Annotated in this window: 101 protein-coding genes, 2 tRNA genes, 3 rRNA genes and 4 pseudogenes (2 of these 110 cut by a window edge); 65 read left to right on the forward strand and 45 right to left on the reverse strand. The window is 49.2% G+C overall.

The genetic code is table 11. The features are described 5' to 3' along the window. The 5 genes from mnmE to rpmH form a co-directional block, all read right to left on the reverse strand. Positions 1 to 485, reverse strand: partial view of a tRNA uridine-5-carboxymethylaminomethyl(34) synthesis GTPase MnmE gene (gene mnmE, locus ACUZ8J_RS00265; protein ID WP_086903536.1) — the 5' end (the start) only. The gene continues 877 nt to the left of window position 1, outside the view; the window shows 485 of its 1,362 coding nt (coding positions 1-485); the start codon lies at positions 483 to 485; the stop codon falls past the left edge of the window. Between the two features lie 103 nt (positions 486 to 588). Beyond that, positions 589 to 2,214: a membrane protein insertase YidC gene (gene yidC, locus ACUZ8J_RS00270; RefSeq protein ID WP_446692768.1), complete on the reverse strand. Its 1,626-nt coding sequence runs from the start codon at positions 2,212 to 2,214 to the stop codon at positions 589 to 591. Between the two features lie 3 nt (positions 2,215 to 2,217). After that, a complete protein-coding gene (gene yidD, locus ACUZ8J_RS00275) occupies positions 2,218 to 2,472 on the reverse strand; it encodes a membrane protein insertion efficiency factor YidD (RefSeq protein WP_011624661.1) in 255 nt (84 codons plus the stop codon). Continuing rightward, the gene (rnpA, locus tag ACUZ8J_RS00280) at positions 2,439 to 2,795 is read right to left on the reverse strand and encodes a ribonuclease P protein component (protein WP_007652336.1); all 357 of its coding nucleotides are present in this window, start codon (positions 2,793 to 2,795) and stop codon (positions 2,439 to 2,441) included. Before rnpA ends, yidD begins: the two co-directional genes overlap by 34 nt. A 20-nt stretch (positions 2,796 to 2,815) precedes the next feature. Then, positions 2,816 to 2,953 carry a 50S ribosomal protein L34 gene (gene rpmH, locus ACUZ8J_RS00285; protein WP_011070423.1) on the reverse strand — a complete coding sequence of 46 codons (138 nt, stop codon included), beginning with the start codon at positions 2,951 to 2,953 and terminating at the stop codon, positions 2,816 to 2,818. A gap of 445 nt (positions 2,954 to 3,398) precedes the next feature. On the opposite strand from rpmH, the gene dnaA reads away from it, so the two are divergent. The 4 genes from dnaA (at position 3,399) to gyrB (ending at position 9,581) form a co-directional block, all read left to right on the forward strand. After that, positions 3,399 to 4,781: a chromosomal replication initiator protein DnaA gene (gene dnaA / locus ACUZ8J_RS00290; RefSeq protein ID WP_011715304.1), complete on the forward strand. Its 1,383-nt coding sequence runs from the start codon at positions 3,399 to 3,401 to the stop codon at positions 4,779 to 4,781. A 20-nt stretch (positions 4,782 to 4,801) separates the two neighbouring features. After that, positions 4,802 to 5,902, forward strand: a complete 1,101-nt coding sequence (gene dnaN / locus ACUZ8J_RS00295) for a DNA polymerase III subunit beta (protein WP_011620839.1) — start codon at positions 4,802 to 4,804, stop codon at positions 5,900 to 5,902. Positions 5,903 to 6,064: 162 nt separating this feature from the next. Next, the gene (gene recF, locus ACUZ8J_RS00300; RefSeq protein WP_011620840.1) at positions 6,065 to 7,147 is read left to right on the forward strand and encodes a DNA replication/repair protein RecF; all 1,083 of its coding nucleotides are present in this window, start codon (positions 6,065 to 6,067) and stop codon (positions 7,145 to 7,147) included. A 16-nt stretch (positions 7,148 to 7,163) separates the two neighbouring features. Further along, positions 7,164 to 9,581 (forward strand): DNA topoisomerase (ATP-hydrolyzing) subunit B, encoded by a 2,418-nt coding sequence (gene gyrB, locus ACUZ8J_RS00305; protein ID WP_446692769.1) that lies wholly within the window; start codon positions 7,164 to 7,166, stop codon positions 9,579 to 9,581. An 81-nt stretch (positions 9,582 to 9,662) separates the two neighbouring features. Here the strand turns inward: gyrB and ACUZ8J_RS00310 are convergent, their stop codons facing one another. Beyond that, positions 9,663 to 10,319 (reverse strand): glutathione S-transferase family protein, encoded by a 657-nt coding sequence (locus tag ACUZ8J_RS00310; protein ID WP_446692770.1) that lies wholly within the window; start codon positions 10,317 to 10,319, stop codon positions 9,663 to 9,665. A gap of 126 nt (positions 10,320 to 10,445) precedes the next feature. On the opposite strand from ACUZ8J_RS00310, the gene ACUZ8J_RS00315 reads away from it, so the two are divergent. Then, positions 10,446 to 11,294, forward strand: a complete 849-nt coding sequence (locus tag ACUZ8J_RS00315; RefSeq protein ID WP_446692771.1) for a LysR family transcriptional regulator — start codon at positions 10,446 to 10,448, stop codon at positions 11,292 to 11,294. Between the two features lie 155 nt (positions 11,295 to 11,449). Beyond that, positions 11,450 to 12,493: an HDOD domain-containing protein gene (locus ACUZ8J_RS00320; RefSeq protein ID WP_446692772.1), complete on the forward strand. Its 1,044-nt coding sequence runs from the start codon at positions 11,450 to 11,452 to the stop codon at positions 12,491 to 12,493. A gap of 63 nt (positions 12,494 to 12,556) precedes the next feature. Here the strand turns inward: ACUZ8J_RS00320 and glyS are convergent, their stop codons facing one another. After that, entirely contained in the window at positions 12,557 to 14,623 is a 2,067-nt protein-coding gene (gene glyS / locus ACUZ8J_RS00325; RefSeq protein ID WP_446692773.1) for a glycine--tRNA ligase subunit beta, read from the reverse strand. 9 nt (positions 14,624 to 14,632) lie between these two features. Continuing rightward, positions 14,633 to 15,538 (reverse strand): glycine--tRNA ligase subunit alpha, encoded by a 906-nt coding sequence (glyQ, locus tag ACUZ8J_RS00330; protein WP_011070431.1) that lies wholly within the window; start codon positions 15,536 to 15,538, stop codon positions 14,633 to 14,635. Positions 15,539 to 15,656: 118 nt separating this feature from the next. On the opposite strand from glyQ, the gene ACUZ8J_RS00335 reads away from it, so the two are divergent. Next, complete coding sequence (locus ACUZ8J_RS00335) at positions 15,657 to 16,232, forward strand: DNA-3-methyladenine glycosylase I (protein ID WP_446692774.1); 576 nt, start codon at positions 15,657 to 15,659, stop codon at positions 16,230 to 16,232. An 85-nt stretch (positions 16,233 to 16,317) separates the two neighbouring features. Here the strand turns inward: ACUZ8J_RS00335 and ACUZ8J_RS00340 are convergent, their stop codons facing one another. The 6 genes and pseudogenes from ACUZ8J_RS00340 to fadB form a co-directional block, all read right to left on the reverse strand. Continuing rightward, positions 16,318 to 19,506 (reverse strand): amidohydrolase family protein, encoded by a 3,189-nt coding sequence (locus ACUZ8J_RS00340; protein ID WP_446692775.1) that lies wholly within the window; start codon positions 19,504 to 19,506, stop codon positions 16,318 to 16,320. Positions 19,507 to 19,701: 195 nt separating this feature from the next. After that, positions 19,702 to 20,139 carry an MOSC domain-containing protein gene (locus ACUZ8J_RS00345; RefSeq protein WP_446692776.1) on the reverse strand — a complete coding sequence of 146 codons (438 nt, stop codon included), beginning with the start codon at positions 20,137 to 20,139 and terminating at the stop codon, positions 19,702 to 19,704. 35 nt (positions 20,140 to 20,174) lie between these two features. After that, positions 20,175 to 20,420, reverse strand: a complete 246-nt coding sequence (gene tusA, locus ACUZ8J_RS00350; protein ID WP_011620849.1) for a sulfurtransferase TusA — start codon at positions 20,418 to 20,420, stop codon at positions 20,175 to 20,177. A gap of 158 nt (positions 20,421 to 20,578) precedes the next feature. Then, complete coding sequence (locus ACUZ8J_RS00355; protein ID WP_446692777.1) at positions 20,579 to 21,772, reverse strand: diguanylate cyclase domain-containing protein; 1,194 nt, start codon at positions 21,770 to 21,772, stop codon at positions 20,579 to 20,581. Between the two features lie 232 nt (positions 21,773 to 22,004). Continuing rightward, complete coding sequence (fadA, locus tag ACUZ8J_RS00360) at positions 22,005 to 23,168, reverse strand: acetyl-CoA C-acyltransferase FadA (RefSeq protein ID WP_011620853.1); 1,164 nt, start codon at positions 23,166 to 23,168, stop codon at positions 22,005 to 22,007. 22 nt (positions 23,169 to 23,190) lie between these two features. Next, a pseudogene (gene fadB, locus ACUZ8J_RS00365) lies at positions 23,191 to 25,339 on the reverse strand (fatty acid oxidation complex subunit alpha FadB). 442 nt (positions 25,340 to 25,781) lie between these two features. Between fadB and pepQ the strand changes: the two are divergent. From pepQ to hemG (ACUZ8J_RS00385), 4 genes are all read left to right on the forward strand, one after another. After that, entirely contained in the window at positions 25,782 to 27,101 is a 1,320-nt protein-coding gene (gene pepQ / locus ACUZ8J_RS00370; protein WP_011715318.1) for a Xaa-Pro dipeptidase, read from the forward strand. A gap of 15 nt (positions 27,102 to 27,116) precedes the next feature. Next, complete coding sequence (locus ACUZ8J_RS00375; RefSeq protein WP_086904523.1) at positions 27,117 to 27,731, forward strand: YigZ family protein; 615 nt, start codon at positions 27,117 to 27,119, stop codon at positions 27,729 to 27,731. A 77-nt stretch (positions 27,732 to 27,808) separates the two neighbouring features. Continuing rightward, entirely contained in the window at positions 27,809 to 29,266 is a 1,458-nt protein-coding gene (locus ACUZ8J_RS00380; RefSeq protein ID WP_011620857.1) for a TrkH family potassium uptake protein, read from the forward strand. Between the two features lies 1 nt (position 29,267). Then, entirely contained in the window at positions 29,268 to 29,792 is a 525-nt protein-coding gene (gene hemG / locus ACUZ8J_RS00385; protein ID WP_011715320.1) for a menaquinone-dependent protoporphyrinogen IX dehydrogenase, read from the forward strand. 54 nt (positions 29,793 to 29,846) lie between these two features. Here the strand turns inward: hemG (ACUZ8J_RS00385) and ACUZ8J_RS00390 are convergent, their stop codons facing one another. After that, a complete protein-coding gene (locus ACUZ8J_RS00390; protein WP_011715321.1) occupies positions 29,847 to 30,155 on the reverse strand; it encodes an ArsR/SmtB family transcription factor in 309 nt (102 codons plus the stop codon). A gap of 198 nt (positions 30,156 to 30,353) precedes the next feature. On the opposite strand from ACUZ8J_RS00390, the gene hemG (ACUZ8J_RS00395) reads away from it, so the two are divergent. After that, the gene (gene hemG, locus ACUZ8J_RS00395; protein ID WP_446692778.1) at positions 30,354 to 30,908 is read left to right on the forward strand and encodes a menaquinone-dependent protoporphyrinogen IX dehydrogenase; all 555 of its coding nucleotides are present in this window, start codon (positions 30,354 to 30,356) and stop codon (positions 30,906 to 30,908) included. Between the two features lie 46 nt (positions 30,909 to 30,954). Here the strand turns inward: hemG (ACUZ8J_RS00395) and ACUZ8J_RS00400 are convergent, their stop codons facing one another. From ACUZ8J_RS00400 to def, 5 genes are read right to left on the reverse strand one after another with little or no spacing between them, the layout of a single operon-like run. Further along, positions 30,955 to 32,397: a TrkH family potassium uptake protein gene (locus tag ACUZ8J_RS00400; protein WP_086904520.1), complete on the reverse strand. Its 1,443-nt coding sequence runs from the start codon at positions 32,395 to 32,397 to the stop codon at positions 30,955 to 30,957. An 11-nt stretch (positions 32,398 to 32,408) separates the two neighbouring features. Beyond that, entirely contained in the window at positions 32,409 to 33,818 is a 1,410-nt protein-coding gene (gene trkA / locus ACUZ8J_RS00405) for a Trk system potassium transporter TrkA (protein ID WP_011620862.1), read from the reverse strand. 15 nt (positions 33,819 to 33,833) lie between these two features. After that, positions 33,834 to 35,120 carry a 16S rRNA (cytosine(967)-C(5))-methyltransferase RsmB gene (rsmB, locus tag ACUZ8J_RS00410; protein ID WP_446694888.1) on the reverse strand — a complete coding sequence of 429 codons (1,287 nt, stop codon included), beginning with the start codon at positions 35,118 to 35,120 and terminating at the stop codon, positions 33,834 to 33,836. A gap of 2 nt (positions 35,121 to 35,122) precedes the next feature. Next, a complete protein-coding gene (gene fmt, locus ACUZ8J_RS00415; protein WP_446692779.1) occupies positions 35,123 to 36,079 on the reverse strand; it encodes a methionyl-tRNA formyltransferase in 957 nt (318 codons plus the stop codon). Between the two features lie 15 nt (positions 36,080 to 36,094). Beyond that, a complete protein-coding gene (def, locus tag ACUZ8J_RS00420) occupies positions 36,095 to 36,601 on the reverse strand; it encodes a peptide deformylase (protein WP_011620865.1) in 507 nt (168 codons plus the stop codon). Between the two features lie 125 nt (positions 36,602 to 36,726). On the opposite strand from def, the pseudogene ACUZ8J_RS00425 reads away from it, so the two are divergent. From ACUZ8J_RS00425 to hemF, 6 genes and pseudogenes are all read left to right on the forward strand, one after another. Further along, positions 36,727 to 37,850: pseudogene (locus ACUZ8J_RS00425) on the forward strand (LysM peptidoglycan-binding domain-containing protein). 11 nt (positions 37,851 to 37,861) lie between these two features. Continuing rightward, a complete protein-coding gene (gene dprA, locus ACUZ8J_RS00430) occupies positions 37,862 to 38,950 on the forward strand; it encodes a DNA-processing protein DprA (protein WP_083757867.1) in 1,089 nt (362 codons plus the stop codon). 2 nt (positions 38,951 to 38,952) lie between these two features. Continuing rightward, positions 38,953 to 39,429, forward strand: coding sequence for a DUF494 family protein (locus ACUZ8J_RS00435; protein ID WP_011620868.1), 477 nt, complete (start codon positions 38,953 to 38,955; stop codon positions 39,427 to 39,429). Between the two features lie 122 nt (positions 39,430 to 39,551). Next, positions 39,552 to 40,115 (forward strand): DNA topoisomerase family protein, encoded by a 564-nt coding sequence (locus ACUZ8J_RS00440; RefSeq protein WP_011620869.1) that lies wholly within the window; start codon positions 39,552 to 39,554, stop codon positions 40,113 to 40,115. A gap of 138 nt (positions 40,116 to 40,253) precedes the next feature. Next, the gene (locus tag ACUZ8J_RS00445; RefSeq protein ID WP_011620870.1) at positions 40,254 to 40,820 is read left to right on the forward strand and encodes an L-threonylcarbamoyladenylate synthase; all 567 of its coding nucleotides are present in this window, start codon (positions 40,254 to 40,256) and stop codon (positions 40,818 to 40,820) included. A 29-nt stretch (positions 40,821 to 40,849) separates the two neighbouring features. Further along, positions 40,850 to 41,758: an oxygen-dependent coproporphyrinogen oxidase gene (gene hemF / locus ACUZ8J_RS00450; protein WP_086904514.1), complete on the forward strand. Its 909-nt coding sequence runs from the start codon at positions 40,850 to 40,852 to the stop codon at positions 41,756 to 41,758. Between the two features lie 31 nt (positions 41,759 to 41,789). Here hemF and ACUZ8J_RS00455 read toward each other — a convergent pair whose 3' ends face one another. Further along, positions 41,790 to 42,227 (reverse strand): group II truncated hemoglobin, encoded by a 438-nt coding sequence (locus ACUZ8J_RS00455; protein WP_446692780.1) that lies wholly within the window; start codon positions 42,225 to 42,227, stop codon positions 41,790 to 41,792. Positions 42,228 to 42,398: 171 nt separating this feature from the next. Here ACUZ8J_RS00455 and aroE point away from each other — a divergent pair, with 171 nt between their 5' ends. After that, positions 42,399 to 43,277 (forward strand): shikimate dehydrogenase, encoded by an 879-nt coding sequence (aroE, locus tag ACUZ8J_RS00460; protein ID WP_446692781.1) that lies wholly within the window; start codon positions 42,399 to 42,401, stop codon positions 43,275 to 43,277. A 20-nt stretch (positions 43,278 to 43,297) separates the two neighbouring features. Then, the gene (locus tag ACUZ8J_RS00465) at positions 43,298 to 43,573 is read left to right on the forward strand and encodes a DUF1488 domain-containing protein (RefSeq protein WP_011620874.1); all 276 of its coding nucleotides are present in this window, start codon (positions 43,298 to 43,300) and stop codon (positions 43,571 to 43,573) included. A 55-nt stretch (positions 43,574 to 43,628) separates the two neighbouring features. Here the strand turns inward: ACUZ8J_RS00465 and ACUZ8J_RS00470 are convergent, their stop codons facing one another. Then, positions 43,629 to 44,177, reverse strand: a complete 549-nt coding sequence (locus tag ACUZ8J_RS00470; RefSeq protein WP_086904512.1) for a gamma carbonic anhydrase family protein — start codon at positions 44,175 to 44,177, stop codon at positions 43,629 to 43,631. 515 nt (positions 44,178 to 44,692) lie between these two features. Here ACUZ8J_RS00470 and ACUZ8J_RS00475 point away from each other — a divergent pair. From ACUZ8J_RS00475 to ACUZ8J_RS00500, 6 genes are all read left to right on the forward strand, one after another. Continuing rightward, positions 44,693 to 46,235, forward strand: a 16S ribosomal RNA gene (locus tag ACUZ8J_RS00475). Positions 46,236 to 46,592: 357 nt separating this feature from the next. Beyond that, a 23S ribosomal RNA gene (locus tag ACUZ8J_RS00480) occupies positions 46,593 to 49,486 on the forward strand. Between the two features lie 131 nt (positions 49,487 to 49,617). Further along, positions 49,618 to 49,733, forward strand: a 5S ribosomal RNA gene (rrf, locus tag ACUZ8J_RS00485). Together the 16S, 23S and 5S rRNA genes with 1 tRNA gene alongside form the textbook arrangement of a ribosomal RNA operon. Positions 49,734 to 49,769: 36 nt before the next feature. Continuing rightward, positions 49,770 to 49,845 (forward strand) — tRNA-Asp (locus tag ACUZ8J_RS00490). Between the two features lie 316 nt (positions 49,846 to 50,161). After that, positions 50,162 to 50,416 carry a YkgJ family cysteine cluster protein gene (locus tag ACUZ8J_RS00495; RefSeq protein ID WP_011624688.1) on the forward strand — a complete coding sequence of 85 codons (255 nt, stop codon included), beginning with the start codon at positions 50,162 to 50,164 and terminating at the stop codon, positions 50,414 to 50,416. Between the two features lie 21 nt (positions 50,417 to 50,437). Continuing rightward, a complete protein-coding gene (locus ACUZ8J_RS00500; protein ID WP_037431159.1) occupies positions 50,438 to 50,893 on the forward strand; it encodes an Rrf2 family transcriptional regulator in 456 nt (151 codons plus the stop codon). On the opposite strand, the gene ACUZ8J_RS00505 is transcribed toward ACUZ8J_RS00500, so the two are convergent. From ACUZ8J_RS00505 to gpmM, 4 genes are read right to left on the reverse strand one after another with little or no spacing between them, the layout of a single operon-like run. Then, positions 50,868 to 51,623 (reverse strand): divergent polysaccharide deacetylase family protein, encoded by a 756-nt coding sequence (locus ACUZ8J_RS00505; protein WP_317520566.1) that lies wholly within the window; start codon positions 51,621 to 51,623, stop codon positions 50,868 to 50,870. The two genes, ACUZ8J_RS00500 and ACUZ8J_RS00505, sit on opposite strands and share 26 nt — an antisense overlap. 12 nt (positions 51,624 to 51,635) lie before the next feature. Further along, positions 51,636 to 52,841 (reverse strand): S41 family peptidase, encoded by a 1,206-nt coding sequence (locus ACUZ8J_RS00510; protein ID WP_218678108.1) that lies wholly within the window; start codon positions 52,839 to 52,841, stop codon positions 51,636 to 51,638. Positions 52,842 to 52,889: 48 nt separating this feature from the next. Continuing rightward, positions 52,890 to 54,023, reverse strand: coding sequence for a murein hydrolase activator EnvC family protein (locus tag ACUZ8J_RS00515; RefSeq protein ID WP_037414470.1), 1,134 nt, complete (start codon positions 54,021 to 54,023; stop codon positions 52,890 to 52,892). Between the two features lie 10 nt (positions 54,024 to 54,033). Then, the gene (gene gpmM / locus ACUZ8J_RS00520) at positions 54,034 to 55,578 is read right to left on the reverse strand and encodes a 2,3-bisphosphoglycerate-independent phosphoglycerate mutase (RefSeq protein ID WP_037414468.1); all 1,545 of its coding nucleotides are present in this window, start codon (positions 55,576 to 55,578) and stop codon (positions 54,034 to 54,036) included. Between the two features lie 265 nt (positions 55,579 to 55,843). Between gpmM and ACUZ8J_RS00525 the strand changes: the two genes are divergently transcribed. From ACUZ8J_RS00525 to ACUZ8J_RS00555, 7 genes are all read left to right on the forward strand, one after another. Further along, a complete protein-coding gene (locus tag ACUZ8J_RS00525; protein WP_037414466.1) occupies positions 55,844 to 56,278 on the forward strand; it encodes a rhodanese-like domain-containing protein in 435 nt (144 codons plus the stop codon). A gap of 256 nt (positions 56,279 to 56,534) precedes the next feature. Next, positions 56,535 to 57,020, forward strand: a complete 486-nt coding sequence (gene secB / locus ACUZ8J_RS00530) for a protein-export chaperone SecB (RefSeq protein WP_011620882.1) — start codon at positions 56,535 to 56,537, stop codon at positions 57,018 to 57,020. 4 nt (positions 57,021 to 57,024) lie between these two features. After that, positions 57,025 to 58,041 carry an NAD(P)H-dependent glycerol-3-phosphate dehydrogenase gene (gene gpsA, locus ACUZ8J_RS00535; protein ID WP_037431152.1) on the forward strand — a complete coding sequence of 339 codons (1,017 nt, stop codon included), beginning with the start codon at positions 57,025 to 57,027 and terminating at the stop codon, positions 58,039 to 58,041. Positions 58,042 to 58,279: 238 nt separating this feature from the next. Then, entirely contained in the window at positions 58,280 to 59,464 is a 1,185-nt protein-coding gene (locus tag ACUZ8J_RS00540) for an NAD(P)/FAD-dependent oxidoreductase (protein ID WP_446692782.1), read from the forward strand. A 21-nt stretch (positions 59,465 to 59,485) separates the two neighbouring features. Further along, positions 59,486 to 59,806 carry a hypothetical protein gene (locus tag ACUZ8J_RS00545; RefSeq protein WP_446692783.1) on the forward strand — a complete coding sequence of 107 codons (321 nt, stop codon included), beginning with the start codon at positions 59,486 to 59,488 and terminating at the stop codon, positions 59,804 to 59,806. Between the two features lie 636 nt (positions 59,807 to 60,442). Next, positions 60,443 to 60,958, forward strand: coding sequence for a hypothetical protein (locus tag ACUZ8J_RS00550; RefSeq protein WP_446692784.1), 516 nt, complete (start codon positions 60,443 to 60,445; stop codon positions 60,956 to 60,958). Between the two features lie 161 nt (positions 60,959 to 61,119). After that, positions 61,120 to 62,160: an IS481-like element ISShes15 family transposase gene (locus ACUZ8J_RS00555; RefSeq protein ID WP_011625997.1), complete on the forward strand. Its 1,041-nt coding sequence runs from the start codon at positions 61,120 to 61,122 to the stop codon at positions 62,158 to 62,160. A 668-nt stretch (positions 62,161 to 62,828) separates the two neighbouring features. Here ACUZ8J_RS00555 and ACUZ8J_RS00560 read toward each other — a convergent pair. From ACUZ8J_RS00560 to ACUZ8J_RS00580, 5 genes are all read right to left on the reverse strand, one after another. Then, positions 62,829 to 64,190: a TrkH family potassium uptake protein gene (locus ACUZ8J_RS00560; protein WP_446692785.1), complete on the reverse strand. Its 1,362-nt coding sequence runs from the start codon at positions 64,188 to 64,190 to the stop codon at positions 62,829 to 62,831. Position 64,191: 1 nt separating this feature from the next. After that, positions 64,192 to 64,890, reverse strand: coding sequence for a potassium channel family protein (locus ACUZ8J_RS00565; RefSeq protein ID WP_446692786.1), 699 nt, complete (start codon positions 64,888 to 64,890; stop codon positions 64,192 to 64,194). Positions 64,891 to 64,934: 44 nt separating this feature from the next. Beyond that, positions 64,935 to 65,624 carry a response regulator transcription factor gene (locus ACUZ8J_RS00570; RefSeq protein WP_011624700.1) on the reverse strand — a complete coding sequence of 230 codons (690 nt, stop codon included), beginning with the start codon at positions 65,622 to 65,624 and terminating at the stop codon, positions 64,935 to 64,937. After that, on the reverse strand, positions 65,625 to 66,671 hold the full coding sequence (locus ACUZ8J_RS00575; protein WP_446692787.1) for a sensor histidine kinase: 1,047 nt from the start codon (positions 66,669 to 66,671) through the stop codon (positions 65,625 to 65,627). 228 nt (positions 66,672 to 66,899) lie between these two features. Continuing rightward, positions 66,900 to 67,826 carry a pirin family protein gene (locus ACUZ8J_RS00580; RefSeq protein ID WP_446692788.1) on the reverse strand — a complete coding sequence of 309 codons (927 nt, stop codon included), beginning with the start codon at positions 67,824 to 67,826 and terminating at the stop codon, positions 66,900 to 66,902. Positions 67,827 to 67,960: 134 nt separating this feature from the next. Between ACUZ8J_RS00580 and ACUZ8J_RS00585 the strand changes: the two genes are divergently transcribed. The 4 genes and pseudogenes from ACUZ8J_RS00585 to mog all read left to right on the forward strand — a co-directional run bounded on the left by ACUZ8J_RS00585 (position 67,961) and on the right by mog (position 71,467). After that, positions 67,961 to 68,698 (forward strand): sulfite exporter TauE/SafE family protein, encoded by a 738-nt coding sequence (locus ACUZ8J_RS00585; RefSeq protein ID WP_446692789.1) that lies wholly within the window; start codon positions 67,961 to 67,963, stop codon positions 68,696 to 68,698. Between the two features lie 115 nt (positions 68,699 to 68,813). Next, entirely contained in the window at positions 68,814 to 69,278 is a 465-nt protein-coding gene (locus ACUZ8J_RS00590; RefSeq protein ID WP_446692790.1) for an NlpC/P60 family protein, read from the forward strand. Positions 69,279 to 69,302: 24 nt separating this feature from the next. Continuing rightward, positions 69,303 to 70,800 (forward strand): annotated as a pseudogene (locus ACUZ8J_RS00595) (MFS transporter). Positions 70,801 to 70,933: 133 nt separating this feature from the next. Further along, entirely contained in the window at positions 70,934 to 71,467 is a 534-nt protein-coding gene (gene mog, locus ACUZ8J_RS00600; protein WP_446692791.1) for a molybdopterin adenylyltransferase, read from the forward strand. A gap of 33 nt (positions 71,468 to 71,500) precedes the next feature. Here the strand turns inward: mog and ACUZ8J_RS00605 are convergent, their stop codons facing one another. Next, a complete protein-coding gene (locus tag ACUZ8J_RS00605; RefSeq protein WP_086902921.1) occupies positions 71,501 to 71,719 on the reverse strand; it encodes a hypothetical protein in 219 nt (72 codons plus the stop codon). Between the two features lie 151 nt (positions 71,720 to 71,870). On the opposite strand from ACUZ8J_RS00605, the gene ACUZ8J_RS00610 reads away from it, so the two are divergent. Then, positions 71,871 to 72,914, forward strand: coding sequence for a GlxA family transcriptional regulator (locus ACUZ8J_RS00610; protein ID WP_446692792.1), 1,044 nt, complete (start codon positions 71,871 to 71,873; stop codon positions 72,912 to 72,914). Positions 72,915 to 72,917: 3 nt separating this feature from the next. On the opposite strand, the gene ACUZ8J_RS00615 is transcribed toward ACUZ8J_RS00610, so the two are convergent. The 4 genes from ACUZ8J_RS00615 to ACUZ8J_RS00630 all read right to left on the reverse strand — a co-directional run bounded on the left by ACUZ8J_RS00615 (position 72,918) and on the right by ACUZ8J_RS00630 (position 76,758). After that, positions 72,918 to 73,178 (reverse strand): hypothetical protein, encoded by a 261-nt coding sequence (locus ACUZ8J_RS00615; protein WP_446692793.1) that lies wholly within the window; start codon positions 73,176 to 73,178, stop codon positions 72,918 to 72,920. A 49-nt stretch (positions 73,179 to 73,227) separates the two neighbouring features. Further along, positions 73,228 to 74,367: an ABC transporter permease gene (locus tag ACUZ8J_RS00620; RefSeq protein ID WP_011715356.1), complete on the reverse strand. Its 1,140-nt coding sequence runs from the start codon at positions 74,365 to 74,367 to the stop codon at positions 73,228 to 73,230. 88 nt (positions 74,368 to 74,455) lie between these two features. Further along, a complete protein-coding gene (locus ACUZ8J_RS00625) occupies positions 74,456 to 75,190 on the reverse strand; it encodes an ABC transporter ATP-binding protein (protein ID WP_257748712.1) in 735 nt (244 codons plus the stop codon). A 2-nt stretch (positions 75,191 to 75,192) separates the two neighbouring features. Continuing rightward, the gene (locus tag ACUZ8J_RS00630; RefSeq protein WP_446694889.1) at positions 75,193 to 76,758 is read right to left on the reverse strand and encodes an alpha/beta hydrolase; all 1,566 of its coding nucleotides are present in this window, start codon (positions 76,756 to 76,758) and stop codon (positions 75,193 to 75,195) included. A 146-nt stretch (positions 76,759 to 76,904) separates the two neighbouring features. Here ACUZ8J_RS00630 and ACUZ8J_RS00635 point away from each other — a divergent pair, with 146 nt between their 5' ends. The 7 genes from ACUZ8J_RS00635 (at position 76,905) to ACUZ8J_RS00665 (ending at position 85,224) form a co-directional block, all read left to right on the forward strand. After that, the gene (locus ACUZ8J_RS00635; RefSeq protein ID WP_011620909.1) at positions 76,905 to 77,270 is read left to right on the forward strand and encodes a GntR family transcriptional regulator; all 366 of its coding nucleotides are present in this window, start codon (positions 76,905 to 76,907) and stop codon (positions 77,268 to 77,270) included. Positions 77,271 to 77,316: 46 nt separating this feature from the next. Beyond that, a complete protein-coding gene (locus ACUZ8J_RS00640; RefSeq protein ID WP_011715359.1) occupies positions 77,317 to 78,180 on the forward strand; it encodes an ABC transporter ATP-binding protein in 864 nt (287 codons plus the stop codon). Further along, positions 78,177 to 79,487, forward strand: coding sequence for an ABC transporter permease (locus ACUZ8J_RS00645; protein WP_446692794.1), 1,311 nt, complete (start codon positions 78,177 to 78,179; stop codon positions 79,485 to 79,487). The genes ACUZ8J_RS00640 and ACUZ8J_RS00645 overlap by 4 nt, the downstream gene beginning before the upstream one ends. A 128-nt stretch (positions 79,488 to 79,615) precedes the next feature. Continuing rightward, the gene (locus ACUZ8J_RS00650) at positions 79,616 to 81,409 is read left to right on the forward strand and encodes an AMP-dependent synthetase/ligase (protein WP_446692795.1); all 1,794 of its coding nucleotides are present in this window, start codon (positions 79,616 to 79,618) and stop codon (positions 81,407 to 81,409) included. 140 nt (positions 81,410 to 81,549) lie between these two features. Then, a complete protein-coding gene (locus tag ACUZ8J_RS00655; RefSeq protein WP_446692796.1) occupies positions 81,550 to 84,039 on the forward strand; it encodes a hypothetical protein in 2,490 nt (829 codons plus the stop codon). Between the two features lie 107 nt (positions 84,040 to 84,146). After that, on the forward strand, positions 84,147 to 84,557 hold the full coding sequence (locus tag ACUZ8J_RS00660) for an acyl-CoA thioesterase (protein WP_011624719.1): 411 nt from the start codon (positions 84,147 to 84,149) through the stop codon (positions 84,555 to 84,557). Between the two features lie 118 nt (positions 84,558 to 84,675). After that, positions 84,676 to 85,224: an HPP family protein gene (locus ACUZ8J_RS00665; protein ID WP_446692797.1), complete on the forward strand. Its 549-nt coding sequence runs from the start codon at positions 84,676 to 84,678 to the stop codon at positions 85,222 to 85,224. Between the two features lie 20 nt (positions 85,225 to 85,244). Here ACUZ8J_RS00665 and ACUZ8J_RS00670 read toward each other — a convergent pair whose 3' ends face one another. Next, a complete protein-coding gene (locus tag ACUZ8J_RS00670) occupies positions 85,245 to 85,508 on the reverse strand; it encodes a GNAT family N-acetyltransferase (RefSeq protein ID WP_011715364.1) in 264 nt (87 codons plus the stop codon). Positions 85,509 to 85,567: 59 nt separating this feature from the next. After that, complete coding sequence (locus ACUZ8J_RS00675) at positions 85,568 to 85,996, reverse strand: acyl-CoA thioesterase (protein ID WP_037416226.1); 429 nt, start codon at positions 85,994 to 85,996, stop codon at positions 85,568 to 85,570. A 183-nt stretch (positions 85,997 to 86,179) separates the two neighbouring features. Between ACUZ8J_RS00675 and ACUZ8J_RS00680 the strand changes: the two genes are divergently transcribed. Beyond that, a complete protein-coding gene (locus ACUZ8J_RS00680; RefSeq protein ID WP_011624722.1) occupies positions 86,180 to 86,533 on the forward strand; it encodes a MerR family transcriptional regulator in 354 nt (117 codons plus the stop codon). 71 nt (positions 86,534 to 86,604) lie between these two features. Continuing rightward, entirely contained in the window at positions 86,605 to 87,183 is a 579-nt protein-coding gene (locus ACUZ8J_RS00685; protein ID WP_446692798.1) for an NAD(P)H-dependent oxidoreductase, read from the forward strand. A gap of 123 nt (positions 87,184 to 87,306) precedes the next feature. Here ACUZ8J_RS00685 and mtnC read toward each other — a convergent pair whose 3' ends face one another. Next, positions 87,307 to 87,987: an acireductone synthase gene (gene mtnC, locus ACUZ8J_RS00690; RefSeq protein WP_011620924.1), complete on the reverse strand. Its 681-nt coding sequence runs from the start codon at positions 87,985 to 87,987 to the stop codon at positions 87,307 to 87,309. Positions 87,988 to 88,350: 363 nt separating this feature from the next. Between mtnC and ACUZ8J_RS00695 the strand changes: the two genes are divergently transcribed. The 3 genes from ACUZ8J_RS00695 to ACUZ8J_RS00705 all read left to right on the forward strand — a co-directional run bounded on the left by ACUZ8J_RS00695 (position 88,351) and on the right by ACUZ8J_RS00705 (position 90,751). Beyond that, positions 88,351 to 88,785, forward strand: coding sequence for a hypothetical protein (locus tag ACUZ8J_RS00695; protein WP_446692799.1), 435 nt, complete (start codon positions 88,351 to 88,353; stop codon positions 88,783 to 88,785). Positions 88,786 to 88,877: 92 nt separating this feature from the next. Then, the gene (locus ACUZ8J_RS00700; protein ID WP_446692800.1) at positions 88,878 to 89,891 is read left to right on the forward strand and encodes a DUF3137 domain-containing protein; all 1,014 of its coding nucleotides are present in this window, start codon (positions 88,878 to 88,880) and stop codon (positions 89,889 to 89,891) included. 128 nt (positions 89,892 to 90,019) lie between these two features. Then, positions 90,020 to 90,751 (forward strand): hypothetical protein, encoded by a 732-nt coding sequence (locus ACUZ8J_RS00705; protein WP_446692801.1) that lies wholly within the window; start codon positions 90,020 to 90,022, stop codon positions 90,749 to 90,751. A gap of 90 nt (positions 90,752 to 90,841) precedes the next feature. On the opposite strand, the gene ACUZ8J_RS00710 is transcribed toward ACUZ8J_RS00705, so the two are convergent. Beyond that, positions 90,842 to 92,737: a DUF885 domain-containing protein gene (locus tag ACUZ8J_RS00710; protein WP_446692802.1), complete on the reverse strand. Its 1,896-nt coding sequence runs from the start codon at positions 92,735 to 92,737 to the stop codon at positions 90,842 to 90,844. Positions 92,738 to 93,019: 282 nt separating this feature from the next. Here ACUZ8J_RS00710 and ACUZ8J_RS00715 point away from each other — a divergent pair, with 282 nt between their 5' ends. Beyond that, a complete protein-coding gene (locus ACUZ8J_RS00715) occupies positions 93,020 to 93,448 on the forward strand; it encodes a MarR family winged helix-turn-helix transcriptional regulator (protein ID WP_446692803.1) in 429 nt (142 codons plus the stop codon). 35 nt (positions 93,449 to 93,483) lie between these two features. Continuing rightward, positions 93,484 to 94,230: a siderophore-interacting protein gene (locus ACUZ8J_RS00720; RefSeq protein WP_446692804.1), complete on the forward strand. Its 747-nt coding sequence runs from the start codon at positions 93,484 to 93,486 to the stop codon at positions 94,228 to 94,230. 70 nt (positions 94,231 to 94,300) lie between these two features. On the opposite strand, the gene ACUZ8J_RS00725 is transcribed toward ACUZ8J_RS00720, so the two are convergent. Further along, the gene (locus ACUZ8J_RS00725) at positions 94,301 to 94,780 is read right to left on the reverse strand and encodes a hypothetical protein (RefSeq protein ID WP_041412472.1); all 480 of its coding nucleotides are present in this window, start codon (positions 94,778 to 94,780) and stop codon (positions 94,301 to 94,303) included. Between the two features lie 152 nt (positions 94,781 to 94,932). Continuing rightward, positions 94,933 to 96,159 (reverse strand): imidazolonepropionase, encoded by a 1,227-nt coding sequence (hutI, locus tag ACUZ8J_RS00730; RefSeq protein ID WP_446692805.1) that lies wholly within the window; start codon positions 96,157 to 96,159, stop codon positions 94,933 to 94,935. Between the two features lie 197 nt (positions 96,160 to 96,356). Here hutI and hutC point away from each other — a divergent pair, with 197 nt between their 5' ends. The 9 genes and pseudogenes from hutC to selB all read left to right on the forward strand — a co-directional run. Then, positions 96,357 to 97,064 carry a histidine utilization repressor gene (gene hutC, locus ACUZ8J_RS00735; RefSeq protein WP_011715378.1) on the forward strand — a complete coding sequence of 236 codons (708 nt, stop codon included), beginning with the start codon at positions 96,357 to 96,359 and terminating at the stop codon, positions 97,062 to 97,064. A 123-nt stretch (positions 97,065 to 97,187) separates the two neighbouring features. Beyond that, the gene (gene hutU, locus ACUZ8J_RS00740) at positions 97,188 to 98,858 is read left to right on the forward strand and encodes a urocanate hydratase (protein ID WP_011624732.1); all 1,671 of its coding nucleotides are present in this window, start codon (positions 97,188 to 97,190) and stop codon (positions 98,856 to 98,858) included. A 49-nt stretch (positions 98,859 to 98,907) separates the two neighbouring features. Continuing rightward, positions 98,908 to 100,449, forward strand: coding sequence for a histidine ammonia-lyase (hutH, locus tag ACUZ8J_RS00745; protein WP_446692806.1), 1,542 nt, complete (start codon positions 98,908 to 98,910; stop codon positions 100,447 to 100,449). A 608-nt stretch (positions 100,450 to 101,057) separates the two neighbouring features. Further along, entirely contained in the window at positions 101,058 to 104,072 is a 3,015-nt protein-coding gene (fdnG, locus tag ACUZ8J_RS00750) for a formate dehydrogenase-N subunit alpha (protein ID WP_157037019.1), read from the forward strand. Positions 104,073 to 104,074: 2 nt separating this feature from the next. Beyond that, the gene (gene fdxH, locus ACUZ8J_RS00755) at positions 104,075 to 104,989 is read left to right on the forward strand and encodes a formate dehydrogenase subunit beta (RefSeq protein ID WP_011624734.1); all 915 of its coding nucleotides are present in this window, start codon (positions 104,075 to 104,077) and stop codon (positions 104,987 to 104,989) included. After that, positions 104,986 to 105,627 (forward strand): formate dehydrogenase subunit gamma, encoded by a 642-nt coding sequence (locus ACUZ8J_RS00760; protein WP_011620938.1) that lies wholly within the window; start codon positions 104,986 to 104,988, stop codon positions 105,625 to 105,627. Before fdxH ends, ACUZ8J_RS00760 begins: the two co-directional genes overlap by 4 nt. Continuing rightward, complete coding sequence (gene fdhE / locus ACUZ8J_RS00765; protein ID WP_011620939.1) at positions 105,627 to 106,535, forward strand: formate dehydrogenase accessory protein FdhE; 909 nt, start codon at positions 105,627 to 105,629, stop codon at positions 106,533 to 106,535. Before ACUZ8J_RS00760 ends, fdhE begins: the two co-directional genes overlap by 1 nt. 57 nt (positions 106,536 to 106,592) lie before the next feature. After that, positions 106,593 to 108,014 carry an L-seryl-tRNA(Sec) selenium transferase gene (selA, locus tag ACUZ8J_RS00770; RefSeq protein ID WP_446692807.1) on the forward strand — a complete coding sequence of 474 codons (1,422 nt, stop codon included), beginning with the start codon at positions 106,593 to 106,595 and terminating at the stop codon, positions 108,012 to 108,014. A gap of 2 nt (positions 108,015 to 108,016) precedes the next feature. After that, positions 108,017 to 109,810 (forward strand): annotated as a pseudogene (gene selB, locus ACUZ8J_RS00775) (selenocysteine-specific translation elongation factor); the annotation flags it as partial. Positions 109,811 to 109,903: 93 nt separating this feature from the next. Here the strand turns inward: selB and ACUZ8J_RS00780 are convergent. Next, positions 109,904 to 109,998: transfer RNA gene (locus ACUZ8J_RS00780), tRNA-Sec, on the reverse strand. Between the two features lie 141 nt (positions 109,999 to 110,139). Here ACUZ8J_RS00780 and fdhD point away from each other — a divergent pair. The 3 genes from fdhD (at position 110,140) to yedF (ending at position 112,549) form a co-directional block, all read left to right on the forward strand. After that, positions 110,140 to 110,976 (forward strand): formate dehydrogenase accessory sulfurtransferase FdhD, encoded by an 837-nt coding sequence (gene fdhD, locus ACUZ8J_RS00785; protein WP_011624738.1) that lies wholly within the window; start codon positions 110,140 to 110,142, stop codon positions 110,974 to 110,976. A 125-nt stretch (positions 110,977 to 111,101) separates the two neighbouring features. After that, entirely contained in the window at positions 111,102 to 112,316 is a 1,215-nt protein-coding gene (gene yedE / locus ACUZ8J_RS00790) for a selenium metabolism membrane protein YedE/FdhT (RefSeq protein ID WP_446692808.1), read from the forward strand. Next, positions 112,316 to 112,549 carry a sulfurtransferase-like selenium metabolism protein YedF gene (yedF, locus tag ACUZ8J_RS00795; protein WP_011070517.1) on the forward strand — a complete coding sequence of 78 codons (234 nt, stop codon included), beginning with the start codon at positions 112,316 to 112,318 and terminating at the stop codon, positions 112,547 to 112,549. The genes yedE and yedF overlap by 1 nt, the downstream gene beginning before the upstream one ends. A gap of 61 nt (positions 112,550 to 112,610) precedes the next feature. Here the strand turns inward: yedF and ACUZ8J_RS00800 are convergent, their stop codons facing one another. Both ACUZ8J_RS00800 and ACUZ8J_RS00805 read right to left on the reverse strand, forming a co-directional pair. After that, complete coding sequence (locus tag ACUZ8J_RS00800; RefSeq protein ID WP_446692809.1) at positions 112,611 to 113,954, reverse strand: M48 family metallopeptidase; 1,344 nt, start codon at positions 113,952 to 113,954, stop codon at positions 112,611 to 112,613. Positions 113,955 to 114,070: 116 nt separating this feature from the next. After that, on the reverse strand, positions 114,071 to 114,685 hold the full coding sequence (locus ACUZ8J_RS00805; protein WP_446692810.1) for a hypothetical protein: 615 nt from the start codon (positions 114,683 to 114,685) through the stop codon (positions 114,071 to 114,073). Positions 114,686 to 115,039: 354 nt separating this feature from the next. Between ACUZ8J_RS00805 and ACUZ8J_RS00810 the strand changes: the two genes are divergently transcribed. Beyond that, positions 115,040 to 115,343: the 5' portion of an MliC family protein gene (locus ACUZ8J_RS00810; protein ID WP_446694890.1), read on the forward strand. It continues 293 nt past the right edge of the window; the window shows 304 of its 597 coding nt (coding positions 1-304); the start codon lies at positions 115,040 to 115,042; the stop codon falls past the right edge of the window.

The raw sequence follows: 115,343 nt of genomic DNA on the forward strand, positions 1-115,343 counted from the left end.
ACTTGATCCACCAGCTCATGGACTTCCTTCGAAAATTCACCTTGTAGTGATTGCAGCGCGCTTTTGGCGGCTTGCTCACTGGTGGCATCGATAAGGTCGGCAATCGCTTCGGCCTGGGTTAAGTCCAGCTTATCGTTCATAAAGGCTTGTTCGCTAAACTCGCCTGGTTTGGCGATGCGAATGCCTTCGACTTCTAATACGCGCTTGATCAGCATATCGAGGACGATTTGACCACCGTGGCCCTGCAGCTCTAATACATCTTCACCAGTGAAAGAATTAGGGCCTTTAAAATACAGTGCGATACCTTGGTCTATCACTTGGCCTGAGGCATTTTTAAAGTCGCAGTAATCGGCGTAACGGGGTTTAGGTAAATGACCCAATACGGCCATTGCCACATCGGTTGCCTTATCACCAGAGATACGAATGATACCCACGCCGCCCCGTCCGGGCGCGGTGGCCTGTGCCACGATAGTGTCAGTTGTCACGGAAATACCCATTAATTCGATCAAATCATCTAAAGGAAAAGGCGGCTCATTAAGCCGCCTTTTTGAATATGCTGAGCCATTAGCTCTTATCTAGCGCTTGGGCTTATTTTAAGCCTTTTTTCTCTAGACCTGCATAAATAATCTTCTGCTGGATGATGGCAACAATGTTACCCACTAACCAGTACAGTACTAGACCCGATGGGAACCACAGGAAGAATACGGTAAAGATCACTGGCATCCATTGCATCATCTTCACTTGCATTGGGTCCATGGTCGGTGCGATGGGTTGCATTTTTTGCATCACAAACATAGACGCACCCATCAGCAACGGCAGAATGTAGTATGGATCTTGTACAGATAAGTCGTGGATCCATAACATAAATGGCGCGTGACGCAGCTCGAAGCTTTCTAACAATACCCAGTACAAGGCAATGAAGATTGGCATCTGTAGCAGGATAGGTAAACAGCCACCCATAGGGTTCACTTTTTCCTTCTTGTACAGTTCCATCATGGCTTGACCCATCTTTTGACGGTCATCGCCGAAGCGTTCTTTCAGATCCTGCAGTTTTGGCTGTAGGTTACGCATCTTCGCCATTGAGGTGTACTGCGCTTTAGTCAGCGGGAACAGTAAACCACGAACGGTTAAGGTGATCAGGATAATCGCCACACCCCAGTTACCCACAAATGATTGATAGAACATCAATAACCAGTGGATTGGCACGGCTAACCACCAAAGGAAACCGTAATCAACAACCAGGTTTAAGCTATCAGATAACGCAGATAGCGCTTTTTGATCCTTAGGACCAACATAAAACTGTGAGCTAATTTCTTGAGTCGCACCTGGTGCAATATCATATACCGCGCCACGGAAACCAATGTTAGCTAAACCGCCAGCACTTACACTTGAGAAAATGGTGTTGCTATCGGTTGCTGGTGGGATCCAAGCTGATACGAAGTAATGTTGCAGCATCGCCGCCCAACCACCGAGAGTCGGTTGATTGAGGTTGCTCTTGCTCATATCTTCAAACTTGTACTTTTCGTAACGTACATCTTGAGTCGAGAACGCGGCGCCACGGTAAGTTGGCATCATCATGCTGCTTTCAGATGGCTTGATGGTCTGTTTAATCTGACCGTACATCTGAACTTGCAATGGAGCAGCTGAGGTGTTGTTGATTTTGTAATCGATATCAACGTTAAACTTGCCACGATGGAAAACAAACACTTTTGTGTAAGTCACACCGTTATCAGCCACATAGGTCAGTGGTACTTCTAAGGAGTCTTGGCCATCGGCTAAGGTAAATTCAGTTTTGCTGGCAGCAAATGCGGCGCGACCTTTAGCACTGCTATCGATACCATCACGGCCAATCAGGCCACTCTGAGCGATATAGGTGAAATCTTTGGTTTGCTCAAGCAAAACAAATGGCTGGTCTTTACCCTGTTCCAGTTTGTGTGAAACCAGAGCCGCAAAAACGATGTCACCACCCACTGGGTTGATTTGTACATCGAGCTGATCGGTTTTAACTGTGATCAGATTTTGCGTTGCCGTTAAGGCTGCTGGGACACCTGTGTCTGCTTCTGGAACATCAGCACTGTGATTTGTGGTTGCATTCGCCACTACAGACGATTCGGTTGCAACGGGTTTTGGAGCTTTGTCTGCTTGCCACTGTTGCCACAGCAAAAAGCTGACAAACAGTAGTCCTATTAGCAATATATTGCGTTGAGATTCCATAGCCTATTTATTACACCTGTCATTTTTAGGGGGGACGGGATCACTACCGCCGGGATGCAAAGGGTGACATTTTAATATGCGTTTCAATGCAAACCAACAACCTTTCGCGGTTCCGTGCACTTTTATTGCCTCAATGGCGTAATGCGAGCATGTGGGATTGAAACGACATCGAGGCCCTAAGAGGGGGCTGATGAAGATTTGATAGCCACGAATAAACGTGGTTGCTAGCCATTGTAGCGGCGACTGAGTTTGCGCCATAGCTTTTCTATCAACTTGTTGATCTCTGCATTTTCCATTTCCATCACCCCATTTCTGACCAGCACAACAATATCAAGGTGAGGGATGTCGTGTTGATTGAGGCGAAAACTATCTCTGATAACTCGCTTAATGCGATTACGCTGGTTGGCGCGTTTTACATAGCGTTTAGCTACAGTAAGACCCAAACGCGGATGTTGTTCCGAATTAGGAATGGCAAGCAGAGTGATTTCAGCAGAAGAAGCTTTGATGGGATTGGAGAATACAGATTTAAATTGCGCGGGAGTTAGCAAGCGTAACTCCCGCGTAAAGGTATAGCTAGTCAACTAGTTACCTACTTAACTTATTAAGCAGATAAACGAGCGCGACCTTTCGCACGACGACGTGCAAGCACCTTACGGCCGCCTGCAGTAGCCATACGAGCGCGGAAGCCGTGAGAACGCTTGCGCTTCAGGTTGCTAGGTTGAAAAGTACGTTTACTCATGATGGCAATCCGTCTTTGTTATAAGTGAACATATCCTTATCTCTGGTGACAGAGGTAAGGGTAAAAAAGAGGCCGAATTGTAATCACTTTACCTGTCCCCGTCAACAACGAAAGTCAGCAAGTGGCTTATTTCTGCCCGTGTATCCTTTGATCAATTTCCCGCATACACCAGAAGATGTGGATAACTCTGTGTATTGGCACTACATGTAGTAGTGAAGGGGATCTATCAAGAGATCAAAGGGGCGCCATTATAGATCAATGTGGATCGCTTAATAAAGCGGGATTTGCCCTATTTGTTGAATAAAAGGATCGAATTTGATCTTTGATGATCGGGGATATCTCCATAGAATGATCTTGTTGGGGATAATTATTTTTTAAGGATAGCGATCATTGAGATCTCGCTATAGAATACACCTCTTTTTGATGATCTTTTGGGGATAACTTAGTGGCGGTTTCACTTTGGCAACAATGTATCGGAAGACTGCAAGACGAGCTTTCTGCTCAGCAGTTCAGTATGTGGATCAGACCGTTACAAGCCGAAATGGATGGAGATACTTTGGTGCTTTATGCGCCTAACCGCTTCGTGCTCGATTGGGTTAGGGATAAGTACATCAATATCATTAATCAGTTTTTTACTGAGCAAATGGGTAATGATGCACCTAAGTTACGCTTCGATATCGGTAGCCGTCCGTCAGCGAAAAAGCCTGAGCCAGCTCCAGTTGCGGCTGTGCGTGTGCCTAATCCCCAAACTAAAGCCTCGGTAGGGACTTCATTTAATACCACTGAGCCTGTTGCTAACGCTAATCATCGCAGTAATATCAATCCCACTTACCAATTCGACAACTTCGTTGAGGGTAAGTCTAACCAACTCGGTAAAGCGGCCGCACTCCAGGTTGCTGAAAATCCGGGTGGCGCCTATAACCCGCTGTTCCTTTATGGTGGTACGGGTTTAGGTAAGACCCACTTATTACATGCAGTGGGTAATGGCATCATCAAAAATAATCCCGATGCGAAAGTTGTGTACATGCACTCCGAGCGTTTTGTGCAAGACATGGTTAAAGCGCTGCAAAACAATGCGATCGAAGAGTTCAAACGTTACTACCGCAGTGTCGATGCCCTGTTTATCGACGATATTCAATTCTTCGCCAATAAAGACAGATCGCAGGAAGAATTTTTCCATACCTTTAACGCGTTGCTTGAAGGTAATCATCAGATCATCCTGACATCGGATCGTTATCCTAAAGAGATCGACGGGGTAGAGGACAGATTAAAATCTCGCTTTGGTTGGGGCTTAACGGTTGCGATTGAACCGCCAGAGCTTGAAACCCGTGTGGCGATTTTGATGCGTAAAGCTCAGGAGAGCGGTATCAATCTTCCCGACGAAGTTGCCTTCTTTATTGCTAAGCGCTTACGTTCGAACGTTCGCGAATTAGAAGGGGCGTTAAACCGCGTTATTGCCAACGCTAACTTTACTGGCCGCCCAATTACAATTGATTTTGTGCGTGAAGCCCTGCGTGACCTCTTGGCACTGCAGGAAAAATTAGTCACTATAGACAACATTCAGAAAACCGTAGCTGAATACTACAAAATCAAGATGGCTGATATGTTGTCTAAGCGTCGTTCGCGCAGTGTTGCGCGCCCTAGACAAGTGGCCATGGCGTTATCCAAAGAATTAACTAACCAGAGCTTGCCGGAAATTGGTGATGCCTTTGGTGGTCGAGATCACACCACAGTGTTACATGCCTGTCGTAAGATTGCTCAGCTACGGGAAGAGAGTCACGACATTAAAGAAGATTATGCTAACTTGATTAGAACCTTATCTTCTTAAAATCAAGGAATTTGGACACTATGAAATTTTCAATTGATAGGGACGCCCTATTAAAGCCGCTTCAATTGGTTTGTGGTGCGGTAGAAAGACGCCATAACTTGCCTATTTTGGCAAATCTCCTTGTAGAAGTTAGTGGTCACTCACTCAAAATGACAGGTACCGACCTCGAAGTTGAGTTAGTGGGCCAGGCGGTCATTCATGGTGATATCGAAGAAGGTCGTACTACAGTTCCTGCTAAGAAGCTGTTAGACATAGTTAAATCTTTACCCGAGCAAAGTGAGCTTAAGGTCGAGCAACAAGATAATAAATGGTTGTTACGCTCTGGCCGTAGCCGTTTCTCGCTGGCAACCCTGCCCGCAGAAGAATACCCTAATGTGGAAGCCTTTCAGGCGGAAATCGAATTTACCCTTAAGCAAGGCGTGCTGAAGTCACTGATTGATGCGACTCAGTTTTCGATGGCGAACCAAGACGTTCGTTACTATCTGAATGGTTTATTGCTCGAAACCGAAGGGAATGTGCTGCGCGCTATTGCTACCGACGGTCACCGCTTAGCCTTAAGTCACAGAACTATTGATGCGCAATTGCCTGAAAAGCAAGTGATCGTGCCCCGTAAAGGCGTGATGGAAATGGCGCGTTTGTTGGAAGCCGATGATTTAGATATCGCAATTGCCATTGGTGATAATGCGATTCGCGCGACCACCAGCACCACAGTCTTTACCAGCAAATTAGTCGATGGTCGTTTCCCCGATTATCGCCGTGTGTTACCTAAGGGCGGTGATAAAATCGTTATCGCCAGCCGTAACCACTTCAAGCAAGCCTTAACCCGTGCTTCTATTTTATCGAATGAGAAGTTCCGCGGTGTACGCATTCAGTTAGAAGCGGGATTGCTGAAAATCACCGCCAATAACCCTGAGCAGGAAGAAGCGGAAGAAATCATCGATGTGGATTACAACAATCAGCCACTCGAAATTGGTTTCAACGTCAGTTACTTATTGGATGTGCTAAACAACCTTAAGTCCGATGATGTGCGTATAACCTTAATCGATGGTAACTCGAGTGCTTTATTGGAAAACCACCTGGAAGAAGATTCCATGTATGTGGTTATGCCGATGCGCTTATAGTATTCCATTGCCTACTTTGTGCCATACGCCGCTTTTTAGCGGCGTATATGTCTTCAAGCCTTTATCCTTTGTTGCCTTATTTACTCGGATGGATGTGAATTGCGGTATGATGACTGTTCTGAGTCTTGGCCTAAGCCGTCGATGTGGTTTGATGAGTAACGCATGAGTCTTATCCGTCTTAATATTGATTCTTTTCGCAATATTCAATTGGCGCAGCTGAGCCCAAGTTCTGGGATCAATCTGATTTATGGTCAAAACGGCAGCGGCAAAACCAGTATACTCGAGGCTATTTACTTTCTCGGGATGGGGCGTTCGTTTCGCAGTCATTTATCCCAAAGGGTGATCAATAACGAACAGGATAAGTTAACCCTGTTTGCGACCTTAAATTTACCCCGTGGTGACAGTAAAATCGGCTTGCGACGTTTCCGTAGTGGCGAAACCGAAGTCAAAATCGACGGAGAAAAGGTGAAACGGCTATCGACCTTAGCCGAAACTTTACCTATCCAAGTGATCACGCCTGAAAGCTTTTCGCTCCTGTTTGAAGGTCCTAAATCCCGTCGACAGTTTATCGATTGGGGCGCCTTTCATTCAGACCCACAGTTTTATGCGGCATGGGTGAATGTAAGACGGGTTCTAAAACAAAGAAATCAATTACTTAGAAATAATTCTTCCTATGATCAAATCCAATATTGGGATAGGGAGTTTGTCCGTTACACCGAGCAGGTCACAGAAATACGAAACCGTTATGTAGACTCGTTAAATGAGCTACTTAAGGGTATAATCGGGGAGTTTTTACCGCAGGTAGATGTTAAGGTTTCATTTACCCGCGGCTGGGATAGCAAAACGGATTTTGCACAACTTCTCGAATCCCAATATCCCAGAGATTTGGCTACGGGTCATACCGTCAGCGGTCCCCATAAAGCTGACCTCAGACTTCGTGTGGGTAGTTTACCGGCGCAGGATGCCCTGTCCCGTGGTCAATTGAAATTATTAGTCTGTGCACTGCGTATTGCACAGGGAAAGTTGCTCAAACAACAAATAGATAAACACAGTATTTATCTTGTGGATGATCTTCCATCCGAGTTGGATGCACAGCATAGGCAGCTATTGCTTAAGCAGCTAGTGGACACTGGTGCGCAAGTGTTTGTCACTGCCATTGAGCCTGCAGCAATAGTCGATTCGTTACACACGCCTCCCAGTAGGATGTTCCATGTGGAACAGGGACGTGTAACGGTAATTGAATAACCATTGAGAGAATAATATGTCAGAGAATAGTTACGATTCTTCGAGTATTAAGGTCCTTAAGGGCCTTGATGCAGTACGTAAGAGACCTGGGATGTATATTGGTGACACCGACGACGGTACGGGTCTACATCATATGGTGTTCGAAGTAGTCGATAACTCTATCGATGAAGCCTTAGCCGGCCATTGTACTGATATCACTATTACTATCCATGTGGATGGCTCGGTCTCCGTTCGCGACGACGGCCGTGGTATTCCTGTGGCGATTCACCCGGAAGAAGGCGTGTCTGCCGCCGAGGTGATCATGACTGTACTGCACGCGGGCGGTAAGTTCGACGATAACTCTTATAAAGTGTCTGGTGGTCTGCACGGCGTGGGTGTATCGGTAGTTAACGCGCTGTCTAAAAAGCTGCAGTTAACCATTCGCCGCGAAGGTAAAGTCCACGAGCAGTTTTATACCCACGGTGTACCTGACGAGCCAATCAAAGTGATCGGCGATGCGACTAAAACCGGTACCGAAATCCGTTTCTGGCCAAGTGAAGAAACCTTCAGCGATGTTGAGTTCCACTTCGAGATTCTGGCCAAGCGCGTACGCGAACTGTCATTCCTCAACTCAGGCGTGGGTATCCGCTTAGTCGACGAGCGTGACAATAAGAATGAATTCTTTAAATACGAAGGCGGTATCAGCGCATTTGTTGATTACCTGAACCGTAATAAAACGCCAGTAAACAAAGACGTATTCCACTTTATGCAAGAGCGTGAAGATGGCATTACCGTTGAAGTGGCGATGCAGTGGAACGATGGTTATCAAGAAAGCATTTTCTGTTTTACCAACAACATTCCACAACGCGATGGTGGTACTCACTTAGCGGGTTTCCGTAGTGCGTTGACACGTAACCTCAACAACTACATGGAAAACGAAGGCTATAACAAGAAAGGCAAAACCAACGCAACAGGCGATGACGCCCGCGAAGGTTTAACAGCCGTGATTTCAGTTAAAGTGCCAGATCCTAAGTTCAGCTCGCAAACTAAAGACAAGTTAGTGTCTAGCGAAGTGAAAGCAGCGGTTGAACAAACCATGGGTGAAAAGCTAAACGACTATCTGCTGGAAAACCCTGCCGATGCTAAGTTAATCGTCGGTAAGATTGTCGATGCGGCCCGCGCCCGTGAAGCGGCGCGTAAAGCCCGTGAAATGACCCGTCGTAAAGGCGCACTCGATTTAGGTGGTTTGCCAGGTAAGCTGGCGGATTGCCAAGAGAAAGACCCTGGTCTTTCAGAAATCTACATAGTGGAAGGGGACTCTGCTGGCGGTAGCGCTAAGCAGGGACGTAACCGTAAGAACCAAGCGATTCTGCCACTGAAAGGTAAAATCTTAAACGTTGAGAAAGCGCGTTTCGATAAAATGCTTTCCTCTCAAGAGGTTGCTACGCTAATTACCGCTCTTGGCTGTGGTATTGGTCGCGACGAATACAACCCAGATAAGACGCGTTACCACAACATCATCATCATGACGGATGCTGACGTCGACGGCTCGCACATTCGTACCTTGCTGTTGACCTTCTTCTTCCGCCAAATGCCTGAACTGATTGAACGTGGTTATGTGTATATTGCTCAGCCGCCTTTATTCAAAGTGAAAAAAGGTAAGCAAGAACAATATCTGAAAGACGAAGCGGCACTGACTCAATATCTGACCACTCAAGCGTTAGATGGGACTAGCATTTACCCATCTCAAGGTGCGCCAGGTATGTCGGGTGAACCATTAGAGCGTTTAGTGACTCAATACCGTGAAGTGGAAGCGATTGTTGCCCGTTTAGAGCAACGTTACCCAACGCAGATCACCAACCGCATGCTTTATCATCCAATGATCAACAACGAGATGTTGGCGGATGAAGGCAAGATGAAGGAATGGATCGACGCCTTTATCCATGAGCTGGTGGAATTAGAAAACAGCGGTGTGTTGTATTCTGGTGAGCCAGTACTCGATCCTGAGCGTAAAGTGTATCTGCCGAAGATCACTATCCGTAAACACGGTATCGATACACACTACCTGTTCAGCTACGACTTCTTCCAATCAACTGATTACCAATGCATTGGTAAGTTAGGTGCGGCGCTCGAAGGCCTGATTGAAGTCGGTGGTTATGTACAACGTGGCGACCGTGTGAAGGAAGTGGGTAGCTTCATTGAAGCGTTAGATTGGACCATCGGCGAAGCCAAGCGTGGCCTCTATATCCAACGCTATAAAGGATTGGGTGAGATGAACCCTGAGCAATTGTGGGAAACCACGATGGATCCAGAATCTCGCCGCATGCTGCAAGTGACGATTGATGATGCCGTTGGTGCGGATCAGCTGTTTACTTGTTTGATGGGCGACCAAGTTGAACCACGCCGTGACTTTATCGAAGCCAACGCGCTGAACGTGGCTAACTTAGATGTTTAACATCTAGACGTTTAATCTTTATATCGTTAGCGATTGATAAAAAAGGGAAAGCTTAGCTTTCCCTTTTTGTTTTATTGCAACCTATCTATCAACACCTGCCTCGTCGGCGTCTACTATTTCAGTTTCGGCTTTAGCGGCTTGTATCCAGGCCTGCATTTCTGGCTGGCTGACGATAAATTCCATATAGGCTCGACTTGCTTGGGAGACTTCAATCTCATAGGTGAAGAAGCGCATCACAACCGGTGCAAACATCATATCGGCTATCGACCACCTGCCAAATAGCCAAGTGCCTTGGGCGGTGGCAAACTCTGCCATTTGCTGTGACCAGATATTGTCGATGCGGGCAATATCCTGCAACACGGCAGGGCTTAATTCGACATAACGATGGGCGCGGATATTCATCGGCAGGGCATTTCGTAGGGCATGAAAACCTGAATGCATTTCACAGGCGAAGGAGCGAGCCTTAGCTTTTTGTTTCGGGTCTTGTGGCCAGGCAGAACCTGAAAGATAAGTATCGTTGATATATTCGCAAATCGACAATGAATCCCAAACCGTGATATTTCCATCGATAAGTGTTGGAACTTTTAGGGTAGGCGAAATGGATTTGAGCCGCTGATAAAAGCTATCGGTATCGAGCTGTAATAGGATTTCATCGAACTGAATACCTGATTTTGCAGCCATTAACCAAGCGCGGAGCGACCAACTAGAGTAGTTTTTATTGCCAATATAGAGTTCCATTTTCACCTTCCTGTGTGGGGTTGTGTTTATCAATATAGGCGCTTGTACTTTGCATGACTAACGAATAGATTTGATGTTATCTATCAGCAAAATGAATAGATAGACTGACCTCAGATAGGAAACATGATGGATATAGAAGCGCTGCGCAGCTTTGTGGCATTTGTCGATACCGGGAGTTTTACCCGCGCGGCAATGCAAACCTATAAGACTCAATCTGCCGTCAGTATGCAAATGAAGCGCTTAGAGCAAGAGCTGGGAAAAACGCTTTTTGTAAAAGAGGGGCGAAACTTAGTCTTATCCACCGAAGGCCAACGTTTTGGCTTATACGCTAAGCAATTACTGCAACTACACGATGAGACTGTCACTACCATTAAGCAGACCCAAGTCGGCACACAATTGCATTTAGGTTGTCCCGATGACTATGCCGAATCCGTGTTACCGCGGATAGTGGCGTTGTTACATGGTCACATTAAGCAACTCGATCTTCAAATTACCTGCGCCTCGAGCCAAAAGCTGCGGATCATGCTGGATTCCGGGCAACTCGATGCGGCGATAGTGACTCGTTTGCCCGAGTCCGATGAAGGCTACTTATTACAAACCTCGAAAGGCGTTTGGGTGAGTGCGAGTAGTTCGAACTTGAGTGATGCCGATCCGTTACCCATAGCGCTTTTCCAGAAGGATTGTAAATTCCATATTGCGGCGTTAGATGGATTGATGAAGCAAGATAGGCATTATCAGTTGTTAGCCTGTAGCAGCAGTGCTACGGCTCTTAAAGCGATAGTGGCTAAGGATTTGGCTATTAGTGCCATGGCCGAATGCAGTGTATCGGCACCACTGAATATTATTGATTCTGAAATACTTCCACCCTTGCCTGTGGTCGCCGTCGCACTGATTATTTCCGCTAAAGCTTACTCTCCCATAAATGCGGAGTTGGCCAAGCAAATTGCGCGGGGCTATCAAGGCTACTTGGAATAAGGTTTCACGTGAAACAATTTAATGATCTAACGCAGCCTTAAGCTTGAGGGCATATACTAAAACGGCGCGTTATACGAATAGCCTCGCATATCAAAGACAATGGACTGATAATCTATGCGGGCTCGGTAACCACCATTCTTATAGGTTAGGATATTTTGATTAAGTCCATATTTAATAAAATCTTTAATATTCGTGAACAGACTATTCTTGAGCGGCCTAAAAGCTTTAGTCAAACCGATCTCAGTAAACCTGTAACGGCCGTCTCTGGTAAGCAACCGCCGGAAGAGCCGCAGGATACTTCTGTGAGTATTGATCTTGCGGCACTGTTTTACAGCCTGTTATTTCCGGCTAGAACCAAAGATGCTGGTGGCGTTGCCAATAACCTTGAGCGGCGCGTCATGGCTGAAATAGAGCTCGCCTTAGCATCGCCACAAGTGATAGCCGAAAAAGTGCTGAAGCTTCCCTCTAAGGTTTTGGAATTAGACCGTAAATTAGCAGAGCCACAGTTTGATACTAAGGACTTGTTGGCGCTAATCGAGAAAGATCCCTTACTGAGCGTCGAAGTGCTTAAACTGTGTAACTCTCCGGCCTTTAAGCGTGGCGACCGAGAGGTGACAAGCCTGCAGCAGGCCTTAGTACAACTTGGCCGTGAACAGTTACGCCGCTTTGTAACTAGCTGCCTAGTGCGAGAGATGCTAGATATTAAACCCATTTATTTTCGACGCTTTGGTGCCGAGATTTGGCGTCATTCGATGCAAGTAGCCTTTTTAACCAGTGAACTGAGTGAAGAAGATAGAGACACCGCATTCCTATTAGGATTACTGCATGATGTGGGTAAGCTCGCCATCTTTAAAATGCTACTCGATGCCTTTGTACAAGCAGAACCTGGAGAGCAGCCAAATTCTTGGTTATTCCGACAAGTAATGACGGCCAAATCACTCACGTTAAGTGCTTTGTTGGCAAAGCATTGGCAATTGCCAAGTACCTTTGAAACCGAGCTGGATAAATTAGCCCATGTCCACACTCGACCGAATGAGGGAATTGCTGCCGTGGTTTGGCGCGCCAATATCATCAGTGAGATTTCGATGCTGCAGCAAGTGGGGAAATTACCTGCTGACATGCTGAGCAACTTGTTAGCCTTGGTTGGACTGGAGCCCGCTCAATTCGAAGCATTGCACGAAAAACTTCAGCAGTTTTAACATATTGCAACCAATAAAAAACGCGCTAAAAGCGCGTTTTTTATTAGTACTCTAACGTGCGACTTACTGAAGCAGAGAAATATCCGCAACATGTAAGAACTGCTCACGGAGGTTATTCAGCAGTGCTAAGCGGTTGTTTTTCAATGCTTCGTCATCCGCCATCACCATCACGTCTTCGAAGAACTGGTCAACGCTTTCACGTAAGCTCGACAGCAGTGTCAATGCCTGTTGGTAATCAGCATTTGCAAACAGCGGAGCGAGTTGAGGCTGCAGTTCGGCAAGCTTAGCGGCTAATGCTTGTTCTGCGGCTTCGGCTAACAGAGCCGAGTTAATCGCGGTAGGTAATTCGCCTTCCACTTTCGCCAGAATGTTAGACACACGCTTATTCGCCGCAGCCAGAGCACTAGAGGCTTCTAAGCTTCTGAAGTGTGATACCGCATTGATACGGCTGTCAAAATCAGCTGGGCGAGTTGGGCGGCGTGCTAATACGGCGAGGATCACGTCAACATCGATACCTTTATCTTGGTACCAAGCACGGAAACGCGCCATTAAGAACTCAAGCACTTCATCGCTTGCATTCGCGTTGCTTAAGTTTGTGCCATGGAGTTCTTGAGCCTTAGCAATCAGGGTAACTAAGTCCAGTGGCAACTTGTTCTCAACGATAATGCGTAGCACACCGATAGCGGCGCGGCGCAGTGCGAATGGGTCGGCAGCGCCCTTAGGTGCCTGACCGATACCGAAGATACCCACTAAGGTGTCGAGTTTATCGGCTAAAGCTACTGCGCAAGATACCGCTGCTGTCGGAACCGTATCGCCAGAGAATTTGGGCTTGTATTGCTCTTCCATCGCCAAGGCTACGGCTTCAGTTTCACCGTCTAGACGGGCGTAATGCATGCCCATAGTGCCTTGAGTATCGGTAAACTCCATCACCATATTGGTCATTAAGTCTGTTTTAGACAATAAACCAGCACGGGCGGCATCAACGGCGTTAGCGCCAGTTTGCTCGGCAATAAAGGCGGCTAGGGCAGAGATGCGAGTGACTTTGTCTTTTAAGGTACCGAGTTGTTGTTGGAACAAGACGGTCTCAAGACTTGGTAAACGTGATTCCAGCGTGTGTTTTTTGTCGGTATTGAAGAAGAACTCGGCATCGGCCAAGCGTGGACGAACCACTTTCTCGTTACCCGCAATGATTTGCGCCGGATCTTTTGATTCGATGTTCGCGACAAAGATGAAGTTTGGCAGTAACTTACCGGCATCATCGAATACTGGGAAGTATTTCTGATCGCCCTTCATCGTATAAACCAAGGCTTCTGAAGGTACGTTCAAGAACTTCTCTTCAAAGCTTGCGGTTAATACGACTGGCCATTCAACTAAAGAGGTGACTTCTTCTAGCAGGTCATCTTCGATATCGGCGGAGCCACCAATCTTAGCGGCCGCTTTTTCTGCATCGGCTTTGATTAAGGCTTTACGGCTTTCGTAATCGGCGATGACTTTACCTTTTTCTTTCAGCAGTGTCAGGTAGTTGTCTGCATGGTCAAGCTCGAAGCCTGTACCCATAAAGCGGTGGCCACGAACATTGCGTGCCGATTTAATGCCGAGTAATTCACCTTCGATTAACTCACTGCCTAACAGCATAGTGGCGGTGTGAACAGGGCGAATGAATTGTGTCTTGCTGCTTCCCCAGCGCATTGGTTTAGGAATGGGTAACTTATCTAGCGCACGTTGCGCCATAGCAGCGATTAAGCTCTTGGTTTCAACGCCTTCTACTTTGGCGTTATATACCAGCCATTCACCTTTGTCTGTCACCAAACGCTCAGCTTGGTCAACGGTAATACCGTTACCACGTGCCCAGCCTTCAGCGGCTTTCGTTGGTTTACCTTCGGCATCAAAGGCTGAGCTGACAGCTGGGCCGCGTTTTTCAACGATTTTGTCCGCTTGAGCAATCGCTAGTTCAGTCACATTGATGGCTAAACGGCGGGGCGCAGCGTACCAAACAGCTGATTTAAAAGCTAAATCGGCTTTGGTTAATTCTTCGGTGAAGTTCGCTAAGAAAGACTCAGCCAGTTTACGCAGCGCCTTTGGCGGCAATTCTTCAGTGCCTAACTCTATGAGTAAGTTTTCAAAATTCATGTGTTACCTCTACTTACACATTGGGAAGCCAAGCGCTTCGCGTGCCTGATAATAGGATTCAGCAACGGCTTTAGCCATTGTACGAACGCGCAAGATATAACGCTGACGTTCAGTCACTGAAATGGCGTGGCGTGCATCAAGCAGGTTGAAGGCGTGTGAGGCTTTCATCACTTGCTCATAGGCTGGCAGAGGTAATGGTTTTTCAAGCGACAATAAGTGCTGACACATCTTTTCGCATTGATCGAACAGGGCAAACATAAAGTCGACGTCTGCGTGCTCAAAGTTATAGGTCGATTGCTCAACTTCGTTTTGGTGGAACACATCGCCGTAGGTGATGCGACCCATTGGGCCATCGGTCCATACGAGGTCGTATACGCTATCCACGCCTTGGATATACATGGCGAGACGCTCTAAACCGTAGGTGATCTCACCCGTGACAGGGCTACACTCTAAGCCGCCGACCTGTTGGAAGTAAGTAAACTGAGTCACTTCCATGCCGTTTAACCAGACTTCCCAACCCAGACCCCAAGCGCCGAGCGTTGGTGATTCCCAGTTGTCTTCCACAAAACGGATATCATGGATTTGTGTATCAATACCAAGGGCTTGCAGAGAACCTAAATAGAGTTCTTGGATATTATCCGGTGACGGTTTTAACACGACTTGGAATTGGTAGTAGTGCTGCAGACGGTTTGGGTTTTCACCGTAACGGCCGTCGGTAGGGCGGCGCGATGGCTGCACATAGGCACTGCTCATTGGCTCAGGCCCTAAAGAGCGTAGGAAAGTTTGTGGGTGGAATGTACCCGCACCGACTTCCATATCTAAAGGTTGAACGATTGCACAGCCTTGCTGCGCCCAATATTCCTGTAGGGTTAGAATGAAACCCTGAAATGTTTTTACGTCGTGTTTCGTCGTCATGTCTACTTGTCTACTGCCGTCAGCTTTAATAGAAAATGGTTTCGATTATACCTTGTAGATCTCTGCTTATGTAGGTTATTTTTTACCTTCTTCGTTAAAACGTTAAGGTAGATAGGCCATGGAAGAAATCCGCTGTAATTGGGTCAGCGATGATCCCTTGTATCGTGAGTACCACGATAAGGTGTGGGGGCGCCCAGTTTATGATTCGAAGGAGTTATTTGCCAAGCTCTGTTTAGATGGCCAACAAGCTGGGTTGTCTTGGATTACTATCTTAAAGAAACAACAAAATTACGAACAAGCCTTTGCGGATTTTGAGCCGGCAGTGATTGCAACTTTCGACGACGCTAAGGTAGAGGAGTTGATGAACAATCCTGGTATTGTTCGTAATCGCCTTAAGATCCATTCGATTATTCGAAATGCTAAGGGCTACTTAGCTTACACTGCGGATGGTAAAGATTTTGCTGAATTTCTGTGGAGCTTTGTTGGTGGTAAGCCTTTGGTGAATCAGTTTACTTCTATGTCGCAGGTGCCTGCACAGACCCCGGAGTCAGAGGCCATGTCCAAGGCGTTAAAAAAGCTCGGCTTTAACTTTGTTGGCCCAACGATTTGTTATGCTTTTATGCAGGCAGTGGGAATGGTGAACGATCATCTAGTTGATTGCATCGCCTATGATTCTTGCTGCGGTGGCAAATAAGTCACTTATCTTATTGAGCTAACATCCAAAATAAAAAGGCATGTTCCACGTGGAACATGCCTTTTGTTATTTCACCTTGTTGAGATTAGATTTTCTCGAAGAAGAAAGGCTTACGCTGTTGCTTGTTACCATTGAGCTGGTTCATCGACTCAGCGTCGAACAACTTACCATTGACCATGGTGTAAGTGACTTTATCTGTGACTCGAATATCCGTTAATGGGTCGCCATCGATTACGATTAAGTCCGCAAGTTTACCTGTTTTAATTGAGCCAAGTTGATGCTCTAGACCGAAGGTGGTGGCTGGGTTGATGGTCGCTGTTTTGAGCACATCCATATTGCTCATGCCACCTTGGGCGAACATCCACATTTCCCAATGTGCAGCTAACCCTTCACGCTGACCGTGGGCACCAATATTGGAATGCACACCTAGCTTATTGAACTCATTAGCCACTTTCGCAACATTAAAATGGTTGTAGTGACTGTCTGGGGCGTGGGGCCGACGCATTGAGCGAGCCTGCAAGATGTCGCTTGGAACATACATCGACAGGCGCGGATGTGCCCACACATCGGTCTTATCATACCAATAGTTTTCACCCGAGATACCGCCGTAGGCGACGACTAAGGTTGGAGTATAACCGACCTTAGTTTGGCTCCAGAACTGTTTAATATCGTTATAAATATTTGCTACGGGTAATGAGTGCTCTACGGTGGTATGGCCATCGGCAACCATGGTGAGGTTATGCTGTAGCAAGCTGCCACCCTCTGGCACGACCATCATTTCGAGTTCGCGAGCAGCGGCGATAACCTGCTGTCTTTGATTGCGACGCGGTTGGTTGTAGCTCTTAACGCTAAAGGCACCGACTTTTTTCAGTCGCTCTAAATGGAATTTCGCATCATCGAGTGAGTCGATATGCGAGGTGTAGCCGGGAGCATTTGCGCCATAGAGAATTGTTCCAGTCGAGAAAATCCGTGGACCAACAATGTGACCTGCTTTTTGCTGTTCCGAGGCGGCAAAAATCTCAGTGGTATCGTTTGACGGATCATGGATAGTTGTCACGCCTAAGGATAACCCAGAGTAGAGTGCCCAGTTTTGTTGTGGCACGATTTCATCATCCGCCTGGGCACCATGGGCATGCGCATCGAACAAACCAGGCATAATGGATTTGCCACTTATATCGATGACTTGTGCATCCTTTGGAATTGCCGTGTTTGCATCGCCAACGGCTAGAATATGATTGTCTTTGACGATCACTACACCCTTATCGATGACTTGGTCATTTTCCATGGTGATCACTTTACCGCCGACAAAGGCGACTGTTCCACGTGGAACATCTGCCTTTTCGGTAAAGCCTAAATTGATAATGCTTGGCTTAGCTTGCACGTCCTTTTTGAGATACTGAGAATCAACATCGGCTTGGTACAGTTCTGGGCCAAGAGTCCAATAGAGTTGGTTACTCTTGCTATTCCAGCTGATGCTTTCGCCAGCTCGCACACTTAACTGTGTGACGGGAAGATTGCTGGCGTTAGGGCCGATTTCAACTGTTTCACCATGTTTAGCAAAGGGGGTAACCCAAACTTTAAAACGCTCGGCAAAGGCCAGTTGTTCGCCGTCGGGTGAAACTCTAAATTCGGTTGCATGCTTACTGCTGTAGTGAACGCGTTTATCAAACCCATCTAAGTTTATTGAGGAAAGCTGTGGCGTGTCGTTATCACCAGTGTTCATAAAGAAAATGCGGTCTGCCGAAGCGCCGAATTGTGCTTGATAACCCTCTGTGGTGATTTTCTTATTTTGTTTGGTTTTTAAATCAATCTTGTACAGGCCGGGTTCCTGCGACCAAGTGCGAGGCGTGAGGTGTCCACCTTGGGTTTTACGATACACCACAAGTTCGCCATCGGGAGAGAAGGTGGGCTCGACGTATTTGCCAGGTTCTGTGGTAAGTTGTTTCGCTTTGCCACCTTTAGCACTGATCACTTGTACTGTGCCTTGGTCTTGGTCATTCCAAGTTGTGAAGACAATATTTTTGCCATCACGCGACCACTGGGGGTAGAGTTCTTCAATGTCATTACCTAACTCGGTTAAGCGTGACATCTTTCCGTCGGGAAGTGTTTTCAACCAGATTTTACCTAAAGCTTCGAAGGCGACCTTGCTGCCATCCGGTGAAACTTGTGTCATGCGCAGCATTTTTACGTCGAATACATCCTTATCAATATCTTGTTTAAAGCGCACTGAAGGCTGCACGTCCAGCTGGGTTTTGACGCTGAAGGGAATGTTAGTGACCATTTTATTGGCCACATTCAGGCGATTGATTTTGCCTTTAGCCCAGAAAAAAATATCTTTGTTATCTTGAGTCCAAGCCATGGTGGGATAGACACCGTGGATTGCCCAAGTCTCTTGCATATCACGGTCTAAATCGCCGTACAGCTTAGTCGTTTCGCCGGATTTCAAATCGAGTAAATACAAAGAGGATTGGAAATCATCTCGCTTGATGTAGGCCAGTTTGGTGCCGTCAGGACTCGGTGTTGGGCGAATGGCGCCACCGGTTCCTTCGATCAAGATTTCAATATCACCCGTTTGGGTATCGTAACGCTTGATTTTATAGATGCCGTTAACTGAGTCTTTGGAATAGTGGAAGGTTTTCCCCGGAGTGTCATCCTGACTGAAATAGATATAGCGGCCATCGGGTGAATAGGCAGGCTCGCCTAAATCCTTTTCATCGTTTGGACGTTCGGTCAGTTTTACACCTTCACCACCTGCGACATGGTAGAGCCAGACTTCGCCGGCGCCTAAACTACGACTGGCGGTAAAGTGCTTACGACCGACTAAATATTGCGAATCAGGGCTCCACGCAGGACTGTTGAGTAAACGAAAGGTTTCCGTCGTGACTGTGTGTGGATTGCTGCCGTCGGCATCCATAATCCAAATGTTGTCGCCACCATCGGCATCTGAGGTGAAGGCAATGTGCTTACCATCTGGGCTATACACGGGCTGCATTTGCCAGGCTATGCCTTGAGCTAATGGCTTTGCCTCTCCACCGGTTACGGGGATTTGATAAATATCACCCAGTAAATCAAACACTAAATTTTTACCATCTGGGCTGACACTGATGTTCATCCAAGTGCCTTCGGTTACATCTATGGTCACCTTTTCTAGTGGAGCATTGGCTGGCGCATTGACATCCCAACTGGTTTTTGGGGCGTCTGTTGCCTGTACGGCATGGGAACTAAGGCCAAGCATCAGGGCGATATAAAGTGGTGTCAGCTTAGGTTTCAACATGTTATGTCCTGTTATCGTTATTCTAGGGCTTTGCTGTTATCGGATTAGATAAACTTTTGTTAATACTGCGCTAATTTATCGCACAAATACCCTGTAAGGAAAACGGAAATACTGTTTCAATTAATGACCGAGAGGCAGAAGTTGAGGGGGGAAGCTGTGGGAGAGTAATGTGGCTTACTCTCCACGAAGTGGTAATTAGTCTAATGTAACGTGGTCACCGATATGGATCATGGCGTCATTGATGACACGGCAGGTGATGCCGCCTCGCCAATCTGGAGTAAGCGCGGATTCCAAGCCTGCATGAGCCTGTTCCATCTTCTTGCAGGGATCGGTTTCACCAGTCACTTCGAGGCAGAGATCCCCAATGCGCAGCTGCTTGCCCACATCAGCCGCCCCAAAACTATATCCATCGACTAATAGGTTTGCTCGTCGAGTCGTCCAAGGTAAATTTGCATCTATGCTCTGACAAGCTATTTGCCACTGCTGCAGCGAGAGTACCGTGACTTGCCGTTTACCCGGGCGACCAAAAACATCTTTTTCGACGCCGCTGTGCTGGCTGACATTCGCGCATAGCACTTCGTTCATTGGCCCGCGTTTAACCGTTTTGTAGGCGATAGCAACTAGTTTCGGCATGTTTGATGTCCTTATCCTAATGTCGATGCAGAGACTTAGAGTCCCTTTTTAATTAGATATTGATAGGGTGTTTGGCTGGTTTCACTGGCGATCAGTGTGTGGTCCATAAATTCACAAAAGCTGGGAATATCACGTGTGGTTGCTGGATCATCTGCGATGATAAGCAGGGTTTCACCTTGCGCCATTTGTCTTACCGTTTTACGCACCATCATTACTGGTTCTGGGCAGCGTAAACCAAGAGCATCCAGTTTGTGTTGTGCGGTTGAGAAAACGTCGTTCATGTGACCTCGAGTGAACGGTTAAACAGAATTGGCTAATGTTACTCCAGTGATTTGGATAAACCAAGTTGATGGCCTGAATTTGTGATGGGGCTGGAATTGCTCCAGCCGAGTAGGTGTTTGCTCGTAACCATCGAAATGTTCCACGTGGAACAACATCATTATTCGGCGATTTTATCTATGATTGGTGCCGCAGATTCATGGGGACAAGACTCTGCGTCGTCGAGGTTCAGAGTCTCTATGTTATTCATCTCAGTTTTTAAATCATTGGCCGCCGTCGCTGGTAACTGTGATTTGGCAGCTCGTGCGCGTTTGTAGCTATACATTTTTTGATCGGCTTTATGGATTAGAGTATTGGCATCATCGTAGTCGTAGGGGCCAGTATCCACGATGCCGAAGCTTAATGAGATGTTATTCAGGTGGCGCTTGATATTCTGGTTAAAGCGTTCGATAAAATGATCTCTGGCTTGTTCCTCACGGCAGTTGGGCATGATGATACAAAACTCATCACCACCATAGCGAAAACAATGATCTTCCGCTCGGGTACTTTCCTTTATTGATTGGGCGACGGCTCTGAGTACTTCATCTCCCGCTCTATGGCCTTGACTATCATTAAAGTGTTTAAAGTCATCCACATCTAGATAAATAACGCTTACGGGTTCGGCACGTCTTTGCGCGGCTCTTAGGATACGCGTGGCAAATTCCTGCAAGTGACGCACGTTTAGTAAGCCGGTTAATGGATCAGTTTGAGATAATTCTTCGAGTTGTTGAGTACGCTCTTTGACTTTGCTCTCCATGCTTTGAGCGTAACGTTCCGCCTTGTCTTTGGCGTTCTCAATTTCAGAAACCAAGCTGCGAATATAAGTATCAAACACTAAGGTAACATCGAAAAGCACTAGCTTGTCGATGGCGATTCTAATGCGTTCATTTTGAGCAGCGTCTTTCACCGAGTTATTAATCTCCGCATAAATCAGCTCTTTTAGGGTATGAACGGCAGAGAGGTAGAGTTTGGGTTCGACGCCGATACGTTTGTGTACTAAGCCAATCCTTAGGCGGTTGTTTACATATTCTAAATCGTACACACCATTAAACAGGTCGAGCACATAGCGTCTCTGGGCGGTACGCAAACGAGCCAGAGTGTCGGAGTCGCCAATCAACAATGCAATTTCAGATACACTGGTTTGCAGACCATAGAAGTCATCAACGATTTTATCTATGTTCGCTTCAATTACAGGCTTGAAGGATTGAAGCGCTCTGACATCCGCCAAGGTAAAAGAGAATAAGGATTTGCGAAAATCAATCTCAAGCTCAGTGATCCGCATTTGTTCAAAAAGCGTTTGCTCCGTTTGCAGCATAATAACTCCCTCATCGCGTAAATGATGAAAAGCATCCTTGCCTTTGGTTACGCCGTGTTATGACGGTTAAACGCGGATAAGTGCACTAAGGATATTTACCAAGTTAAGTCGAAAACTACCCGATTTTCAAATTGATGAGGCTATGTGAGTAAGATTATTAATAGTGAGAGATGAAATGAGAGCAATAAAAAAGCCGGAACTGAGTCCGGCTTTTAAATAATGGGGTTAGGGATTAAACGCGTTCGAAAACGGTCGCAATACCTTGGCCTAAACCGATACACATAGTCGCTAAACCTAAGGTCGCATCTTTGTGTTCCATCAGGTTGATCAGCGTCGTCGAAATACGCGCACCAGAGCAACCCAGTGGATGGCCAAGCGCGATAGCACCACCGTTGAGGTTAATCTTCTCATCGACCACATCCAGCAGACCCAAATCTTTCACGCAGGGTAAAGATTGCGCGGCAAAGGCTTCGTTCAGTTCGATAACATCTAAATCATTGACTGTGATGCCTGCGCGAGCCAGTGCTTTTTGAGTAGCAGGTACTGGACCGTAACCCATGATTGCCGCGTCACAACCTGCAACCGCCATTGAGCGGATACGGGCACGGATTGGTAGACCTAAAGCGCGCGCTTTAGATTCTTCCATGACTAACATAGCCGAAGCGCCGTCAGATAATGCTGAAGAGGTACCAGCTGTTACTGTACCGTTTGCTGGGTCGAATACTGGGCGCAGCGCCGCTAATGATTCCATTGAGGTTTCTGGACGAATCACTTCGTCGTGCAGCACTTTAATTAGCGCGCCGTTAGCATCATGGCCTTCGATGCCATAGATTTCCTTGGCAAAGCGGCCTTCAACTGTCGCTGCGTGAGCGCGTTGGTGTGAACGCACTGCAAAGGCATCTTGCTGCTCACGGGTAATACCGTGAAGCTTACCCAACATCTCAGCGGTTAAACCCATCATGCCAGACGCTTTAGCGACGTTATTGGCTAAACCTGGGTGGAAGTCCACACCGTGGTTCATTGGCACGTGGCCCATGTGTTCAACACCACCGATGATAAAGGTGTCGCCCATGCCAGTCATGATTGCACGAGCGGCTTGATGAATGGCTTCCATTGAAGAACCACATAAGCGGTTGACTGTCACGGCGCCAGCCGTCTTCGGGATACCTGCCAGCAATGATGCGTTACGGGCAATGTTGAAGCCTTGCTCTAGGGTTTGCTGCACGCAGCCCCAAATCACATCTTCAATAGTATTGGGATCTAATTGCGGGTTACGCAGTAATAGACCTTTCATTAATTCGGCAGAGAGTGTTTCTGCACGTACATTACGAAACACCCCAGCCTTAGAACGGCCCATAGGAGTACGAATGCAATCTACGATAACAGCTTGTTTCATAATTAAATTCCTTTCCCGCTAATTAGGCTTGGTAGTAGCTACCGTTGTTGGCTGCAAGGGCGCGCATGGCGTCGGTGACTTGATACAAACCACCTAAGTGAGCGTATTTGTCAGCTAAGGCGACAAAGTTCGCTACGCCCATAGTATCTAAGTAACGGAACACCACCACGGAATGGAGGGAAACCTAAACCATAGACCAAGCCCATATCTGCTTCGGCAGGTGATGCCACAATGCCTTCTTCTAAACAGCGAACGGTTTCGATAATCATTGGGATCATAGTGCGGGCGATGATTTCATCCGCATCGAATGCTTTTTGCTCACCAAAGGCGGCTTTCAGCAGCTCGTAGCTGGTTGGGTCGACATCTTTCTTTGGCTTACCGCGGCTATCGACAGAGTAAGCGTAGAAGCCTTTACCATTCTTCTGACCGAGACGTTTGTTCTCGAACATCACGTCAATCGCGTCATTGCCAGATTTGCCCATACGATCGGGGAAGCCTTCGGCCATTACCGCTTGCGCGTGGTGACCGGTGTCTAGGCCGACAACGTCTAGCAGGTAAGCAGGACCCATTGGCCAGCCGAATTGTTTTTCCATCACTTTATCGATAGCGGCAAAGTCACCACCTTCCGCGAGTAGGCCGTTAAAGCCCGCAAAGTACGGGAAGAGTACGCGGTTAACGAAGAAACCCGGGCAATCGTTAACAACGATTGGGGTTTTACCCATTTTGCTGGCGTAGGCAACAACAGATGCGATGGTTTCTTCTGAGCTGTGCTCGCCACGAATAACTTCAACCAATGGCATTTTGTGCACAGGGTTGAAGAAGTGCATACCGCAGAAACGCTCAGGCTTCTTCATGCTCTTCGCAAGCAGGTTGATTGAAATAGTTGAAGTGTTAGAGGCGATAATTGCATCTTCACTCACGTATTGCTCAACTTCCGCCAGTACTTGTGCCTTCACTTTTGGATGCTCAACTACGGCTTCGACAACCACGTCAGCATGTTTTACTGGGGCATAGTCTAAGGCTGGAGTGATGTTGTTCAGCACCTTAGCCATTTTTTCTGGGGTAGAGCGGCCGCGAGCAACTTGCGCTGATAACAGTTTAGCGGCTTCGCCTAAACCTAAATCTAATGCAGGTTGAGCGATATCCTTCATCACGATTGGCGTGCCTTTGCTGGCGCTTTGGTAAGCGATACCGCCACCCATGATGCCTGCACCTAATACGGCGGCGCTTTTCACATCTTTAGCGAGCTTACCCGCTTTCTTAGCTTTGCCTTTGACTAATTGGTCATTCAAGAAAATACCGATCAACGCTTTAGCTACATCGGTTTTCGCTAACTTGATAAACGCTTGATGTTCAATTTGCAGTGCGTCGCTGCGGCCTTTGGTCGCGGCTTGTTCAACAACGCTGACTGCCGCCATTGGTGCTGGGTAGTGTTTACCCGTAACCGCAAACACCATGCCTTTAGCAGTAGTGAAAGACATCATAGCTTCGAGTTTTGGTAGGGTCAGTGGTGACATCTTACGTTGGCGACGGGCTTGCCAATCAAGCTTTTCTGCAACTGCATCTTTTAGCATTTGAATAGCTGCGGCTTCTAAAGCCTCTGGCGCAACAACGGCATCAACCGCACCGACTTTTAAGGCATCTTCTGGACGCTGATCTTTACCCGTGGTGATCCATTCTAGTGCGTTATCCGCACCAATCACACGTGGTAAGCGCACTGTGCCACCAAAGCCAGGGATGATGCCCAGTTTGGTTTCGGGCAGGCCGATTTTGGCTGTGGTGTCGGCGATACGGAAATCCGTTGCCAGAATAGTTTCACAACCGCCGCCTAGGGCAAAACCTTTAATCGCTGAAGCGGTTGGGAAAGGTAAATCTTCGAGTTTGTTGAATACGGCGTTGGCCTGTTCAACCCAAGAGAGCAGTACCGCATCATCCTGTGCGAATAAGCCTAAAAATTCAGTAATGTCGGCACCCACGATAAAGGTATCTTTACCTGAGGTCAGCACTAAAGCCTGAATGTTTGATTGTTGTTTAATGCTATCTAATGCGGCATCGAGTGAGGCGAGTGTTTCTCTGTCGAATTTGTTCACCGAACCGGGTGCGTTAAAGCACAGCTTGGCAATATTATCCTCGAGTAACTCAACCTGAATTGTAGGACTTTGGTAGATCATTGCTTGCTTCCTTTTGGCTTAAAAGTGATACCCACCATTATCTGTTGGTGTTAGTACGACTCTCTATCTCACAGCAGCTTCGGCCATCATTTGACCAGTTATGTGCCAGTGTGCTTCGAAATTCGATAAATTACAACACCCAATTTAAACGACTGTTTAATTTCTTGTCGGCTAGAGTGAATTTTCAGCTTTGTGATACACTGCACAAAGTGTAGAAGTGCCTGATTACGCCAAAGAGTACGTGGTGGGAATTTGTACTTTAGCGGTATTGCTCACTGGCCACATGGATAATTTTATTTTTAGAATTAAAAGCATAGGCTTAAATCGAGAATTTGCTAACCTGTGAAATCATAGGGCGTTAGCGAAGGAAACACTGAGCCTATATGGCTTAGTCAGATTTGCGGTTTTTTTATTAACTATCGTTCATTACAGGATATGACACATGGATCACTTGGCTCATCACTATCATGCCCACATCGCCGAGCTTAATCGTCGAGTCGCTGAAATTGTATCGCGTGAAGCATTATCAGGTTTAGTGATCCACTCGGGTCAGCCACATCGAATGTTTTTGGACGACATTAATTATCCTTTTAAAGCCAATCCCCACTTCAAGGCTTGGTTACCTGTGTTGGATAACCCTAACTGCTGGTTAGTGGTGAATGGTCGCGATAAGCCGCAACTGATTTTTTATCGCCCAGTGGATTTTTGGCATAAGGTGTCTGACGTGCCGGAGATGTTCTGGACCGAGCATTTTGAGATAAAGTTACTCACTAAAGCCGATAAGGTTGCCGAGCTATTGCCTAGCGATATCACCAACTGGGCTTATTTGGGTGAGCATTTAGACGTGGCTGAGGTGCTAGGTTTCACCAGTCGCAATCCTGACTCTGTGATGAGCTACCTGCATTTCCACCGTACTACTAAAACCGAATATGAACTCGAATGTATGCGCCGTGCGAACCAGATCGCGGTGCAAGGGCATTTAGCGGCTAAAAATGCCTTCTATAACGGTGCGAGCGAGTTTGAAATTCAGCAGCAGTATTTATCTGCTGTGGGACAGGGCGAGAACGAAGTGCCCTACGGTAATATCATTGCCTTAAACCAAAATGCGGCGATTTTGCATTACACCGCGCTCGAGCATCAAAATCCGGCGCGGCGTTTATCTTTTTTAATCGATGCGGGTGCCAGTTACTTTGGCTACGCGTCGGATATTACTCGTACCTATGCGTTTGAGAAGAATCGCTTTGATGAATTAATCACTGCCATGAACAAGGCGCAGCTCGAACTGATCGATATGATGCGCCCAGGTGTGCGTTATCCCGATTTACACTTGGCGACCCATGGCAAAGTCGCGCAAATGCTATTGGATTTTGAGTTAGCCACGGGCGATGCCCAAGGCTTAGTCGACCAAGGCATAACCAGCGCCTTCTTCCCCCATGGACTCGGCCATATGTTAGGCTTGCAAGTGCATGATGTGGGAGGTTTTTCCTTCGATGAGCGTGGTACCCATATTCCGGCACCAGAAGCCCATCCGTTCTTGCGTTGCACCCGCATTTTAGCGCCAAACCAAGTGCTAACCATGGAGCCAGGGTTGTACATTATCGACACTTTACTCAATGAGCTAAAACAAGATAGCCGTGGCCAGCAGATCAATTGGCGCACCGTTGATGAGCTGCGACCATTTGGTGGTATTCGTATCGAGGATAATGTGATTGTGCATCAAGATCGAAACGAAAATATGACCCGCGAACTGGGCTTAGCGTGAGTTTAGGGAGAGCGAGTGCTCGAAAGTTATCTGATACCGAGTGAAAGTGTGCAGATAGAAGAAGAGATAAAGCATAGCCGCTTTATCTCTTTTCTATTTCATTGCACGAGTTTAGAACAACTGAAGTTAGTACTTACTGACATAAAGCGAGATTATCCCGGCGCCAGTCATTACTGCTATGCCTTTATCGCAGGAGCGCCTAACGACAGCATTGCCATCGGTTCGAGTGACGATGGTGAGCCTGCGGGCAGCGCTGGTCGTCCAATGCTCGCAGTATTACAAGGCGCGAATCTCGGTGAAGTCGGTGCCGTGGTCGTGCGTTTCTATGGCGGTACTAAGTTAGGCGTGGGCGGTTTAGTGCGTGCCTATACCTCGGGATTACGCCAAGGTTTAGGGCAATTGCCGACGCGAGTAAAGCAATTACGTTATCCGGCAAAACTGCATTGTGATTACACCCAATTAAGGGATGTTGAGCATTTACTGCAGCAGTTAGAAGCGGTGATCATCGATAAGCAATTTGCCGAAGCCGTTGATATCCATTTTGAAATAGGCAAACAGCAGCAGGGCATATTGAATGAATCGCTGGCAACTTTGAGTCAGGGCAGCCTGCGCGCAGAGTTTGAGCTGTGATGCCTGCGTAAATTATGCCAAAATATGCAAAATGCTGAAAATACCTTTGCAGCCAATGGAATAATTGAACACGCGGAATGCAATACAAAACCATAATAAGAATCATAGGTCTGCTTATCGGCCTGTTCTCCATCACTATGCTGCCGCCAGCCTTAATCGCCATTTGGTATAACGATGGCGGTGGTACTGCGTTTATTCAGGCATTTTTTGTCAGCTTATTTATCGGTTTTTGGCTCTGGTATCCTAATCGTCGCTGCAAAGAGGAATTGCGAACCCGCGAGGGGTTTCTGATTGTGGTCCTGTTCTGGACCGTTCTTGGCTCCATCGGTGCCTTACCCTTTATCTTCTCAAGCCAACCCGATCTCAGCTGGACAGACAGTTTTTTCGAATCATTTTCCGCACTAACCACCACGGGAGCCACAGTCATTGTCGGGCTGGACTCCTTGCCTAAGGCCATTCTGTTTTATCGACATATGCTGCAATGGCTCGGTGGTATGGGGATCATCGTTTTAGCCGTGGCGATTCTGCCTGTGTTGGGCGTTGGGGGCATGCAGCTGTATCGCGCCGAGATCCCGGGGCCTGTGAAGGACAGTAAGATGACGCCGAGGATTGCCGAAACGGCCAAGGCGTTATGGTACATCTATCTATTGCTAACCATTGCCTGTGCTGGCGCTTATTGGCTGGCGGGGATGAGCGTTTTCGATGCCGTGTGTCACTCGTTTTCGACCATCGCTATCGGGGGCTTTTCGACCCACGATGCCAGTATGGGATACTTCGACAGCTCAGTGATCAACCTGATTTGCGTGTTCTTTTTGATTGTCTCGGCGGTGAACTTTAGCGTGCACTTTGCGGCATTTTCGCGTCGTGGGATCAATTTTAGAGTCTATTTTCGAGATACCGAGTTCAAGATGCTGGTGGCGATTCAGTTGGTGCTGACGGCGATTTGTTTCTTAACCCTTTATCACTCAGGGATTTATGATTCGCCAGAGGAAACCTTAGATCACGCCTTATTCCAAGCAGTTTCGGTGGCGACAACCGCCGGCTTTGGTACCGAAAGCTTCCATATGTGGCCGCTGTTCCTGCCAATTCTGTTGATCTTCTCAAGCTTTATCGGTGGTTGTGGTGGTTCAACTGCGGGCGGGATTAAGGTGATCCGGGTTATCCTGCTGCTGTTACAAGGTTCACGCGAACTTAAACGCCTTGTTCACCCTAAGGCGATGTTCTCGATTCGTATCGGCTCCAAGGCATTACCTGACCGGGTTGTCGATGCCGTGTGGGGATTCTTCTCCGCCTATGCCTTAGTCTTCGTGCTGTGTATGTTAGCGCTGATGGCTATGGGGCTGGATGATATTACCGCCTTTAGTGCTACGGCGGCCTGCTTAAATAACCTCGGTCCGGGTCTTGGGGAAGTAGCGAGTAACTACGCCAGTATTGGTGATGGTGCTAAATGGGTGCTGGTGGTAGCCATGTTATTTGGTCGCCTCGAAGTCTTTACCTTGCTGATTTTGTTCACGCCAACTTTCTGGAGGGATTAACATGCAGACACTAATCATCTATTCGACAATTGATGGCCAAACACTGGAAATCTGCCGCAAAATCAAAACGCTTGCCGAACAAGCGGGTGAGCAGGTGTCTTTAGTGACCTTAGAACAAGCCGAAGCCTTAAGCCTTGCCGATTTCGATAAAGTATTGATTGGTGCGAGCATTCGTTATGGCAAACATAGGCCCGATCTCTACCAGTTTGTGAATCGCAATCATGCGGTGCTGGACAGTAAAATCAACGGCTTCTTTACCGTGAATGTGGTGGCACGTAAGCCATTAAAGAACACGCCAGAAACCAATCCTTACATGCAAAAGTTCCTCAAATTATCCCTGTGGCAGCCACAGCAATTGGCGGTGTTTGCGGGCAAGATTGATTACCCTAAATACGGCTTATTCGACCGTACTATGATCCGTTTCATCATGTGGATGACTAAGGGACCAACCGATCTGAAGGGCACCTTCGAGTTTACCGACTGGGGAAAAGTCGAAGCCTTTGGGGCACACTTTAGCAAGCTGTAAAAATGATAAAGCCCTAGTCTCTGCTAGGGCTTTATTGTTACCGCCTGATACGATTTATACGGCGCAGTAACGGCTGTGGAGAATCGAAATCACTTGGGTGACCTGCTCATTCTTAAGCTTGTAATACACAATCTGCGAGCTCTTACGGGTATCGACTAAGTCTTCGGCTCGCAATACCGCCAAATGCTGTGATAGCGCCGACTGGCTCAATGGCACAGTTGCATTCAGCTCGGTTACGCTCAGCTCTTTATCCAGCAATAGGCACAAAATCATTAAGCGATAAGGATTCGCTATGGCTTTGAGCCATTTAGCCGCACTTTCCGCATTAGTTACCATTGCATTTACATCAATATCATTTTGCATAAGGTACTCACTTTATCGCTTTTGATTAGATAATTCTAATTGAACATATTTCTATACGCAATCATACTGCTCGGCAATTCAGATCTCAATTTTTGCATTTCAGAATATGAGACAACGCTGATTTGTGATCCTATCAGGGGTTTATTTAACCAATGATTGCCACAATGGTGACATACTTTAACTGAACGGGAATACCCCATGACACGCATTCTGGTGCTTTATTTTACCCGTGGTGGCCATACGGCCAAGATAGCGAATGCGATTGCGCAGCAACTCACGCTGCGTGGCGCCAAGGTGGACTTGGTGGATATCAATAGTGCGGTGGCAACCAAGATTAACTGGCCCGATTATCAACTGGTAGCGCTAGGGGCTTGTGTACTCTATGGTACCTACGATAAGAGTGTATTTCAGTTTATAGAGCAACATGCCCCGGCTTTAAGTGCGTTGCCAAACAGTTTCTTCTGCGTCAACGTGGTAGCGCGTAACCCTGAGAAACGCATCCCCGAGAACAACAAATACCTGCAAAAATTCATTGCTTTATCACCTTGGACTCCCGCCGATTTGAAGATTATCGCCGGTAAGGTGGATTACCCCTCATGGCCCTGGTACGACAGACTGATGATCCAGCTGATTATGAAAATCACCAAAGGACCAACGGATCCTAAGGCGGTGATCGATTATACCGACTGGGAAGATGTGAAGGTCTATGCCGACCATCTGCTAACCTTGGCCGAGGTTACTGAACCCGCCTAATAAAAATGCGCTCTGTGAGCGCATTTTTAGTTTTTGATTGATACGATTAGTATTTCCAAAAGCTGGGATGGAACAGTACGGCTACAGTTAAAATCTCTAAGCGGCCGAGCAACATACCCAAAGAAAGCGCCCATTTAGCCAAATCGGGCAGCGTCGAGAAGTTACCCGCAGGACCAATGATGGGGCCAAGCCCAGGGCCTACGTTGGTGACTGCGGTAATAGCGCCGGTAAAGCTGGTCATAGGGTCTAGCCCAGTCAGCACCAGAATCACCGAAAGCCCAACAATCACAAACATAAACAGCAGCACAAAGGTGATCAGTGAGCGCACAATATCTTCACTAATCAAACGGTTGTTATAGCGCTCCCGGAAGATGCCATTGGGATGGCATTGCTGCTTTAACTGCTCGCGCATAATGGCGCCGGCAATTTGGAAGCGGAAGATTTTAATCCCGCCAGAGGTGGAGCCCGAGCAGCTGCCGACAAACATTAAGAATAAAAATGCGATATTCGCAAACGCGCCCCAAGCGCCGTAGTCGGTTAAACCATAACCTGTGGTGGTGACCACTGAAACCACGTTAAAGCTGGAGAGGCGCAGTGCGTCGATAAGGGCGATATCCCGCGTTTGCCACAGCCAGAAGCCAATAAAACAAGACACAAAAGTGAGGAAAAACAAGAAGCCTTTGACTTGAGCATCGTTCCAGACGGTAAAGTCTCGCTGTTGGATCATCTGCACAAACATCAGCAGGGGTAAGCCTCCTGCCGCCATAAACACAACGCCAACCCAATGGGCTGAGTTTGAAAACGCCGCCATCGAGTTATCTGAGGTCGAATAGCCCCCCGTCGACAGTGTGGTCATCGCATGGTTAATGGCTTGAAACCAAGTCATACCAGCAAGATGGTAGGCAACGCAGCACATCACGGTCAGCAAGATATAGATAAAAAATAGATGCTTAGCCATGTTTTGGGTGCGTGGCACCGCCTTATCGCTCCAATCCGATGACTCGGTGCGGAACAGCCGCATACCACCGACGTTTAAGAAGGGCAGAATCGCTACCGCCATCACGATAAAGCCGATACCGCCGAGCCATTGCAATAACGAGCGCCAGATTAAGATACTGTGGTCCATAGTATCTAAGCCCGAGAGCACGGTTGAACCTGTAGTGGTAATGCCGGACATGGTCTCGAAGAAGGCGTCTGTATAGCCAATGCCGTGGTACAAGGTAAAAGGCATGGCGGCAAACAGGCTCACGATCAGCCAAGTGAGGCTGGTGAGCAGAAACATATCGCGAATATTGAGGTTAATGGTTTTGCTCTGGCCGTTATGCAAACAGAGGCTGGCGCAAATCCCTGTGACTAAAGCCGACAGCATGAAAGCGCCCACGGTTTCCTCGCCGTTGAATACGGCAAGGAGCAGGGGCGCTAACATAAAGGCTGTTAACATCGACAGAAACAGCCCCAAAATAAACAATAGCGGTCTAAAGTTCAGCATAAGATGATGACTTAGAAGAAGAAGGCGCTAGGTTGGAACAGTTTCTCGACTTCGCCGACAAACTTTTTGTTTACGAGGAACAGAATCACGTGATCCCCTTGTTCTATCACTGTCTTGTCGTGGGCCATCAGCACTTCTTCATTACGCACAATGGCGCCAATGGTGGTTCCCGGCGGCAGCTTGATATCGCCAATCGCCTTGCCAACAACCTTGGAGGTGCTGGAGTCGCCATGGGCAATGGCTTCAATCGCTTCGGCGGCGCCGCGGCGTAAGGAATACACGTTACAGATATCGCCTTGGCGGATGTGGGTTAGTAAGGCTGAAATCGTCGCCTGCTGGGGTGAAATCGCAATATCGATATTCGCTTCCTGCACAATATCCACATAGGCTTCGCGTTGGATCAACACCATCACCTTTTTCGCCCCCATGCGTTTCGCTAACAGGGCGGACATGATGTTGGCTTCATCGTCGTTGGTGACGGCAATAAACACGTCAGTTTGGTCGATATGTTCTTCGAGCAGCAACTCTTGATCTGAGGCGTCACCACAAAATACTGTAGTGTTTTCAAGCTGTTCAGAGAGCGTTTCGGCGCGTTCAAACTTATGTTCAATCAGCTTGACTGAGTGGGTGCGTTCGAGGCGTTTAGCGAGGCCTAAGCCGATGTTACCACCGCCAGCAATCATGATATTGCGGTAGGAGTTATCCAGCTTTTGCATTTCACTCATCACCGCGCGGATATGGCGACTGTCAGCCACGAAAAACACTTCGTCATCGGCTTCGATAATAGTCGTACCGCGGGGCATGATAGGGCGACCTTGGCGGAAAATCGCCGCCACCCGGGTATCAATATTTGGCATATGCTCGCGAAGCGCGGCCAAGGCATTACCGACCAAAGGGCCGCCGTAATAGGCGCGAACCGCAACCAAACTTAAGCGGCCTTCGGCAAATTCGAGCACTTGCAGCGCACCAGGATATTCAACCAAACGTTGAATGTAAGCGGTCACTAACTGCTCAGGAGCGATAAGTTCATCGATCACAAAACCACCGCGAGGGCGCCCCTCACTATTTTTGGTTTCACTGTCGATAAATAATTTATCGCGCATTGCCAGATAAGGCTCGGAGCGAATACGGGCGATTTTAGTCGGTGTACCAAATAGGCTGTAGGCCATCTGGCAGGCGACCATGTTGCATTCATCGCTGTTTGTCACAGCAATCAGCATGTCGGCATCTTCGGCGCCAGCCTCTTTTAGAACATCGGGGTGGGCACCGTGGCCCGCCACGACGCGAAGGTCATATTTATCCTGCAGGGCGCGTAATCTGGATTTGTCGCTATCGACTATGGTGATATCGTTGTTTTCACCCACCAAATTTTCGGCCAAGGTTCCCCCGACTTGACCCGCACCTAATATGATAATTTTCATGGCCTTGCTTACTTCCTAATGGGTCGCTTTCAATAAACGGGCGTAATAAAACCCATCCATGTTGTGTTGTCCCGGCGTGATTTGCCAACCTATATCTTGGCTTGAAGCCTGCTGGGCAAGTGTGTCTAGCTTAGCATCTGCGGTTCTGGCTAAAAATGCACTAATTTGGTCTCGATTTTCCTGCGGCAAAATAGAGCAAGTTGCATACAGGAGTGTGCCACCGGGTTTGAGCCACTTCCAGCAGTGATCGAGAATTTGTCTTTGCAGCTCAGCCAGTTCTTCGATGTCATGGTTTTTGCGTAACCACTTGATATCGGGATGACGGCGGATTACGCCCGTCGCCGAGCAAGGCGCGTCGAGTAAGATACGATCAAACTGTTCACCCTGCCACCATGAGTCGATGTTGGCTGCATCGCCATGAATAACTTCCGCTTTTAATGATAAACGGTCAAGGTTCTGTTGCACGCGCTCGAGACGTTTAGCATCGAAATCGACGGCGACCAGTTGGATGCTGGGTTCAAGTTCGAGTAAATGGCAGCTTTTGCCGCCCGGTGCCGCGCAGGCATCGAGGACCAGTTCGTTGGCTTGCGGAGCCAGTAAGGTCGCTGCCCATTGGGCGGCGCCATCTTGCACCGATGCCGCACCTTCGTGGAAGCGCGGCAATGTCGCTACATCCTTGGGATGGGCCAGCAGTATGGCATCATCACTGAGGCCAGCACTTGCTTCTATTTCTAGTTCACTCAGGGCAGCAAGATATTCGTCGCGGCTTTGGGAGAGGCGATTGTTGCGTAGCCACATAGGTGGACGCTCATGGCTTTGCAGGATTATCTCTTGCCAATTATCGGGATAGGCGGCTTTTAAGCGCTTAATTAACCAGCCCGGCGTGTTGTAGCTTAAGGTCTCCGACTCTGTGCTTAGCGGTGTTAATTGGCGCTGAATATTACGCAGCACGCCATTGACGACCTTTACCATGCCCTCAAATTTTAACTGACGACAGGCCTCGGCGGTTTCGGAGATGGCGGCGTGGCTTGGAATGCGGGTGAAGTAAAGTTGATAACAGCCAACAATTAATAACTGGTGGATGATCCTTTGCTTACCTTTCAGCGGCTTAGCCAAACACTCGGCCACGCGTTTTTCGATCTGCGGCAAGGTGCGCATCACGCCGTAGCAGAGCTCCGCGAGCAGGGCTTTATCTTTACCACTGGCAAGATGCTTTTGCTGTTCTGGCAGGGCTACTGAAAGTGACACGCCTTTCTCTAAGACTTCGAAGATGGCTTTGGCCGCCAGTGCACGCAAGTTCATCATTATTGCGCCTCGTGATTTAGACGAGTATTTGGGGTAAACCAGTCGCCGCGGGCGTTGAGTATGTCGGCTACGCTGAGTGGTTTTTTACCGGGTAATTGCATGTTGAGCAGAGTTAACACACCATCGCCGGTGGCGACTTCAATGCCTTTTTTACTGGCGCTGATAATAGTGCCGGGGGCGGCATTGCTGCTGGTGGTGCTGACGTTGGTCTGCCACACCTTGATGGTATTGCCTTGGTGCTCAAAATAGCTCACAGGCCAAGGATTGAAGGCGCGGACTTCTTGCCATAATTGGGTCGCAGATTTGCTCCAATCGAGCCTCGCTTCTTCTTTACTGAGTTTTTCGGCGTAGTTCGCTAAGGCTTCATCTTGTTTTTCAGCCGTTAGGGTGCCGTTGGCTAAACCTTCGAGTGCTTGCAGTAGCGCGTCTGGCCCTTGCAGAGCTAACTTCTCGTAAAGGGTGGCGGAAGTATCATCATCTTCAATCGGCAAGTAGGTTTTCAGCAGCATGTCGCCGGTATCTAGGCCGACATCCATTTGCATGATAGTCACGCCGGTCTCTTTATCGCCGGCCCACAACGCGCGTTGAATAGGCGCTGCACCGCGCCAGCGTGGCAGAATAGAACCGTGAACATTGATACAGCCTAAACGTGGCGTGTCGAGTACCACTTTAGGCAGAATCAAGCCGTAGGCGACTACCACCATAATATCGGCATTGAGGGCGGCAAGTTCTTGCTGTGCGGGTTCTTTACGCAGTGAGCCCGGCTGATAAACTGGAATGTTGTGGCTGACGGCGAGTTCTTTAACTGGGCTGGCGGTGAGTTTTTTACCGCGCCCAGCGGGTCTGTCCGGCTGAGTGTAGACGGCAATCACATTGTGATGTGAGTTAATCAGCGCCTGTAAATGGCGAGCGGCAAAATCCGGTGTTCCGGCGAAGATGATATTGAGTGGTTTCAAATCTGATCCTAATGCTTATTTGGCGTCCTGTCTGGCCGCTTTTTCAAGTTTCTGTTTGATCCGTTGGCGCTTCAATGGCGACAGGTAATCGACAAATAACTTACCTTTCAGGTGATCCATTTCATGCTGAATACAAATAGCAAACAGCTCATCGGCTTCAACGGTGAATTCATTACCGTGTCTATCCAGTGCCTTGACGGTAACAAACTCGGCGCGGTCGACCTTGGCATAGATACCGGGGACCGACAAACAACCCTCTTCGTTACAGAAATCACCGCTACTGGCAATAATTTCTGGATTGATAAAGACTTTAGGGCGATCGACCTCGTCTTGTAAATCCATCACGATCAGTTGTTTATGATAGTCGACCTGGGTTGCTGCCAGACCAATGCCTTTTTCTTGGTACATGGTCTCGAACATATCATCGATTTGCGTTTGCAACTCAGCAGTAAACTCTGTGACCGGGGTCGCTTGAGTTCGCAATCTTTCATCGGGAAAGCGTAAAACTTTTAATAGTGCCATACTTAAACTCTTAACAAGTCTGTCAAATCTCAATCAGTTGGTTATACTGACTGAGGCTAATGGGCTAATTTTAATCTTTAGTGCCTATCAATAACAGTAAAAGCTCGATTTAAGAGCTAAACAACATGGACCGCACCATGAAACGGCTAATTTTACTTGCGTTAATGACATTTAATTGCACGTTGGTTTCCGCTGATACTCTCACGCTGAAAGCAGGGCATCCCGAGTCATATGTGGTAAAGAAGGGCGATACCCTTTGGGATATCTCGGCCACCTTTTTAAATGACCCTTGGAAGTGGCCACGTTTATGGGATGTTAACCCCCAGATTGCTAACCCTCATTTAATTTATCCTGGCGATCAGCTCACTTTAGTCTTTATCGATGGTCAACCCCGATTAGTGCGTAATGGCGCTAACGAGGGAAAACCCCATATTCGCAAAACCCCTGAGGGACGCGTGATTGCTAAGAGCAATGCGGTGCCTGCGGTTGATTTAGCGTTAATCCAAAACTATCTGGTGCAAAACCGTGTGGTCGATGCCGACTGGTTTGCACAGCAACCTATGGTGCTCGCGGGTGAGAGCCCTTCACGTCACCATGTGGTTGGCGATGTGATTTATATCGATAGCGAACTGCCTTTGAACCAAAAGTTGGGTATGTATGAACGCGGCCGAGACTTCTTCAACAAACAAACGGGTGAAGCCTTAGGACAAGAAGCGATTCTGGGTCTACCGGCCAAGTGATTGAATCTGGCAAAGTGTCTAAGGTTAAAATCCTCAGTAACTACCGTGAAACCAAGGCGGGTTTTAGGGCGTTACCTATGGAAGACGAAGCCCTAATGTCAGCCTATTTTACGCCAAAACCTGCTGAGCTTAAGACGCCTGCGGCCGTACTAGCGATTGAGTCGAAAATGCGCGAGGCGGGTAAGCTCAATGTGGTGTACTTAGATAAAGGCACGCAGGATGGTGTTGAGCCAGGTGAAGTGTTCTCCATTTATCGCGATGGCGAAGAGATTGTGATTAATAACGATGGTCAACCCGTACCTACGACCGAGCGCACCGCCTATGACAATGTGGTGGCGTCACTGTCGTCAGATCGCGCCATCAAGATGCCCGATATTTACCATGGCAAGCTCTTAGTCTTTAAAGTGTTTGATAAAGCGAGCTTAGGTTTGATTGTCTCGACTGAACGTTCTGTACGTGTCGACGATAAATTAATTGCGCCAGACTCCTTAGCCTTTAGAGGTGAATAATCCCTGAACATTTGGTCGATTGGTTAATTGTTAATGCGGTATCTGGGCTAGGACCCGCTCGGACACAACAATTATTAACGCACATGGATGTGGACGACCTCAGGCAAAGATTGGAGCATGAGAGACACTCGCTCCCTTTGTCTGACAATCTACTCCATAGCTTAGTCATTGATTATCAAAGGGTCGATGCCGCCCTCGAATGGCAACAGCAGTCTGAACTACACCACCTCGTTTGTTTTACCGATCCCCTTTATCCTCCATTACTCAAACAGTTACCCGATCCTCCAAGCGTCTTATTTATCAAAGGATGTGTTGAGGCGCTGTTGTTCCCATCGCTTGCTATAGTGGGGAGCCGTAATGCGTCTCCCGGTGGATTACAGGTTGCTTATCAGTTAGCTCGAGAGATGTCCGCGCTGGGATTCAGTATCTGTAGTGGCATGGCGATGGGGATAGATGGTGCGGCCCATAAAGCCTGTGTTGACCATGGAGGAAGAACGCTTGCGGTGCTCGGAACCGGGATTGATATTATTTATCCGCGTCGGCATAAGCAGCTTTATGAGGATATTCAGCACCAAGGCTGTATAATAAGCGAGTTTTGGCCGGATATCGGGCCTTTTGCGGGCAATTTCCCGAAACGAAACCGCATTATTAGCGGTCTTTCTTTAGGTACGCTGGTGGTTGAAGCTTGCCGTAAGAGTGGTTCACTCATCACCGCAAGGTTAGCGATGGAGCAGGGGCGTGAGGTCTTTGCGGTTCCGGGCTCGATTCTTGGCGGCTTTCATCAAGGCTGCCATGATTTATTACGGGATGGGGCAAAACTTGTGGAGAGTGCGGCCGATATAGTGGAAGAGCTGGTAAGTTTGACGGCTTTTCACCTTGAAGAAGTCAACACTCGCCACCATATACAGCAAGGTGAGATTTGTGATTTGCCATTTTCATCGCTGTTAGCTAGTGTAGGTTATGAAACTACAACAATTGATGCTGTAGTCGAACATAGTGGGAAAACGATAGATCTGGTGTTAGAACAAATGCTTGAACTTGAGTTGCAAGGTTGGGTTGTTGCAGTACCCGGTGGTTACGTCAGAGTAAAGAGGAGCTAGCCATGTTTGATATCCTCATGTATCTATTTGAAAACTATGTTCACAGTGAAGTTGAACTGTTAGTGGATGAAGACGAGTTAACCAAGGAACTCACTCGTGCTGGTTTTCACCAGTCAGAGATTTTGAAAGCCTTAACTTGGTTGGAGCGTCTGGCTGAGTTGCAGGAAGGGGATAAGCCTTACCTGTGCAATCATGATCAGCATTCATTTCGGATTTACACCAAAGAAGAAATGGAAAAGCTGGACGTGGAATGCCGTGGATTCCTGCTCTTTTTAGAGCAAGTGAAAGTGCTGAATGTCGAAACCCGTGAGATGGTAATCGACAGAGTTATGGAACTCGATGAGCCTGCCTTGATCCTCGAAGATCTTAAGTGGGTGATTCTGATGGTGCTCTTTAATGCGCCCGGCCATGAGTCCGCCTATGAGCAAATGGAAGATTTAATTTTTGAGCAGCCTGAAGAAGGTCGGCTACATTCTTAAGCGTTGCGATGTGATGAATAATGAGAAAGGAGGCTAGCCCTCCTTTTTTGATGCCATAAGCTTGTTAATACCTGTGTGGTGAGTTATCTGCGGATTAGACGCAATGACTGGTGGTAATGATTATGTCTAAGATCGATGAACAACTATTTAGTGCCCATGAGCACGCGCTGGAAAAAGAATTCGAGCTATGCCCAGAGTGTGGCAGCGAGTTGTCGGTAAAACATAGCAAACATGGGAGTTTTATTGGTTGTAACAACTATCCCACCTGCCAATATACCCGTCCCTTAGTGCAGCATGAATCGATTGAAACCCAAGTGATTGAAGGTTCCAAGTGTCCCGAGTGCGGCCATGAGTTGGCGGTCAAATCGGGGCGTTTTGGTATCTTTATCGGTTGCACTCAATATCCCAGTTGTACCCACATAGAAAGGCCAGATCAGGAGAGCGATAAACCTGAGGTGGCATGTCCCGAATGCAAAACTGGCAAGCTTGAGCATCGTACCAGCCGTTTTGGTAAGAGTTTTTATGCCTGCAGTGCGTATCCCAAATGCAAATTCATCGTGAATTATCCCCCCGTTGCTGAAACTTGCCCGAGTTGTGGCTTTGGTATTTTAGTCGAGCGTAAAGGGGCCGCGGGGATGCGTTTAGAATGTCCGCAAAAAAGCTGTAAATACAAACGCGCGCTTTAGTGTGATCTGGCTCTAAAGATTTGGTCGTATAAACACCCTTGGGTATAATCCCCCATCGACCACGGATGGGGTGGCCAAGCGCTAAAAAAGCCAAAACGTGTTTGTAGAAATCGATTCAATTCATAAGGTGATATTAAGATGTTACAGCTGCACCCATCTGAAATTAAAGACATAGTGCTTAACGGCGGCGTTATCGCTTATCCCACTGAAGCCGTTTATGGTTTGGGCTGCGATCCAGACAACGACACCGCCATCCAAAAATTACTCGCGGTAAAGCAACGTCCTTGGCAGAAGGGGCTTATCTTAGTGGCGAGCGAGTTTTCCCAATTAGTGGATTATGTCGATGAGTCACAGTTGAGCGCCGAGCAACTTGAGTTTGCCTTTTCTAAATGGCCAGGCCCCTTTACCTTTGTGATGCCGATTAAGCCGCATGTTTCGCGCTATTTATGTGGTGAGTTTGATTCTATCGCCGTGCGTGTCTCCGCCCATGAAGGGGTGCGAGCCTTATGCCAAGCTTTAGGTAAACCACTGGTCTCGACTAGCGCCAATTTAGCCGGCGAAGATCCCGCGCTCAGCGGTGATGAAATTCTTAATGCCTTTGAGGGTAAGATTGATGCCTTAGTGTTAGGGTCATTAGGCGAACAGCGTCAACCCTCCACCATTATTGATGCCCGCAGCGGTAAGATATTACGTAACGGACAATAACTGATTTATAACGCAAAGGATAAAAGCAGATGAGCGTGCCAGATGCGACAGTGGTAAAAGCATTTTTACTCGATCTACAGAATCGAATTTGTGCGGGTCTTGAGCAGTTGGATGGGCAAGCAAGCTTTGCGGCCGATTCATGGACACGCACCGAAGGCGGTGGCGGTACCAGTCGTGTCTTAACTCAAGGCGCGGTATTCGAGCAAGCCGGGGTGAACTTTTCCCATGTAACAGGTGCTGCCATGCCCGCATCGGCAACGGCTCATCGCCCAGAATTGGCGGGTCGTAGTTTTGAGGCCATGGGCGTTTCTTTAGTGATTCACCCTAAAAACCCTTATATTCCAACTACCCATGCTAACGTGCGTTTCTTTATTGCCCATAAAGACGGTGCGGATCCCGTTTGGTGGTTTGGTGGTGGTTTTGACTTAACGCCTTACTATCCTTTCGAAGAAGACGTGCGTGAGTGGCATCAAACCGCTAAAAATCTGTGTCTGCCCTTTGGCGATGATGTATATCCTAAATATAAGAAGTGGTGTGATGAGTATTTCTTCCTGCCACATCGTAATGAAACCCGTGGCGTGGGCGGACTGTTTTTCGATGACTTGAATCAAGCTGGCTTCGATAAGAGTTTCGATTTTATGCAAGCGGTGGGGAATGGCTTCTTAACCGCTTATGCGCCGATTGTTGAGCGCCGTAAAGAGACGCCTTATGGCGAACGTGAGCGTGAGTTCCAGTTATATCGTCGCGGCCGTTATGTTGAGTTCAATCTGGTATACGACAGAGGTACCTTGTTCGGCCTGCAAACCGGTGGTCGCACTGAGTCCATTTTGATGTCAATGCCGCCATTGGTACGCTGGCAATATGCTTATACGCCAGAGGCGGGCAGCCCTGAGGCAGATCTATACGATAATTACCTTAAACCTCGAGATTGGGTATAAGCACGCTAACACGAGTCGCGTAATCAGTACTTTACTGATTACGCATATGATCAGCCAGAGTTGAAATCGCCTCGTAGATAGCGGCGCGATGCTCTGGTTTTTTTATATGTTTTTCAATGGCAAACTTCATGCAAAATAGCCATTGATCCCGCATCGTCTCATCTACCGCGAAGGGCATATGGCGTGCGCGTAATGCGGGATGACCATATTTTTGCTGATATAACTGCGGACCACCGAGCCAGCCACTTAAGAATTCATAGAGCTTTTGTTCCGACTCCGCAATCGGTGCACGGTGAATCGCGAATAAAGCTTGTGTTTCTTTTGAGCTTGCCATTTTCTGATAGAAACTATGGGCAATCGCGCGGATCACTTTGTCACCACCAATTAAATCATAGGCATTTGACTGATTCGGATCCCTGTCATCCGGCACGCTTGTGTGTTTACTAAAAATCTTTTTAAGCCAGTTCATAGGTCTAACTGCATTGCTGTCTACAATATCGATGCGCGCATTATAGCCCGAATGCCACGGTGAAACAGAAGGCTAAAGTCAGGTACAACAACTTAGGCTCGCCATTAGGCTGTGCTACCGCCTAAAAGCACGCTAGACTGCAAGCCATTCACAGCCAATAGAATCCCGCAGATGACAGATATGCCCTCAGTAACTACGCCAGTGCTTGATCGTTATGCAGTGTTTGGCAATCCGATTGGTCACAGTAAATCGCCCTTTATCCATGGACAGTTTGCGTCCCTTACGCAGCAGCCTTTGAGTTATGAGGCGATTCTGGCGCCCATCGATGGTTTTGAAGCGAGTTTACGAGCATTTTTTCAGGCGGGAGGAAAGGGCGCAAATGTGACAGTTCCCTTTAAAGAGCAAGCCTTTGCTCTCTGCGACAGCCTAAGTGCCGAAGCGACGCTGGCGGGGGCGGTCAATACCCTAAGCTTGTTGGCCGATGGCACTATTTATGGTGATAACACCGATGGTTTGGGGCTGGTGGCCGATCTTATTCGCCATCTCGGCAGTTTGCAGCATAAGCGGGTGCTCTTGGTGGGGGCTGGTGGCGCGGCGCGCGGCTGTATCTTGCCATTGCTTAAGGCTGAAGTGGGTCAACTAGTCATCACTAACCGCACTCAAAGTAAGGCGCAGGCCTTAGTGGATATTTTTAGCCAAGTACAAGAAGGGCGCTACTGCGATAAACTCCAGGCGATGTCGATGCCTGAGTTGTCGGGGGAGTACGATTTAGTGATTAACTCGACCTCAGCGAGTCTCGCGGGAGAGTTACCGCCACTACCATTGTCCATCATCGGCAACAAAACGGCTTGCTACGATATGATGTATGGCGCAAAACCAACGGCATTTAATCAATGGGCTGTGCAACAGGGCGCAGCGCAAGTGATTGATGGACTGGGTATGCTTGTCGGTCAGGCGGCAAAGAGTTTTGCGCTCTGGCGTGGCGTCGAGCCAGATACCTCAGGAGTGCTTAAATTGCTCAGGGACAAACTACAGGCCGATGCGCAATAGAGGCTCAAGAGGAAGATAAGATGAATCAGAGTATTTTATTCCCCGATCTGCAACATTGGGATGAAACCCAAAAGCACATTTGCTTTATTGCCCAGCAGCAGGGAATGAACATTAAGTGTTATATCAGCGCGCAGAAGCTGGCGCAGTTAAATGACTTTTCGCCTCAGCCTAATAGCGATGAAGCGGCCGCCATGTTAGCGCTATTTGATGCGGTGCGATTCGATGCCGAAGAAATGGCAGAAGCCTTAATTGAAGCAGAAGAGTTTGATGAGTTTGGCGCAGTGCACTTAGGCTAAGAGCAAAATGAACAAGATGGCAGCGTAAACACTGCCATCCAATTTAATAGAAACACTACTCAGGCTGAGGTTCTGCCAAGTATTCGTTTTTCAAGCGCACATAGTTATCCGCGGATTCAGGTAAAAACTTCAATTCCGCTTCGGTTAAAGGTCGCGCCTGTTTTGCAGGGCTGCCGACATATAAGTAGCCGCTCTGCAACACCTTACCCGGCGGTACTAACGAACCCGCACCTAAAATCACATCATCTTCTAATATGGCACCGTCGAGGATAATCGCGCCCATCCCGACTAATACACGATTGCCAACTTTGCAGCCATGCAACATCGCCTTATGCCCAATTGTCACATCATCACCAATGATCAGTGGATGACCCTCTGGACGAGAGGCGGATTTACGGGTCACGTGCAATATGCTGCCATCCTGTACATTGGAGCGCTTACCAATACGAATATGGTTTACGTCACCACGCGCCGCCACCATAGGCCAAATACTGGCGTCTGTATCTAAAGCGATATCACCAACGAGTACCGAAGCTGGGTCTACATACACATTATCGCCGAGTTGTGGATGAATCCCTTGGTAAGTTCTGAGTGGCCCTGACATAAAAAAGTCCCTAATTGAGTGGTTTTTCGCATTATAAAGGCTAAAAACTGACTGGTCAGGTCAAATATCCAACGAACAGCGTAAAAAAGCTAATTATCTTCAATTTAGGGGTTGCACAAAAAGTTCTGCTGCCTATAATGCGCATCCACTGACACGGCAGACAGCGAAAGCAACCGCGGTATCAGTGCGAATCGAATGCAAAATGTGCAGTTGATTCGAAAGCCTCAAGAAGTTTGCAAAAACGCCTTGACGCGACAAGGGAAATGCGTAGAATACGCAGCCCTGACCCGCTGAGCGGTAACGCGAAAGCTGAGGTCAAATGCTCTTTAACAATCTAAACAAGAAATCTGTGTGGACACTCACAGGTGTTGAGTTAATCGAAATTACTCTGCCGTTTGGCGAGTAATCAAAGAATTAAATCAATGAATGAGTGTTCATAGCAATATGTACAACGACTTATTAAGTTAAGTCGATTCAGAATTCATTGAGCCGAATCTTCGGATTCACAAAACTTTTAATTGAAGAGTTTGATCATGGCTCAGATTGAACGCTGGCGGCAGGCCTAACACATGCAAGTCGAGCGGCAGCACAAGGGAGTTTACTCCTGAGGTGGCGAGCGGCGGACGGGTGAGTAATGCCTAGGGATCTGCCCAGTCGAGGGGGATAACAGTTGGAAACGACTGCTAATACCGCATACGCCCTACGGGGGAAAGAGGGGGACTTTCGGGCCTCTCGCGATTGGATGAACCTAGGTGGGATTAGCTAGTTGGTGAGGTAATGGCTCACCAAGGCGACGATCCCTAGCTGTTCTGAGAGGATGATCAGCCACACTGGGACTGAGACACGGCCCAGACTCCTACGGGAGGCAGCAGTGGGGAATATTGCACAATGGGGGAAACCCTGATGCAGCCATGCCGCGTGTGTGAAGAAGGCCTTCGGGTTGTAAAGCACTTTCAGTAGGGAGGAAAGGTTGTAAGTTAATACCTTGCAGCTGTGACGTTACCTACAGAAGAAGGACCGGCTAACTCCGTGCCAGCAGCCGCGGTAATACGGAGGGTCCAAGCGTTAATCGGAATTACTGGGCGTAAAGCGTGCGCAGGCGGTTTGTTAAGCGAGATGTGAAAGCCCCGGGCTCAACCTGGGAATTGCATTTCGAACTGGCAAACTAGAGTCTTGTAGAGGGGGGTAGAATTCCAGGTGTAGCGGTGAAATGCGTAGAGATCTGGAGGAATACCGGTGGCGAAGGCGGCCCCCTGGACAAAGACTGACGCTCAGGCACGAAAGCGTGGGGAGCAAACAGGATTAGATACCCTGGTAGTCCACGCCGTAAACGATGTCTACTCGGAGTTTGGTGTCTTGAACACTGGGCTCTCAAGCTAACGCATTAAGTAGACCGCCTGGGGAGTACGGCCGCAAGGTTAAAACTCAAATGAATTGACGGGGGCCCGCACAAGCGGTGGAGCATGTGGTTTAATTCGATGCAACGCGAAGAACCTTACCTACTCTTGACATCCAGAGAATTCGCTAGAGATAGCTTAGTGCCTTCGGGAACTCTGAGACAGGTGCTGCATGGCTGTCGTCAGCTCGTGTTGTGAAATGTTGGGTTAAGTCCCGCAACGAGCGCAACCCCTATCCTTATTTGCCAGCGCGTAATGGCGGGAACTCTAGGGAGACTGCCGGTGATAAACCGGAGGAAGGTGGGGACGACGTCAAGTCATCATGGCCCTTACGAGTAGGGCTACACACGTGCTACAATGGCGAGTACAGAGGGTTGCAAAGCCGCGAGGTGGAGCTAATCTCACAAAGCTCGTCGTAGTCCGGATTGGAGTCTGCAACTCGACTCCATGAAGTCGGAATCGCTAGTAATCGTGGATCAGAATGCCACGGTGAATACGTTCCCGGGCCTTGTACACACCGCCCGTCACACCATGGGAGTGGGCTGCAAAAGAAGTGGGTAGCTTAACCTTCGGGAGGGCGCTCACCACTTTGTGGTTCATGACTGGGGTGAAGTCGTAACAAGGTAGCCCTAGGGGAACCTGGGGCTGGATCACCTCCTTACCTATACGACTAACTCGATGTTTGGTTGGTAAGAAACTGCTCCATGCGTTTCTTACACACGGCACATCCATGTGCCTGAGTGTTCACACAGATGGCTTGTTGAACTTCTCGAAAGAGGAGGGAGAGCGAAATGTGCCGCGAGCCGGTAAGCATTGTTCTTTAACAATTTGGAAAGCTGATAGTAATTAATACAATGATGTCTGTCGTTGTGTTAATACGAAAAAAATTGAGTTCTTAAAACACTTTTTAAGTGTCTTGAATATTCAAGTCTAAGGCGAGTCCATCTTCTTGGTCGAAGATGAGACAAGTAAAACCAGCTGGTCGCAACAATTCAAGTGAAACTCATTTGGGTTGTATGGTTAAGCGACTAAGCGTATACGGTGGATGCCTTGGCAGTCAGAGGCGATGAAGGACGTAGTAACTTGCGAAAAGCGTTGGCGAGCTAGTAACAAGCATTTGAGCTAACGATGTCCGAATGGGGGAACCCGGCCGCATAAGCGGTCATCATGTAGTGAATACATAGCTACATGAGGCAAACGAGGGGAACTGAAACATCTAAGTACCCTTAGGAAAAGAAATCAACCGAGATTCCCCTAGTAGCGGCGAGCGAACGGGGATTAGCCCTTAAGTCAGAGGGGTGTTAGTGGAATGGTCTGGAAAGTCCAGCGGCACAGGGTGATAGCCCCGTACACGAAAACTAACCTTTGATGAAAACGAGTAAGGCGGGACACGTGATATCCTGTTTGAATATGGGGGGACCATCCTCCAAGGCTAAATACTCCTGACTGACCGATAGTGAACCAGTACCGTGAGGGAAAGGCGAAAAGAACCCCTGTGAGGGGAGTGAAATAGAACCTGAAACCGTATACGTACAAGCAGTGGGAGCGGTTCTTGAGACCGTGACTGCGTACCTTTTGTATAATGGGTCAGCGACTTACGTTTTGTAGCGAGGTTAAGCGAATAGCGGAGCCGTAGGGAAACCGAGTGTTAACTGCGCGTTTAGTTGCAAGGCGTAGACCCGAAACCCGGTGATCTAGCCATGGGCAGGTTGAAGGTTGAGTAACATCAACTGGAGGACCGAACCGACTAATGTTGAAAAATTAGCGGATGACTTGTGGCTGGGGGTGAAAGGCCAATCAAACCGGGAGATATCTGGTTCTCCTCGAAAGCTATTTAGGTAGCGCCTCGGACGAACACCTTTGGGGGTAGAGCACTGTTAAGGCTAGGGGGTCATCCCGACTTACCAACCCTTTGCAAACTCCGAATACCAAAGAGTGCTATCCGGGAGACAGACGGCGGGTGCTAACGTCCGTCGTCAAAAGGGAAACAACCCAGACCGTCAGCTAAGGTCCCAAAGTGTATGTTAAGTGGGAAACGATGTGGGAAGGCTTAGACAGCTAGGATGTTGGCTTAGAAGCAGCCATCATTTAAAGAAAGCGTAATAGCTCACTAGTCGAGTCGGCCTGCGCGGAAGATGTAACGGGGCTAAACATACCACCGAAGCTACGGGTGCAATCCATTAGGGTTGCGCGGTAGAGGAGCGTTCTGTAAGCCGTTGAAGGTGAAGGGGTAACCCACGCTGGAGGTATCAGAAGTGCGAATGCTGACATGAGTAACGATAAAGGGGGTGAAAAACCCCCTCGCCGAAAGACCAAGGGTTCCTGTCCAACGTTAATCGGGGCAGGGTGAGTCGACCCCTAAGGCGAGGCCGAAAGGCGTAGTCGATGGGAAACAGATTAATATTTCTGTACTTCCGCTAACTGCGATGGAGAGACGGAGAAGGCTAGGCTAGCGCGGCGTTGGTAGTCCGCGTTTAAGGTGGTAGGTGGAATGCTTAGGCAAATCCGGGCGTTCTTAACACTGAGAGCTGATGACGAGTCCCCAAGGGGATGAAGTAGTTGATGCCATGCTTCCAGGAAAATCTTCTAAGCTTCAGGTTAGCGGGAATCGTACCCCAAACCGACACAGGTGGTCGGGTAGAGAATACCAAGGCGCTTGAGAGAACTCGGCTGAAGGAACTAGGCAAAATGGTACCGTAACTTCGGGAGAAGGTACGCTGCTGTTGGTGATGGGACTTGCTCCCTAAGCTGACGGCAGTCGCAGATACCAGGTGGCTGCAACTGTTTATCAAAAACACAGCACTGTGCAAAATCGCAAGATGACGTATACGGTGTGACGCCTGCCCGGTGCCGGAAGGTTAATTGATTGGGTTATCGCAAGAGAAGCTCATGATCGAAGCCCCGGTAAACGGCGGCCGTAACTATAACGGTCCTAAGGTAGCGAAATTCCTTGTCGGGTAAGTTCCGACCTGCACGAATGGCGTAATGATGGCCACGCTGTCTCCAGCCGAGACTCAGTGAAGTTGAAATTGCGGTGAAGATGCCGTATACCCGCGGCTAGACGGAAAGACCCCGTGAACCTTTACTATAGCTTGGCACTGAACATTGACCCTACATGTGTAGGATAGGTGGGAGACTTTGAAGCGGGAACGCTAGTTCTCGTGGAGTCGTCCTTGAAATACCACCCTTGTAGTGTTGATGTTCTAACTTGGGCCCCTAATCGGGGTTAAGGACAGTGCCTGGTGGTAGTATTGACTGGGGCGGTCTCCTCCCAAAGAGTAACGGAGGAGCACGAAGGTTGGCTAAGTACGGTCGGACATCGTACGGTTAGTGCAATGGCATAAGCCAGCTTAACTGCGAGACAGACACGTCGAGCAGGTACGAAAGTAGGTCATAGTGATCCGGTGGTTCTGAATGGAAGGGCCATCGCTCAACGGATAAAAGGTACTCCGGGGATAACAGGCTGATACCGCCCAAGAGTTCATATCGACGGCGGTGTTTGGCACCTCGATGTCGGCTCATCACATCCTGGGGCTGAAGTCGGTCCCAAGGGTATGGCTGTTCGCCATTTAAAGTGGTACGCGAGCTGGGTTCAGAACGTCGTGAGACAGTTCGGTCCCTATCTGCCGTGGGCGTTGGATGATTGAGGGGAGTTGCTCCTAGTACGAGAGGACCGGAGTGAACGAACCGCTGGTGTTCGGGTTGTCATGCCAATGGCATTGCCCGGTAGCTATGTTCGGAATCGATAACCGCTGAAAGCATCTAAGCGGGAAGCGAGCCCCAAGATGAGTCATCCCTTGGACTATAAGTCCACTAAAGAGCCGTTCGAGACTAGGACGTTGATAGGTCAGGTGTGTAAGCGTTGTGAGGCGTTGAGCTAACTGATACTAATGACTCGAGAGGCTTAACCATACAACCCAGATGGGTTTTACTAAGTAATACTTAGACGAATACAAACACTTAAGAAGTGGCACTCAATCCAGCTTTCCGAATTTAATTTACTGCCTGCATGAGATAAGACGGGTAAGTAAATACCAAATTTGCTTGGTGACAATAGCATTGTGGTCCCACCTGATCCCATCCCGAACTCAGAAGTGAAACGCAATCGCGCCGATGGTAGTGTGGGGTCTCCCCATGTGAGAGTAGGTCATCGCCAAGCGCCTAATTTAGCTTAATGTGCAAACGTTAAGTTAAAGGAGCGGTAGTTCAGTTGGTTAGAATACCGGCCTGTCACGCCGGGGGTCGCGGGTCGAGTCCCGTCCGCTCCGCCAACATTAAGAGATAAGCCTCTGCAGCAATGCAGAGGCTTTTTTCGTTATGTCGTTTTGTCTATTTCCGCTTACAACGAATTCGTCGACTGGGATATCACAGATAACGGCTTACTTTTGGCGAGTCGTTATCTACTTGGTTTTTGATTAAAAGAGCTTAGCGATTTGTTTATGATAAACTGCTCATTTTTATGGTGAGGCTGGCTAGTTTTTCATTTGTGGGTGAGGTGGTTGTGCGCCACTTGGCAGTATTGAACTGTGTTTCTGCCCACAGATAAATTAAACGGTATAATGTTTACCAATTTTTACGAGTAATAAAATGAATTGTCGCCTAGGCTGTGGTGCTTGTTGTATTGCACCTTCAATTAGCAGTGGGATCCCTGGAATGCCAAATGGTAAGGCGGCTGGGGAGCGCTGTGTGCAGCTCAGTGATGATAATTTGTGTTTGATTTTCGGCTCGCCTGATCGTCCTGCGGTTTGTAGTGATTTTGAAGCGTCTTTAGATGTCTGTGGGGATTCTAACGAAGAGGCGCTTTGGTTGATCACAAACCTTGAATCTCAAACATCTCAATAGTTTATTGCTGACAGGTGAATTATGCAGTTAACACGCTATACCGACTTTGGTGTTCGCACGCTGATGTATTTGGCGGTTCAGCCCGATAGAACAACCCTTTTTAGGATCGCAGAGATTACCGAGGTCTTCGATTTGTCACCAAATCATGTCTCGAAAATTGTGCATCACTTAGGCAAGTTAGGTTATCTAGAAACCATACGCGGTAAGATGGGGGGCTTTCGTTTAGGTAAACCGGCGAGCGAGATTAATCTTGGGCAACTCATTCGTGCGTTAGAGAACTCGCTGGCACCGATTGATTGCAGCAAACCTTACTGCCGCTTCACTCCCGCCTGTCAGTTGAAGGGCGTATTAGCCCAAGCGGTTGAGGCGTATTTAAGCGTGCTCGATCAATACAGCTTGGAGGACATTGTAAGCAATCGAAATGAGTTGCTAGCATTGCTGCCAGATATGACTATTTCTGTCTTACAGTTGGATTAGCGCCTTTTTCATGGGCTAGTTCGATGGGCAACAAGCGTGATGTCGGTACTAGCTCAATTCCTTCCGCCTTTAGGCGTGCTAAGTTCGTTTTTAAGAAGTGAATGGTTTCGGGGTAAGGATGCGCGATGGCCACTAAACTGCCTTGCGCGTGAGCCTGGCTTATCATCAAGTTAAACTGTTTTTCCAGCGCTGTTGCACTGACGTCATTATCGAGAAAGAGTTGGCGTCGTAGCAGTGGCACGCCGAGTAAATCTGCCTTATCTCCCGCCTTAGTGAATTTGGTGGTCATGCTATCGACAAAGTAGAGCTGCTTCTGCTTTAGCGTTTCCATTACCCATAACATAGGATCATCGAGCTGCGTCAGCAGGCTCCCCATATGATTGTTGGCACCTTTAGCGAAGGGCACGCTGGCGATAGCAGCAAGTACACTGCTACGTATCTGTGCTTCGCTCATTTTGTTGGTTAAACCGCCAAGCCCTAAGGCTTTACCATTGAGTGCCTGCATGGGTAAGTGCAGCATAATCTCGTGGCCTTTGGCGTGTGCGGCTTTGGCTAGCTTATTGCTGAGCGGCGTGTGTGGCAGCACCGATAAGGTGACTGCGCAGGGGAGTGAAAGCACGGCTTCGTCGGTGTGACGATAGCCGATGTCATCGATGATCAAGGCGATTTGAGCTGCATTGCTTGGCGCAATACTGATAGCCAAAAGGGCCAATATATAAAATAGACGCACTATTTCTTCTTATTAGTCATGATGTTGTATCCAAGAAATAGCGGAAATGACTATGTTGTCTTGGCTGACATCGGTTCGTGCTGAGATGGCGTCGATTATAGCCATATTCTTTTGATTGGGGCCAGTTTCGGTTGCAACTTTGATATCTGGCACTATGCCGATAGCGTGGATGTTTTCCCCTTTGGGTGTGTTGTACTGGGCGATAGTGAGCTTGATGGCATTGCCGTCGTTCAGTATGGGGATCAGGCTTTGTACTGTGCCTTTGCCGAAGCTGGTTTCACCGAGCAGCTTGGCGCGACCATTCTCTTGTAGGGCTGCGGCGAGGACTTCGGAGGCGGAGGCCGAGCCTTTATTGATCAGCACTAACATAGGCACATTGGTCAGCATGGTTTGGGGGGAGGCGTAATAGTCGGAATTGGCATCGAAGAAGCGGCCTGAGGTAGAGACGATTCGTCCTTTAGCTAGAAACAGGTCGGCAATTTTGATTGCCTGATCCAGCAAGCCGCCGGGATTATTGCGTAAATCTAAAATCAAGCCCGTAAGATGCGCGTTTTGCCACTGGCTTAAACTGCGCACCATATCCTCGGTGGAGTTTTCTTGAAAGCTGCTGAGCCTAATATAGCCGATATTACCATCCAGTAATTTGCTGGCGACAGATTGAATCGTAATAGTGCTGGGCTTAAGGGATACCTCGAACTGGGCGTCATCATTATGGTGCTTTAAGGTTAGGTGAATACTCTGATTGCTGAGGCTATGTTGTTTGATTTGATTGAGGATATCCGCAAGATTGGTTTCGGTGGTTGGCGTGTTATTTAGCTTGATAATGATGTCACCCGCTTGGATACCTGCCTGTTCGGCGGGCGAGTTCGCAAAGGGCGCGATAATGCTGATATGGTCTTTATCGCTAGCGACCTCAAAACCAAAGCCGAAGTATTCGCCGCGATTGGAGTCTTTTAAGTCGAGTAACTCTTGGTGATTTAAAAAGCTGGAATAGGGATCTAAGTGCTCAAAAATCCCTTTAATGGCCGCTTGCACCAGCTCATCTTTGGAAACGGTTTTAACGTAATAGGTTTCGACCGTTTCTAATACATCCTGCAATAGCGGGTAGTCGAAGTCACTCTGATATGATTTGGCATTCTCTTGGCTGGAGAGGCTAATGGATAGGCCTAGGCTTAGGCCGAGTCCAAGGCAGACGATATTGCGGATTAGATGTTTCATAGCCGTCCCCGATGTTGATGGGGACGGCCACCTTAGCGACAGTACTGATTAACGACAGTACTTGGCTGGATCGACCGCTTGCCCCTTATACCTTATTTCAAAGTATAGGCCAGGCTCTGTCTGTCCACCCGAACGTCCGACTAAAGCAATTGCTTCACCGGTTTTGACCATGTCTCCAGGGCTTTTTAACAGGGCCTGCGCATGGCCGTAGAGGCTCATATAACCTTTACCATGGTCTATCACCATCACCATACCAAAGCCTTTAAGCCAATCGGCATAGATGACTTTACCGCCAGAAACCGCGCGAATATTTTGTCCTTCGGGCGCAGAGAGCATAGTGCCTTTCCACACCACTTGGCCCGATCTCGGGCTGCCAAAACCAGCAGTAACACGGCCCTTTGTTGGCCATTTGAGTTTACCGCCTTGTTTATCGAAGCCTTCCATCGAAGGATTGTCACGCATGGCCTTAAGCGCTTGTTCAACCACCCGTTTTAAGCTGGCCTCTTCAATTTGCAGTTGTTCGAGTTCGGCACCTTTAGTATTTAAGGTGCGCTGTAATTCATTGAGGGTTAATTGGCGTTGATCTTGTTCTTGATTCAAGCGCTTAGATTGCACTTGTTGCTCGGCCATCAACTTAGTTAATTGTTTTTGCTTGCTGGTTTGGGTGACTTTAATCTCATCCAGCTCTGTGATGGTTTGTTTTAACTCGTTAATCGACTTCATCCGCGCTTTGTTGAGATATTGGTAATAGGCCAACATCCGCTCAATAGTGGCGGGACTTTGCTGATTCAGCATCATCTTAGTGTAATCGTGGTTACCGGCTAGGTATGCGCTCGCAAGTTGTTTTGAAAGTGTATTTTGCTGGCTCACCTTGAGGGTTTCTAACTCTTCCTGGCGTTGCTTGAGTTCGGCAAGCGTATTATCAATCTGCGCCAAACTGGTTTTGGTGCTATTGACCTTTTTGGCTGCCGCCGCAATCGCCTCTTCATCGCTGCGTAGCAGTGCGAGTAACTTTTCCCGCTGCTTACTGGTGTTTTTAAGCGCGCTTTGTTGTTGGTTGATTTGCGCTTGGATGGATTTCAACTCGGACTGACGCTTCTCCAAATCAGAAGCGTAGACCGAGAAAGATAACATCATAAAGCCAGCAATAATGCTGGCTTTAACGGGGAGTCGAGTGCTCACTAGGTAACAACTACTCTTTAACGTGGATTAAGGGCTTACCCGTCATCTCTGCGGGAATGGTTTCACCCATCAGGTGCAGAATCGTTGGGGCGACATCACTCAGTTTACCACCTTCATCTATGGTGGCGTCACGGCCAACAAACACAAAGGGTACGAGTTCACTGGTGTGCGCCGTATGGGCTTGGCCAGTGGTCTCGTCGGTCATCTGCTCGGCGTTGCCGTGGTCGGCGGTAATAATACATTCGCCGCCTACTTTTGCCAGTGCGTCAACTACGCGACCGATACAGGCATCGACAGCTTCGCAGGCTTTAACCGCCGCATCGAAGTTACCAGTATGACCCACCATATCACCGTTAGGGTAGTTACAGATAATCACATCGTATTTAGCGGATTCAATCGCTGCGACTAATTTGTCCGTCAGCTCGGTTGAGCTCATCTCAGGTTGTAAGTCGTAGGTTGCCACCTTAGGTGAGTTGATCAGGATACGATCTTCACCGTTGAATGGCTCTTCCTTACCGCCGTTGAAGAAGAAGGTGACATGGGCGTATTTTTCAGTTTCTGAGATACGTAACTGAGTACGGCCACGATTTTGCAGCACTTCACCTAAGGTATTTACTAGGTTTTCAGAAGGATAAGCGATAGGCGCTTTGATATCGGCCGCATATTCGGTCAGCGTTACAAAGTTAACCTTTGGCGTCACTGCACGTTCAAAACCGTCGAAATCGGCATTGATAAAGCTGCGGGTGATTTGACGAGCACGGTCGGCGCGGAAGTTCATGAAAATCAGCGCATCGCCATCGTTCAAGCTGGCAACCTTGCCTTCGCTATCGGTAATGGCTGAAGACGACACAAACTCATCGTTTTCGTTACGCTCGTAAGCCGCTTCTAATGCGATTACGGCGTTATCGTATTGGAACTTCGCCTTGCCTTGGGTGATCAGATCGTATGCCTGTGACACGCGGTCCCAACGGTTATCACGGTCCATAGCAAAGTAACGACCAATAATCGAGGCGATACGGCCATGGCCCAATGTAGTAAACAGATCATCAAAGTGGCTTAGGCTGCCTTTGGCGCTGCGAGGTGGGGTATCGCGACCATCTAAGAAGGCGTGTAAGTACACTTTAGTGGCGCCGCGAGCAACTGCCATACGGCACATGGCTTCGATATGCTCTTCATGGCTGTGTACGCCACCGGGAGAGAGCAGGCCCATAATGTGCACCGCACCACCGGCTTTGATGGCCGCATCTACGGCATCGCAAAGGGCTGGGTTTTGTTCAAACTCATGATCTGCAATGGCTTTGCTAATGCGGGTCAGCTCTTGGTACACGATTCGGCCAGAACCTAAGTTGATATGGCCTACTTCAGAGTTTCCCATCTGCCCATCGGGCAAGCCTACATCTAAGCCTGAGCCTGAAATTAAACCGTGGGCATATTGGGCATTGAGACGGTCGAGTACTGGTGTGTTAGCGTGGTAAATCGCATTCATATGCGTATTTTCACGGTAACCCCAGCCATCGAGGATCAACAACGCGATTGGACGTTTAGTTGTCGTCATGGTGATACCTTTAAAGTTTAAGGAAGCTAAAGAAATCTGAAATTGGTTAAATATTACTACGTAAGCGGGGTACGAAAAAGCGCTTTACCTAGATTAAGGTCATCGAATGGCTATTTCAGCGAATTCTGTGAGCGCCAAGAGAAGCGAGATGGCGCAAGGGCTGAGCTGTGTTCTAGAACTGTGACTAAACTGCTGCAATCTGCCAAGGCAATGGGTATACTCTGTGCCCTTATCGAATTTTTCGCCATTTATACGGGCTGTAACCATGCAAGAATATATCGAATTTTTTAAGGCTCACACTATGCTAAGTCTGGCTTGGGTGGGTTTGTTTGTAATGCTTGTGGTCAGTGTGATCAAATCGAGCTTTTCAAAAATCAAAAATGTTACTCATCAAGAACTCACTATTATGGTGAACCGACAAGACGCCAAAGTCGTGGATGTGCGTTCTAATGACGAATTCCGCAAGGGCCATATTGTTGATGCAGTTAACGTTACGCTCGCGGATATCAAAAATAATCAGGTTTCTGCCCTTGAAAAGTTTAAAGGTAGTCCCATTATACTGGTATGCAATGCTGGCATGACCTCGTCTCAAGCGGCTCAGCTTTTAAGTAAACAAGGTTTTGAAAACCTGTATAACTTGAAAGGTGGTATGGGTGAATGGCAGGCAGCGAATATGCCTGTTTCAAAAAGCAAAAGATAAGTTGTCGGCGGCAGTTATGCGCTGTGCAGCATAGTTAATTGATTGTGCAGCAGTAGCGTCATCATTGTTTGGCATACTAATCCTGCAGTCACTAAGGGCTTTATTAAGTGTTTAGATTGACTTCACAAGTACCCGTTAAGGGAAAGTAGGGACGGTACTGAGATCTAATACAGGCCTCGTAATAAGCCCGAGCTAAATTGACAAAAAGCCAGCCACAAAAGTGCTGGCATAACATTGATAGGATAGGTAGGAAATTATGGCTGAAGTAGCAAACAACGAACAACAAGCCCCACAATTCAACATCCAACGTGTTTACACTAAAGATGTTTCTTTCGAAACACCTAACAGCCCAGCTGTATTCCAAAAAGAATGGAATCCAGAAGTTAAGTTAGATTTAGACACTCGCAGCGCTAAATTAGCTGATGACGTATACGAAGTAGTTCTGTCTTTGACTGTGACTGCACAAAACGCTGGCGAAACTGCATTCCTGTGTGAAGTACAACAAGCGGGTATCTTCTCAATCGCAGGTCTGACTGAGCCACAACTGGCTCACTCATTAGGCGCATACTGCCCTAACATCCTATTCCCATATGCGCGTGAAGCTGTAGGTAGCTTAGTGGGTCGTGGTACTTTCCCACAACTGAACTTAGCACCAGTAAACTTCGACGCGCTGTTCGCACAATACGTGCAACAACGTCAAGCCGCAGCAGCTGCACCCGCAGCCGAAGAAGCTAACGCTTAATTACATGAAAAACTCTGCCGATATCACGGTGTTAGGGGCGGGCTCTTATGGCACCGCCCTTGCCATCTCTTTAGCCAGCAATGGTCATAAGACCTTGTTGTGGGGGCACGATCCTGCCCATATGCAGACGCTCGCTCAGGATAAATGCAACCAAGCGTTCTTGCCGGGTATTGCCTTTCCTGAGTGTTTACATATCGAAGCCGACTTAGCCAAAGCTTTAGCGGCCAGCAATAATGTGCTGATTGTCGTACCTAGCCATGTGTTTGGCTCGGTATTGGCCCAAGCGAAACCTTTGTTACGCCAAGATGCTCGCATCGTATGGGCAACCAAAGGACTCGAGCCTGAAACCGGACGTTTGCTGCAAGATGTGGCCCGTGATGTGTTAGGCGAGCAATATCCGCTGGCGGTATTGTCAGGACCGACGTTCGCGAAGGAATTAGCCATGGGATTACCTACGGCGATTTCGGTTGCGGGCACCTGTCCAAAATTTACCGCTGAGCTAGTGGAATTGCTGCACAGCCCTAAACGCTTACGTGTTTACGCTAACGACGACTTTATCGGCCTGCAATTAGGCGGCGCGGTGAAGAACGTTATCGCCATTGGCGCGGGGATGTCCGACGGTATTGGCTTTGGTGCTAATGCCAGAACGGCGTTAATCACCCGTGGTTTAGTCGAGTTAACCCGCTTAGGCGAAGCCTTAGGCGCCAGTACTGCCACTTTTATGGGGATGGCTGGATTAGGCGACCTAGTGTTAACTTGTACCGACAACCAATCCCGTAACCGCCGCTTTGGTTTAGCCTTAGGTAAAGGCTGCGATGTGGATACCGCCCAGGCAGAAATTGGCCAAGTGGTTGAAGGTTATCGTAATACTAAAGAAGTGTTTACCCTAGCGAAGCGCATGGGCGTCGAAATGCCGATCACCGAGCAAATCTACCAAGTGTTATACCAAGGCAAAGCGCCCTTGGATGCCGCCAAAGAACTGCTCAGCAGAGAAAAGAAATCAGAAACGCCAGCGCAATAAAGCGCGAGTCGTGATGATGCTGAATAAAATAAAGGGTGCTAAAATAGCGCCCTTTTTTATGTCCGATCGCTATCGCCTTAATGTACTGGCAGCAGTCTGAATTGGCTGTATCCATTTAGGCTGGATGCTAAATGCGGAATATCTACCCCAATATCGAAGACCAATACCGTAACCAAGTCTTTGAACTATTTGGGATGATGGGCAATCGCCAAATTAATTTATCGACTGGAGTATAAGTGTGAAACATCATGATGTAATTGTTATCGGAGCCGGCGCCGCAGGATTAATGTGTGCTGCAACAGCGGGTTACCGAGGTCGTGATGTACTGGTACTCGATAATGCCAAGCAGGCTGGGCGTAAAATCCTTATCAGCGGTGGCGGCCGTTGTAACTTTACCAACCTGAAAGTCGAACCCGCCAACTTTATCTGTGGCAACCCGCACTTTGTCAAATCCGCATTGGCGCGTTATCCGTCGCAGCAGTTTATCGAACTGGTTGAGCGCCACGGCATTGAATACCACGAGCGCGACCATGGCCAGCTGTTTTGTAATGACTCGGCCAAAGAGATAGTTACTATGCTGCTGACCGAATGTGAATGGGCTGGCGTGAGCATTAAACTTCGTACCGATATTCTGGCTGTGAGCAAAACCGAGGCAGGCCGCTTTGAGCTAAACACCTCAAATGGCGAGTTAAGTTGCGACTCCTTAGTGATCGCCACCGGTGGTTTATCAATGCCAAAACTCGGCGCCACACCCTACGGCTATCAATTGGCCGAGCAGTTTGGGCTTAAGGTGTTGCCAACTCACGCGGGTCTGGTGCCTTTTACTTGGCACAGCGAAGATAAAATTCGCTTCGAACCGTTGTCGGGCATTGCCGTACCGAGCCGCATTACCGCCAAAGATGGTACCGCCTTTAGCGAAGCTTTGCTATTTACCCACAGAGGCTTATCTGGTCCCGCTATTTTGCAGATTTCCAACTATTGGAAAGCGGGCGAAACCATAGAAATCAACCTATTACCCAATATGGATGTCGCGCAGGCCTTAGAGCAACAACTGGCCACACATCCTAAACAGAGTCTGCGTAATACCTTAAGTCAGTGGTTACCTAAGCGGCTGGTGGAAGTGTTATTCGATGAAGCTTTACTCAACAAAGCCTTAAATCAGCTGGTTCATGCAGAGCGCGCCAAGTTAGTCGACGATTTGCACCGCTGGACAGTCTTAATGAATGGCACCGAAGGCTATCGCACCGCCGAAGTCACTCTCGGCGGCGTGGATACCCATGAACTGTCTTCCAAAACTATGGAAGCCATAAAAGTCCCCGGCCTGTTTTTTATCGGCGAAGTGATGGATGTCAGCGGTTGGTTAGGCGGGTTTAACTTCCAATGGGCCTGGGCATCTGGTGTGGCAGCTGGACAAGCGGTTTAGTCTGTTTGGGAACAATAAAGTTTGAAGAAATATTTAGAAAAATTAAATGAACTAGAAATCGCTTGTGATAACAATTTTAAGGATGACTCAGATGAACATTGGGTTGATGAAGAATACGTCCGTATAAGAGTTGATGCTCTCAAGTTGCTAAGTAGCGCAAGCAAAGAGTTAGAAGTAAATGAACTCACTAGTTTTAGATTGAAAATAGTACAGTTCTTTTGTGCCAATATGGGATGTCATTTAGATATTAAAGTGCTTGAATCTGAAGATGCTGAAGTACTGTCGCAAAATGAGATCGAATTTATATTGGGAAATTCTCAGTTAGCGCGGTGGAATACGTAAATTTAGGTTTGTTTTCTGCACATAACAATTCAAGGCAGTTGGCGTTGTATACATTGTCACTTTTTCCTCAGTGACACGCCGCCCTTTTATTTTACAAGAAGTATCCCTATAGGCTCGACGGCGGCATCTGCAATACATGGAACTGTAAATGCCGCCAACGGACACTGTTGCAACAATGGCAATTTTAACGATCATTGAACTGTTCATCTGGCTAAAGGCTTTTGCCCCATTCTTTGTTTCGGCTCGTTAGATCAACCGAAAGTTCCTACACCTGTAGCCATACAAACTCTTATCTAGTTACCTATGTTTTGCCCTACCATAAATCGACTAACAATGTATGGGTATACAGTCATATTTAAATTTAGGTGTTTTGGTATGATTTTTAGACAAAATCAGTGCGCACTAATTCCATCCGCAATAAATAAAACTCTATAAAATCAGGTGAATATAGTAACTGAATTTTAGTTAATAGGTTTGGAAAACGCGCATGCGCGTTTTTCCAGATGGTACATTAGGCAAAAAGCTGATAAGTTCTTTGTATACAGATAGTTAACTGTGCGCGTTTTCACTGGTCTAACATGATAAACGCGCATGCGCACGAATAAAATGTTATATTTACATAAGATTTAGAGCACTATGAAAGAAAAAGAATTTAATGAGTTGGTAATTGATTATTGCAAGTCATTAGTAGAAGAATATTTTACAAACAATGAAGATAGTCACGATATAGTAGTTGGTTCTTACCACATCTATACTGGGTCTATGCCATGGTGGAATGAATCAAGAAATTGGAAATGGGAAACGTATAAAAGGCAAATTGATGTCGTTATCGGAATTAATGCTCAAATAGAAAATAAAAAGTATATCGTTCCGCTAGTAACGATTGAACTAAAATCTGGCTTAATACTTAATACAGATGAGTTGGATAAAAAATCAGCAATTTATGGCGGGTTAAAAGAAGTTTACCCGTGGGTCCATACTATTTTTCTACATAGTGACATTTCAGAACGAAATATGGGCATGGAATATATCATGAGAAATGCACGTCAATTTGACTCTATTTATACAGAATGGAATGATAAAACTAAGGCCTTGCTTCAGAAGATAATAAGTTATCAACTTGATTACACCTTAGACTATTGGGAATTGTAAATATAACAAGGCGCTCAAGATGGACTAACAAACGTTCAGCATTTTGGGCTCATTTAAATTGTATTAGTTCAGACTAGATCTGACACATCATCTTGAAAAGATGAGAGTTACCCGTTTTGATAAAGGTGTCGAAACTTAATCAAAGCAAAAAGGTAACTCTCATGCTTCATACTAACAATCCCATCATTAAACACAAAGCTGGTTTACTCAATCTCGCTGAAGAATTGGGAAACGTGTCTAGAGCTTGTAAAGTCATGGGGCTTTCCCGTGATACTTTCTATCGCTATCAAGAGCTGGTTGAAAACGGCGGTGTTGAGTCGTTGATTAATCAGTCCAGAAGAACACCTAACCTCAAGAATCGTGTTGATGATGTAACTGAAAATGCCGTCTTAACACATGCTATCGCATTTCCTGCCCATGGGCAGTCTCGCTCTAGTAACGAGCTTCGAAAACAAGGGATATTTGTCTCCGCCAGTGGCGTGCGCTCCATTTGGTTACGGCATGGCTTAGAGAACTTCAAAAAGCGATTAAAAGCCCTCGAAGCCAAAGTCGAGCTAGAAGGGATAATCCTTTCGGATGAACAAGTTGCCGCCCTTGAGCGTAAGCAGCAAGACGATGAAGCATGTGGTGAAATTGAAACGCATCATCCAGGTTATCTCGGCTCACAAGATACCTTTTACGTTGGTAGTCTTAAGGGCGTAGGCAGGATTTATCAGCAAACCTTTGTCGATACTTACAGCAAAGTTGCTTTCGCGAAACTGTATACCACGAAAACCCCAATCACCTCGGCCGATTTACTCAACGACAGAGTATTACCGTTCTTTGAAACACAGGCGCTGCCCATGTTGCGCATTTTAACTGACAGAGGAACCGAATACTGTGGCAAAGTGGAACAGCACGACTATCAGCTGTATTTAGCAATTAACGATATAGAACACACTAAGACGAAGGCGCGACACCCGCAAACGAATGGGATCTGCGAACGGTTCCATAAAACTATTTTGAATGAGTTTTATCAGGTTACTTTCCGAAAAAAACTGTACGCTAACATGGAGGAACTACAAAAAGATCTGGACGAATGGCTGGCTTATTACAACAATGAACGAACCCATCAAGGTAAAATGTGCTGCGGCAGAACACCACTGGCCACATTAATAGATGGGAAACGGTTTTGGGCTGAAAAGAATTTAGCTCAAATCTAAGCTGACAGTAGCACCCTAAAAAATGGGTAACTGTCAGATCAGGTCTGAGCTAGTACATTTAAATTTATTGTTTACGGTGGTCAGTTGAGTTGAGTGCCAAGTTTGTTAGCCACTTAGCTTATCGTTAGCCCATAGATATTCTTATCCAAAACAGACACGTTCGAGTTAAGGCTTTAACTCGAAAATGTCCCATAAACGAGTCGCATATCTTCTTTAAAACAAATAGGCTACACCGATGTTAAACAGAAGAGTCATGGTGATTAGCGAGACGACCGTCCGCCCCATGGCCGCTCTTTGGCATCCATGCCATCGTGGCATTCGTGAATCCATTCACATCAGACGGGTGGACTTGAACAACATCCGTGATTAACGGCCAGTTCGCCTTCCATGGCTCTCGTTCATAAGCTTAGAAACCTAAGGTTTCTATTCACCGCGTCGTCGAGCAAATGCCATGGCTCACCTATCAGTCAGCGTTTAAAGAGCTCAGTTCCAAATTTGACCCTCTTCATCAGTCCTACCAAATCCATGCTTTACACTCTTTTTGTCCGTAAATGAGCGAGTGAATCCATCCGTTCTAGACGGACTCACACAAATCGATTATCGCAATGGCTCTGTGTGACAAACCTCTGATGGTCTGTCAATTTGATGTATCACCCACCAATCAATCCTTAGCCAATTGCTAATTTGGTTTCTGCATAGCGCAGCTTTTTTACCCTTGGGTTGGCAAGGAAGTAGGCCAGCATCAGTGGGCCGAGGCGCCCCATAAACATCATAAAGATAATAATTCCTTGGCCTGCACTGGATAAATTGCCTGTTAATCCGCGGGATAGCCCAACTGTGCCGAGGGCGGATACGGCTTCGAAGGCGATATCCATAATTGGGGCTTTTTCGGTAAGCACGAGGGCGAATATTGCCAGCCAAGTGACGCCGATGGAGATCATCGTCAGGGCGAGTGCCTTGCTAATGGTATCTTTGGGGATTTCCCGCTTAAACACATACACTGCTTCATCGCGGCGTAAATAGCCGTAGGTGGCGAGAATAAGCACCATAAAGGTCACGACCTTAATGCCGCTGGCGGTGCTGAGGGAACCGCCGCCGATAAACATCAGCACTAAAATCAATAGGGTGGAACCATCCTCGAGTTGGTCTATGGGTAGGGTGTTAAAGCCTGCGGTGCGCGGGGTTACGGCTTGAAACCAAGAGGCTAACCATTTGCCGAGTTCGCTTAAGGGCGCGAGGGTGTTGGGGTTATTGTACTCAATCAGGTAAATGGCTATCACGGCTACGGCATTGATCAGTATGGTGCCGGTAATCATCATGCGGCTGTAGACGGTGAGTTTAGCCCAACGTTTATTGCGCTTGAGGTCAATCCACACCGAAAACCCAAGGCCGCCCACAATAAATAAACCCGTAATAGTGAGGTTAACGACTGGGTCGGCCACATAGGGGATTAAACTATCTGGGCTTAGGGCAAAACCCGCGTTATTAAAGGCGCTAACGGTATAAAAGAAGCCATGAAACAGGCTGGTTTGCCAGCCAAGCTCGCCGCTCCAGTAGACGGATAAAATCAGCATACCCACGGCTTCAACCAATAGTGAAAACACCAGCACTGCCTTAGCAGTCGAGACTAAGGTGGAGGTATCGGTTTGATTAAACGCTTCTTTCGCCACTGTTTGCTGCAAGAAACCTATCTTACCGCCCAGCGCTATTAGCGTGACTATGGCAAAGGTCATCAAGCCTAGGCCGCCGCATTGAATTAACAGCGCGATAATCACTTGGCCAAAGGGCGTGAACACACTGCCTGTATCGACGACCACAAGCCCTGTGACCGTCACCGCCGAGGTCACGGTAAAGAGGCTTTGCAGCCAAGTAATGGGCGACTCGGTGGCGATGGGCAGTTTAAGCAAGCAAGTGCCAACTAAGATCAGCAGAGCAAAACTGACACTTAAGATAAAAGGCGGCGCGCCAAAGAGTTTTTTACCGCTTTTAGGTGTGTGCTCTAGGGTGAGCGAAGGGTGCCATTGAACCACGTTACACCAACCTTGGTGCGAGCTGTTTTAACTCGGCACGGCTACCGCAGAGGAATAGGGCATCCTCTGTGTGCAGGCTAAAGTCGCTATCAATCTTGCTAAATACGTTGTGCTCACGCTTAACCATCAGCGCCGCTACCTTGCCCTTAGGGTTGCGTGGGACATTGGTTTGCTCATCGGCGATGTGTTCATGCAAGCTCCCGAGCAGTTGGCCAACAGTGGTGTGATGCAACTGGGCTTTAATATGAATTTCAACAATATAAAGCCCATCGCCGATGGCGAGAAAGTTATTCACCATAGGATAGTTAAGCGACTGGGCGACGCGGCTCCCCATTTCTTCCTCGGGATGAATAATGCGGGCAACGCCGAGTTTCGACACTATGGTGTGGTGCGCCTTGGTGCTGGCCTTGACCCAAATCGTCTGCACGCCGAGGTTTTTCAGTGCCAGCGTGCACAGCAGGCTAGACTGCATATCCTCACCGATAGCGACCAGCACGGCCTCGCAGTTGGTCAGATCGAGTTCCCGCAGCGAAGCCTCATCGGTGCAGTCGCAAATCACCGCTTCTGTAAGACTTTCTACATATTTTTCAACGATTTTTTGGTCGCTATCGACACCGGTAACCGTGTGGCCTAAGTGGATGAGTTCGAGGCTCGCGGCAACGCCGAAGCGGCCTAATCCGATGACAGTAAAATGTGCCATTTCATATCCTTTTGTGATTGAGCTAAAGAGTGAGGCGAGTTGGCCTAGGGCGGGCCGAGGTCGGTGAGTCGATACCCTAAGCCGGGCTCGGTTTTGATCAGTTGTTGTTCGTCGCTGTCGTTGAGCTTTTTACGCAGTTGGCGGACTAGAATCCGTAGATAGTGGCTATCTTCTTGGTGAGTCTCACCCCAAATATTGCGCAGCAGTTCGCTCTGTTTCAGTAATTGCCCCGGGTGGGACATGAGTTGGGCGAGCAGGGCAAATTCCTTTTTGGTAAGCGCCACTTCCTGTTGATTGAGCCAGCATTGATGGCTGCTCTTTTGTAGGGTGAGCGGGCCAAATTGCAGCATATCGATAGTGCTTGAGGTATCCACAAGGTCACGGACTAATACCTTGATACGCACGATTAATTCCCTGATGCCAAAGGGCTTACTCAGATAATCGTTAGCACCAGCCTCGAGCAGACGGATTTTTTCTTCCTCCTGATCGCGAGCGGTGAGCACCAGCACTGGGGTCTTATCCTGCTGGCGCAGCCCATGGAGCAATTCGATACCATCGCCATCGGGCAGGCCGAGGTCGAGCACGATAAGGTGCGGCTGGTGGCTTTGGTATTGTTTGAGCGCCGTGGCTATGCTGGTGGCACTTAAGTATTCAAAGCCTTCCGCCTCGAGTGAGATCCGCATAAAGGTATGGATTTGCGGCTCATCATCCACCACTAATACCTTATAAGCCATTTATGCCGCCTCCGTGGTTATGGGTAAAGCGATGCGGATCAGACTGCCTTGGGCGACACTTTCGGCGCCGATGCTACCCCTGTGGGCGGTAATAATCCCTTTGGCGACCGCAAGGCCTAATCCCGCACCGCCATCGGTCGAGGGATGTTGCCGATAGAACAGCTCGAAAATGGCCTCGGCGTCGGCTGGCGCTATGCCTTGTCCTAAGTCTTGAATATCGATGCGCAGCATCTGTTGGTGGCGGTACAGATTTACCGTAACAGGCAGTTCTGCGGGCGAGTAGCGCAGGGCATTGTCGAGCACATTAAAAATCGCCTGTTCAATCAGAGAGCTGCAAATCATTAATGGCGGTAGCTCTGGCTCACTGTGAATTTGGATCCTAGGTTGCGCGGTTTGAAAGCGGGCAATAGTGCGCTGTAACACTTCGCGTAGATTGGCTTCATCTAGGCTAAATTTGAGTGCGCCATGTTGTAACTTGGTCGCCTGAAGAAGGTTTTCGATATATTGGTGCAGGCGATGACTCTCGGCGGCGGCCGAGTCGATAAGCTCCTCGTTTTGCTCTGGGCTGAGTTTAGCTTGGTATTCCTTCAGCGTGGTTAAGGTGCCGATAATGGTCGCAAGCGGCGTGCGTAAATCGTGGGAGACAGAGAGCAAGATGCTATTTCTGAGCTGCGCCTGTTCGAGTGCCTGCTGCTGGCGGCGATAATGTTCGGCTAACTTGCTGCTAGTGAGGGCGACTAGCAAAAACACGCTTAGATTGACTATGTCTTCGACGTTGAACATCTGCAACGAATAGCGCGGCGTGGTAAATAAAAAATTGAAACTTACAGCGCCAAACACGGCCACAAAATAGGCGTAGTTGGCGCTGCATTGCAGGGCCACGGCGACCACGGCTAATTGCAGGATAAGCAGTACGGCAATGGCCGAGCCTGAAAAGTGATCAATCAAATAGCTAGTGAGCAGAGCAATCACTAACAACATGGCGGTAAATAATGCGGGATGCGTGCGCCAGTATTGGTTGATGGAGGCTGTGTTTGCAAAAGTCATAACGGCTAAGGCGTTGCTGAAGTTAAGGCTACTCTAGCAAAGGCCTGTGGGGATAGCGCGTAAAAAATCCGTAAAATTTTCTGGGGCTTGGCTTGTGGATCTTGTCTGGCATTTACATCAGATAGGCGGTTCTACTCACCAACTTGCATTAGATAGTGGCTGCAAATACCTCCATTAGGCGAGGTAATCTAGCTCGATTACCTCGCGCTAACGCATGAACGGCTTGGGTTACCAAGGGATGGGCGGCGGCATTAAGCGTTTGCCGTTATAACCCGGCACAGTGGCAAAACGTGGGGACTTGGCCTCCCAATCGGCTTGGGCGCTGGCGATATCTTCCTTGCTGTGGCCGACAAAATTCCACCAAATACTGACGGTGTCGGCGAGGGGCGCGCCGCCAATCAGCAGTAAACGTGCGCCAGGGTGAAGGTCGAGCGTCACACTCTCGCGCAGCATGCCAAGGTAAGCGAGGTTATTGTTATCAAAGGCCTCGTCGTCGATATCGAATCTGCCTTCGAGTGGCATTAGGCCATATTCAAATCGCGGATCCAGCCTGAGCGTCAGTTGAGTGGCTTCTGCGGGGAAGATATCGAGCGCGACGATTGGTGAAAAGTGCAGCGTGGGCGCTTGTTTATCCTTCCACGAGCCAATCAATAGGGTGAATTCGACGCCCGCCTCCTGCCAAGTGGGCAGCTGGGGATAATGGTCGAATCTAGGGGCCGTGTCTTTGTGTTCCAGCGGCAGCGCAATCCATAGCTGCACCGCATGCATAGTGCGATGACCTTCGACGGACTCTTCGGTGTGGGCTATGCCATGGCCCGCGGTCATCAGGTTTACTTGCCTCGGGCGGATCACTTGGGCGCTACCTAGGCTGTCCCTGTGCATGATTTCCCCCTCCAGCATCCAAGTGAAGGTTTGAAGGCCGATATGGGGATGCTCGCCCACATTCATTAAGGGGCCGTCGGTGACTGGGCCAATATGATCCAGAAAACACCAAGGTCCTATGAGTCGACGCGGTTTTTGCGGAATCGCCCGCGCCACAGGTATCCCGCCCACATCACTGATTTTGGGGGCAATCTGCTGGATTTGGATCCGCCCATCTTCGACAGGGCATTCCCTTGGGCCGCCGTAAAATGGCGACGTTTGCATTTGACTCATATCGACTCCTTATCTTCATTTAGACACGGATAGACTTAACATTTATGCTGGTGCAGCGAGGCGTGTTATCGCCCTCAAGGTCTGTTACTCGATGCTCGACCTTAATGACTTTAACGCAATATTGGGAATAAGGGATGTTAACAGACCCTCTTTTTTGGCTGGTGGCGATTCCTGCGGTGTTGATTACTGGGATCTCTAAATCAGGTTTTGCTGGCGGTGTCGGTGGCCTGACCGTGCCCCTGTTAGCGCTGGCCATAAGCCCGGCAACAGCGGCGGCAATCATGTTGCCACTGCTGATTTATATGGATTTTTTAAGTGTTCGCTCCTGGTGGGGCCAACATAATCCTCGCCAATTATGGATCCTTTTACCCGCGTCGATTGTGGGCATAGGCATAGCCTATTGGCTGTTCGACCGCTTAAACGAAGATTACTTACGGGCTATTTTAGGCTGTGTATCCTTAGGGTTTGGTCTTTATGGCTTGGTTTTAGGGGATAAAACCCAAGCAACGCCTTCGCCAATCGTGGGGCGGCTCTGCGGCTTAACCGCAGGTTTTACCAGCTTTGTGGCCCATGCGGGCGGGCCGCCACTCAATGCCTATTTGCTGCCGTTACGCTTGGCCAAGCCAGAGTTTTTAGCCACGGCAGTGGTATTTTTTGCGGTGGTGAATCTGGTTAAGTTGGTGCCCTACAGTCTGCTCGGGCAAATTAACCAAGGTAACATTCTGATTTCGCTATTACTTGCGCCTTTGGCTTGGTTAGGCGTAAAACTGGGGTTGGCTATTCAAGATAAGATCAGCGATAGGTTGTTTAAACGCATCATCTTGATTTTAATGGTGCTGGTGGGTATTCGTTTATTGTGGACGGCGTTATAGTTTTAAGCTTGGGATTAGCTTAGGCTGTTACCATCGGTTTTTTCACGATATTTTCGTTATCGCTTTGATAGCACCCAATATTACGCAAGAATTGCCTGCGATGAGTTTTACGCTAATGAAACGATTACTGATAGTTATCTTGGCCTTAGGTCTTGGCGCCTGTGCGAGCGCGCCAGAACCTAAGCCTGTGGTAAAGCAAGTTGAACCCGTCTCGGTATGGAACGATAGCAATATCGCCGAATTGCATTCCGAATGGCGTGGCGTGCCCTATCGTTTAGGGGGCGCGACCAAGAAAGGCATTGATTGCTCGGCCTTTGTGTCGGTCGCCTATCAAAAAATGCTGGGCATGACTTTGCCGCGCACCGTTGAAGCGCAGCAAGCTCTCGGCAAACCCGTGGCGCGGGATCAACTGCGTAAAGGTGACTTGGTATTTTTCAAAACGGGTTGGAGCACGCACCATGTCGGCATTTATGTGGGCGGGAATAATTTTCTCCATGTCTCGACGAGCCAAGGGGTAAAAATTTCGAGCCTGCTTAATAGTTATTGGGCATCAAAGTATTGGAATGCAAGGCGAATTTAAGCCTTAATCACAGGTGGAGACTCTATGACCCCAGCGCCTGCTTCGTCCCCGCATGAGCCTCTGCCCACCTCGGTTTTTCTGGCGATTTTCTCCGCCGTTTTCTTACCCATGTTTCTGGCGGCGGTCGATCAAACCCTACTCGCTACCGCCACCCCAGCGATAGTGGAAGATCTTGGCGGCCTCAGGCAAGCCTCGTGGATCACTATCGGTTATATGCTGGCGATGGCGGCCAGTGTGCCTATCTACGGCTGGCTAGGGGATAACTTTGGCCGCGCTAAAATCCTGATGATCGCCTTAGTGGTGTTTGCGCTGGGTTCGGTTGTTTCCGCGAGTGCCAGTACGATGGACCATATGATTGCCGGGCGGATACTCCAAGGCCTCGGTGGTGGCGGGCTGATGAGTCTGTCCCAATCCCTGGTGGGGGAATTGGTGCCGATACGGCAAAGGGCACGTTTTCAGGGCTATTTTGCCGCTATGTTTACCCTCGCCAGTGTTGGCGGCCCCGTGATTGGTGGCTTTGTGGTGCATGCCTATTCTTGGCACTGGTTATTTTGGGCGAATATTCCTTTGGTCATGCTGGCGGTTTGGCGACTTAATCGCTTGCATAAACAGAGTGTTAAACCGGTGCGGCAAGGGCGGTTTGACTTACTCGGCGTACTGTTATTTCCCACGATCATCACAGCGCTGCTGTATTGGTTATCTGTGGCGGGGCAAGACTTTGCTTGGCTATCGGCCACAAGCTTAGGCTTTATGGGATTTATCTGTGTGGGCGCCCTTGTTCTGTTGTGGTGGGAGCGTCGGCGTGAGAGTCCTTTCTTACCGCTGGATTTACTCGCCAATAAAGCCATTTATATGCCGCTCTTCACGGCCGCTCTTCACGGCCGCGCTGTTTGCCGCCTGCCTGTTTGCGATGATCTTCTTTTTACCCATTTACTTGCAGGTCGGCCTGCACACCAATCCGGCCAAAACGGGCTTGCTGCTGATGCCAATGACCTTTGGCATTGTCACAGGTTCCACCATCGCTGGCAGACTGTTGAGTCGGGATGTGGCACCTAAATGGTTGCCGACCTTCGGCATGGGCTTGGCCTTTATCGGTTTGCTCTTAATCGGTTTAGTGCCGCCGAATGCGAATTTGATCGGCGCTTTAGGTGTGCTGGTGGGCATTGGCTTAGGGACTGTGATGCCCAGCGTGCAGCTGGTGGTGCAGAGCGTGTCGGGCAAGGCGCGTTTAAGCCAAATCACCGCCATGGTGTCCTTGAGTCGTTCCATGGGCGCGGCAATTGGTACGGCTTTGTTCAGTCTGTTGCTATATGGCTTATTACCGCTCGACGGGGCGCAGGAGGGAATTGCGGCAATAAAGCAGTTACCCATAGAGGTTGTGCATCACGCATTCCAGTGGGGTTTTATCGCGGCGGCTCTGGTGGCACTCAGCTGCGCGATTGTCGGGTATCTCTCGCCCGCAACGCCACTTAAGGATCACGATACTGAGCCGCACCCTAAAGCCGTCAGCTCGGCAGACTAGCTGCTAATACGTGAGCTAAGTCGAGTTGTCGGCGCGCATTTCGCCTTGTTTTTATGCTATTTTAGCCGCAGAGAAATTAGTGGATCCCAAAGTGCTTAGGGGTCGAGTCACAGATTGATGTTTGGAGTGGGATATGAGCAAAGCAAAAATCGGGATTGTTACGGTAAGCGATCGTGCCAGCGCAGGGATTTATGAGGATATCTCGGGCAAGGCCATTATCGACACCCTCAATGATTATCTCACCAGCGAGTGGGAGCCGATTTATCAAGTGATCCCCGACGAGCAGGATGTGATTGAAGCGACTCTGATCAAGATGGCCGATGAGCAGGATTGCTGCTTGATTGTGACCACGGGCGGCACAGGTCCTGCCAAGCGCGATGTCACGCCAGAGGCGACTGAGGCCGTGTGCGAACGCATGATGCCGGGCTTTGGTGAGCTGATGCGCGCTGAGTCGTTAAAGTTTGTACCGACGGCGATTCTCTCGCGCCAAACAGCGGGCTTACGGGGGGATTCATTAATTGTGAACCTGCCGGGCAAGCCAAAATCTATCCGCGAATGTTTAGATGCGGTGTTCCCCGCCATCCCTTACTGCATCGACCTGATGGAAGGGCCGTACCTCGAGTGTAACGAGGCCGTGATTAAGCCTTTTAGACCTAAGGCAAAATAACGCGCCGCACAGCAAGATGACATAAACCCAAGCCTAGCTTGGGTTTTTTATTGGCTTGTTCGGAGTTGGCGGCTTGCTGGTGATCAGCAGCGCCGACACGCCCGTCGCGATAAACAGCACTGGGATAGCCACAAAATGCGCGAAGGCATTGGGCGCAATGCTGAAGTTTAACCAGAGCAAGAGTGTCCAAATGAGGCTGAGTAAGCCAAAGGCCAGCAGGCGTTTAAACTGGCTGAGGGTGCGCTGTGTCATAGTGTCGTCCTGTGTGCTGGAGGTTTAAGCACAGTCTAAAAACTCCCGCATTGGGCTTGAAGTGTCGTTATTGACAATTTTAGAGCGAGTAGTGACATTTTTAGCCAGTGCGCTAGACTCAATACATGATGAGGCTGGCGAGAGCATTGGAATGAAAAGGATCACTATTTTGGCGACGGACAATACGGTTGCCAGCGGGATTATTGGTTTTCTCGATGTGTTTAGTTTCTGCAATACCTATTGGCGGCGAGTCAATCCACAGGCCGAGCAAGACCTGTTTGAGTGCCAAGTGGTCTCGAGTCATGGCGGTGATATCCTAACGAATCAAGGTATTAAAGTGCCTGCCGTTGGGCTTAATACCCCGAGTGATATTCTGCACTCTGATGCGGTGATTTTGGCTTCGGCCATGGTGACTAATAAGAACGAATTCCAAACCTATCTCAATGATTTTGAATCCTTATTCGAACCGTTAAGGCAATTTGCTGCCTCAGGCAAACCATTGGCGGCCTATTGCTCCGGCACTCTGATTTTAGCGGCCACCGGCCTGCTGGACGGACGCGAGGCGACCACCGTCTGGTGGCTGAATGAGATGTTTCAGCGACACTTTGCCAAGGTGAATCTGCGGATGGACAAGCTGGTGGTGTCCGACGGCCATCTGCATACTGCGGGGGCGACGACCTCGAATATGAGCCTCGCCCTGCATTTAGTGCACATTTTGGTGGGTGAGCAGTTAGCAAGCCAGATGGCAAAAATCCTGTTGATTGATCCTAATCGCCAATCCCAACAACCCTTTATGACCATGGATCTGATGACGTCGAGCCATAAGGACGAGGTGATTTGGAATGTGCAGCAATGGATGCAGCATCATTTAACCGAACCGCTGTTACTGGATGATATCGCTGATAAATTTGCTTTAGGTAAGCGCACCCTTATTCGCCGCTTTAAAAAGGCATTAAACGAGACTCCGGCCAGCTATGTGCAGCGTCTGCGGGTGGATGAGGCAAAACGTCTATTGGAAACGACCAGTTTAGGCTTAGAGGAAGTGGTCACCCGTGTGGGTTATGAGGATGTCAGCTCGTTTCGCAAATTATTCATTCAGCTAACGAGCTTAACCCCGAGGGCCTACAGGCAGCGCTTTAATACTCAGCAATATGAGTTTGATAGCGACAACTGCTGCGAGGCTGAACTGCATTAACGGCTATTTCAGCGCATCAATCTGTTGCGCCAGAGATCTCTTGGCAGTGTCGTTCTCTGCGTCCGTCACTATGCGCTCCAGCACTTGCACACGCTCGGTAAGCACTTGATTCTGTAGACTCAACTGTGTGAGTTTATCCTCAAGCTGTCGCTCGTTGCCGCCACCCAGTTGGCGGATTTTCAGGTAATGCTTAAACATTTCTGTGGCACTCACACCCACCACAAAAGTCACCATGATCACCATCAGCACATATTCGTTTTCCATAACTGACCTCTTTAACCCAAGGGCGCACAGTGCCCTTGGGTCGATAGTGTTATAAGCCGAAGACCACTTTTTCACTCTTTAAGGATTTTTCCATACCAAGCGCCAAGACGAGGGCGATGGCTAAGGTGCCGAGCGTCGATACCAGCAGTTGCAGCATGCTCATGTCCTTACCTTTGATAAAGTCCATCAGTGCCTGTTGCTGACCCGAGACGGGCAACCACTGTAGTATGTCCGGCGCTATGTTGTAGCTGGCCGCCATCGATAGCGCTAAGGGCACAAACAGCACCATGGTCAGGTAGGACTGGGCTTCCTTAAAGGTTTTCGCCATAAAGGACACAAACAATTGCAGGCAGGCAGCCATCAGTGCGACGGGAATACCGACCAGCAACATTAGCGCCATAAACTCATTGGTGATGCTGACGCTAAAGCCGAGTTCCTGCCAAGGCACGAAGGTATAGGCGACCTTAGACACTAGTAAAATCAACACTAAGCCGAGCAGGGCAAACAGGCCGACGGCGATGATTTTAGAGAGCACTAACTGGCGAGTGGTCAGCGGATGGCTGAGTAACAATGCCAAGGAGTTGCGCTCACGCTCACCGGCGCTGGTGTCGATAGCCAGATTCATCCCCGAGATAAACACTGAGTAAATCATAGTGAAAATGGCGATGCCTAAGATCATCCCGCCCTTAGAGTCGGTCGTGGCTTGGTCATGCACATTCACTTTCAGTGGTTGCACCACTCGAGGGTCGATGCCACGGGCGATTAAGCGTAGGCTACCCATTTCGGCGCTGTAGGCCTGCAACTGTTTCTCTAAGCGACGAATCGAGTTTTGCAGTTTTTCCTCTGAGTTATCGGCCACGATAGTGATTTCTGCGCCTTTGCCTTGGTTCATCTGCTTGGCATAGTCGGGGCTGATAATCAGCTCGATGGCTTTCAGATCCTTAGCGCCAGCTTCACCTTGTGTAATGCCCTTGTTGGACAAAAATCTCACTAAGTCAGGTGCTTTGTCGGGGTTAGTGATGCTGATTTTGAGATCGTCTGGGCTGGTCAGCTGGCCGATAAGCACCATAAACAGGCCACACATGATCAGCGGCGTGCCGATGGCGTAGTAGAGGCCCGCCATCACAGAGCGTTTATCGCGGGCGGCGTCTATCAGTTCCTTGCGAACCATTGCGATGATTTTGTTCATGATTATTCCTTATCCCAAGTTTGTCTGTTCGCCATTAGGTCGAAGCAGGCGTTATCGCAATTTGTGTGAGCGTTAATGCTGTGAGTCATCATGCGGCAATCCCCTCATCGGTACCGATCAGCTGGATAAAGGCATCTTCGAGGGAGGCCTTACCCGTTTGCGCGCAGAGCTGTTCAGGGCTGCCGATGGCGACCACTCGGCCCTGCGCCATCACGATCACTTGGTCGCATAATGCTGCGACCTCCTGCATCACATGGCTGGAAAACAGCACACAATGCCCTTGATTCTTAAGGTCGATAAGAATGTCGCGCAGCAAACGAGTGCTCATTACATCGAGTCCACGGGTCGGCTCGTCGAGGATAATATTGCTCGGGCTATGGACTATGGCCTGGGCGAGGGCGGTCTTCATTCTTTGCCCCTGGGAGAAGCCTTTACAGCGTCGATCGCTGATATCTTCGAGGCGCAATTTGGCGATGACATTGTCGGTGGCCGCTTTGGCATCGCTCGCGGATAAACCGCTGAGTTCGGCAAAGTAACGGATATATTCCCGCGGTGTTAAGCGCTCATACAGGCCGAACGGGTCGGGGAATAAGCCTAACTGCTGCTTAGCGCCAATCGGGTCGACGGCAACGTCGATACCTTCAATTTCAGCCATGCCAGTGTCGGGTTTTAACAGCCCGAAAATCGTGCGTAAACAGGTGGTTTTACCCGCGCCATTAGGGCCGAGCAGGCCGGTGATCTGGCCGTTTTCGGCCACGAAACTCAAATCGTTTAGGGCCTGCACTTCGCCGATGCGCTTAGAAAGATGGGATACTTTGATCATGATTACTCCTTGGCTCCAGTGCTGGGCTTGTCCTTGGTCTTATCTTTGGAAGAGTGGGTTGCATCTTCGGTCGCGAGTGGCTCAACCGAGCTGGCATTCAAATAGAAGCTACGGCGTACATCCTTCTTCAAACATTCACCATCGAGATCTTTGACCGAACCAGTACGTACTAACTCGGCGATTAAGTTATTGGCACAGGACTGATAGGCCACGCCATGGGTGGCGTATGGCGCGACAAAGTGTTTGGCGTTAGTGAGTTTTTCCATCGCCAGCTCTCCCCAGCTCGGTGGGGTTGCAGGGTCAATTTCGCCCGACAGCAACAGTGTGGGGATATCGCTCTTGATAGGCTCGCTAAAGCTGGCATCGACTGCAGGCACCTTCCACACAGAGCACGAGGTTTCGAGGCTTTCGAGCATGGTTTTGCCGACATAGGAGTTTTTGGCCTGTTCACGCATCGCAGGAGTGATGCGGTGCATGTCTTCGCCGCAGACGACGGAGGCGTGCATGCCCATTGCCATACCCGCATTATCCGTGGTTAAGGCAAATAACCCGAGTAATGGTTGGTAGTTACCCTTAGCGGCCTGATGAATTGCATGGGGCACTAAGGCGCGCACATTGGTTTGATACAGCGCCATGCGGATCGCGCCGTAAAACTTTGAGCGCGTCATAGTGAGTAGGGTCTTTTCTCCCGTCACAGGGTCGTGCACTTGCTCCATCACTGGCCCTTGGCTGAGTTTAGCGACCACTTGGTCAAACTCGGCCTTGAGCTCAGGAAACTCGGCATGGCAGGCCGCGGTTTCTTGGCAGTCTTTAAACAGCAAGTCAAAGCCGCGTTCAATCGCCGAGCCAATCTCCAATACGCTCTGCTGCATGGGCACAATGCCGTCTATGGTGACTGTGGCTAAGTGCTCGGGATATAAGCGCATATAGAGCTGCGCCATACGTGTGCCGTAGGAGATACCGTAGAGGTGCAGTTTTTTGTATCCTAACTTGGCGCGTACGGCTTCGAAGTCTTGCACCGCATTGAGGCTGCCATATTGGGTAACGTCAGTATCGGGGAATTGATCGCGGCATTTTTGCGCCTCGACCAAGGTATCGACATTATCCTCGTCGATGGCGAGCGGAGATTGCGGGCCTGAGTTGCAGTTCAGTGGATTCGAGCGGCCAGTGCCCCGTTGATCGATAAGCAGAATGTCGCGCTGTTGGCGCACTTTGTTCAGCATGCTATCGAAGCCTGCCGCGTTATCTATGGCCGATTGACCTGGGCCGCCGGCGATCGCCAGTAAGGCCTCTTCGTGGTTGACGTTTTTCACCGCGGGCAAGACCACATAATGCACTTGGATCTGTTTGCCATCGGGCTTATTAGGATTTTCGGGCACAGTGACAAAGCCGCAGTTTAAGCGGTCCGACACGCCCTCCACATAACAGGTGTTGGCGGATTCAGTGGGCTTTACTGAGTTGTCGCTCGCCCAAGCAGTGGCGCTACCCATGGCGAGCATCAGCGCACTCAAACTGATGATGCTTTTGCTTAACTTGCCCGAGTGCTGGCGCGTATCAATGCGCTTCATTGCCACGTCAGCGCTGGCATTATGGGACTTCCTGTGGATCATGCTATCTATCATGAGCGCTTTCCTTTTTGCATTTCAGGATGAGTGTGTTACTTTAAATACAGTGTATCGGTGTATCAATGTATTAATACAGTGTGTAAAGACTAATGTTAGAACTTTTAAATGTCAACCCCAGCAGTGGTGAGCCAATTTACAAGCAATTACACGAGCAAATCGTGCGCTTGATTGTGGGTGGCCAGTTGCAAGAGGAAGACGTATTACCCTCAGTGCGCCAAATTGCTGAATATCTTGCGGTCAATCCGATGACGGTGTCCCGCGCGATTCAGCAATTGGTCGATCAAGGTTGGCTTGAGCGCCGCCGTGGTCAGGCGACTAGGGTCGCCGCGCGTACCGAGGCGATGGAGTCGGGCGTGAGTCTGCTCGAGCCGCAATTAGATGCCTTGCTGGCGCAGGCAAAGCAGCTGGGCGTGAGTTTGCCCGAGTTACTGCAATTGATTAATGAGCGTTGGTAGCCTGAGTCGAGCTAAGCGAAAACGAGAATAAAAAGGACGCAATTCGATGGACCAAGACTGTACCCCAATACTAGAGTTTTCTAACGTAAACAAAGTGTTTCGTGGCAAAGGTGCCAGCGAAAAACGTGCGCTCAAGGATCTGACCTTACGTTTATCGGCCGGTATGGTGGTCGGTCTATTGGGACAAAACGGTGCGGGTAAATCGACCCTAATGCGCTGCGCCTTGGGGATCCTCTCGCCGGACTCTGGCGAAATCCGCACCTTAGGCGAAACGCCGGAGCAGCTTTCTTCTGCCGCGAAGGAACGCCTCGGGTATGTTCCGCAGCAACCCTTTGGTTATGAAGGCTTTACCGTTGAACGCGCCCTCGATTTGCACCGCAGTTTTTATCCCCACTGGGACATGCAGTTAGAGCAGGATTGGCTCACCCGCTTCGAATTAGATGTGACTCAACAGGTACAGCGCCTGTCCGTTGGTCAGCGCCAATCCTTGGCCTTGATCATGGCGATGGCCTATCGTCCCGAGTTGCTGATCCTCGACGAACCCGTGGCCAGCCTCGACCCGATAGTCAGACGCAAGTTTATGGTCGATTTGTTCGACTTGGCCCTCGAATCTGGCTCGGCCGTGTTGTTTTCATCCCATATCACCTCAGATTTAGAACGGGTCGCGAGCCATGTTGCCCTGATTAAACAGGGCGAGTTAGTGCTGTTTAAGGAGATTGATGCCCTGCGGGAAGAGGTGCGTTTAGTCAAACTCGCGGAGGGCGCCGAGTTACCTGAGCAGGTGCGTATCCTCAGCCGCGATGGCGATTCTGTACTGGTGGATAGGGGCGATGTGGAGCTTAATTTGCCTGGCGTGCAGCGCAGCGAAGCGCTGAATTTGGAACAACTCTTTGTGGAGCTGCACAAATGAGTGCCGCGAAACCCATAGCTGAATCAACGACCCGCATCGGCGCTAGCCATTCGCTCAATCCCTTTAACGGTATGCTACGCCTGTGGTTTTTTGATGTGGGCAGCGTGAGTTTTATAGGCACTGGCATATTTGGCTTGGCTCTGAGCGTGTTAGCGGGATGGGCGGGGCAAAAAGCGAGTTTCGATATTTTTGTCACTATGGGCCTAGTGTCTACCTCGGCAGCGGTGGCATGGCAGCTGATCCGCCTGATGGCGAGTGAGTGCTCCATCTTAATCCCCCGTTATCGGCAGAATATTTTTATCCAGTGTGAAGTGATGCTGATAGGCGCCTTTAGCCTTGCGGTGTTGCAATGCGTGCTGTTTGACCTGACCGATACTCTGTCGTTACTGGTCTTTGCCCAAGGGATAAGCCTAGGGTTTATCTTGCTGTGCCTGCGGCAAACCCAATGGTTTTACAGCTCATTTTTACTGTTTATCTTAGTGCCGTTTTCCAACGAGTTGGCGGAGCAAGTGCCGCTGTGGCTGAGCATCATAGTGCTGTTTGTACTAGCGGCCTTGATTTGGCGCCGATGCTTAGTGTTACCTTGGCGGGTGGAGGCACGAAGTGTGTATCTTAACGGCTTGGAAATGGGCTGGTTTTGGCTGCCTAGCCTGCAATCCATAAGGATCTTGACTCGGTTAGAGCGTTATCTGCATCCGGTGAACTTCTTTATCGGTCCTATGCTGACCGTGTTGCTGCTGTTGCTCCCCGTGCTAACCATCGGGCTTGGGATAGTCTCCCACGAACTGCATTGGAACTTCCCGGTATTACTGCTACTGGCACAATTTAGCGTGATTAGTTGCTCGTTAGTGCATTGGAGCCGCGTACAACGTTCTCGGGCGACTGAAATGCTGCTGTTGATGCCAAGCTTCGACGGCCGAGCAGGCTTAGTTAAGGCCTTTGGTCGTGGTCAGCAACGCTTGCTGCTTCTGCTCAGTTTGAGCGTGTTAATCTGCAGTCTGTTTGTCACTTGGCTTGATGGTGATTTGAGCTTGCCTCTGCTGGCGCACATAGTGATGAGCACGTATTGGGCCTGCGCCTTAGTGTTAGGGCTAGGTTGTTTGTGTCGCCGCGTATTGCAGGTGAGCCTGACCATGCTGGTGGTGCTCGGGCATTCGCTCTGGGTGTCTATTAGCCTCGCGGCGCTGCAACACGAGGGCAGTCTGCTCTATTGGTCGCTGGGTAATCTGGTGCTGCTAATCCTTGGGCAAATCGCACTGATTTGGGGCAGTAAAAAGCTCTGGCAGGGCGACATTACCGGGCTCTAATTGCCCTGAAATGGCGTGATTTGGGCGACATTTGCACAAGATTAGAGCAAAAACTCTTAGTTTTTAGCTTGCCTTCAGGTAGAATGCCGCAAAAGCGGTACACTTGTAAGCTAAAAGGTGAGTCACTCATGTCTCTCGAACAATATCACGTAATTCGACTATTACAGCAGCAAAGCCAATCATTAAAAGAGGCTATAGCGCTGGAAGGTTTTGAAATGGCTGCGCCTTGGCATCAAGTCAGTTGGCAGGCATTCGATCAAATCAGCCATAAAATTGCACAGGTGTTGATTGAACTTGGCGTACAAGTGCAAGACCGTTGCGTGATCCTGTCGCAAAACTGCCCTCAATGGACCTGTGCCGACATAGGTACCCTGAAAAGTCGTGCCGTTGTGGTCCCCATTTACCCGACCAGCACCCTAGAGCAAGCCAGCTTTATCATTAACGATGCGGCGGCTAAGGTGATTTTTGTTGACGACGCTAAGCAATATGCGCTGGCCTGTGAGCTGCAAAAACAGTGTCCGACCCTAGAGCATGTGATTGTGTTTGACGCGAGTGTTGAGTTGGCGCAGGACAAGGCTCAACATCAGCATTTAGACAGTTTGTTAGCCAAAGAATATGGCCAGAGTGCTGAGCTTGAGCAGCGCTTAAAGGATGCCAATCTTGACGACCTGTTAACCCTAATTTATACCTCTGGTACCACGGGCGACCCTAAGGGCGTGATGCTGGATTACCGCAATATGGCTTCGACTGTGCGTCAGCACGATCAGATCCTGCCGTTTACCACTGGCGATGTGTCGTTAGCTTTCCTACCGCTAAGCCATGTGTTTGAGCGTGGTTGGAGCTTCTACGTGCTGTGCCGTGGCGGCCACAACGTGTATCTGCAAAACACTCAAAGAGTGAAAGAGGCCATCAGCGCCGTGCGTCCGCATACCCTGTGCGTGGTGCCGCGTTTCCTCGAGAAGGTTTACAGCGCAGTGCAGGATAAGGTCGCTAAATCCGCCGAAGGCCGTAAAAAACTGTTTGCCTGGGCCATGGGCGTCGGCGAGCGTCAGTTTGAGGTGAGCCAAGGCCGCGCTAAGGGCGGTTTATGGTTATCCTTGCAATGGCGTTTAGCGCACAAGCTGGTTTACAGCAAGTTGCAAGCCGTGCTCGGTGGGCGCTTAAAGTTTATGCCCTGCGGTGGTGCCGCCCTCGATTTAAACGTAGCGTCTTTCTTCCATGCTATTGGTATTCCCGTACTTTGTGGTTACGGCATGACGGAAACGAACGCCACTGTGACCTGTAATACCCTAGATAACCGAGTTGCGGGTTCGAACGGTAAAGTCTTGCCCGAAATCGAAGTGAAGCTAGGTAAGGACGATGAAATTTTAGTCCGTGGCGACACTGTGATGCGCGGTTATTACAATCGCCCCGAAGATACCGCAGCTGCCTTCGAAGATGGCTGGTTAAAGACTGGCGATGCGGGACGACTCGATGCTAATGGCAATTTATTTATTACCGACCGCATCAAAGAGTTAATGAAAACCTCCAACGGTAAATACATTGCTCCGCAACGGGTTGAAGGCACAGTGTGCCGTTGCCCCTTTATCGAACAAGTGGCTGTGATTGCCGATGCCCGTAACTATGTGACGGCGCTGATTGTACCAGCCTTTGAATCCCTCGAAGCCTGGGCCAAGGATAAGGGCTTGAAATACGAGTCGCCTATCGAGCTGCTGCGTCACAGCCATGTGGTTGAACATTTCGAGCAGCGCTTAAAGCATTTACAGCAAGAGTTGGCGGGTTTTGAGCAAATCAAAAAGTTTACCCTGCTGCCAGAAGCCTTTTCGATGGAGGCGGGATTAATCACCCCGACGCTTAAATTGCGCCGCAAAATGATTTACCACAAGTACGCCCATGAAATTAATGCTATGTACAATAATTGATTGTTAAATCTTTGATCTTAAAAGGCCGCTAAGCGGCCTTTTTTGTGTCAGCCACTTCCTGAAGCATCGGACTTCGCTTAAAATTCGCCCCGCTTACTGGTGCGCACGAGGCGCAAGGTGTCGGTGTTAAGGATAGTTAAATGGAACTTTCGATTCGTCGTTTATGCGCCGCAGTTGGTGCGGTGTTGCTCTCTTCTTTTGCGGTTATTCCTGCTGCACTTGCGGCGGAATATGACAAAATGGTTCACGGTCCCGTGGATCTTCCCAATGGCCAATGGCTCAATTTTTATCAAAAAGATCAACAGGTATGGGGCGAAATGCTCTACGGCGATGCGCCGGGTGTGCGTATTGACGATTACGGCCGCGCCGAAATCGTGGCGGTGTTTTACTATGACTTCGACAAGGGCGGCACTAAAGAGGTGATCGTCATGCTTAAGGATGCCGATGGCCAGCATCTACGGGGTTATGGTTTTGAGGGCGAGGAGTTGACTAAACTGCCGCGCCTGCAAGCCGTACTCGATGAAGTCGTCCCCACCATTAGCACCTTTACCGTTGGCGGCGTTCGCAAAGTATTAAGCCAGTTGCCACCGCAGCAGTATCGTATGACCTATGAGGCTGAGGGTGTCCAAGACCCTGACATCAAAGCGATTCTTGATGGTACCTCAAAACTCAAACCGACCTTAATTGGCTATCGCAATTCTGAAGGCTCGGCGACGGATGTAAAAACCGCAGTGGAATACAAGCTGCGCTATCCCCTGACTCGTACCGATAAAGATGCCGAGGGGCGTGAACGAAAATACAGTCTGGTGGCAACCTTTGATCGCAGCGCCTACGTCGAAGAAGATAACAGCTTTATGCTGGTGGCCATTGGCTACGAGGCCGACGACGTCGATTGGCTTAAAAATGGCGGCGAGAAAATCCCGCGAACTGGGCCTTTTTACGAATTTATGAGTATGGGCAGTACTTGGGCTGGCGTTGCCAGTGAAGCCCATTATGTGCAGGGTGAGCTTGATGGTCACTTTGCCGCCTATGATGCCCGCAATGGCAGTGTGATGTATGCCGGTGACTATAAGCTGGGTAAGCAAGTGGGTAAGTGGATTGAAGCCGACAGCCGTGAAACCTATTGGGAAGGCGAGTACCTCGACGGTAAGAAACAGGGCAAATGGGTGTTGCAGTCCATGATGGATGACGCCGATAACTACGGCTTTATTCACTACAACAAGGGCGTGCCCGATGGCCCGAGTGAAATCTATACCCCAGATTACGATTCCAGCACCGAAGGCGCGAAGAAGTTGTCCGAAAAGGGCATTTATCTCAATGGCGTAAAAGATGGCGAGTGGCTTGAGTCCGATGGCAGCAAAGGCCAATACCAAAAGGGCGTAAAACAAGGCGCTTGGGTGGAAAAGGTCACCCAGGGGGATTATCGCTTTCAAACTGGTGAAGGCAGCTACCTCGATGGTAAACGTTCAGGCACTTGGGTATATATTCGAACGCCCGATGAGAACGATGCTTTTACCACTAAGCAATCAGCGACTTATCTCTACAAGACTGAAGTCAACTATGAGAATGGCCTACGCCAAGGTGAAGCTAAGTTATTCAATAAAGATAATTTTATGTTCGCCCTTAAACATTACGATAAGGGCCGCCTCCACGGTGAAAGTCTATGGTATTCCGCGCCAAATATCGTCAGCAATGTAGCTAACTATCGTCAAGGCGAGTTGGATGGCCCACAAATGTGGCTCGAGCCTAACGGCGATCTGAATGAGCTCAGTCAGTATAAGTTTAATGACGCCGTAACACTTAAACCCTCGCAGGATGAATGCATGATGCGAAAAGAACCCTACGCTGGCGATTGTGAGGGGGTGTTAAGTTCAAAAAATGCTGAAACTAGCTCGATTAAAGACGGTGAGCAACGTGTATATCGTGGCGGCCGCCTATCCGAATTAAGCTATTACACTAATGGGTCTGTCGATAAAGAATATCGATTCGATTCTAACGGTCGCTTAATGTCCTTGCAGACTTATAAAGCGGGTCAGGAATACGGCCCAAGCATTCGCTATTCCACCGACGGCGGCTATTCGCTCGTGCAATATGGTCATCTTATCAATAACCGTCTTTCTGGACCCCATTACACTTTCTATCCGAACGGTCAGTTAAAGAGCTTGTGGAACTATTGCCAGCAAGAAGGTGAAACCTGGAACGGTGAACCTTATTTCTGGGATAACGCCATTGCGCGCTGTGGTATCCAGCGGGAGTATTTTGATAATGGTGCCGTGAGTTGTATCGAGGATCTCGACAGCAATTATGCCGTGGATAAAGTCTGTTACGACCAGAATGGTAAGTTAGCCAGCGAAATGCTGCGTATCGACGAGCAGCATGTGGTGCATAAGCGCTATATGAACGGGGTCATCTATCAAGAGGAACCGGGGTTCTCGGATTTTTCCCATGTGACCAAGGGGCGCAAAATCTATCATTTAGAAAACCCTAAAAGCCATGGTGTGTTTAAGTCCTACGACAGCAGTGGCAAGCTGAAATACGAAAAAATATTCGATATGGGTAAGGCTGGCTGTATGAAAAAGTACGATGCCAATGGCAAGCAAACCCCAGAGACCGCGAGCTGCCAGTTCTAGCATCGCGCTTCTTATTTCTGTTAGGCTTGGTAGGGATAAACGGGCTAAGTGCCTCGTTTATCCCATTCACAGCATAAAAGTATAAGAACAACAAAAGGGAAGTTTGCATGTCAGTCACCGAATACAGCCTCGAAATCCACCCAAGATTTACCGAAACCGATGGTCTAGGCCATATCAACAACACAGTGATCCCCGTGTGGTGCGAGGCGGCGCGCACGCCAATCTTCGAGATTTTTAATCCCGAGTTGGATTTGCATCAGTGGAACCTCATAGTGGCAGGCTTTACCGTGGCCTTTATCGCGCCGACTTATTACGGCAAGAGTGTGACGGTGAAAACCTATGTCAGCCGTATCGGCAATAGCAGCTTCGAGCTGACTCAAACCTGTTGGCAGGCTGGCAATAAAACCGCCGAAGTGAAAACCACCTTAGTGCACTACGACTACAGCTGCGAAAAAAGCCGCCCCATCCCCGAAGATATTCGTGAAATCCTAGCTAGCCTGAACGGCGAAGCTGCATAAGTCTGATATTCGCTTTCACCGCACAATTGCAATTGCGCGGTGAAAACGTTAACGTGGCGGCCGCAAATGTGATGCGGATCACTTATCCGCGCCTTTATTCCTTCCGGCCGGATTTAGCATGAGATTTTACTTCACCCGAATGCGTTCTAAGGACATCTGTCCGCCACGACAACCCCTGAAAAAGATCGTTTGGTCATGGGTAGGGGCCTTTTGCGGCATTTACTTAGTCGCCAGTCTCGCCAGTTATATGGGCGATAATCTGCTCGGTACCATGTTTGTGATTGGCTCATTTGGGGCATCGGCGGTATTAGTCTATGGCGCGCCGCTGGCAGAGTTTTCTCAGCCACGTAACTTGATTGGCGGCAGTGTGTTATCGGCACTGATTGGTGTGGCTGTTTATCAAGTGTTTGCCGATTATATGGTGCTCGCGAGTGCGTTAGCCGTATCACTAGCCATCGCATTGATGTATTTAACTCGCACGCTGCATCCACCGGGCGGCGCAACGGCATTAATTGCCGTGATAGGCGGCGATAACGTGCATCAACTCGGATTTCTCTATGCGTTGATGCCGGTCTTTCTCGGCTCACTACTGCTATTGCTGGTGGCGCTGGTCGTGAATAATCTCTCCACCGATCCCAAACGCCACTATCCCGTCTATTGGATTTAGCTTACCTGTTGCGAAGGCTGTTATTTCAAAAACTTCTGCACATACCAACAGCTGGCTGCTATCTCAAAATCTTGGGCTTTGGCCCATTTTAGGCCATGGCGGACTAAACGTTCGGCAAGGCCTTTGCCGCGTAGCTCGTCGGGCACAAAGGTTCGGTTAAAGTCGATGTGCTGGCCATTGAGTCGGTATTCCAGCACGGCTTCATGACCGTCAACGGGGATCACAAAGCGTTGTTTATCCTGTTGATGCTCAACAACGACTTCTATTGGCGCTTTTTCTGACATACAGCCTCCCTCTGATATGGCCTAAAGTGTTATGGCAATGTAGCCATAGACTCGGTAGCTTAAGCTTGCTCGTGTTGTTTAAGAATGGCGAGTAATTCCGTGGGAAGCTCGGCTTTTTGGCCTGTTTTAAAGTTAAACATCACAGCGACCGAAGAACCTAAGGTCGTTATGGCCTGTTGCTGCTTACTAAAGGCCTGATAATGCATGGTAAATCTGTCGCTTTGAATATCGCTGATACTCACGCTGACCAATAGCGTATCGGGGAAGGTTACTGGACGTTTATAGCGGGCCTGATTTTCGCTAATCACGGGGCCAACACCGGATTTATACAGGGCATCGAGTGGAAAGAGGCGGTTGAAAAAGTCGATACGTGCGGTTTCAAAATAGCGGAAATAGACCACGTTGTTGACGTGTTGCAGCGCATCCATTTCGCCCCAAGCCACGGGGATTTCGGTCACTATAGGGTGCTGTGCGAGAAACTTTTCCATTGGACTTAGTGTTGGACTTTCCATTGCATTACTCATAGTCAAAAGCTCTAGTTAAAACGCTCGTTTAAGGCAGCCAGACTAGCAGTATAAAGTGCGAGCGACAAGCCTAAAGCGCGGTGATATGCTGGCTAAGGCTTGGAGGTTTATGATGATTTTTTCAATTATTTTAATGGATTAAATACTATGTATATTGGTGCTGTGGCGAAGCAAACTGGCCTGTCGATCAAGGCGATTCGCCTCTACGAGGAGTGGGGACTGATCAGTGCGCCGATCCGTAAGGGGCGTTATCGCACTTATAGCGCAACCGATATAAAGCAGTTATTGCTGATCAAAGAGGCCAAAACCTTAGGTATCAAACTCTCGCAACTTAAAGACTTGTTTACCGAGGGGGAGCAGGCGGCACAGCTTGAGTCTGTGCAGCAGTTTTTATTGAATATCAAAGCCGATTTCCAGCGGCAGATCAGCGAATTAGAAGATAAATTAGTCAGGCTCGATGCATGTATTGATGGTTTGGATACCTGCGAATCCCGCGCCTAATTCCTGGCTTGACTCTACCCCTAGGGGCAGAGCTTAAGCTGTTGTCATATTGAATACTCAAGGTTTTTACTATGACAAAAAAGATTCTGGTGATTTCTGGTCATCCCAAACCCGATAGCCTGTGTGAACATTTAGCCGACACTTACGCCAAGGCCGCTGGCGAGTCGCATTCGGTGCGTCTGTTAAAGCTCAGCGAGTTGGAATTTGAGCCTAATTTGGAGCAGGGATACCATCAAGAACAGCCATTAGAGGCAGATTTGCAACGCTTTCAGCAGGCCATTCTCTGGGCCGAACATGTCGTGATTGTTGTGCCCATTTGGTGGGGCAGCGTACCCGCCAAGTTTAAAGGATTAATTGATCGAACATTTTTACCCGGTTTTGCTTTTCAGTATCAGCAGGGGAAAACCTTTCCCAATCGGCTGCTCGAGGGGAGAACCTCACGCATTATCATGACCATGGATACGCCGCCTTGGTATTACAAGTGGTTCCAGGGCGCGCCCGCCCTAAAGCAATTAGATATCGCGACCTTAGCCTTTAGTGGTTTTAAGCGCGCCAAGAGTCAAATGTTGGGGCCGGTGATTAATGCCAAGGCACAGCAAGTGCAAAACTGGCAAGCGCAAGTTGAACGGCATGGTAGGTTGGGGCGTTAATCCCTATGAATTAGGCGATGTCCCGGTTTGCGATGGGGTGAATCACCCGGCGGACAGGTAAATGTGATTTGCCCGATAAACAAAAAGCGACCCTTGGGTCGCTTTTTGTGTGCAGTGCCGATGTTAGTCGATCACTAGCTCATCAAAACTGTTGATAGTGCGAAAATCGCCGGTGCGTTGTTTGCTGTCGCGCACCATTTGGCAGGTCATCATGCCTGCGGCTTCGGCGGCTTTAAGCTCTTCAACCACGTCGGACACAAACAGCACTTGCTTAGGACTTAGGCTGATGGTGTTGAGTATGTTGGCGTAGGCTTGTTTATCTAATTTGTTACCGGTACGGGTATCAAAATGGCCGCTAAACATCTCGGTTAAATCGCCACCATCACTGTGGCTGAACAGCAGTTTTTGGGCTTCAACTGAACCCGAAGAGAAGCTGTAAATACGCAGTTTTTGCGCGCTAAAACGGTTAACCGCTTCGATAAAGTCGGGGAAGATATGGCCAGTAAATTCGCCATGGGCGTAACCTTGCTTCCAAATCAAACCCTGTAGGGTCTTGAGTGGGGTCGCTTTACGGTCTTCATGTACCCATTGCTGCAAAATTTCAGTCACGCGGGCTAAATCGGCATCGGGTTCGAGGGCGATATCTCGGGTGTCGCAGATACAGTTTTCCACCAAGACATTGTGTTGGTTCTGCGCTAAAAAGTCTGGTAAGGCTTTGACAGAATAGGGGAATAGCACATCTTGGATAAAGGTTAGGTCTGTCGTGGTGCCTGCTGTGTCTACGACTATGGCTCTGATACCCATAATGTTTTGATACTCCACAATATGTTGGCTAAAAAATGCAACCCCGATCCTAAGCGTTATTGGGGTAATTGGCTAGTGGATTTCGCCCTTAGACCGTGGGAGATTGTGCACCATATCACTCAGCTATTCGACTGAAACTTAATTAAATGAGGAATTTTAGAGGCTTATCTAGTGGATATGGATGAAATACTGGATTTAGTCGGGAGAATTATGCTGTTTATGATCCCACAACTTGTTGCTGGCATAAGACTATGGTCTTAATAGCTAAGGGAAATTTTGGCTGTTATTGTAGCTTTACTATCTTTCGACTGAATTTGTTCTCCTTTAGGGTTTTAGGAATGAGGTCGAGCGAGTTCTGCACTGATGAGACTGTCTATGAAATATTTACCCGCATTTGGCTTAGGTATTCTGCTGGCGGTATTAAGCTTTGTGAGTTTCGCACTGGTTGCCACGGCGGGCTATATGTACGCTTTGCTCGGAAGTGTCGATAACCTCAGCCACACTAGCCCGGTTTATCTGGGGTTAGGTGCCCATGATGCGGGCTTATTATTGCTGCTCTCTGGGCTGATGTTATTTAGCTATCAGCGGCTTTTTCCTCGATTGCCATTCGATTGGTATGCAGCAGTGGCGATGCAATTACCCTTAGGTTCTTTAGTGCTGTGGGCGGATGGGGTTTCCTTTAGTCTTACTGATTTTTATGGCTTAGCCAGAGCCTTAACCCTATTTAGCGCCACCTTTGGAGTGTTGATTATTTTTGGCTTATTACAGCGCCGTAGCCGCAGGCTTGCTCGGGCTTAATCGGTCATTTGTTGGCCTTAAACTGGCCTTGCTGAAATAAAATCCGTAAAATCATTGGCCTAAATGGATTTGAGTCGTAAGAGTAGGAGCCAATGAGTTCGATTGAATTTGATATTCCCGAAGATCACCGTATTCCCTTTCAGAAGTATTACAAACAAAAAATCGCCCCTAAATGCGCCCCGTTTGAAGCAAAGCGCGAAGGCGTTAACCAAAGGCGGCGTGAAAATGCCAAGTTCACCACCCCAATCTACTACATATGCATCACGGTGATTTTGGGTGCCTTAGCTGGGCTGCTCGGGGTGCAGTTTATGCTGGTGCCTATGGATTATTTTGTGCCTTTGATGATTGGCGCGTTTCTGCCGACTCCCGTGATAGCGTTAGTGGCGATTGCCTCGGGAAAGGAAAGCAATGAACTCTATAATGCCGCCTTTGAAAAACTCTATCCCATTAGTCTCAAGTACTTTGGCAATGATTATGCGTTAACGAGGGAGCCTAAGGTGGACTTTTCAACCTTCCTTGAGTTGGGGTTGCTGCCTAAAACCGATAAGCAGTATGCGCAAAATTGCCTTAAGGGAACCTATAACAAGGTGCCGTTCCAGTTTTATGAGGTCGATGCTTACAACACTAAATCGAACAATAATGGCTCGGTTGAGCGAGAGACCATCTTCAATGGTGTGCTACTGGTGTGCAATATTCCTAAGCGATTCAACGGCACCACCTTGTTAGTCACGGATAAGGGCAGTTTAAAAAATCGTATTGAGGGGTTTAAGACAAAGCTGTCGCGGGTCAAGCTTGAGGATGTACGTTTCGAGCGTTGTTTTGAGGTGTATAGCAGCGACCAAGTTGAGGCGCGCTACTTACTCAATCCCTTGATGATGGAAAATCTCTTGGCTCTGGGCCGCGAGTTAAATGCCGAGGTTGAAGCCTGTTTCTATCAAAAACAATTGCTGATTAAGATCCCGACAAAACACCATTTCTTTATCAATCAACTCGATTTAGATCGCCCCATCGATTTTAAGCTCAATATCGAGCGGATGTTTACCGAGTTAGGTTATACCTTCTCGATCATCGATACCTTAAGACTCGATAAACATACCGGGTTATAGCGACAGTCGCCTCAATTGCAGCCACAGAATGTGGCTGCTCTATGCGACAGCTTAAAACATGACTTTTGGCACTTATGGGTGACTCCCCGTGCTCGTTAATATCAAGCTTCAAACTTTGATGGAGCAAGATGATGAACACGATTTTCACCCTGTCGCAATTTGTGCATATTACCGCGGGCGCATTGGCATTAGTGTTATTTTGGATGCCTGCCATGCTGAAAAAGGGCTGCGCGAACCATAGTCGTTTTGGCCGTTATTATGTTTATGCCATGTACACAGTGGCGGCAACGGGCGTGGCGATGGCAACGACGGGCCTCATTGATCCGCTCGCGGTGATTAAACAGCCTGCGGCCAACGCTGACGCCTTAGCGGCGCAGATTGCAGATCGTAAAAATGCTTGGATATTTCTCCTCTATATCAGCTTGTTAACTCTAGTAACCGTGAGGCATGGCGTATTGGTTCTGCGTTACAAGGCGCAGCGTCAGCAATTAAAATCGCCGCTGCATTTGTCGTTAATGCTGAGCTTGACGTTACTTGGTCCTGTGATGGCGATATGGGGATACCAAGAAAAGCTGATCCTCGCGGTGATTTTCGGCCTGTTAGGTACTACGGTGGGGGCGGGATTTTTGCGTTATAGCGTTAAGGCGACCCTGACCAAATTAGAATGGTGGATAGAGCATTTAGGCGCCATGATTGGCTCGGGTATCGCTTGTTACACCGCCTTTTTCGCCTTTGGTGGCAGCCGTTTGTTTATCGACCATGGCAATTTGCGTCTGCTGTCGTGGACACTGCCAGGTGTTATCGGTTTTGTGGTGATCCGCTATTTAAGCGGCAAGTATCAGCGTCGTTTTGCGGATTAACTTGAAACGTAAAAGCATAGGGAGCCGTAAAAAGACAGGGGCCGCCTAAGCTGCCCCTATATTGAGATGATTTAAGCAGTTTTACCCGAGTTACACCTTGGTCTCGGCGGCGGCATTGGCCGCCTTAGCGGATTCGAGCCACAGATCCATCTTTTGCTCCAATAAATCTAAGGGCAAGGCGCCATTTTCGAGCAGCCTGTCGTGGAAGACTTTAATATCAAACTTATCGCCCAAGGCTTTTTTGGCCTTAGTGCGCAATTCGATAATTTTCAGCTCGCCCAGCTTGTAACCTAAGGCTTGCCCCGGCCAAACCACATAGCGCTCGATTTCGCCCGTAGCTTCAGAGAGGTGTATTCCCTCAGTCGCCACAGCATAATCAATGGCTTGCTCACGGCTCCAATCCTTAGCATGCATACCCGTGTCGACCACTAAGCGCACCGCGCGGTGTAACTCAGACTGCAAGCGGCCAAGGTCGTTAATCGGATTATCCTGATACATGCCCATCTCGGCGGCTAAGCGCTCTGCATACAGTGCCCAACCTTCTCCCGCGGCATTAGAGTAAAAAATGGTACTCAGCAGCGGCAAGGTATCCGACAGACCGATGAGCGTCTGTAGATGATGGCCGGGATTGGTCTCGTGATAGGTTAAGGTTTGCAGCGAATAGGAGGGCAGCGCCGCCATATCGTACAGGCTTATCCAGAAGGTGCCCTTACGCGAACCATCTTGAGAAGGCGCATCGTAAAATGCACCGCTGGTTGCGGCGGCGCGACTGTCTGGCACGGCTTCAACCGCAACCTCTTGATTCGGTAACAGCCCAAACCACAGCGGTAATTTAGCGTTCACTTTCGCTAGATAGCCGTGAATGTCCACCATTAATTGCTGTTTACCCTCGGCGGTGTTGGGGTAGATGTATTTAGGATCCTTAAGCAATCGCTGCATGCGCTCGCCAACTGTGCCTTTGCGATAGCCTACTTGCTTGAGTAACACATCCATCTCGGCGGTAATGCGGGCAACTTCGTCTAATCCCAGTTGGTGGATCTCATCTGGGGTCATCTCCGAATTGGCGAGGTGCTTAATCATCGCCTTGTAGAGTTTAGCGCCTTGAGGTTGGTGTCCGAGTCCCGCCACATGGGTGGCCTTGAGGCGCACGGCTTGCAGTGCGGAAATCAACTGGCGCGTCGCAGGGTAATATTTTGTCTCCACCAGTTCGGCGGCAGAGTTCACCAACGCTTCACTTTCTGGTACTTGGGCGGCGGTTAATTTGGCTTTAAAACTGCTGACCAAGGGATGTTCATTAGCATGGTGCACTAATTGTTGCTGCAACACGGCTATGGTCTTATCGATAATAAAATCGGGTGGGATCACGCCCATTTGCACATCTTGATCCAGCTTATCGATAACTGTGCCCATGGCGGCAGGGTACATGGTTAAGCGATTGAGATAGGCCTTAGCTTGCTCTGGGGTGGTGACCGCAAACTTATCTTCCATATACCCCGGAAATTCAACATGCAATCCAGATAAGTGGTTGACGACATATGGTAAAAACCAAACGCCGTATTCACCGAGCATAGTGCCATAGGCCACGGTTTCGGCTGGCAGCAATGCGCCAGCGATTTCAGATTTTATCGAGCCTAAACTCACTTGCTCCGAGGCGCTAAGCTGGCTGGCATCGATAGCATTGAGTTCGGTCAATATGGCCTTAAGCGCTTTACGGCGATGATTTTCCCCCGATGGGCTGTAATCGGTCAGCTTAGAGAGTACATCCTTGCCAGCCTCATCTTCTGCCACGCCATAATAGGTGGCGATTTCGGGTCTAAGGGCAAAATAACGCTGGGTGATTGGCGCAAGTTGTTGCTTAAGGCTCAATACTTGGACGGCCTTTTCGGCCTTGGCCTGCTCAGCGGTTTGATTGGTCTGTGTTGGGTTTGGATCGCTACAGCCCGTTGCTAACATGGCCAGCATTAAAGCATTTATTATTCTTTTCATCGGGTTACTCATACAAAGACATTGAGGCAAATCCGTTATCAAACTGACCCCTCAAGCGTTAAACCGTGTTTAGTGTGATCAAGCTCAAATTTGAACGGTTATCCTAGCAGTTTATTGCATCTAAACCGCAAGAATTTTGTTACTCGTTTTAGTGAGTGCTTTGGATTGACTCATGGTTGTAAATTTTTAGGCTTAGCCAGTAATTCACCCAATTGGCATTTAGTTGATATGATCAACTAATTTTGATATTGTTGATACTGTCAACTATCTCGAGATGCCATTATGTCTACCACTTCCCTCGGTGAAACCTTGCACAGATTAGTGCATGCCTACAAAAAACAGCTGCGTGCGGATATTGCTTCGCAGCAGATTGAATTACCTGTCACCCATATTCGGGCGCTCAAGGGGATTTGCCGTCATCCCGAGGCCACGGCGCAGTCTATTGCCCTACGTATGCAGCGGGATAAAGCCCAAATTACGCGGGTGCTCAATGAGCTACAGCAGGCTGGTTATATCCTAAAAGTCGATAATCCTAAGGATGGCCGTAGCCAGTTATTGAGACCGACGGCTCAGGGTGAGCAGTTGATGACGCAAATTATTGCCGCCGAAAAAGCCACCGTTGCCCATATGACTCAAGCGCTGGATCAGGATGAAATAGCGGTGTTTATCCGTATTGCCAACCAGATCAGCGATAGCGTGGCGGAAAGCTAACAATTGAGTGCCATTTATCTTTTTGGAGTTTTAGTATGAATAGACCCGCTCCGCGCGAATTGACCGTGATAGCTAAAACCCAAGTCACGCCACATATGCTGCGTATCACCTTAGGCGGCGCTGGCTTTGCAGGCTTTCCCGCCGATCAAGAAAGCGCTTATATCAAATTACTGTTTCCGCAGCCGGGGGATGAGCGGCCATTAATGCGCACTTATACCATTCGTCAGCAGCGGATGAATGAAATCGATGTGGACTTTGTGCTGCACGATACCGATGGCCCCGCATCCCGTTGGGCAAAGTCGACCGAGATTGGGGATACCATCCAAATCGGTGGCCCCGGACTGAAAAAACTGATCAACTTAGATGCCGAATGGTTTTTATTGGCAGGGGATATGACGGCCTTGCCCGCCATCAGCGTGAACTTGGCGCAATTGCCAAGCAATGCAGTGGGTTACGCTGTGATTGAGGTGCTAAGTGAAGCCGATATTCAGCCCTTAGTACATCCTCGTAATGTGCAACTGCATTGGGTGATTAATCCAGAGGCCGACCCAGAAGGTAAGCCCTTGGCCGAACGCATTGCTCAGTTGCCAAAAATCGAGGGACAAGGCGCCGTGTGGCTCGCCTGCGAATTTAGCAGTATGCGCGCCCTAAGAAAGCTGCTTAAGCAGACGTACGACTTACCGAAAAGCCATTTTTATACATCAAGTTACTGGAAAATCGGCTGTAATGAAGGCGAGCATAAGCTGGTAAAACAACAAGATGAGCAGTTAGAAAACCAATAAACCCTGTTAGGATTAGCTGACAAAAATTAAAATGCACAGTACATTTTTTGCAGGCGTATTGTAGCCTGCTTTAGCCATTTGCACCTGTAACATTCATCAATAGCAATTTGTTTGTGAGATTAGAAATTAAGTATTCCTCTAGGCTTGAGGCCATGAAATGCATATTCAAGGCGTCCAAATCTATGGAGGCTAAGTATTCAATGATAAAAACTTGGTCGTTTGCTCCTTTCATTGTAAAAAATTCAGCATCTGCATGGATTCTTAAATGGCTGTATAGACGCTTCCCAATAGTTGAGTTGAATGAGGCTTTACCAATGTACAACCCCAGTTCACTGGTATCCTGTTTTTTTCCAAAAGCAAAATAAACTCCTCGCCGTTGAGCGTTTGGAAAGGGAAAGGCATTCCAATTTCCGTGCACAACTTTAATTAATTCTGATTGCAATTCACCATTAACCTGAGACAAAAGAGGGATTGATTTATCGTTAGCTAGGAAAATGTTGAATTTTCTTATGACGTCATTAATTTCAGAAATTAATATGGTGTAAGGCATGCTGTTCACTTTATTTTTTCGAAAGAGATTAAATTTAATATTGCAAAGCTGTATAACCAATTAATTCTCAATATTCATGTTAGATGGCTAAGCACATCAATAGGTTATAAGCTGTCTCTAATAACCTATTGTTTATGTCAGTATAATGCGGGTTATTGATGCACTAACTTACCGTTTTTCACCACATCCTTGCAGGGATTCACGCCGTAGCTATAGGCGAGTTGTGCTGGGGTGGCGATATCCCACAGACAGAAATCCGCTTGTTTACCAACTACTAAGCTGCCGACATTCTCTTCAATCCCTAGTGCCTTGGCGGCATTCAATGTTAAACCCGCAAGCGCTTCCTCTGGGGTTAAGCGGAATAGGGTGCAACCCATGTTCAGCATCAGCAGGGTCGAGCAGATGGGCGATGAGCCGGGGTTAAAGTCGCTGGCGAGCACCATAGGCACACCGTATTGACGCAATAAGTCGATAGGCGGTTTTTGGGTTTCCCGCAAAAAGTAAAACGCGCCCGGTAACAGCACGGCGCAGGTGCCGCTTTCACTTAGGGCTTTAACACCAGCCTCATCTAAATATTCAATATGATCAACCGACTTAGCCCCTAAACGTGCGGCTAATTCAGAGCCACCCATATTAGATAATTGCTCGGCATGCAGTTTAACTTGCAGGCCAGCCGTTTTGGCGGCGCTCAGCACGCGCTCGGTTTGTTCTAGGTTAAAGGCGATGTTTTCACAGAATACATCCACCGCATCGGCGAGGTTTTCGGCAATCACCGCAGGCAGCATCTTATTGATTATTAGGTCGACATAACCGTCGCTATTGTCTTTAAACTCGGGCGGTACCGCATGGGCACCGAGGAAGGTGGTCTTCACATCCACATGGTGATGTTGGCCCAGTTCGCGGGCAACACGCAGGATTTTGAGTTCGGTTTCGGTATCTAGACCATAGCCAGATTTAATCTCAACCGTAGTGATGCCTTCCTTCGCCAAGGCATTTAAACGTTGGCGACCGAGGTCAAATAGTTCGGCTTCGTCGGCCTCACGGCAGGCGTTAACCGTGGAAATAATGCCGCCGCCAGCACGGGCGATTTCCTCGTAGGTGGCGCCCTTTAGGCGTAGCTCGAATTCGTTGGCACGATTACCGGCAAAGACTAGGTGGGTGTGAGCATCAATCAGCCCCGGAGTGATCCAACCGCCCTTGCCCCTGTAAACAGGAATGGACAACACATCGAAGGCGGGCAGCTCGCTGCGTGGGCCTAACCAGGCAATTTTACCGTCTTTTACTGCGATAGCTGCATTGGTAATTGCGCCGTAAGGTGCTGATATGGAAGGGTCCATTGTTGCTACGTTAACGTCTATCCAAACCTGATCCCAAGACATTGTTATCCCTCGCTGCGTTGGCTTTTTGGCCCCGCAAACTCTTTATTATCGAAAGTTATGTGAGCTAGCTTGTATTTACTTGTATATACAAGCTAGGATTGTAGCCGCAATTTTAAACGTTTGAAAGTGGCTCAGTGTTTTGGTGTGTGAGTACCTACCATGCCAAACCTAGGTAGATTTGATCTTGAGGAAGTGTTTTGGCTACGCCTAAGTTTGCAGAAATTAAGCAATATATCATTGGCTGTATCGAGTCTGGTGAGTGGGAAGAAAATGCCCGCGTACCCTCGGAAAATCAGCTAGCCGAACTGTTTGTCTGTAGCCGTATGACGGCGCGTCGCGCCTTAACCGAGCTGACAGACAACGGTGTGCTTGAGCGTTCGCAGGGGCTAGGCACCTTTGTGGCCGGGCGAAAGTCGCAATCCTCCATGTTGGCGATCCGCAACATTGCCGACGAAATCAAAGACCGTGGACATGGTTACAGTGTGCAGCAGTTAGCACTTAGACAAGTGAATGCCACCGCGCCTATCGCCATCGCACTGGCGCTGGAGCTCGGAAGTCCGGTGTTTCATTCGGTGTTAGTGCATTGCGAGCAGGGCGTGCCACTGCAAGTCGAGGAGCGTTATGTGAATCCCGCCTTTGCGCCTGATTACTTAGAGCAGGACTTTAGCGAGCAGACGCCCCATGAATACCTGTCGCAGGTGGCGCCGCTGACCGAGGCGCACCACACCATCGAAGCCATAATTGCCAGTAGCGAATTGCAGCAGAGGTTAGCCATTCCGGCGACTGAACCCTGTTTACAGATTTCACGCCGCACTTGGTCGCGCCAAGGGGTGGTGAGTTTTGCCAAATTAGTACACCCGGGGAGCCGCTTTAAGCTCGGCGGACACCTGACATTCAATAAATAACGTACGCAAACAGCGGTGAAGGCTAATGGCATTCATCCGATGTTTAGCGACAAAAACACAATAAAAACAATAGCACTTAGCCGAATGGCGAGTGAGTTCAACAGGTTGAAAGAGGACATCTCAATGGACAAGCGACACGACCCAAGCCGCCGCATTATTGCGCCCCATGGTAGCCAATTAAGCTGCAAAAGCTGGTTAACCGAAGCGCCAATGCGCATGTTAATGAACAACTTACATCCAGATGTGGCCGAGCGCCCTGAGGATTTAGTGGTTTACGGTGGTATCGGCCGCGCGGCACGCGACTGGGACTGCTACGACAAGATTATCGAAGTGCTAAAACGCCTCGAAGACGACGAAACCTTAATGGTGCAATCGGGTAAACCTGTGGGCGTATTCCGCACCCACGCCGATGCTCCGCGCGTGCTGATTGCTAACTCTAACCTAGTGCCACATTGGGCAAACTGGGAACACTTCAACGAGTTAGATAAGCAAGGTCTGGCGATGTATGGCCAGATGACCGCGGGTTCGTGGATTTATATCGGCACTCAGGGCATTGTCCAAGGTACCTACGAAACCTTCGTTGCCGTGGCAAAACAACACTTTGGCGGCGTGGCTGCCGGTAAGTGGATCCTCACCGGTGGTTTAGGTGGTATGGGCGGCGCGCAAACGCTGGCCGGTACTATGGCTGGCTTCTCTGTGCTTGCCTGTGAAGTGGATGAAACCCGTATCGATTTTCGTCTGCGTACCCGTTATGTGGATAAAAAGGCCACTTCATTAGACGAAGCCTTGGCTATGATCAACGATGCCAATGCCTCGGGCAAACCCGTATCTGTGGGCCTGCTGGCTAACGCCGCCGATGTATTTGCCGAATTGGTGAAGCGTGGCATTACTCCTGATGTTGTCACCGACCAAACCTCTGCCCACGATCCGCTGAACGGCTATTTGCCACAGGGCTGGACCATGGCGCAAGCGGCTGACATGCGTAAAACCGATGAAGCTGCCGTCGTTAAAGCGGCTAAAGCCTCAATGGCGGTACAGGTGCAAGCCATGCTGGATCTGCAAGCGGCAGGCGCGGCGACCTTAGACTATGGTAACAACATTCGCCAAATGGCCTTCGAAACTGGCGTTAAAAACGCGTTTGATTTCCCAGGTTTTGTGCCTGCATATATTCGCCCACTCTTCTGCGAAGGTATCGGCCCGTTCCGTTGGGTGGCCCTGTCTGGCGATCCTGAGGATATCTACAAGACCGACGCCAAAGTGAAGGAGCTGATCCCCGACAATCCACACCTGCACAACTGGTTAGATATGGCCCGTGAGCGTATCGCCTTCCAAGGTCTACCAGCGCGTATCTGCTGGGTGGGCTTAAAGGACCGTGCGCGTTTAGCCCAAGCCTTTAACGAGATGGTGAAAAACGGCGAGCTGTCGGCGCCGATCGTTATTGGTCGTGACCACTTAGACTCAGGCTCAGTCGCCAGCCCTAACCGTGAAACCGAATCTATGATGGACGGTTCAGACGCAGTATCTGACTGGCCATTACTGAACGCTCTGCTAAACACTGCCAGCGGCGCGACTTGGGTGTCGCTGCACCACGGCGGTGGTGTAGGCATGGGCTTTAGCCAACACTCGGGTGTGGTGATCGTATGTGACGGTACTGAGGCCGCCGCTAAACGTGTTGGCCGCGTGCTGTGGAACGACCCTGCGACAGGCGTGATGCGCCATGCGGATGCGGGTTACGAGATCGCGAAAAACTGTGCAAAAGAGCAGGGCTTAGATCTGCCCATGCTTAAAGACTAACAATTCAACACAAACCGTGAAAAACAACGACAAGAATACGGATGTAAAAATGAAATCAGTCAATCATTTAGTATTAACGCCCGGCAGTTTAAGTCTGGCGCAATTGCGTGAAATCAGCCGCCATAAGCTGACACTCGAACTGGCGCCAGAGGCGATTACCGAGATCAACACCAGCGCGCAAATCGTGCAAAAGGTGTTGGATGAAGGCCGCACCGTTTACGGCATCAACACGGGTTTTGGTCTGCTAGCGAACACTAAGATTGCCCCGGAAGATCTGCAATTACTGCAACGCTCTATCGTGTTATCCCACGCTGCGGGCACGGGCCAATACATGCAGGACGCGACTGTGCGCCTGATGATGGTGTTAAAGATCAACTCCTTAAGCCGTGGCTTCTCGGGTATCCGTTTAGAAGTGATTAACTTCCTTATCAGCCTAGTGAACGCCGAGGTTTATCCTTGTGTGCCTGAAAAAGGTTCTGTGGGTGCCTCTGGCGACTTAGCGCCGTTAGCCCATATGTGTTTGCCGCTGTTGGGTGAAGGCGAGATGAGCTATCAAGGTCAGATTATTTCGGCCGCCGAAGGCTTAGAAATCGCCGGCCTCAAGCCACTCGATTTAGCCGCGAAGGAAGGCTTAGCCCTGCTCAACGGTACTCAGGCTTCTACGGCACTGGCGCTGGAAGGTCTGTTCCACGCTGAAGACTTGTTTGCTGCAAGCTCAGTGATTGGCGCCATGAGCGTCGAGGCGGCCATGGGTAGCCGCAGTCCGTTTGATCCACGCATTCATACGGCCCGTGGTCAGAAAGGACAAATCGATGCGGCCATGGTGTTCCGTCATCTGCTGGGCGAAGAGTCTGAAATCAGCTTAAGCCACATCAACTGCGAGAAGGTGCAAGATCCTTACTCACTGCGCTGCCAACCACAGGTATTAGGTGCGTGTTTAACCCAAATCCGCCAAGCGGCCGAGGTGTTAGGCACAGAAGCCAACGGTGTGACCGATAACCCACTGGTATTCCAAGATACTGGCGACATTATCTCCGGCGGTAACTTCCACGCCGAGCCCGTTGCTATGGCAGCCGATAACTTGGCGATTGCGATTGCCGAATTAGGCGCGATTGCAGAGCGTCGTATCGCACTGCTCATCGACTCTAGTCTGTCTAAACTGCCACCTTTCCTGGTTAAAAACGGCGGGGTGAACTCGGGCTTTATGATCGCCCAAGTGACGGCGGCGGCATTGGCCTCTGAAAACAAAACCTACGCCCATCCAGCATCGGTCGACAGTTTACCGACCTCGGCCAACCAAGAAGACCATGTGTCTATGGCGACTTTTGCGGCGCGCCGTTTACGGGATATGAGCGAAAACACCCGTGGCGTGTTAGCGGTTGAGTTATTGGCGGCCGCCCAAGGCTTGGATTTCCGCGCGCCATTAATGCCAAGCAAAGCAGTGGCGCAGGCGAAGGCCGAGCTACGCGAAGTGGTTGCCTACTATGATAAAGACAGATACTTTGCGCCGGATATCGATGCGGCAACGGATCTGCTTTATACCGCCAGCTTCAATGCTTACTTGCCCCAAGGCGTATTGCCGAGTCTGTAATGCACAGTCTTTGGTGCCGATAACCCATCAGCGGGTGAAAAGTGCTGAAGCAAGCGACCAATAAAGTGAAAGGCATAGCGATTTGCTATGCCTTTTGTCTATCCTATGCGGCGATTTCGCTGTTTTTGCACTTTGTACTTTAGGTGTGTTTAACACCGCAGGATGAGTGCTTTTTTATCCAATCTTTACATTGTCAGCTTTGATGGCTGTCTATCCATCCAAAACCAGTAAATTTGAGGTGTTTTTAATCATCTCTTATTTCGTTTCGGCTTTAAATCCACACTTTATATAACCTTAATATGCCATTGTGAGACAAAATGCCTATTTAGTAGTGGACAAAATGTCTTTTGGTGGTTTATGGGTTTATATCTTTGTTTGCATCGTTTCTATGAAATTAAACTCTGAAAATATCAGTTTAAAATCTATTTAATAGTGGTTTATTTTGTAGCTGGTGAATTGAGATCTTGATCTCATGTCATTATTTGTTATCTATTTTCACTTTAAGGATAATCTTAGATTAAGTGGGGGCTTTATTGACTCACTCAAACGATTGCAGCGTTATCACTGCAATTACCAAACTCATAACGACAAAAGTGTGAGAGAACGCTATGAACAGACGCCAGTTTTTTAAACTGTGTGCGGCCGGAGCGGCAACCTCAGCGATTTCAGCGCTGGGATTGATGTCCGAAAAGGCCTATGCAGCAGTGCGAGAGTTTAAGCTGATCGGAGCCAAAGAAACCCGTAACAACTGTCCGTATTGCTCGGTCGGTTGTGGCCTGCTGATGTACAGCCAAGGCAGTGGGGGCAAAAACTCTGAGCATGCTATTTTCCATATCGAGGGTGATGCCGATCATCCAGTAAACCGAGGTGCATTGTGCTCTAAGGGTGCGGGCCTTGTGGATTATGTTAACAGTCCACACCGCTTACAGTACCCAGAATATCGCGCCCCCGGCAGCAATAAGTGGGAACGGATCAGCTGGCATGATGCCTTTAAACGTATTGCTCGTTTAATGAAAGATGACCGTGATGCGAACCTGATTGAGAAAAACGCCGATGGCGTAACGGTTAACCGTTGGTTAACCACAGGGATGATGACCTCATCCGGTATGGCCAATGAAAGTGGCTTAGCGACACAAAAATTTGCGCGCGCTTTAGGCCTAGTGGCTATCGATACTATTGCACGTAACTGACACTCCCCAACGGTAGCAAGTCTTGCTCCAACATTTGGGCGCGGTGCCATGACCAACCACTGGATCGATATTAAAAATTCTAACGTAGTGATTATTATGGGCGGTAATGCCGCAGAAGCTCACCCTGTCGGATTCGGCTGGGTTACAGAAGCTATGCAGCATAACAATGCTAAGTTGATTGTGGTTGACCCACGTTTCAACCGCAGTGCGTCATTGGCAGATCACTATGCCCCAATCCGCTCAGGAACTGACATAGCATTCCTTCTGGGTGTGATTCGCTATTTGATTTCGACCAATCAAGTTAACTTCGATTATGTGAAAGCCTATACCAACGCCAGTTATCTGGTGCGGGATGATTTTGACTTCCATGACGGCCTATTCTCAGGCTTTGATGAAGCAAAAGGCGAGTACAACAAAGAATCCTGGTTCTACCAACTCGACGAAGACGGCTATGCCAAAGTGGATGAAACACTTGAGCACCCGCGTTGTGTGTGGAACTTACTCAAACAACACGTAGAACGTTATGATTTTGCAACGGTAAGTAATATCACTGGTACGCCAACAGCGGACTACCAAGTGGTATGTGACGCCATTGCGAGCACTCATACTAAAGATCGTGTGGCAACCTTTATGTATGCGCTGGGCTGGACCCACCATAGTAAAGGTGCGCAGAACATCCGTTCTATGGCGATGATCCAGTTATTACTGGGCAACATTGGTCAGTTAGGCGGTGGTGTTAACGCATTGCGTGGTCACGCCAACGTTCAAGGTTCAACCGACATGGGGCTACTGGCTCAAAGTTTACCCGGTTACCTTAAACTGCCAAACGATAAAGAACCAACCTTAGCGGCTCACTTGGCGGCGAATACGCCTAAGCCATTGCGCCCAGGCCAAACCAACTACTGGCAAAACTATCCGAAGTTTTATGTGTCCCTGCTTAAAGCCTTCTGGGGTGAAAACGCGACGCCTGAAAACGAGTTCGGTTATCAGTGGTTACCTAAGTGGGATCAGATGTATGACTTCGGTAAGCATCTGGACATGATGTACCGTGGCAAAGTGAACGGTTGCATCGTGCAAGGGGTTAACGCCATTAACTCTATGCCTAACCGTAACAAGAACATCAAGGCGCTGAGTAACCTTAAGTACTTAGTCGTGCTTGATAACTTGTCATCTGAAACCGCCACCTTCTGGCAAAACGAACCCGGTTTTAACGAGGTCGATACCGCCAGTATTCAAACCGAAGTCTTCCGCCTACCTGCGACCGTGTTCGCAGAGGAAGAAGGTTCGATTGTTAACTCTGGCCGCTGGATGCAATGGCACTATAAAGGCGCTAATCCTCCAGGCGAAGCGATGTCGGACTCTGAGATTGTCTCTGGTCTGCTGCAGGAGCTAAAACACCTCTATCGCGAAGAGGGCGGCAAACTGCCTGAACCCATTGAAGCGATTAACTGGAACTATATCGATCCGCACAACCCAAGCTCTATCGAACTGACGAAAGAGTTGAATGGTTACGATGTTGCGACTAAGCGTCAGATCAGCAGCTTCGCTGAACTGAAGGCCGATGGCAGTACCGCGAGTGCCTGTTGGATTTACGCGGGATCTTGGACCGAAGCCGGTAACCAAATGGCTCGCCGCGATAACCATGACCCATCGGGTAAAGGTATTACGCCGGGCTGGGCTTTCGCATGGCCGCTTAACCGCCGCGTCCTCTACAACCGTGCCTCTTGTGATGTGAACGGTAAACCTTGGGATGAGCACCGTAAGATTGTCGAGTGGAAAGACGGCAAGTGGGAAGGGATAGACGTGCCCGACTTCAATGCCAAGTTGAATCCACAGGAAAGTGCGCATCCTTTCATTATGCAGGCTGAAGGCGTAGGTCGTTTCTTCGCGCTCAAACTGCTTAAAGAAGGACCGTTCCCAGAGCATTACGAGCCTGTCGAATCGCCCATCGGCACCAACCCACTGCATCCGAATGTGGTGCACAGCCCTGTGCTGCGTTGGTTCGAAGGGGTGAAAGACACTATCGGCACTAAAGAGGAATACCCCTACGCCTGTACCACTTACTCACTCACAGAACACTTTAACTTCTGGACGACACATTGCCGTTTAGCGGCGATTGCCATGCCAGAGACCTTTGTGGAAATGAATGAGCAATTGGCGGCAGAAAAAGGCATTAAGAATGGCGATTGGGTGAAAGTGAGCTCGAAACGTGGCCACATTCTCACCAAAGCCTTAGTGACTAAGCGTATGCGCCCATTGCAGGTCAATGGTCAAACGGTACACACACTCGGTATTCCACGTCACGGCAGCCATAACGCGCTAACACGTAAGGCCTATAGCTGTAACGTCCTTACCACTGAGATGGGTGATGCCAACACGGGTGTGCCTGAGTACAAAGCGTTCCTCGTGAATGTTGAAAAGGCGGAGGTCTGATAATGGCGACTCAAGATATCATTCAACGTTCCGGCACTTCGCAAGCGACTCCGCCTGCACAGGCGAGAGTCGGTGGCGTGAAGCAAATTGCGAAGCTGTTTGACGCGACTAAGTGTAATGGTTGTAAAGCCTGTCAGGTCGCTTGTTCCGAATGGAATGACCTGCGTGAAGAGGTGGGTTCGTTCCAAGGGACTTATCAAAACCCAGCATCTCTGTCCCCAGAGTGCTGGACCCTGATGAAGTACAACGAGATCGAAGACCAAGGCAAATTACGTTGGCAGTTTACCCACAGTGCTTGTATGCACTGTGCGGATCCCGCCTGCTTAAAGGCCTGTTCTACCTCTGGCGCGATTGTTCAACATGCCAATGGCACTGTGGATTTCGATTCGGACAAATGTATTGGCTGTGGTTATTGTGCCAGTGCCTGTCCATTCGATATCCCGAAGATCAGCGCCGTCGACAACAAAGCCTACAAGTGCACTATGTGCTCTGACCGCTTGGCTGTTGGGCTGGAGCCTTCCTGCGTGAAGTCCTGTACCACGGGTGCGCTGCGTTTTGGCACGCGCGAAGACATGCTGTTCTACTCAGAAAAGCGTGTTAACGAGCTGAAAGAACGTGGTTTTGCCAAGGCGGGACTCTACAACCCTGAGGGCGTGGGTGGCACAGGCATGCTGATGATATTGCACGATGTCACTCAGCCTGAAACCTACGAAATGCCAAAGGATCCGCAAATCCCATTGTCTGTCACCCTGTGGCAGGACTGGGTGAAACCACTGGGTACTGTCGGACTGCTTGCAACGGCGGCTGTGGCCTGCCTGCATAAGATCACCGTCGGTCGCAACATAGTGGAAGAGGACCAACCCGGCTATCAGCCGCCAGAGGACAAGGCGCAAGCGGAAGAGGAGGCCAAGAAATGAGCAAGCATAATAAGCAAGAAATGGTAGTGCGTCACAAACTGTTCGACCGCATCTGTCATTGGTTCATTGTGGCCGTGGGGCTAGTCACCTTTCTGACGGGCTTTTCCTTCTTCTATCCCTCCTTCCAATGGTTGGGCGCGATAGCGGGCACACCGCAATTGGCGAAGTTTATTCACCCAATTGCTGGCCTGATGATGTGTTTACCGCTGATGTTGATGTTGGTGCGTTATTACCACCACAACAAATGGGAAAAACACGATCTGGCTTGGATGCTCGCCATCAAGGACGTGATGTTCGAGAACGAGGACAAAATCCCGCCTATCGGCCATTACAACCCTGGCCAAAAAGTGCTGTTCCGTGCCTTTGTGCTGACTTCCATTACCTTAACCGTGACGGGATTCATCATGTGGCAACCCTACTTTGCACCTTACTTCTCGGCCACTGTGGTGGGCTGGGCGATCGTGCTGCACGCCATTTGTGCCTTGATCATGCTGATGTTTGTGATGGTGCACTTTTGGATGGCGACCTGGGTGGAAGGTTCTATCACAGGCATGCTTTACGGCAAGGTCTCTAAGGCTTGGTGCCGTAAACATCATCCACTGATGTTGGATGAACATTCGGACGTGGAGAAACATTAATGAGTCATACAGCCGAGATACCTATGGTCCCCGGCAGCGAATCGCCGCTGGAGCTTAAACCCTTAAAGGCGGTGGACCCTAAAACTGTGTATCACAGACGGGCGCAGCGTTTGTTGTCGTTGGCCAAGGACTCGCCGCTGGCCGACTACTTTGAGCTATGCCGCCGTGTGGTTGCGATTCAGGCCAGATTGGCGGCGGAGGCTGACTTCGGTCAGCTTCTCGCTTGGGGGAAAGATGAAGCGATTCCGCTTTCCCACTTGGGTTCAGAGGCAGATAGCTATTGGCAAGGACTGCTACAACAACTGTTAAGCGATCTGCTGCCGCAGGTGGATGAGGATATGGCGAGAGTGCTGCGTTTATTGATGCAGCAATCTCCTGAACAACTCACCTCCTGGGGCAGTGCATTGCGTCAGGGACATATGAGTGAAGTGCCTGCGCGATTTAGTTTGTTTATCTGGGCGGCGATGGGGGTCTACTGGTCCCATTGGGCACCTATGGTGATAAAACGGATTGACCAACGCAAAGTCGTGCAGCAGAACCTATGCCCGATTTGCGGGTGTCATCCTGTGGCGAGCGTGATCGTCGACCAGCCGCGAGCGGGTCTGCGTTATCTGCATTGCAGTTTGTGCGAGAGCGAATGGCATTACATTCGCGCCCACTGCACTAGCTGTGGTCAGGATAAAGGGACGACGCTCTGGTCATTTGATGATGCTAAGGCGCAGGTGCGCATCGAGAGCTGCGACGAATGCCATGGTTACACCAAGATGCTGTTTGTCGAAAAGTCACCGCTGATGGATGTGGCGGCCGACGACTTAGCGACCCTGATGCTAGACAGTGAGCTAAATGCCAAGGGCTTTGGAGCGACAACGGTCAATCCATTGCTACTGGCCCACGAAACTGAGCAATAACCAAAGTCGGGAAGGGCTCACCGAGTCCTTCCCCTTATATTTATCAAGATGATACAAATGATGACCCAAGTACCCGATACACCCCAAGCCCTGTACCGCGCGCTGCCGTCGATGGACAGTCTGCTCGCCGATGCGATATTGGCGCCCCTGCTGCAAAGCTATGGTAAAGCGGCGGTAAAAGCGGCGCTGGATAGCCAGTTACGCACGGCGCGCGAGCTGATTGCTCAGGAGCGACGTTTACCCGCTTGGTGTGCTAACCCGGCGTTATTGAACGGATATTTGGTTGATCAATTGTCTAAGGACTATAGCCATAGTCTAAAACCCGTGTGGAACCTCACGGGAACTATCCTGCATACCAATCTTGGCCGCGCCCAGCAGTCTGAGGCGGCCATTCGTGCCGTGACCTCTGTGATGCGTTACCCCACGCCGCTGGAATTTGAGTTGGCAGCGGGTGAGCGCGGCCATCGGGATAATGCCATTAGTGGGTTAATCCAGCGCCTAACTGGGGCTGAGGCCTGCTGCGTGGTGAATAACAACGCCGCCGCTGTGCTGCTGATGTTGTCGGCGGTCGCGGCGGGTAAAGAAGTGATCGTCTCCCGCGGCGAGCTGGTGGAAATCGGCGGCGCCTTTCGTATTCCTGACATTATGCGCCAAGCGGGCTGTACCTTAGTGGAGGTCGGCAGCACTAATCGTACTCACCTCAAGGACTATGAGCAGGCGATCACCGAAAATACCGCCGCCATCATGAAGGTGCACACCAGCAACTACCATATCAGTGGCTTTACCGCTTCGGTGGATGAGGCCAGATTAGGCCAACTCTGCCGCGAGCGTGGGGTCGCGCTGATTTCGGATCTTGGCAGTGGTTCACTTACCGACTTACGCCGTTTTGGCCTTAAACAAGAGCCGACGCCCCAAGCCATGTTGGCGGATGGGGTCGATCTGGTCAGCTTTTCCGGCGATAAACTCCTCGGCGGCCCGCAATCGGGTTTGATTGTCGGTAAACAGGCGCTAATTAATAAGCTTCAAAGTCATCCGCTCAAGCGTGCATTGCGTTGCGATAAGCTGATTCTCGCGGCGCTCGAGGCGACGCTGATCCATTATTTGAACCCCGAAACCTTGGATCGGGAACTGCCGATTATGGCTAAGTTTGCCCGCAGCCAAGCTGAGTTGCGCCACATCGGTGAGCGTCTGCAGCGCGCCTTGGCACCGCTGTTTGCCCCGAGCTATGGCATCGAATTAGTGGAGTGCCAAACTCAAGTCGGTAGCGGCTCGCAGCCCGATACCTTTTTACCCTCAATCGCCCTGTGCTTTAACGCGCAAGAGGGTGGCAGTCTAACGCTGCTCGAGCAGCATTTTAAGCAGGCGCAGCGGCCTGTGATTGGCCGTATGACCCAAGATCAACTTCGCCTCGACTTGCGCGGTATCGATGATGAGGCCGAATTGTTAGCCGAACTCAGCACCTTAGGTGTGCAGCTATGATTATGGTCACCGCGGGCCACGTCGACCACGGCAAGAGCACGCTGATCCGTGCCTTGACGGGTATGAACACCGACAGGCTCCCCGAAGAAAAACGCCGTGGCATGACTATCGATCTCGGCTACGCCTTTATGCCTCTGCGAGATGGTACTCGCTTAGCCTTTATCGATGTGCCCGGCCATGAAAAATTCATCAATAACATGCTGGTGGGCGTGAGCCATGTGCGCCACGCGCTGCTGGTGTTGGCCTGTGACGACGGCGTGATGCCGCAAACCCGCGAGCATCTGCAAATCCTCGCGCTTTTACCGCTAAACAGTTTGACCTTAGTGTTGACCAAGCGGGATTTGGTCGATGACCAAACCGCCGCCAAGTTGACCCTAGAGGGAATCGCGCTGCTTGCCGAATACGGGATCGAGGCCAGAGGCGTATTTGAGGTTTGCGCGAATGATGCAGGCGATACAGGGGTAGACACCCTTAAACAACATATTTTAGAGATCGCCGAGCAGCAATCGACCCAAGCGGAAGATGCCAGCAGCTTTAGGATGACGCTCGATCGCGCCTTTAGCGTTAAAGGCGCCGGCTGTGTGGTCACGGGCACTGTGATTAGCGGCAGTGTGTGTGTCGGCGATAGCCTCTACAGCTCTGGGCAAAAAGCGAAATTACGGGTGCGCGGCATTCACTGCCAAGGGATGGAAGTCCATCGAGCACTCAGTGGCACTCGGGTCGCGTTGAATCTTACTGGTGTCGATAACCACAGGGCGCCAGCCCGCGGTGACTGGTTAAGCAGCCTGCCTCAGGCGGAGCTGTGCGCCAGACCCGTAGTACAAATTCGCAGTTTTGAACCCTTAAGCCATTGGCAAAATGTGCATTGTCACCACGGCGCCGACCATACCCTGGGTCGAGTGTCGCTACTCGATGAAGCCGATGAGCAGGGGCGTTATCTGGCCGAAATTGTGCTCGATAAGCCGTTGCTGCTGTGTCAGGACGATCCGATAGTGCTCAGGCACATTGGCGGCAAGCAAACCCTGGGCGCGGGGCGGGTGCTGGCATTAAAAGTCCCCAATCGTAAGAAGCGCACACCGGAGCGTGTCAGCAAGTTACAACAGCTGGCCAAGCTCTCCAATCCGGTGAATGTGCTGGCGTTACTCGGCCAGAGTGAGGCGCTCAGTATTGATGAAATCCGTTGGCGCTGGCAGCTAACAGATGAAGGGCTCGCAGCCATGCTGGCGCAGGCGGGGCTGACTCGCCTCGGCGCCTATGGGCTATCTACCCAGCTACTCGAACAAGAAAAACAGCAGTTTATCGAGTTGTTACGTGAGTATCACCAACAGCATCCCGACCAATTAGGGCTGGGGCGTAATCGTCTACAACGCATGAGCCACAGCATATTACCCAACGAGCTGGCCAATAAGGTGCTCGATAGCCTCTGCCAAGACGGACAGATGGTGCTGCGCGGCGCCTTGCTGCAGTTGGCGGACCACAGGATTGTCCTCGATAGCGAGGCGCAGCAGTGCTGGCAACGCTTGGCCCCTTGGTTGGCGCTGCAAACCTCGCCCGTGTGGGTGACTGAGATGGGGGAATATCTCGAACTCGAGCCTGCCAAACTCAGGTTGCTGTGTTTTCAACTGGTGCAACAGGGCTTTATTACCGCGGTAGTGAAGGACAGATATTTGCTGAGTGAGCAGTTGTGCCACTACGCCAATCTGGTGCGTGAGCATGTGGAAACCCACGGCAAGCTCGAAACCGCAGAGTTTAAGGATCTGATTGGCCTAGGCCGTAAGGTCAGTATTCAGCTATTGGAGTTTTTTGACCGCAGTGGTTTTACCCGTAGGAAATATCGCAGTAACAGTCGGGAGATCCGGGATGGGGAACTGTTTTATTCCCATGAGAATTGGCGGAAGAACATAGGAGTCGAACCTACCCAGGACTGCTGGCAGCCCTACCCGGATTTGAAATCCGGACGCCTCACCGGAGACGACGTTCTTCCATTCGAAGACAGACCGATAGTAGAAAATGCTTAAACCTGAATCAAGCGTATTCGTATTTCGTTAGTCGCTTTGTGACTTGAGTCGAACTTTACTGGCAAACCAATTGTTTTTATTTGAATTAATGAGTTTAGAGGGTCGCTATGGAATATCATTCACACGCCGTGGTTACTGAAAGAAAGGTGACCCTTTTAGAGCAGGGACAGGCCTCCGAGTTAACCGATTATGTGGCTAACGAGGTGCGAGTGGCACTGGTGTATAACGGCATCGCCCACACTGTGATGCTCGCCAGCCCAGAAAATCTCGAAGAGTTCGCCATTGGCTTTACCTTGTCGGAGCGGATTGTTTCCCATGTGAATGAAATCAAAGGGGTGGATCTGGAGTTCACCCCCGAAGGCGTGCTCATTCAGGTGGAGATCACCCAAAGATGCTTTATGGAACTCAAGCAGCAGCGGCGCAATATGGCGGGGCGCACTGGCTGTGGCCTTTGCGGTGTAGCGCAGCTAGAAGAGGCGGTTAAACCTGTTATCCGCGTCGACTCGGACGCCAGATTTAATATCGATCATCTGCAGCTCGCCCTTGAGCAGATCAAAGAGAATCAACATCACTTTAAGCTCACGGGGGCAACCCACGCCGCCATGGGCTTAGACGAGGAAGGACAAATCATCGCCGCCTTTGAGGACATAGGGCGGCACATTGCACTGGATAAATTAATCGGTGGATTTTCAATGCGTAAGGCAGAGCGACCTGTCGCCGTGTTGCTCACCAGCCGTGCCAGTTTTGAAATGGTGCAAAAGGCCGCCAGTGCCAATATCCAAATTCTGTTTGCTATGTCCGCCGTGACTTCACTGGCGTTGGAATTAGCAGAGAAAAGCAACATCACGCTTATCGGTTTTTGCCGTAATGGCAGAGCCACGCTCTACACCCATAGTTATCGACTGTTGGGGATAAATCGTGGCTGTTTAGCGAAAGCCATCTAAAGCGTGTCGCCACACAATTAAGATTCTTTAGCGCCTTATTTTTTAAGGAATTGTGCCTTGCTTGTGTGGCAACAGGTATAAGCTTTGCGCTTATTTTTTATAGTCTCGTTCATTAGGGTAATGACATGACATGGCAACAATTTAAACAACAATATTTGGTTCGTTTTTGGGCTCCAATGCCTGCGGTTATCGCCGCCGGTATCCTTTCTACTTACTATTTTGGCTTAACAGGCACTTTTTGGGCTGTCACGGGGGAATTTACTCGCTGGGGTGGGCACTTATTGCAACTTATAGGCGCGAACCCTGAAACTTGGGGTTATTTCAAGGTGATAGGTTTGCAGGGCTCTCCCTTAGACCGCATCGACGGCATGATGATCATCGGCATGTTTGGTGGTTGTATTGCGGCGGCGTTGTGGGCGAATAACGTCAAACTGCGTATGCCACAGAGCCGTATCCGCATCGCTCAGGCGTTAATCGGCGGCATTATTGCGGGCTTTGGTGCGCGTTTGGCGATGGGCTGTAACTTAGCGGCCTTCTTCACCGGGATCCCACAGTTTTCCTTACACGCATGGTTTTTTGCCCTCGCGACGGCGGCGGGTTCTTACTTTGGCGCGCGTTTTACGCTACTGCCTATGTTTCGCATTCCAGTGAAATTGAAGAAAGTCGATAAGGCGACGTCGGTTAAACAGGATGAAAACCAAGCCAGACGGCGTTTTCGTATCGGCATGTTAGTGTTTGTGGCCATTATCGGCTGGGGATTACTGACTATGTTCAATGCGCCTAAACTGGGTATCGCCATGCTCTGCGGCGTGGGTTTTGGTCTGCTGATTGAGCGGGCGCAAATCTGCTTTACCTCGGCATTTCGCGATATGTGGATCACCGGACGCACCCATATGGCCAAGGCGATTATTCTCGGTATGGCGGTGAGTGCCATCGGGATTTATAGCTATGTGCAGTTAGGTGTGCCGCCCAAAATTATGTGGGCTGGCCCGAATGCGGTGATTGGTGGTCTGCTGTTTGGCTTTGGCATTGTACTGGCTGGTGGTTGTGAGACGGGTTGGATGTATCGCGCCGTCGAAGGCCAAGTGCATTTCTGGTGGGTTGGTTTAGGCAACGTGTTGGGTTCAACCCTGCTGGCCTATTACTGGGATGATTTAGCCCAGCCATTAGCCACAAGTTGGGACAAGGTTAACCTGCTCTCTAGTTTTGGCGACAAGGGCGGTTTATTGCTGACTTATCTGCTGCTGGCGCTGTCGTTTGCGGCCATGTTGCTGTGGGAGAAACGTTTCTTTGCCCGTAAGGCGAAGCGGGATGAACAACTGATCGCGGAGGCGGCGTAATGAGTCAATATATTCCAGATTATCAACTCGATATGGTGGGCGAGCCTTGCCCTTATCCCGCAGTGGCGACCCTTGAGGCCATGCCGACGCTGAAACCGGGGGAAATATTAGAAGTCATCAGCGACTGCCCGCAGTCAATCAATAACATTCCACTCGATGCCAAGAATCATGGCTATAAAGTGCTAGAAATTGAGCAAAACGGGCCAACGATTCGTTATCTGATCCAGCGTTAATTAAGCCATTCGAGGCCATCACGGCAAAGAAAAAGCGCTGCATTGGCAGCGCTTTTTGATCTTAGCCTTGGCAATCGGCTGGTAGATATTCGTCGGGAATATCGTTACTGCTACATACCCAAGTGACGTTATTTTGCTCGTCGACTTGGGGTGATAAATACACATCAAAGCCTTGATAATCCCCTAAGGCTTCGCCGGCAACAAAACCAACAATCCCCTCGGAATAGAGATTAAAGGTGGTTAGCTGCTCATCAGTAAAGCCAAGTGGCTCTATCTCGGTCGGCCAGGCTTTATGGCTTTGGTAGTACTGAGTCAGCACTCCGGTAATCGGCGCTAATGATTGATGTAACTGGTCTATATGTTCGATTGCCTGTGCGGCATCGGGCACGTTAGCGGGCTCTGTGTCCATTTGCGGAGTACTGGTAGCGTAGTTGGCATCATCATAGTTAATGCTGGCTGCGCCCGCTTTCTCTTGGTATTCCTTATAAGCGGGAATCGCGACCGCAGCGGCCACACCGATAATCGCGGCAAGGATGATAATCCCGCCGCCCGCCGTACCCATACGTGGCATAAACAGGCTAAATAGGTAGGCAAATACACTGCGAGAAGGCGCTGAATACACTTTACCTTGCGCGGTCGCTTGTACTCTTGCCATACGTTTTGTCAGCCATGGATAGCTGCTGTTCAGCTCATGGAAGGACATCCAAAATCCGCTCGACTCTTGGGTTTGGCGAATATATTGATCCACATTCATCCGTTTCCACTGCTCAACCCCAGCGGCTAATACGGCAACCGCATTGGTGGCCGAACGTAAGCTATTGCAGCAACGCAAGCCGTGTAAATCGCAGGTGTACTCGCAGGCGCGGGCGTAGGCGGCGCCCACTAACGGCAGCCAAGTAGCGAACACTAACAATGGCTCTTTACCAATATGGTTACGGCGAATATGGCCCAGCTCATGGCCGATATAGAAGTTAAGGGCGTCTTTATCGGACTCAAGTGCATCCACAATCGAGGAGAACAGCACTATGTAGTTACGGCGCAGGAAGCGGGTGGCGAGGGCATTTAGCATGCCATCGGCGGCTAACAGGTAGGCGCGGGGCGGTTCTTTCACCTCTAAACGCTCACAACAGGCGAGGTATTGCTTGTGTAAGTCGGGAAACTGCTCAGGGCTGATCTCAACCGCAGTGCCCTTTAAATAGCTGATAAACGCTGAGTGGGTGAACAGATAAATGATGAAAAACATCAGCACATAAATCAGGGCGAGACCTTTGGTGGCTAAGATCAGCACGGCCCAAATCAGTCCCGAAATAATCGCTAAAATTGTAAACAGTGACTTTTCTTTCGAATAGACGGTATCGGCCATTTGAATGGGGTTGTCGTTCCCTGTACTAATCGCTTGTTCCATGTTGATCCTTTTCCTAGTGAAATAACAAAGCGGCGTGAAAATAGTCAATTTCACTAGGAAATTCAATCTCTATAACTGGAATAACCGATAATTTACTCTTAAGTGCTAAAAATGGCTTAAGGTGCTAATACGGCGGTGCCATTTTTTATCGCGTTTTGCGCTAGTTCGTAAACCTGCTTCTCGGCCACATCGACTAACGCTTGGTGTTCTTCGCCGAGTTGTTCCATCTCTTTACCCATCACATCCATCGATGCGCTTAGGCTTTCAATTTGCGCGTTAACCTCAGCATCTTTTTCCCCGGAGGCGATATTGGCGACGAGTTTGCTGGTTTCGGCGCTGATGGCATCGCCCTTAACCTGCATTTGTTCACCCAGACGCTGCATCTTCTCGCCTTGGATTTGCATTGGGCGTACAGCCTCTTTCACCTGATTAACGAGAGCCGGATCGGTAATCACATAGCGGTTTCCACCAGTCTTAACCCACAGATAGTCCGTTTGATGCGCATTGCCTTGGCGTTTGAGTTTGTTCCAATCTTGGCTCTCACCCGCGCCGATAGTGAGTTCGCCATCTTGACGCACATAAATCCACGAAAAATCGGGATAATTACGGCTATTGATCGAGATTTGGGTGTCGGTCGATGATTGGGTGCTTGCCTGCTGTGCTGCCCAAATCCCACAGGGGATAAGTGCGAGGATTAATAAACCGCCGAATATTTTGGTGTGAGTGTTCATAATGCTTCCTTGTATAGGGATAAGTGTGATGACCCACTGACTAGGCAGAATATGTGCCAACTAAATATTCTTTATTTATCAATTAAATAAAATCTGTGTCCGCTTGATAAACCTAAAGTGTCCGCACTTTGGCTGTTAATGTGTCCGCGCGATTGTCCGTTGAGTGGACACTCTTGGGATAACGCCTGTGGCTGCACTACACTTATTCGGGTTTATGAAATGTAGAGCTGCCATTGAGGGGTATTTTGCTTAAGTCTGCTTAGGTTAAGCCGAGATAGGGTTAGCTATGGACAAGAGATCGCTCGGGGTCTAGATAAAGGGAATGAAACAATGAAATTGACTAAGATAATCAATATGCAAACCGCTGCAGTGGCGGGACTTTTCGCCATGACGCTAGGCACGCCTGCGATGGCTGCAGAAAAACCGTCCTTTGATTGCAGCAAAGTGCGCGCCGGCAGTATGGAGGAGATGGTGTGTCAGGATGAGGGCTTAATTAAGCTCGATCAACAGCTTGCCGAGGTGTATACCAAGGCCACGGAAAAAGCCCAAAACGAACAACCGCCCACCCTCAAAGCCATGCAGCGTGGTTGGGTGAAGGGGCGTGATGAGTGTTGGAAGAGCGAAGATAAACGCGCCTGTGTTGAATCGACTTACCAGA

The organism is Shewanella sp. Koi 1, assembly GCF_052907445.1.

Coding starts and splice junctions, on each gene's coding strand:
- yidC (WP_446692768.1), bottom strand. CDS start 2,214: ATGGAATCTCAACGCAATATATTGCTAATAGGACTACTGTTTGTCAGC.
- yidD (WP_011624661.1), bottom strand. CDS start 2,472: ATGGCGCAAACTCAGTCGCCGCTACAATGGCTAGCAACCACGTTTATT.
- rpmH (WP_011070423.1), bottom strand. CDS start 2,953: ATGAGTAAACGTACTTTTCAACCTAGCAACCTGAAGCGCAAGCGTTCT.
- dnaN (WP_011620839.1), top strand. CDS start 4,802: ATGAAATTTTCAATTGATAGGGACGCCCTATTAAAGCCGCTTCAATTG.
- recF (WP_011620840.1), top strand. CDS start 6,065: ATGAGTCTTATCCGTCTTAATATTGATTCTTTTCGCAATATTCAATTG.
- gyrB (WP_446692769.1), top strand. CDS start 7,164: ATGTCAGAGAATAGTTACGATTCTTCGAGTATTAAGGTCCTTAAGGGC.
- ACUZ8J_RS00310 (WP_446692770.1), bottom strand. CDS start 10,319: ATGGAACTCTATATTGGCAATAAAAACTACTCTAGTTGGTCGCTCCGC.
- ACUZ8J_RS00315 (WP_446692771.1), top strand. CDS start 10,446: ATGGATATAGAAGCGCTGCGCAGCTTTGTGGCATTTGTCGATACCGGG.
- glyS (WP_446692773.1), bottom strand. CDS start 14,623: ATGAATTTTGAAAACTTACTCATAGAGTTAGGCACTGAAGAATTGCCG.
- glyQ (WP_011070431.1), bottom strand. CDS start 15,538: ATGACGACGAAACACGACGTAAAAACATTTCAGGGTTTCATTCTAACC.
- ACUZ8J_RS00335 (WP_446692774.1), top strand. CDS start 15,657: ATGGAAGAAATCCGCTGTAATTGGGTCAGCGATGATCCCTTGTATCGT.
- ACUZ8J_RS00340 (WP_446692775.1), bottom strand. CDS start 19,506: ATGTTGAAACCTAAGCTGACACCACTTTATATCGCCCTGATGCTTGGC.
- ACUZ8J_RS00345 (WP_446692776.1), bottom strand. CDS start 20,139: ATGCCGAAACTAGTTGCTATCGCCTACAAAACGGTTAAACGCGGGCCA.
- tusA (WP_011620849.1), bottom strand. CDS start 20,420: ATGAACGACGTTTTCTCAACCGCACAACACAAACTGGATGCTCTTGGT.
- ACUZ8J_RS00355 (WP_446692777.1), bottom strand. CDS start 21,772: ATGCTGCAAACGGAGCAAACGCTTTTTGAACAAATGCGGATCACTGAG.
- fadA (WP_011620853.1), bottom strand. CDS start 23,168: ATGAAACAAGCTGTTATCGTAGATTGCATTCGTACTCCTATGGGCCGT.
- pepQ (WP_011715318.1), top strand. CDS start 25,782: ATGGATCACTTGGCTCATCACTATCATGCCCACATCGCCGAGCTTAAT.
- ACUZ8J_RS00380 (WP_011620857.1), top strand. CDS start 27,809: ATGCAATACAAAACCATAATAAGAATCATAGGTCTGCTTATCGGCCTG.
- hemG (WP_011715320.1), top strand. CDS start 29,268: ATGCAGACACTAATCATCTATTCGACAATTGATGGCCAAACACTGGAA.
- ACUZ8J_RS00390 (WP_011715321.1), bottom strand. CDS start 30,155: ATGCAAAATGATATTGATGTAAATGCAATGGTAACTAATGCGGAAAGT.
- hemG (WP_446692778.1), top strand. CDS start 30,354: ATGACACGCATTCTGGTGCTTTATTTTACCCGTGGTGGCCATACGGCC.
- ACUZ8J_RS00400 (WP_086904520.1), bottom strand. CDS start 32,397: ATGCTGAACTTTAGACCGCTATTGTTTATTTTGGGGCTGTTTCTGTCG.
- trkA (WP_011620862.1), bottom strand. CDS start 33,818: ATGAAAATTATCATATTAGGTGCGGGTCAAGTCGGGGGAACCTTGGCC.
- rsmB (WP_446694888.1), bottom strand. CDS start 35,120: ATGAACTTGCGTGCACTGGCGGCCAAAGCCATCTTCGAAGTCTTAGAG.
- def (WP_011620865.1), bottom strand. CDS start 36,601: ATGGCACTATTAAAAGTTTTACGCTTTCCCGATGAAAGATTGCGAACT.
- ACUZ8J_RS00435 (WP_011620868.1), top strand. CDS start 38,953: ATGTTTGATATCCTCATGTATCTATTTGAAAACTATGTTCACAGTGAA.
- ACUZ8J_RS00440 (WP_011620869.1), top strand. CDS start 39,552: ATGTCTAAGATCGATGAACAACTATTTAGTGCCCATGAGCACGCGCTG.
- ACUZ8J_RS00445 (WP_011620870.1), top strand. CDS start 40,254: ATGTTACAGCTGCACCCATCTGAAATTAAAGACATAGTGCTTAACGGC.
- hemF (WP_086904514.1), top strand. CDS start 40,850: ATGAGCGTGCCAGATGCGACAGTGGTAAAAGCATTTTTACTCGATCTA.
- ACUZ8J_RS00455 (WP_446692780.1), bottom strand. CDS start 42,227: ATGAACTGGCTTAAAAAGATTTTTAGTAAACACACAAGCGTGCCGGAT.
- aroE (WP_446692781.1), top strand. CDS start 42,399: ATGACAGATATGCCCTCAGTAACTACGCCAGTGCTTGATCGTTATGCA.
- ACUZ8J_RS00465 (WP_011620874.1), top strand. CDS start 43,298: ATGAATCAGAGTATTTTATTCCCCGATCTGCAACATTGGGATGAAACC.
- ACUZ8J_RS00470 (WP_086904512.1), bottom strand. CDS start 44,177: ATGTCAGGGCCACTCAGAACTTACCAAGGGATTCATCCACAACTCGGC.
- ACUZ8J_RS00495 (WP_011624688.1), top strand. CDS start 50,162: ATGAATTGTCGCCTAGGCTGTGGTGCTTGTTGTATTGCACCTTCAATT.
- ACUZ8J_RS00500 (WP_037431159.1), top strand. CDS start 50,438: ATGCAGTTAACACGCTATACCGACTTTGGTGTTCGCACGCTGATGTAT.
- ACUZ8J_RS00510 (WP_218678108.1), bottom strand. CDS start 52,841: ATGAAACATCTAATCCGCAATATCGTCTGCCTTGGACTCGGCCTAAGC.
- gpmM (WP_037414468.1), bottom strand. CDS start 55,578: ATGACGACAACTAAACGTCCAATCGCGTTGTTGATCCTCGATGGCTGG.
- ACUZ8J_RS00525 (WP_037414466.1), top strand. CDS start 55,844: ATGCAAGAATATATCGAATTTTTTAAGGCTCACACTATGCTAAGTCTG.
- secB (WP_011620882.1), top strand. CDS start 56,535: ATGGCTGAAGTAGCAAACAACGAACAACAAGCCCCACAATTCAACATC.
- gpsA (WP_037431152.1), top strand. CDS start 57,025: ATGAAAAACTCTGCCGATATCACGGTGTTAGGGGCGGGCTCTTATGGC.
- ACUZ8J_RS00550 (WP_446692784.1), top strand. CDS start 60,443: ATGAAAGAAAAAGAATTTAATGAGTTGGTAATTGATTATTGCAAGTCA.
- ACUZ8J_RS00555 (WP_011625997.1), top strand. CDS start 61,120: ATGCTTCATACTAACAATCCCATCATTAAACACAAAGCTGGTTTACTC.
- ACUZ8J_RS00565 (WP_446692786.1), bottom strand. CDS start 64,890: ATGGCACATTTTACTGTCATCGGATTAGGCCGCTTCGGCGTTGCCGCG.
- ACUZ8J_RS00570 (WP_011624700.1), bottom strand. CDS start 65,624: ATGGCTTATAAGGTATTAGTGGTGGATGATGAGCCGCAAATCCATACC.
- ACUZ8J_RS00575 (WP_446692787.1), bottom strand. CDS start 66,671: ATGACTTTTGCAAACACAGCCTCCATCAACCAATACTGGCGCACGCAT.
- ACUZ8J_RS00580 (WP_446692788.1), bottom strand. CDS start 67,826: ATGAGTCAAATGCAAACGTCGCCATTTTACGGCGGCCCAAGGGAATGC.
- ACUZ8J_RS00585 (WP_446692789.1), top strand. CDS start 67,961: ATGTTAACAGACCCTCTTTTTTGGCTGGTGGCGATTCCTGCGGTGTTG.
- ACUZ8J_RS00590 (WP_446692790.1), top strand. CDS start 68,814: ATGAAACGATTACTGATAGTTATCTTGGCCTTAGGTCTTGGCGCCTGT.
- mog (WP_446692791.1), top strand. CDS start 70,934: ATGAGCAAAGCAAAAATCGGGATTGTTACGGTAAGCGATCGTGCCAGC.
- ACUZ8J_RS00605 (WP_086902921.1), bottom strand. CDS start 71,719: ATGACACAGCGCACCCTCAGCCAGTTTAAACGCCTGCTGGCCTTTGGC.
- ACUZ8J_RS00610 (WP_446692792.1), top strand. CDS start 71,871: ATGAAAAGGATCACTATTTTGGCGACGGACAATACGGTTGCCAGCGGG.
- ACUZ8J_RS00615 (WP_446692793.1), bottom strand. CDS start 73,178: ATGGAAAACGAATATGTGCTGATGGTGATCATGGTGACTTTTGTGGTG.
- ACUZ8J_RS00620 (WP_011715356.1), bottom strand. CDS start 74,367: ATGAACAAAATCATCGCAATGGTTCGCAAGGAACTGATAGACGCCGCC.
- ACUZ8J_RS00625 (WP_257748712.1), bottom strand. CDS start 75,190: ATGATCAAAGTATCCCATCTTTCTAAGCGCATCGGCGAAGTGCAGGCC.
- ACUZ8J_RS00630 (WP_446694889.1), bottom strand. CDS start 76,758: ATGAAGCGCATTGATACGCGCCAGCACTCGGGCAAGTTAAGCAAAAGC.
- ACUZ8J_RS00635 (WP_011620909.1), top strand. CDS start 76,905: ATGTTAGAACTTTTAAATGTCAACCCCAGCAGTGGTGAGCCAATTTAC.
- ACUZ8J_RS00640 (WP_011715359.1), top strand. CDS start 77,317: ATGGACCAAGACTGTACCCCAATACTAGAGTTTTCTAACGTAAACAAA.
- ACUZ8J_RS00645 (WP_446692794.1), top strand. CDS start 78,177: ATGAGTGCCGCGAAACCCATAGCTGAATCAACGACCCGCATCGGCGCT.
- ACUZ8J_RS00650 (WP_446692795.1), top strand. CDS start 79,616: ATGTCTCTCGAACAATATCACGTAATTCGACTATTACAGCAGCAAAGC.
- ACUZ8J_RS00655 (WP_446692796.1), top strand. CDS start 81,550: ATGGAACTTTCGATTCGTCGTTTATGCGCCGCAGTTGGTGCGGTGTTG.
- ACUZ8J_RS00660 (WP_011624719.1), top strand. CDS start 84,147: ATGTCAGTCACCGAATACAGCCTCGAAATCCACCCAAGATTTACCGAA.
- ACUZ8J_RS00665 (WP_446692797.1), top strand. CDS start 84,676: ATGAGATTTTACTTCACCCGAATGCGTTCTAAGGACATCTGTCCGCCA.
- ACUZ8J_RS00670 (WP_011715364.1), bottom strand. CDS start 85,508: ATGTCAGAAAAAGCGCCAATAGAAGTCGTTGTTGAGCATCAACAGGAT.
- ACUZ8J_RS00675 (WP_037416226.1), bottom strand. CDS start 85,996: ATGGAAAAGTTTCTCGCACAGCACCCTATAGTGACCGAAATCCCCGTG.
- ACUZ8J_RS00680 (WP_011624722.1), top strand. CDS start 86,180: ATGTATATTGGTGCTGTGGCGAAGCAAACTGGCCTGTCGATCAAGGCG.
- ACUZ8J_RS00685 (WP_446692798.1), top strand. CDS start 86,605: ATGACAAAAAAGATTCTGGTGATTTCTGGTCATCCCAAACCCGATAGC.
- mtnC (WP_011620924.1), bottom strand. CDS start 87,987: ATGGGTATCAGAGCCATAGTCGTAGACACAGCAGGCACCACGACAGAC.
- ACUZ8J_RS00695 (WP_446692799.1), top strand. CDS start 88,351: ATGAGACTGTCTATGAAATATTTACCCGCATTTGGCTTAGGTATTCTG.
- ACUZ8J_RS00700 (WP_446692800.1), top strand. CDS start 88,878: ATGAGTTCGATTGAATTTGATATTCCCGAAGATCACCGTATTCCCTTT.
- ACUZ8J_RS00705 (WP_446692801.1), top strand. CDS start 90,020: ATGATGAACACGATTTTCACCCTGTCGCAATTTGTGCATATTACCGCG.
- ACUZ8J_RS00710 (WP_446692802.1), bottom strand. CDS start 92,737: ATGAAAAGAATAATAAATGCTTTAATGCTGGCCATGTTAGCAACGGGC.
- ACUZ8J_RS00715 (WP_446692803.1), top strand. CDS start 93,020: ATGTCTACCACTTCCCTCGGTGAAACCTTGCACAGATTAGTGCATGCC.
- ACUZ8J_RS00720 (WP_446692804.1), top strand. CDS start 93,484: ATGAATAGACCCGCTCCGCGCGAATTGACCGTGATAGCTAAAACCCAA.
- ACUZ8J_RS00725 (WP_041412472.1), bottom strand. CDS start 94,780: ATGCCTTACACCATATTAATTTCTGAAATTAATGACGTCATAAGAAAA.
- hutI (WP_446692805.1), bottom strand. CDS start 96,159: ATGTCTTGGGATCAGGTTTGGATAGACGTTAACGTAGCAACAATGGAC.
- hutU (WP_011624732.1), top strand. CDS start 97,188: ATGGACAAGCGACACGACCCAAGCCGCCGCATTATTGCGCCCCATGGT.
- hutH (WP_446692806.1), top strand. CDS start 98,908: ATGAAATCAGTCAATCATTTAGTATTAACGCCCGGCAGTTTAAGTCTG.
- fdxH (WP_011624734.1), top strand. CDS start 104,075: ATGGCGACTCAAGATATCATTCAACGTTCCGGCACTTCGCAAGCGACT.
- ACUZ8J_RS00760 (WP_011620938.1), top strand. CDS start 104,986: ATGAGCAAGCATAATAAGCAAGAAATGGTAGTGCGTCACAAACTGTTC.
- fdhE (WP_011620939.1), top strand. CDS start 105,627: ATGAGTCATACAGCCGAGATACCTATGGTCCCCGGCAGCGAATCGCCG.
- selA (WP_446692807.1), top strand. CDS start 106,593: ATGATGACCCAAGTACCCGATACACCCCAAGCCCTGTACCGCGCGCTG.
- fdhD (WP_011624738.1), top strand. CDS start 110,140: ATGGAATATCATTCACACGCCGTGGTTACTGAAAGAAAGGTGACCCTT.
- yedE (WP_446692808.1), top strand. CDS start 111,102: ATGACATGGCAACAATTTAAACAACAATATTTGGTTCGTTTTTGGGCT.
- yedF (WP_011070517.1), top strand. CDS start 112,316: ATGAGTCAATATATTCCAGATTATCAACTCGATATGGTGGGCGAGCCT.
- ACUZ8J_RS00800 (WP_446692809.1), bottom strand. CDS start 113,954: ATGGAACAAGCGATTAGTACAGGGAACGACAACCCCATTCAAATGGCC.
- ACUZ8J_RS00805 (WP_446692810.1), bottom strand. CDS start 114,685: ATGAACACTCACACCAAAATATTCGGCGGTTTATTAATCCTCGCACTT.